Annotated in this window: 87 protein-coding genes and 1 pseudogene; 46 read left to right on the forward strand and 42 right to left on the reverse strand. The window is 60.9% G+C overall.

Going from position 1 to position 89705, the window contains the following annotated elements; genetic code table 11:
• Positions 1–133 precede the first annotated feature (133 nt).
• The 5 genes from ACIPY2_RS19610 (at position 134) to ACIPY2_RS19630 (ending at position 5552) form a co-directional block, all read left to right on the forward strand.
• Entirely contained in the window at positions 134–784 is a 651-nt protein-coding gene (locus ACIPY2_RS19610) for a hypothetical protein (RefSeq protein ID WP_400268075.1), read from the forward strand.
• A gap of 249 nt (positions 785–1033) precedes the next feature.
• On the forward strand, positions 1034–2803 hold the full coding sequence (locus ACIPY2_RS19615; RefSeq protein ID WP_400268158.1) for a zinc-ribbon domain-containing protein: 1770 nt from the start codon (positions 1034–1036) through the stop codon (positions 2801–2803).
• Between the two features lie 173 nt (positions 2804–2976).
• Positions 2977–3126 (forward strand): hypothetical protein, encoded by a 150-nt coding sequence (locus tag ACIPY2_RS19620; protein WP_400268076.1) that lies wholly within the window; start codon positions 2977–2979, stop codon positions 3124–3126.
• Positions 3127–3594: 468 nt separating this feature from the next.
• Entirely contained in the window at positions 3595–4401 is an 807-nt protein-coding gene (locus ACIPY2_RS19625; protein WP_400268077.1) for a hypothetical protein, read from the forward strand.
• Between the two features lie 59 nt (positions 4402–4460).
• Complete coding sequence (locus ACIPY2_RS19630; RefSeq protein ID WP_400268078.1) at positions 4461–5552, forward strand: XRE family transcriptional regulator; 1092 nt, start codon at positions 4461–4463, stop codon at positions 5550–5552.
• A gap of 331 nt (positions 5553–5883) precedes the next feature.
• Here the strand turns inward: ACIPY2_RS19630 and ACIPY2_RS19635 are convergent, their stop codons facing one another.
• The 3 genes from ACIPY2_RS19635 to ACIPY2_RS19645 are packed head-to-tail and all read right to left on the reverse strand — an operon-like array spanning position 5884 to position 9161.
• Positions 5884–7101, reverse strand: a complete 1218-nt coding sequence (locus ACIPY2_RS19635; protein ID WP_400268079.1) for a hypothetical protein — start codon at positions 7099–7101, stop codon at positions 5884–5886.
• A gap of 30 nt (positions 7102–7131) precedes the next feature.
• The gene (locus ACIPY2_RS19640; RefSeq protein WP_400268080.1) at positions 7132–8760 is read right to left on the reverse strand and encodes a relaxase/mobilization nuclease domain-containing protein; all 1629 of its coding nucleotides are present in this window, start codon (positions 8758–8760) and stop codon (positions 7132–7134) included.
• Positions 8757–9161, reverse strand: coding sequence for a plasmid mobilization protein (locus ACIPY2_RS19645; protein WP_400268081.1), 405 nt, complete (start codon positions 9159–9161; stop codon positions 8757–8759). The genes ACIPY2_RS19640 and ACIPY2_RS19645 overlap by 4 nt, the downstream gene beginning before the upstream one ends.
• Positions 9162–9389: 228 nt before the next feature.
• On the opposite strand from ACIPY2_RS19645, the gene ACIPY2_RS19650 reads away from it, so the two are divergent.
• Entirely contained in the window at positions 9390–10682 is a 1293-nt protein-coding gene (locus tag ACIPY2_RS19650) for a hypothetical protein (RefSeq protein ID WP_400268082.1), read from the forward strand.
• Between the two features lie 33 nt (positions 10683–10715).
• Positions 10716–11024: a hypothetical protein gene (locus tag ACIPY2_RS19655; protein WP_400268083.1), complete on the forward strand. Its 309-nt coding sequence runs from the start codon at positions 10716–10718 to the stop codon at positions 11022–11024.
• Positions 11025–11569: 545 nt separating this feature from the next.
• Here the strand turns inward: ACIPY2_RS19655 and ACIPY2_RS19660 are convergent.
• The 9 genes from ACIPY2_RS19660 to dprA all read right to left on the reverse strand — a co-directional run bounded on the left by ACIPY2_RS19660 (position 11570) and on the right by dprA (position 18249).
• On the reverse strand, positions 11570–11725 hold the full coding sequence (locus ACIPY2_RS19660; RefSeq protein ID WP_400268084.1) for a hypothetical protein: 156 nt from the start codon (positions 11723–11725) through the stop codon (positions 11570–11572).
• 46 nt (positions 11726–11771) lie between these two features.
• The gene (locus ACIPY2_RS19665; RefSeq protein WP_400268085.1) at positions 11772–12155 is read right to left on the reverse strand and encodes a hypothetical protein; all 384 of its coding nucleotides are present in this window, start codon (positions 12153–12155) and stop codon (positions 11772–11774) included.
• 30 nt (positions 12156–12185) lie between these two features.
• On the reverse strand, positions 12186–12593 hold the full coding sequence (locus ACIPY2_RS19670; RefSeq protein ID WP_400268086.1) for a hypothetical protein: 408 nt from the start codon (positions 12591–12593) through the stop codon (positions 12186–12188).
• Between the two features lie 156 nt (positions 12594–12749).
• Positions 12750–13622, reverse strand: coding sequence for a single-stranded DNA-binding protein (locus ACIPY2_RS19675; RefSeq protein ID WP_400268087.1), 873 nt, complete (start codon positions 13620–13622; stop codon positions 12750–12752).
• A gap of 5 nt (positions 13623–13627) precedes the next feature.
• Positions 13628–13894, reverse strand: coding sequence for a glutaredoxin family protein (locus tag ACIPY2_RS19680; protein WP_400268088.1), 267 nt, complete (start codon positions 13892–13894; stop codon positions 13628–13630).
• Positions 13895–14320: 426 nt separating this feature from the next.
• Entirely contained in the window at positions 14321–14650 is a 330-nt protein-coding gene (locus ACIPY2_RS19685; protein ID WP_400268089.1) for a hypothetical protein, read from the reverse strand.
• A gap of 285 nt (positions 14651–14935) precedes the next feature.
• Positions 14936–16291: a ParB/RepB/Spo0J family partition protein gene (locus ACIPY2_RS19690; RefSeq protein WP_400268090.1), complete on the reverse strand. Its 1356-nt coding sequence runs from the start codon at positions 16289–16291 to the stop codon at positions 14936–14938.
• A gap of 579 nt (positions 16292–16870) precedes the next feature.
• Positions 16871–17263: a hypothetical protein gene (locus tag ACIPY2_RS19695; protein WP_400268091.1), complete on the reverse strand. Its 393-nt coding sequence runs from the start codon at positions 17261–17263 to the stop codon at positions 16871–16873.
• A gap of 62 nt (positions 17264–17325) precedes the next feature.
• Entirely contained in the window at positions 17326–18249 is a 924-nt protein-coding gene (gene dprA / locus ACIPY2_RS19700) for a DNA-processing protein DprA (RefSeq protein WP_400268092.1), read from the reverse strand.
• Positions 18250–18702: 453 nt separating this feature from the next.
• Here dprA and ACIPY2_RS19705 point away from each other — a divergent pair, with 453 nt between their 5' ends.
• A complete protein-coding gene (locus ACIPY2_RS19705) occupies positions 18703–18930 on the forward strand; it encodes a hypothetical protein (RefSeq protein WP_400268093.1) in 228 nt (75 codons plus the stop codon).
• An 82-nt stretch (positions 18931–19012) separates the two neighbouring features.
• Here ACIPY2_RS19705 and ACIPY2_RS19710 read toward each other — a convergent pair whose 3' ends face one another.
• The 5 genes from ACIPY2_RS19710 to ACIPY2_RS19730 form a co-directional block, all read right to left on the reverse strand.
• A complete protein-coding gene (locus ACIPY2_RS19710; protein ID WP_400268094.1) occupies positions 19013–19162 on the reverse strand; it encodes a hypothetical protein in 150 nt (49 codons plus the stop codon).
• A 181-nt stretch (positions 19163–19343) separates the two neighbouring features.
• The gene (locus tag ACIPY2_RS19715) at positions 19344–20327 is read right to left on the reverse strand and encodes a DUF4192 domain-containing protein (RefSeq protein ID WP_400268095.1); all 984 of its coding nucleotides are present in this window, start codon (positions 20325–20327) and stop codon (positions 19344–19346) included.
• 78 nt (positions 20328–20405) lie between these two features.
• A complete protein-coding gene (locus ACIPY2_RS19720) occupies positions 20406–20756 on the reverse strand; it encodes a hypothetical protein (protein ID WP_400268096.1) in 351 nt (116 codons plus the stop codon).
• Between the two features lie 532 nt (positions 20757–21288).
• A complete protein-coding gene (locus ACIPY2_RS19725) occupies positions 21289–21591 on the reverse strand; it encodes a hypothetical protein (protein ID WP_400268097.1) in 303 nt (100 codons plus the stop codon).
• A 212-nt stretch (positions 21592–21803) separates the two neighbouring features.
• Positions 21804–21953: a hypothetical protein gene (locus tag ACIPY2_RS19730; RefSeq protein WP_400268098.1), complete on the reverse strand. Its 150-nt coding sequence runs from the start codon at positions 21951–21953 to the stop codon at positions 21804–21806.
• Between the two features lie 1795 nt (positions 21954–23748).
• Between ACIPY2_RS19730 and ACIPY2_RS19735 the strand changes: the two genes are divergently transcribed.
• The 6 genes from ACIPY2_RS19735 to ACIPY2_RS19760 all read left to right on the forward strand — a co-directional run bounded on the left by ACIPY2_RS19735 (position 23749) and on the right by ACIPY2_RS19760 (position 26672).
• Entirely contained in the window at positions 23749–24180 is a 432-nt protein-coding gene (locus ACIPY2_RS19735; protein ID WP_400268099.1) for a LexA family protein, read from the forward strand.
• Positions 24173–25471 (forward strand): Y-family DNA polymerase, encoded by a 1299-nt coding sequence (locus ACIPY2_RS19740; protein ID WP_400268100.1) that lies wholly within the window; start codon positions 24173–24175, stop codon positions 25469–25471. The genes ACIPY2_RS19735 and ACIPY2_RS19740 overlap by 8 nt, the downstream gene beginning before the upstream one ends.
• Before the next feature lie 31 nt (positions 25472–25502).
• A complete protein-coding gene (locus ACIPY2_RS19745; RefSeq protein ID WP_400268101.1) occupies positions 25503–25817 on the forward strand; it encodes a hypothetical protein in 315 nt (104 codons plus the stop codon).
• Complete coding sequence (locus tag ACIPY2_RS19750) at positions 25817–26215, forward strand: hypothetical protein (protein WP_400268102.1); 399 nt, start codon at positions 25817–25819, stop codon at positions 26213–26215. The genes ACIPY2_RS19745 and ACIPY2_RS19750 overlap by 1 nt, the downstream gene beginning before the upstream one ends.
• Positions 26216–26230: 15 nt before the next feature.
• The gene (locus tag ACIPY2_RS19755; RefSeq protein ID WP_400268103.1) at positions 26231–26368 is read left to right on the forward strand and encodes a hypothetical protein; all 138 of its coding nucleotides are present in this window, start codon (positions 26231–26233) and stop codon (positions 26366–26368) included.
• A gap of 79 nt (positions 26369–26447) precedes the next feature.
• Positions 26448–26672: a DUF2188 domain-containing protein gene (locus ACIPY2_RS19760; protein ID WP_400268104.1), complete on the forward strand. Its 225-nt coding sequence runs from the start codon at positions 26448–26450 to the stop codon at positions 26670–26672.
• Positions 26673–26776: 104 nt separating this feature from the next.
• Here the strand turns inward: ACIPY2_RS19760 and ACIPY2_RS19765 are convergent, their stop codons facing one another.
• The 3 genes from ACIPY2_RS19765 to ACIPY2_RS19775 form a co-directional block, all read right to left on the reverse strand.
• Positions 26777–27355: an SOS response-associated peptidase gene (locus ACIPY2_RS19765; protein WP_400268105.1), complete on the reverse strand. Its 579-nt coding sequence runs from the start codon at positions 27353–27355 to the stop codon at positions 26777–26779.
• 196 nt (positions 27356–27551) lie between these two features.
• Positions 27552–28022 (reverse strand): hypothetical protein, encoded by a 471-nt coding sequence (locus tag ACIPY2_RS19770; protein ID WP_400268106.1) that lies wholly within the window; start codon positions 28020–28022, stop codon positions 27552–27554.
• 77 nt (positions 28023–28099) lie between these two features.
• Positions 28100–28477: an STAS/SEC14 domain-containing protein gene (locus tag ACIPY2_RS19775; protein ID WP_400268107.1), complete on the reverse strand. Its 378-nt coding sequence runs from the start codon at positions 28475–28477 to the stop codon at positions 28100–28102.
• Positions 28478–28677: 200 nt separating this feature from the next.
• Between ACIPY2_RS19775 and ACIPY2_RS19780 the strand changes: the two genes are divergently transcribed.
• Positions 28678–29010: a hypothetical protein gene (locus ACIPY2_RS19780; protein ID WP_400268108.1), complete on the forward strand. Its 333-nt coding sequence runs from the start codon at positions 28678–28680 to the stop codon at positions 29008–29010.
• Between the two features lie 94 nt (positions 29011–29104).
• Here the strand turns inward: ACIPY2_RS19780 and ACIPY2_RS19785 are convergent, their stop codons facing one another.
• The 4 genes from ACIPY2_RS19785 to ACIPY2_RS19800 all read right to left on the reverse strand — a co-directional run bounded on the left by ACIPY2_RS19785 (position 29105) and on the right by ACIPY2_RS19800 (position 36640).
• A complete protein-coding gene (locus ACIPY2_RS19785) occupies positions 29105–29590 on the reverse strand; it encodes an HAD domain-containing protein (RefSeq protein ID WP_400268109.1) in 486 nt (161 codons plus the stop codon).
• Positions 29591–29857: 267 nt separating this feature from the next.
• Positions 29858–30799, reverse strand: coding sequence for a tyrosine/phenylalanine carboxypeptidase domain-containing protein (locus ACIPY2_RS19790; RefSeq protein WP_400268110.1), 942 nt, complete (start codon positions 30797–30799; stop codon positions 29858–29860).
• 170 nt (positions 30800–30969) lie between these two features.
• Positions 30970–34044 (reverse strand): CHAT domain-containing protein, encoded by a 3075-nt coding sequence (locus ACIPY2_RS19795; protein WP_400268111.1) that lies wholly within the window; start codon positions 34042–34044, stop codon positions 30970–30972.
• Positions 34045–34048: 4 nt separating this feature from the next.
• The gene (locus ACIPY2_RS19800; protein WP_400268112.1) at positions 34049–36640 is read right to left on the reverse strand and encodes a hypothetical protein; all 2592 of its coding nucleotides are present in this window, start codon (positions 36638–36640) and stop codon (positions 34049–34051) included.
• 146 nt (positions 36641–36786) lie between these two features.
• On the opposite strand from ACIPY2_RS19800, the gene ACIPY2_RS19805 reads away from it, so the two are divergent.
• The 6 genes from ACIPY2_RS19805 (at position 36787) to ACIPY2_RS19830 (ending at position 41328) form a co-directional block, all read left to right on the forward strand.
• Positions 36787–37065, forward strand: coding sequence for a hypothetical protein (locus tag ACIPY2_RS19805; RefSeq protein WP_400268113.1), 279 nt, complete (start codon positions 36787–36789; stop codon positions 37063–37065).
• The gene (locus ACIPY2_RS19810; protein WP_400268114.1) at positions 37065–38558 is read left to right on the forward strand and encodes a hypothetical protein; all 1494 of its coding nucleotides are present in this window, start codon (positions 37065–37067) and stop codon (positions 38556–38558) included. Before ACIPY2_RS19805 ends, ACIPY2_RS19810 begins: the two co-directional genes overlap by 1 nt.
• A gap of 16 nt (positions 38559–38574) precedes the next feature.
• Entirely contained in the window at positions 38575–39831 is a 1257-nt protein-coding gene (locus ACIPY2_RS19815; RefSeq protein ID WP_400268115.1) for an OmpA family protein, read from the forward strand.
• Positions 39819–40586, forward strand: a complete 768-nt coding sequence (locus ACIPY2_RS19820; protein ID WP_400268116.1) for a VWA domain-containing protein — start codon at positions 39819–39821, stop codon at positions 40584–40586. Before ACIPY2_RS19815 ends, ACIPY2_RS19820 begins: the two co-directional genes overlap by 13 nt.
• Positions 40583–40843, forward strand: coding sequence for a hypothetical protein (locus ACIPY2_RS19825; RefSeq protein WP_400268117.1), 261 nt, complete (start codon positions 40583–40585; stop codon positions 40841–40843). Before ACIPY2_RS19820 ends, ACIPY2_RS19825 begins: the two co-directional genes overlap by 4 nt.
• Positions 40844–41097: 254 nt before the next feature.
• Positions 41098–41328 (forward strand): hypothetical protein, encoded by a 231-nt coding sequence (locus ACIPY2_RS19830; protein ID WP_400268118.1) that lies wholly within the window; start codon positions 41098–41100, stop codon positions 41326–41328.
• Between the two features lie 771 nt (positions 41329–42099).
• Here ACIPY2_RS19830 and ACIPY2_RS19835 read toward each other — a convergent pair.
• Positions 42100–43215 carry a hypothetical protein gene (locus ACIPY2_RS19835; RefSeq protein WP_400268119.1) on the reverse strand — a complete coding sequence of 372 codons (1116 nt, stop codon included), beginning with the start codon at positions 43213–43215 and terminating at the stop codon, positions 42100–42102.
• Between the two features lie 126 nt (positions 43216–43341).
• Positions 43342–43701, reverse strand: coding sequence for a hypothetical protein (locus tag ACIPY2_RS19840; RefSeq protein WP_400268120.1), 360 nt, complete (start codon positions 43699–43701; stop codon positions 43342–43344).
• Positions 43702–44263: 562 nt separating this feature from the next.
• On the opposite strand from ACIPY2_RS19840, the gene ACIPY2_RS19845 reads away from it, so the two are divergent.
• Genes ACIPY2_RS19845 through ACIPY2_RS19855 form a run of 3 tightly spaced genes read left to right on the forward strand, consistent with a single transcriptional unit; the run spans position 44264 to position 47050 of the window.
• Positions 44264–44488: a hypothetical protein gene (locus ACIPY2_RS19845; protein WP_400268121.1), complete on the forward strand. Its 225-nt coding sequence runs from the start codon at positions 44264–44266 to the stop codon at positions 44486–44488.
• Complete coding sequence (locus ACIPY2_RS19850; RefSeq protein ID WP_400268122.1) at positions 44481–46133, forward strand: methyltransferase; 1653 nt, start codon at positions 44481–44483, stop codon at positions 46131–46133. Before ACIPY2_RS19845 ends, ACIPY2_RS19850 begins: the two co-directional genes overlap by 8 nt.
• A complete protein-coding gene (locus ACIPY2_RS19855; RefSeq protein ID WP_400268123.1) occupies positions 46130–47050 on the forward strand; it encodes a XamI family restriction endonuclease in 921 nt (306 codons plus the stop codon). The genes ACIPY2_RS19850 and ACIPY2_RS19855 overlap by 4 nt, the downstream gene beginning before the upstream one ends.
• A gap of 110 nt (positions 47051–47160) precedes the next feature.
• On the opposite strand, the gene ACIPY2_RS19860 is transcribed toward ACIPY2_RS19855, so the two are convergent.
• The 3 genes from ACIPY2_RS19860 to ACIPY2_RS19870 form a co-directional block, all read right to left on the reverse strand.
• Positions 47161–48171, reverse strand: a complete 1011-nt coding sequence (locus ACIPY2_RS19860; RefSeq protein ID WP_400268124.1) for a P63C domain-containing protein — start codon at positions 48169–48171, stop codon at positions 47161–47163.
• A 95-nt stretch (positions 48172–48266) separates the two neighbouring features.
• Positions 48267–48854 (reverse strand): recombinase family protein, encoded by a 588-nt coding sequence (locus ACIPY2_RS19865; RefSeq protein WP_400268125.1) that lies wholly within the window; start codon positions 48852–48854, stop codon positions 48267–48269.
• A gap of 274 nt (positions 48855–49128) precedes the next feature.
• Entirely contained in the window at positions 49129–49959 is an 831-nt protein-coding gene (locus tag ACIPY2_RS19870; protein ID WP_400268126.1) for a protein NO VEIN domain-containing protein, read from the reverse strand.
• A gap of 301 nt (positions 49960–50260) precedes the next feature.
• Here ACIPY2_RS19870 and ACIPY2_RS19875 point away from each other — a divergent pair, with 301 nt between their 5' ends.
• The 4 genes from ACIPY2_RS19875 to ACIPY2_RS19890 all read left to right on the forward strand — a co-directional run bounded on the left by ACIPY2_RS19875 (position 50261) and on the right by ACIPY2_RS19890 (position 53883).
• Positions 50261–50749 (forward strand): hypothetical protein, encoded by a 489-nt coding sequence (locus ACIPY2_RS19875; protein WP_400268127.1) that lies wholly within the window; start codon positions 50261–50263, stop codon positions 50747–50749.
• A gap of 154 nt (positions 50750–50903) precedes the next feature.
• On the forward strand, positions 50904–51632 hold the full coding sequence (locus ACIPY2_RS19880; protein ID WP_400268128.1) for a hypothetical protein: 729 nt from the start codon (positions 50904–50906) through the stop codon (positions 51630–51632).
• A 529-nt stretch (positions 51633–52161) separates the two neighbouring features.
• A complete protein-coding gene (locus ACIPY2_RS19885) occupies positions 52162–52497 on the forward strand; it encodes a hypothetical protein (RefSeq protein ID WP_400268129.1) in 336 nt (111 codons plus the stop codon).
• A gap of 9 nt (positions 52498–52506) precedes the next feature.
• Positions 52507–53883, forward strand: coding sequence for a hypothetical protein (locus tag ACIPY2_RS19890; RefSeq protein ID WP_400268130.1), 1377 nt, complete (start codon positions 52507–52509; stop codon positions 53881–53883).
• 97 nt (positions 53884–53980) lie between these two features.
• On the opposite strand, the gene ACIPY2_RS19895 is transcribed toward ACIPY2_RS19890, so the two are convergent.
• The 5 genes from ACIPY2_RS19895 to ACIPY2_RS19915 all read right to left on the reverse strand — a co-directional run bounded on the left by ACIPY2_RS19895 (position 53981) and on the right by ACIPY2_RS19915 (position 64107).
• Positions 53981–58705, reverse strand: coding sequence for a helicase-related protein (locus ACIPY2_RS19895; protein ID WP_400268159.1), 4725 nt, complete (start codon positions 58703–58705; stop codon positions 53981–53983).
• 326 nt (positions 58706–59031) lie between these two features.
• Positions 59032–59379, reverse strand: coding sequence for a TnpV protein (locus ACIPY2_RS19900; protein WP_400268131.1), 348 nt, complete (start codon positions 59377–59379; stop codon positions 59032–59034).
• Between the two features lie 539 nt (positions 59380–59918).
• Positions 59919–60551: an AAA family ATPase gene (locus ACIPY2_RS19905; RefSeq protein WP_363933985.1), complete on the reverse strand. Its 633-nt coding sequence runs from the start codon at positions 60549–60551 to the stop codon at positions 59919–59921.
• A 183-nt stretch (positions 60552–60734) separates the two neighbouring features.
• Positions 60735–60950 (reverse strand): ParA family protein, encoded by a 216-nt coding sequence (locus ACIPY2_RS19910; RefSeq protein ID WP_400268132.1) that lies wholly within the window; start codon positions 60948–60950, stop codon positions 60735–60737.
• Positions 60951–62415: 1465 nt separating this feature from the next.
• Positions 62416–64107: an ArsR/SmtB family transcription factor gene (locus ACIPY2_RS19915; RefSeq protein WP_400268133.1), complete on the reverse strand. Its 1692-nt coding sequence runs from the start codon at positions 64105–64107 to the stop codon at positions 62416–62418.
• A gap of 965 nt (positions 64108–65072) precedes the next feature.
• Here ACIPY2_RS19915 and ACIPY2_RS19920 point away from each other — a divergent pair.
• Genes ACIPY2_RS19920 through ACIPY2_RS19930 form a run of 3 tightly spaced genes read left to right on the forward strand, consistent with a single transcriptional unit; the run spans position 65073 to position 66886 of the window.
• Entirely contained in the window at positions 65073–65522 is a 450-nt protein-coding gene (locus ACIPY2_RS19920) for a hypothetical protein (RefSeq protein WP_400268134.1), read from the forward strand.
• Positions 65519–65965, forward strand: a complete 447-nt coding sequence (locus ACIPY2_RS19925; RefSeq protein ID WP_306844795.1) for a hypothetical protein — start codon at positions 65519–65521, stop codon at positions 65963–65965. The genes ACIPY2_RS19920 and ACIPY2_RS19925 overlap by 4 nt, the downstream gene beginning before the upstream one ends.
• 6 nt (positions 65966–65971) lie before the next feature.
• Complete coding sequence (locus ACIPY2_RS19930; protein ID WP_400268135.1) at positions 65972–66886, forward strand: hypothetical protein; 915 nt, start codon at positions 65972–65974, stop codon at positions 66884–66886.
• Here the strand turns inward: ACIPY2_RS19930 and ACIPY2_RS19935 are convergent.
• Positions 66883–68034, reverse strand: coding sequence for an alpha/beta hydrolase family protein (locus tag ACIPY2_RS19935; protein ID WP_400268136.1), 1152 nt, complete (start codon positions 68032–68034; stop codon positions 66883–66885). The two genes, ACIPY2_RS19930 and ACIPY2_RS19935, sit on opposite strands and share 4 nt — an antisense overlap.
• A 198-nt stretch (positions 68035–68232) precedes the next feature.
• On the reverse strand, positions 68233–68568 hold the full coding sequence (locus ACIPY2_RS19940) for a winged helix-turn-helix domain-containing protein (RefSeq protein WP_400268137.1): 336 nt from the start codon (positions 68566–68568) through the stop codon (positions 68233–68235).
• A 306-nt stretch (positions 68569–68874) separates the two neighbouring features.
• Here ACIPY2_RS19940 and ACIPY2_RS19945 point away from each other — a divergent pair, with 306 nt between their 5' ends.
• The 15 genes from ACIPY2_RS19945 to ACIPY2_RS20015 all read left to right on the forward strand — a co-directional run bounded on the left by ACIPY2_RS19945 (position 68875) and on the right by ACIPY2_RS20015 (position 83912).
• On the forward strand, positions 68875–69951 hold the full coding sequence (locus ACIPY2_RS19945) for a CHAP domain-containing protein (RefSeq protein ID WP_400268138.1): 1077 nt from the start codon (positions 68875–68877) through the stop codon (positions 69949–69951).
• Positions 69948–70460, forward strand: a complete 513-nt coding sequence (locus ACIPY2_RS19950; protein ID WP_400268139.1) for a hypothetical protein — start codon at positions 69948–69950, stop codon at positions 70458–70460. The genes ACIPY2_RS19945 and ACIPY2_RS19950 overlap by 4 nt, the downstream gene beginning before the upstream one ends.
• Before the next feature lie 45 nt (positions 70461–70505).
• Positions 70506–72029: a chromosome partitioning protein ParA gene (locus tag ACIPY2_RS19955; RefSeq protein WP_400268140.1), complete on the forward strand. Its 1524-nt coding sequence runs from the start codon at positions 70506–70508 to the stop codon at positions 72027–72029.
• A gap of 32 nt (positions 72030–72061) precedes the next feature.
• A complete protein-coding gene (locus ACIPY2_RS19960) occupies positions 72062–72670 on the forward strand; it encodes a DUF6668 family protein (RefSeq protein ID WP_400268141.1) in 609 nt (202 codons plus the stop codon).
• Positions 72671–72683: 13 nt separating this feature from the next.
• A complete protein-coding gene (locus ACIPY2_RS19965; protein ID WP_400268142.1) occupies positions 72684–72953 on the forward strand; it encodes a hypothetical protein in 270 nt (89 codons plus the stop codon).
• A 27-nt stretch (positions 72954–72980) separates the two neighbouring features.
• A complete protein-coding gene (locus tag ACIPY2_RS19970) occupies positions 72981–73721 on the forward strand; it encodes a hypothetical protein (RefSeq protein ID WP_400268143.1) in 741 nt (246 codons plus the stop codon).
• Between the two features lies 1 nt (position 73722).
• Positions 73723–75036, forward strand: a complete 1314-nt coding sequence (locus ACIPY2_RS19975) for a hypothetical protein (protein ID WP_400268144.1) — start codon at positions 73723–73725, stop codon at positions 75034–75036.
• Positions 75023–76531, forward strand: coding sequence for an SCO6880 family protein (locus ACIPY2_RS19980; protein WP_400268145.1), 1509 nt, complete (start codon positions 75023–75025; stop codon positions 76529–76531). The genes ACIPY2_RS19975 and ACIPY2_RS19980 overlap by 14 nt, the downstream gene beginning before the upstream one ends.
• Positions 76531–78126 carry an ATP/GTP-binding protein gene (locus ACIPY2_RS19985; protein ID WP_400268146.1) on the forward strand — a complete coding sequence of 532 codons (1596 nt, stop codon included), beginning with the start codon at positions 76531–76533 and terminating at the stop codon, positions 78124–78126. The genes ACIPY2_RS19980 and ACIPY2_RS19985 overlap by 1 nt, the downstream gene beginning before the upstream one ends.
• Positions 78123–79892, forward strand: a complete 1770-nt coding sequence (locus tag ACIPY2_RS19990) for a TraM recognition domain-containing protein (RefSeq protein ID WP_400268147.1) — start codon at positions 78123–78125, stop codon at positions 79890–79892. The genes ACIPY2_RS19985 and ACIPY2_RS19990 overlap by 4 nt, the downstream gene beginning before the upstream one ends.
• Before the next feature lie 17 nt (positions 79893–79909).
• Entirely contained in the window at positions 79910–80338 is a 429-nt protein-coding gene (locus ACIPY2_RS19995; protein ID WP_400268148.1) for a DUF4913 domain-containing protein, read from the forward strand.
• A 102-nt stretch (positions 80339–80440) separates the two neighbouring features.
• Positions 80441–81490, forward strand: a complete 1050-nt coding sequence (locus ACIPY2_RS20000; RefSeq protein ID WP_400268149.1) for a YhcG family protein — start codon at positions 80441–80443, stop codon at positions 81488–81490.
• 430 nt (positions 81491–81920) lie between these two features.
• Positions 81921–82673, forward strand: coding sequence for a nuclease-related domain-containing protein (locus ACIPY2_RS20005; protein ID WP_400268150.1), 753 nt, complete (start codon positions 81921–81923; stop codon positions 82671–82673).
• A 318-nt stretch (positions 82674–82991) separates the two neighbouring features.
• Entirely contained in the window at positions 82992–83354 is a 363-nt protein-coding gene (locus ACIPY2_RS20010) for a response regulator transcription factor (protein ID WP_400268151.1), read from the forward strand.
• Positions 83355–83519: 165 nt separating this feature from the next.
• Positions 83520–83912, forward strand: coding sequence for an STAS/SEC14 domain-containing protein (locus tag ACIPY2_RS20015; protein ID WP_400268152.1), 393 nt, complete (start codon positions 83520–83522; stop codon positions 83910–83912).
• 104 nt (positions 83913–84016) lie between these two features.
• Here the strand turns inward: ACIPY2_RS20015 and ACIPY2_RS20020 are convergent, their stop codons facing one another.
• From ACIPY2_RS20020 to ACIPY2_RS20045, 6 genes and pseudogenes are all read right to left on the reverse strand, one after another.
• Positions 84017–84676 carry a PAS and ANTAR domain-containing protein gene (locus tag ACIPY2_RS20020; protein WP_400268153.1) on the reverse strand — a complete coding sequence of 220 codons (660 nt, stop codon included), beginning with the start codon at positions 84674–84676 and terminating at the stop codon, positions 84017–84019.
• Between the two features lie 267 nt (positions 84677–84943).
• Positions 84944–85246 (reverse strand): DUF4193 domain-containing protein, encoded by a 303-nt coding sequence (locus tag ACIPY2_RS20025; RefSeq protein ID WP_400268154.1) that lies wholly within the window; start codon positions 85244–85246, stop codon positions 84944–84946.
• A 520-nt stretch (positions 85247–85766) separates the two neighbouring features.
• Positions 85767–87425 carry a thiamine pyrophosphate-binding protein gene (locus ACIPY2_RS20030; protein WP_400268155.1) on the reverse strand — a complete coding sequence of 553 codons (1659 nt, stop codon included), beginning with the start codon at positions 87423–87425 and terminating at the stop codon, positions 85767–85769.
• Between the two features lie 118 nt (positions 87426–87543).
• Positions 87544–88047 (reverse strand): Lrp/AsnC family transcriptional regulator, encoded by a 504-nt coding sequence (locus tag ACIPY2_RS20035; RefSeq protein ID WP_400268156.1) that lies wholly within the window; start codon positions 88045–88047, stop codon positions 87544–87546.
• A gap of 525 nt (positions 88048–88572) precedes the next feature.
• A complete protein-coding gene (locus ACIPY2_RS20040) occupies positions 88573–89286 on the reverse strand; it encodes a TetR/AcrR family transcriptional regulator (RefSeq protein ID WP_400268157.1) in 714 nt (237 codons plus the stop codon).
• Positions 89287–89495: 209 nt separating this feature from the next.
• Positions 89496–89705, reverse strand: a pseudogene (locus ACIPY2_RS20045) (hypothetical protein); the annotation flags it as partial.

Genomic DNA, 89705 nt, shown 5'->3' on the forward strand with positions numbered 1-89705 from the left:
TCGTCAATGCGTTCTGACCTGCGCAAACGTTGGATACGTCGCGGGACGGGAGTTCTCGCAGCTACTTCCACTCCCGTTGTTTCTGCGCCGATAATGGACCTTATGTAAACTAAAGTTGCCTAATAATCCCCTCTTGGCAACAAATATTGTCATCAGGCATACTGGTCACTGTACCTACCGCAGGCCGCTGAAGGGAAACGTGATGGGCTGGTTTACCGAGGGCAGCGACCACGAAGGCTACGTCGTGTGCGTCTTCGCCGACGGCATGTACGGCTCCGGCGGAAAAAACAGGCAGATCAGCCTGATGACGCCCGACGGCAAGACCATCTGGGAGAACGACGACGATCCGAACAGTGCGGCATGGCGGCCGCCATCGCAGGTGGTCGGCTGGAAAGTCGCGTGTAGTTGCGGGCCGTTCAACAAGCACGTCATCCTCGATCCTCTGTGGACGAGGGTTTGGGATCGTGCAGACGAGGACTTCGCCGGCGGCCGCATCTACGCCGGGGATCCCTCCAGTGATGACCCTGAATATGTCAGCGACCGGGAAGACCTGGAACCACTATTCCTGGACGTGTGGCACCGCCACCTCGCCCCGGACCTGCACCTCCACACCATTAGCACCCTCGGTGGAGAACTCAAGAAGATCGAGGCCCAGCTCGACGAGGCCGTGGCCGCAGCCCGCGCCGACGGCGTTTCTTGGGACAAAATCGGCAGAGCTTACGGAATCACCCGGCAAGGAGCACGGAAGCGCTGGGACGCCCAGTCATCCAGCAACGACGAGTGACTAAGTCTTCTGCCATCGCTCATTGGACACGTTGTCAGGGGTCGAGGTTTAGCGGGCGAAGTGTTGAGCGTAGGCTCCTGACCGGTTGGGCGGGGCCGGCACGAGCTTGCTGTACGCTCACCTTCAGTCCTGAGAAACCCCACTGGAATTCGGCAAAGGAGCGCAGTGGAAAAGCTTTGTAGTGTGGAAGGCTGCGGCCCCGCAAAAGTTCTGAACCGAGGCATGTGCAGAAAGCACTACCAGCGTTTCATGAAAAACGGTCAGTCGGAGCTGGTTCCAAGACCTCAACAGAAGCCTCCCAGAATTAGCCTTCGTCAGTCTTTTCCAGCACTGGCCAATGAATGGCACCCAACAGAAAACGGTGATCTCACACCTGATCACGTGTCAGCGGGATCGTCGAAAAAGGTCTGGTGGCTCGGCGCCTGCGGTCACCCTTGGGACGCGACCATCCACAGCCGCACGATCGGCGGCGGATGCCCGTATTGCGGGAACCGTAAAGTCGGATACGGTAACGACTTAGCAAGCAAGTTCCCTGAAGTTGCAGCAACTTGGCACCCGACAAAGAATGGCCTCCGGACCCCCGATAAGGTCGCGCCGCGATCCAACTCAAAGGCTTGGTGGCTTGGCGAATGCGGTCATCCCTGGGAGGCCGTGGTTGCGAACCGCACCAACAAGATCCGATCTGGATGCCCTTACTGCGCCAACCAGAAGGTAGGCTTCGGCAATGATCTCGCCACGCGATTCCCCGAGCTGAGCAAAGAGTGGCATCCAACCAAGAACGGGGAGCTTACGCCAAGCCAAGTTACGTCTGGGGCTAGGAGCAACGTTTGGTGGCTCTGCAGCAGGGGCCACGAGTGGCGGGCGATGGTGTTCAAGCGGTCCAGTGGTGCCGCATGCGAGAAGTGCAAGTTGGTGGGTCTGTCAGAGCTCGAGATCAGCCTATTCGCAGAGCTCCGGGCTGTCCTCGGCGAGCACCTGGCCCCGATCAAGCACGACGTCAGAATTGCAACGGCCAGCGGGGCGAAGATTCGAGTAGATGTAATTGTTGGCAGCATTGCCGTCGAATTCGACGGCTCGTATTGGCACGAAGGCAAGGAAGACAGGGACCGGGAAAAGACCGACCAGCTACGGGAAGTGGGATACCAAGTCATCCGAGTGCGCGAGCACCCACTGGAGGCCCTTTCCAGTCAAGATGCGCTCGTCCGGCGGGCGCCTACGGGCCATCAAGTCGCGACGGCAGCACTGGGAATGATGCTGCCTGTTGGCCTTATCCAGGACGTGGCGGCGGAGTCTGCAAGAAAATACATCCGTAACGGAATCGCCGTCGCGGAAACTGATGCACGACAGATCACGACGAGGCTGCGGCTCCGAGAGTACGGGAAGCTGTCGCTGGCCAGCAAGTTCCCGGCTGTCGCGGGTGAGTGGCACCCCCAGTTGAACGGAGATTTAACGCCAGCCCAGGTGATGGCCCACTCGGGTAAACCGGCATGGTGGCTGTGCCCCGCCGGTCACGCATACCTTACGCCTATTGTGCAAAGAACGACTGACGGGACGGGATGTGGGCAGTGCTCCGGGCGCTACGTCACCCCGGCGACGTCACTTGCCGTCATCCGCCCCAACTTGGCCAGCCAATGGCACCCCACACTCAACGGTCAGCTTACGCCGGAGGATGTGTTGCCACACTCAGGCCTGACGGTCTGGTGGCTTTGCGCCGAGGGGCACGCCACCCAGGACAAGGTGAGGGACCGGGCCAAGGGGATGGTCTGTCAGGACTGCCCGAAATCACGCCGCCGGGCAGAAACGTCGCTCGCCGCGCGCTTCCCCAAATTGGCTGGACAGTGGCACCCCACCATGAACGGCAAACTGACACCCCACGACGTGCGCCCCTATCTGAACCAGCTCGTCTGGTGGCTGTGTCCTAACGGCCACTCCACCGAGGACACACTGAACGCCCGGTCGCGAGGAAGGGCATGCCAGGAGTGCCCTGGTGCACGTCCACGTAAGCCAAAAGGGAGCTAGAGTGCTCCGTTCGCCGGTCACATGTCCTGCTTGGCGCTTGCGCGCCCACCCCCCACGAGGCCATGTAGCACGAAGACCCTGCAGACGTTTCCGTCCCAAAAGCAGCCTTCGCTGGGAGCCGCGGCCGCGCCTGCTTCATGGACACGCTCATTGCCGGAGCCTAGGCTGTGGGCATGAGTGAAAATCCCGGCAACACTCCCTCCGAGCCCGACGAGGACTCACGGGAAAGCAGTATTCCACCGGATGCTTTCTCGCCGGTTATTGACCCGGACCTGATTCCCGACGACGCACCGGCAGACAAGGCCGAACATCAGGAGCCCTGAAACGGGTCCGGCACCCACAAACGACCGACGTCCGGAACATCAATGGGAGCCACCCGTCAAGACGGCCCAAATCAACGGACTCACGACGTCCCCACGGATCCACGACCCGCGACACACGCATGCTTCCTGGTTCATTCAGGAACGGGCTCTGCCGCTATTCGAAATCTCCCGCGCCTGGGTCACGCGTCCGTGAGGACAACCGAACAGATCTACGGCCACCTAATGCCACAAGCACTTCAGGACGGCGCGGACGCCACGGAACGCGAAGTTCAAGCCTTCATCCACTGGCGCTCCCCCAGCGGCTCTTCGACGAAGTCTGCCTATCGCATCAGATGAATCAATTCGCCCCGTCCCCTTGAGCCATTCTTGAGCAAACTTTGAGCCAGTCCGGGAAGGCTAATGTCCTATTTCCGTAGTATTCTAAAGCTGCAGAGTCGATATGAGGCATAAAAGAAAAGTTGGGGACACGTGGATACTAGCTCCGTTAGCGCAAGTGCAGAGGCGACATTCGGCAGCCTGGCAGTGCAGTTGCCACCGATTATCAGCGAAGCCATGAACACAGCCCATGAGCTGGCGCTGAAAGCCCATCTCTCAGGCGAGATGGATCGACACGATACTTACGGCCACACGCTCAAAGTCAAAATGCATGAGGTGCTCGCCGAGGCGGTCCGGCACGTGCCCGGTGTAATCATGAGGAAACCAGCCGGTGGGCGCTTTCCGTTGCCCGTTATACAAGAAACAGCTGTCGCACTCCTCCCTCTCCGTTACTCCACTGACAGGAAAGAATCACGCGAAAGCGCCAAGATCAATCTGTCGGAGTTGCGCCGTTCGTTGCTGGCGTTGGTCACTCCCTCAGCCACAAAATCACTGCAGCTCAGCATCGAGGACGCCATGGCGGACGATTTCGATATGGATGCTCACTTCCAGGAGATGGATGACATCGATGAACAACTTGCTGCCTTCGGTCGCGTTGTGACGATTGGTTTCGGAAGTAACCCGAGCGCGGGGCTCTGGGGACTCGGTTGGGGAGACCTTCGCCTTGCAGAAACGGGTGATAAAACAGCCTGGGAATCGTGGAACGACCTCCCCGACCCTGTTCCCGGGGGGCTGAGCAATAGTCCGACAGTGGAGCTTCGCGTGGTTGATACCGTAAAGCCTGTCTACTTTGACCAGACTGACGAGGCTGACGAGCTAGAACTTTCTCCACGAAGTCCCTCCACGTACTCGCATGAAGAATCAGCGTCCGCCCGGGCCTCAGGAGATTCCGCAACCTAATGAGAGTTACCGACACTTCCCATTTTGGGTTCGGACGTCTGTCTCCATCGGATGTGTCAATGGCATTCGACCCACGCAGACTGGTTCAAGCAAGACAACTTGCCGGCTTGACCAAGACAACCGTCGCAAAGGAGATAGGCGTCTCCCCTATGGCGGTAGGGCACTGGGAGACGGGAACGAACCCTCCCAGACCTGACCACATCGGGGCGTTGTCATCGCTACTGGATGTTCCCGTAGCATTCCTTGCAACGGGTAGGCCTCATACTCCTGTGGCTGAATCCGACGCCCACTTCCGCAGTTTGCGCCGCACTCCCACGCATCAGCGGAAGAAGGCGACTTCCTATGTCGAGCAGGTATGGGAACTAGCGCTTGTGTTGGAGAAACATGTGCGACTCCCCCAGATCGATCTTCCGGGATACGACAACGGCGAAGTTACCCCAGTTGATAGCCGCCCGGCTGAAGCGGCACAAATGCTTCGCAAAGAGTGGGGATTAGGCAGGGGCCCGATTCCGCGTGTTGTCAGGACGATGGAAAAACATGGCATTGTCGTAACTTTGTCAGAATTCGCAGGTGATGCCACGCCTACGATCGACGCTTTCTCTACTTCACGTTTACCCCGTCCCATCGTCGTCCTAACACCCGAGCGCGCCCGCGACGTATTTCGGCATCGCTTCACTGCAGCGCACGAACTCGGCCATCTCATCCTTCACGGAGATGCACCCCCCGGCGACCTGAAGCTCGAAAAGGAAGCAGATGAGTTCGCAGCTGAGTTCTTAACCCCAGCCGCTGAGATATCTCAACGGCTGCCCACCCGGCTCAACCTTCAGGTCCTGGATGCTTTAAGCAAGGAATGGGGAGTCTCGATAGAAAGCCTCATATATCGATGCAGAGAGCTGGGAACCATCTCGGAGGCGGCCTATAGACGGGCCTTCCAACGACTCAATCAGCTCCGAAAAGTAGACCTTTTCGTTCATAGTCCAGTCCACCAACATCCCGGAGAAATCCCGACGATGCTCCAAAGTGCTCAGCGGATCGCCGCTGAAAACGGAATAAGCCTGATGGCCTTGGCAGATGAACTTGCCATCAAGCCTTCCAGAGTGAGAATGCTCCTGGGGCAGGTAGACGAACGCCCACAACTTCGACTCGTGTAGAGGCCCGAGCAAACTGGGTACTCCGCTGGTCAGTGATTGCGGGTTGCGTTTCTTGCGATAGGAGCCGGCGCCCCGAGCGGGTCCTGCTTCTTGCTCCTTTCAGCGCCGAATTGGGGGCTTGATAGTCCGCAGCCAGATTGCTGCTAAGACCCATTTTTCCATGGCTTGAATCTCCCGGTAGCGGGCGCGGTCAACCAACTTCCTAAATTGGTACCAAAGACAGCGCCCGTTAGCGGTCGATCGCTGCGGCTACCTAGAAAGCGAACCCAGAAGAGAGACTGCGGAAATGCATTCTCCCTTTCTCGTGCGCCTATTCACTCGGAACGGTCTTCTAGCGGCTGAGGCCGTTCTTACTTCTTTCAGCTCCCACGGACGCCCCTGTGCGGGATTTCCGGGCCTTGGTGGCCTTCCCGCTTGTCACTGCTGCGCTGGGGTGTGTGCCTTCGCTGCGGGCGGCTGCGAGTCGGCCTCGGATCTGGGTTTCGTTGGCGCCAGTGCCGGCGAGGGATTCCGCGAATTTCTGGTGGTGTTCTGCGGAGCCGTAGCTGGCCTGTGCAGCGGTTTCGGCTTTCAGGCCTTGGTCTTTTAGCCGGCTGCTGTTGTTGTCGATGACGCGGTTTTCGATCTTCCGTCCGATGCCTTCCATGCGGGCGAAGAGTTCCTTCTCTGCCCTCTCGTACCGCTGCTCCTGGGGCGACCAGGTGTCGCCCATGAATCCTCCCTCTGCCAGAAGTCTGGCTTCGTGCAGGTTCTTGGCGGCGTCTACGAAGGCAGGGTCCTTGAAGTGATCCTGGCCAGCTCCGTTGACGTTTGCGGTGGTTTCTTTACGGAGTTGGTCAAGGTTGGGGCCGTTGATGCCGTCCTTGCCGATCAGGAACATGCGTTCCTTCACGGCGGCGTCCGCTAGCTCCAACGCTTTGGGGGTTTTCGCGTTGTGTGCCTGCTGAAGGGCTTTGGTCAGTTCGGGGTTGGCCAGGTACTCCACTGGCACCTGGTGGCGCTCCATTTCAGGGGCGAGTTGCGCAGCTTGGGCACGGAGTTCTTCGACGCGGGCGGCTGCGAGGAGCTGCATGGCCTTCTCGTGTTCCGCAGCTGCTTGCCGGGCTTTTGCCTCTGCCTCCTGCCGGGCCTTTTCGATGGTGACGGTGTGGATACCTGATTCAAGATATGCGGTGTCCGCGCCGACGTCGTGAGTGTCAATTCCGTAGCGTGTCAGGACTTCCTGCCGGATCCTCTCGGAGGCTGTAAGGGCTGTGGGATCATGGTCCTTCCAGCCTTCTGCGACGGCGTACGCCGTGGCGATATCGGAGGCGTGGGCTTTGTCCCACCACTGGTCTTTCTCCACCGGGGCAAGGGCTGCGTAGGCGGCGCCGCGGTCAGCTGCCAAGCGCGCTGCGGCTTCGTGCGCTGCTTGTGAATCTGCGTGTTCCTGTTGACGCTGGGATTCCTGACGTTTGCGCGCCAAGGTTTCCGCGATGCGGGATGCGATCATCAGCGATTGCCGCAGGCCGCCGTCTACTACATCGTCCATTCCGTCTGATTCACTCATGGTGTTCCCCTTGCACTAGTGGTGCGATTCTTATCGGTCGAGTACGGGCCCGGATTCGCGCCCAGTTCGCGTCGGTGTCTTGGCCGGTGTGCCTGTGCCCGGAACAACCGAACCAGGCCGGATAGGTGCCATACCGCGCAGCCCAAGCTCCACAGGGTTCGGGGCAGCTTCACGCTCTACCGGCTGCCCCTCAGCTCCGACCCCAACGGGGCGGGGCATGGTCGCCGCGAACGGTTTGAGCTGGGTTGCCACGACAGCCCGGATCCTCTCCGCTTCCCGCGTCCGCCCCGACTGCAGATGCATGTCGTAAATGGCGGCAGCCAAGTTGGCCAGCTGCACCATCAGTGCCGCCTGCGCCGCCGTCTTGTTCTGACTCGATGCCGCTAGGAACAACATCGCGGTGCCAGCAATGGACGGCAGGGTAACAGGTCTGCTGTGCGCTTGGGGTGCACGGAGCTGGGCGGTGCGGGACAACTCCGCAGCGGTTGCGGCCAGTGGTCCCGGTGTGGGTTCGAGACGGTGTGACCATGCTGCAAAGGCTCCGGAAACTTCCCGTGCTGCCTTTGCCCAAGTGGCATGATCCTCAAGCGGGATGGAGCGTAGTTGCTCCGCCAACGCGGCAGCGTTGCGGGTGTACTCCACCCACACCTGGGGCGACGGCGTCGCCTTCTCTGGTCCGGTCCTGGAGACGCTGCGCTTGTTGCGTGCAGCCGCGTTCCATTCAGCCGCGGCATCGGTCGCGGCATGGGGTGAGTCCATCCAGGCTTCACGCAGGGCACCGAGCTTCAAGTCCGACGCGAGCGTGCCACCACCGAACCAGATGGGACGCTCCCCCGGCTTGGGTCGTTCAGCCACGGAGTACCCGACGATGACGTCGGTGGTGTTCTTCGCATAACGCGGACGAAGCAGCATTCCCGTTTCGCGGGCTCGGCGTACGAACTCGCCTTCGGTTGCTGAGGCGCTGGCGCTGGCGCGCACCCTTCGTGCCAGTGAGGCGCGGTGCATTTCGCGTTCGTCCCGAACAGCGGTCGCCCTTTCTGCCCGGTCGTAACCACGCGTGGCGTACACACTCGACAGCTGTTCCAGACCGTACTTAACTTCCAGGTCACGGCAGGTCTGCTGCGCGCGTTTGTAGTCCCCGTGGGTGGAGGCCTTGGTGCCGTCCTCACGGACCAAGGAGACGGCGATGTGGATGTGGTGATTGCCGTTCTCACTCGTGCCGTGATTGATCGCTGCCCAGCGGCATTGGGCCTTTCCACTGGCCGCGGAGAAGCCCATCGCATCAACAAAGTCATTGGCAATGTCACCCCATTGCTGGTCCGTCAGTGCACCTTCCTCGGCGCGCAGACTCAGCGAGCAGTGCCATACGGACGCGTCCTTGTAGCCGACGTGAACGCGTTCCTTCTTCGCCGTGTCCCAGGCGAAGTCCTTGACCTGAACCGAGACGTCAAACATCTTGCGTGGACGGTCCAGATGCTTCGCGATCGCAATCGCGTCGTCGTGGTCCAGGACGCCGTCGTCGTACCACGCCATGATGGCCGCGTCCCCGGCCACCAGGTGAGGATCGCTGTGGGCGTTCTTCGTCTTGTCCGTATCCGTGGAGGCCAGGTACACCATCAGGCCGGCCATCCGGGAACCGCGGGTGATGTTCGGAATCATCTCAACATCAACCCATCGATCGCATCATCAATCCGCATGGCCACCGAACGGATATGCTTCAGCGCTTCACGGGCTTCGACGGGGAACTCCCCCGTCGCATTGGCCTGCCGGGCGAGCTGGTTGATGTTGTTCGACGAACGTGCCAAAAGGTTATGCAACTGCATCAACTCAGCAGCGATGGCCCGTCGCTCGGTCGGTGAATCCGTGCCGTCTGCCAGAGCGGATGAGACCAACAGGTTCGGGACAGTCACCTTCTCCCGCTCGGCCCTGGCCAGAAGCGCCGCTTCCTCTTCCGCCGTGACCCACACCTCGCGGCGCTTCTTCGTCCCCGACGGAGAGTTCGCACGCCGACGGCGCGACAGATTGGGACGCTGAGTGGTCTCTTCATCCGCCAATTCCAATCCCGCTCTCTCAACGGCCCAGCGCAGCGACCCCGAACCGGGACCACACTGACCAGTGTGCCGTACTCGACCACCGGGTGTCGAGCACGACAAGCCACTTACACCCGTGTAAGTGTATAGCTTGCTCCGTCGGCTTCTTTCAGCGGTATCCGTCAGCGTGCCTAGTGGCTCGGGAGCGGTGGAGGCGCTAGGCTGGGGCCACGTACGACGACTATCCAGGGGGATGACATGCGTCAGACAATCAATCAGGCACTCGACCTGCCCATCAACAGCGTCACCTACCAGCCAACCACCGGCACCGACCGCGGAACACTGATGATCACACTCCAAGCAGACCGGCAGGCCGGCAGCTGGGACCTCTGGAACGACGTCACCGCACGCCTCGACGGCGACCCCTACGCAGCCATGCTGATGATCGACAAGGCCGCCTCACGGCACCTCCAAGAACACGCCGCGACAACCGCGATGCTGGCCTACGACGCCAAAGAAATTCACCTCTACCTCCCGGTGCCGCTCACAGCCGACACCCGTGCAGGTACTGCTGAACTTGCACCCCATCAAACTCAGCTGCAGCCCGCCTTCCGGGATTCCATCCGGGGCGTACTGCCAGCAGAACATCACGCCCAGACAGACGCCCTGGCGGCGTACGCCGTCAGCCAAGTTCCCAGCCAGGACGACGTCACCGCAGCATTCCAGGCCACGACCATGGCCGACGCCGTGAGGGAATTCGACAACAACCAGGAACCACCAACCCTGCGGGCCGAACCCACCGCCGCGGCAACAACCAGGCTCCTACCAAACACGCACGACACCCTCCCCGGGGAAGCAGTGACCCCTGAAGCCGGGGACGACTCGCTCAACGTCGCTAAGGCCTACTACGTCGAACCAACATTCTCCGAGCCGGGACAGGTCGTGGCGGAATTCAACGTACCCACCAAACCCACCCCCAGCAAGCACCTGATCGAGGATGCAACACGCATCCTCGTGGACGCCGGAACAGACCACGTGGCCGGCACCATCGAGTCCCTGGCGACCGACTACCTACGGAACGCAACAGGAACCACAGCCCGCATCCACGACGACGGAACCATCCTCAGCATCCGGGCACAGCTCCCTGACGACAACAACACTTCCCGGGCGGACACCGCCGTCCTGAACGGTGCTCAATCCGAGGCGCTGCCCGGCATCGAACAAGCAGTCAGAAACGCTCTCCCCGCCCAGGTCCAGGAACACGCCACCGCCCTGGCGGTGACCATTGCCAAGGAACTCCCGGAACCGGCACAAGTCACCGATGCCTACAACCAACCAACCCTTGCCGAAGTACTGGACTACCACCAACGCCGATATGGCACTCCCCTGGTCCAGCCCCTCGCGACACCAACGCCGGCAGCGTTGCAGACCTACCAGCGCTCCTTCCCGGCCCACCCCTCGGCCGCACTGACCGGCACCACTGAAACAGCCAAAGCATCAACCACAAGCACCGGCCACGCCACGCACCAGCAGCTCGGCCACGAACGCTAAGCCACCCCCGTCAAGAAAGGCGCCGAACACACCATGACCATCAACATCGAACAGACCAAAGAACAAGCACGAGCCCTCCTGAACTCACGCATCAGCTCAGTCGAAGAACTCGTCAAGGCACGCCAAAGAGTCATCGACCTCAAAGAACAACTCGCCAACGCCGAACGCGACGACAAACGCGCCTACGTCAAAGCAACCAGGGACGGCTGGAGCGCCGAGGAACTCAAAAAACTCGGCCTCGAACCCGCGGCGGCGACCCGCCGCCGCAAAGCCAACAACAAGTCCTCAGACTCCCCCGCGGACGCACCGCAGCCCGCGTCCGAAAACCACCACCAGAACTAAACCCCTCGCCCACATGTGCACGGCAAAAGCTACAACCCTCCGGGCTTTTCCCGCACCCATGTGGATGACGGGACCCACCCGACCGGCTGCACACAACCCCCACGTCACCACCGAAATAGCCTCACCACACGTGGGCGGTGGTCATGCACAGCCTCCACCCCATCTGGTCACCAACCGGCTCCGTTTCCCATGGTCCAAGACTGGCGTTGCCGTCGCACCGTGGGAGCGGGGCTGGGTTTCTTTTCGGCCTTGACGACACCCAGGGTTGTCGCGGGGCAGGGCATATTCGGGCACGGAACCACCAGTGCGGGAAGGCTTCTCAAACGGCAGGGGGATTTCCGCTGGAGGTACTCGAAGATTCCTCCAGGACCCGCCACCCGCACACCCGCGACCACAGCTCGAAGACAGTCAGGGCCCGTACCTATTGGTACGGGCCCTGACTGCGTGTTCATCAATTCTTAGGGTTGATCCCCAAGGTCTCCGGTGAGGTGGGGAAACTTACCTTCCCAGAGCTTCCGACATCTCACCGGGAGCATCAGCTGGGGTCAGATCCTGCATAGAAGTTCGGCATTGAGAAGGTCCGCCTGGTCCTTCTGGGTTCCCTCGCGCAGCACCGCCTGGTACGCCTTAATGACACCTTCGGGCTGGCTCAGATCACACTCCGCCACTGGTCCCCAGTACACGTGACGCGGCAAAGTCATCTGCCCTTCCGCCGGCCCCTGAAGGTCACTGAACCGGTCAGGTATCTCATAGGGCACGACGTCCTGAATAAGGACTCGCTCCACCGGCCGAGGAACGCCGGGGGTGGGCTTGGGCCCGGTCCCCCCACACTGCCGTTTCTGCTCTCGTTCGGCGCCCAGGGCGGAGCTGCCCGGCTTCAACTCCCGGCCATTTCCTGCCCTCGTTGTACTTGCGCTGCAGCCGACGCAGTTCACGTCGCGCGGCTGCTTCAACGAAGTCCGTAATGGACGCATAGCCTTCCAGTTCCCCGACCGCCTGAACGGCCGCCCGGATCTGTTGCAGGTCCTCGTCCGTGAAGTAAGGACTCTTCTTCCCACTCGACTTCATGCCACCCACCCCGGATGAGAGGCGCAGGTACCAAGCACGGTTCCAAGGGACATTGTTGTTCACGTCTTTCTGATATTCGGTAGAGCAGTTGAGCTAACGGGTTGTCAGGAAAAAGCCCAGGGCTACGCCGAGGACAATGACGCCCGCAACGATGATCTCGAACGTCCGATCCCAGCGGTTCCTGCGGGCAAGGCGTTGTCCCCATCCACCGGAAGATGTATCGGCCAATTGCTCCCATGCCCGCCGGCGAATGTCTGGGTCATTGGCAGCCTTTGCCACCTCCGCATCGCTCCAGGAAGGCCCGTTCCAGCCCTTTTGTCCCTGCCCGGTCCCAGCTTCCCGAATGAGCATCCTGAACGCATCGTCACGAGCGCTGCCTGGTCGGGCAAAAAACGGTGACTCGTACCGGGCGTGTCGCTCCTGGACGTAGTCATAGAGGTCTCCCGAAGTCGGGCCCAAGAGTCCTCGTAGCCGGGTGTCCGGTCGCTTCTTCTTCGCCATCAAATGTCCTCTTCCGTCTGCGCTACCGTCCGAGACGGGCTGGTGCCGATTACTTTCCGCAGTCCTCACTGTGAGCCAAGCTCTTCACGCCTACACCGTGGACTGGAGTTGGTGACGTGGGGGCCACCATAACAGCAGCCCTCGACACCACCGGGTTTAGAACGGGGGTTCAGTATCCGGGCCGTTGCCCCAGGAGCCGGCGTTCGCGTGCGAGGCCGCAGCCCACGGGTCGTCCTGCTGGCTCTGCTGCCGGGTAGAGGGTTCGTTGCCGAAGCCTGCCCCGTTTCCTGCGCCCGGGTTGTTGCTGCGCTGGGTGCGGTTTACCTTGGCGTTCGCGTACCGCAGGGACGGGCCGATCTCGTCGACTTCAAGTTCAATGACGGTGCGCTTTTCGCCCTCTTTGGTCTCATACGAGCGGGACTTCAACCGTCCGGAGACGATAACTCGGGTGCCTTTGGTCAGGGACTCGGCGACGTTCTCTGCCGCTTCCCGCCAGACGCTTGCCCGGAGGAACAGTGTCTCGCCGTCCTTCCACTCGTTCGACTGGCGGTCGAAGGTTCTCGGTGTTGAGGCGATGGTGAAATTCGCTACTGCGGATCCCGACGGGGTGAAGCGCAGCTCGGGGTCGTTGGTGAGGTTTCCGATGACTGTGATGGTGGTTTCGCCGGCCATGATGGTTCCTTTTCCTCGTGTGCTGGTAGTGGTGTTCTCGGTGCGTGGTGCGGTTTCGTTCTGAGGTTCGGTCTTACCTGGTTGATCGTGCGTGGGGTCGGTGGGTTGGTGCTGGTCTGCGGTGTGTTCGTCCCAGAGACCGCCGGCCCCGAGTGGAGCCCGGTTCATCACCTCGAAGTACCGGTCATCGCCTCCCTGGTAGGGGACGGCGTAGAAGCCGTCATACAGGTCGATGACCTCGGGCTCTACCGGGTCGGGGATGATCGTGCCGCTGGTGTTGGCCTGCCGGAACAGGTCCACTTCCAACGGGATCCTGGGGCTGAGCTTGAACCCGTCGACGGGGTGCGGCGTGGTCATGGTCCTCACGCTGCCTTGTGGCTCATGGCTGCTTGGACGAGTTTGTCGCGGCGCAGTCCGGACCAGTGGTCCTGGTCGTCAGTGTTGTTCACCACGACGGGCGCCTGGGAGTAGCCCAGTTCGGTGCTGATGTATTCCAGGGCCGCCGGCACTTCGGTGATGTCAACGACGGTGTAGGTGATGCCCTTGGAGTCGAAGTACTCCTTGGTGCGGTCGCAGTTCGGGCACTGGGGCTTGGTGTAAACCGTGTAATCAGTGGTTGAAAAAGTCATTTTCAGTCCTGCGTTTCGTATCAGTTTTGGTGAGGTTCGCCTGTCTGACTTGCTACCTTAATTCTAGCGTTTATCCGATCGGATAACAACCGTTTTGCCGCTTATTCTAGGGATTTTTTCGATCTCTTTGGTATCAAACTGTGCACGTTTGAGGGGCGGGTTTGGTATTCCACGAAGCAGCCAGACGGTACTCCCCCGGCCTCTTTAAAAGCTGCCCTGGGCGGTGGCGATGGTGCCTGTGTGAGTTGGGTGGGTGTGCCCCATAGTGTGGTCCCGGCTGAAAAGACCTGTCCCGAATCGGTGGCTGGCCGGCGGCGGTTCTTGGCCCATGGGAAAGGTGCCCGGTTTTGCTGGTTAAACAAAGCAGGACCGGCGCGGGCCGGCCCTGCTTCGCTCTCCTCGGACAAAGGAAATCTGTGGTTCAGTCTAGCGGACCCTGTCTGCGCTGCCTGATTGGTTCTCGCTCGCTTTCCTGCGTCCTGAAAGCCAAAGGACCAGGCCGATCACCAGCGCGGTTCCTCCGACAATGAGGCCCCCGCCCAGGTTGCCGAGCACGATAAGGGTGGTCAGGGGCGTGGCGATGGCCAACGCGAAAGCAAGATCCATCTCCTTGGGAAACCCTCGCCGGCAAAGAGCGACGACCACGAGGTATGCCGCAGCAAACGCGGTGCTGACCAGCACTGTCGGCAGCAACGAATCAGTAGTGCCGGTGAAATCGAAAGTGTTGTTCATGGCCTGGATGAGGGGGTTGTTCATGGTGTTCCTCTCCTTGGATGTTATGCCCAGCCTTTCGCCTACCGGGGGCCCTGACAACGATGTCTTGAATGATCAGTGAAGGGGACGCACCGGCTGGTGCGGCGCTGTACTGGCTGTGCGGTTTCCCTGAGTGGCGGCTAATGGCGGTCCGCCGCTGGTGATCGGCTGCTGTGGTTCGCCCTGGGCGGCGGACCGCCCGCCGTTTGGGAGGTTCCCGGCCCTGTTCGTGGTGAGTGGCCCGGGGGCCTTGCCGGGCGGTGGGGGTTCCGCCCGGCAAGGGAACTCTTATGCCGCGTCTTCCTCGTCGGTTTCTTCTTCGGCGGGTTTGCCGCTGTCGATGATGATCCGCTCAACCTCGGACGGGGTGTATCCCCAGATGACGAGCTGGTTCAAATAGTCCATGTGGCTTTGGAACGGGTTCCGCCACGAGTCCTTGGCAATGGTCTTCTCATATCCGGCGCAGACCAGCGCGATCAGGGAGAACTCAGGCCGGGCCGTGGACTTGGCCACGTGATCCCGAAGCGGGTTCCACCCCCATGACTTCTCACCGTCGGTCTTAGCGCTGACCATTTCGGCGGCAACGTCTCCGTCGTAAGTCCGGGCGACGTCGGTATGGTGCGTGATCGCATGGATGGTGAAGTACTGCCAGCCCTTCGGTGCCTGCTTCTTCGCCAGCAGGGTTTTGACGAACTCCCGGCGCACGGTCGTGGCCGATTCCATGGCCTTGTTGTTGGCGATCAGGGTTTTCCGCTCGGCCTTCTGTTCCTCGGTCATCGGGCCCTTGGTGGCCGATGACGAGTGGTAGCTGTACCGCTCGGTGAATCCAAGTTCCTTCCACCCGACAATCACCGGGACAGTGGAGAACTGGCCCCGGTAGTCCTGAAGGATGTAGACGGCGTTCGCGTCGTCCTCGGCGGCGGGTTCCCCATCGGCCCGCTTCAGGGACGTGACAGCGGCGGTGTCGTTATCGTCGTAGCCGGGCCTTTCAACAATGGTTTTCCCGGTTGCTGCGACTTCTGCGGTGTACGCGGCCAGGGCGGCGACGCGTTCGCGTTCGTCCCGGAGTTGCTGGGCAACATGGAACAACTGGTCCGGTTCGTCCGCAATGACTGATTCCAGCTCTGCGGTCGCTTCCTCATCCCCTTCGAACTCGGCCATGATGAGGGCTTCCTCGATGGTGTGCCCCTTGCCCAGGGCGGCGGTCCCGGCATCGGATGCTTTGGCTTTCAACGCACCCTCAACGGCGGCCTTTTTCCGTCCGGTCTTCTTCGCGATCGCTGCTGCCGAGACGCCCAGAAGGGACAGCTGGTGGTAGGCGTCGGCTTCATCAGCGTCCGTCATCGCCGCGCGCTGGACGTTCTCCACTACCTGCGAGACGATCCGTTCGGCGTCCTGCGCGGAGGCGGTGATCATCACCGGAATCAGGGGGCACTGGGCTTCGACGGCCCCAAGGGTACGGCGTTGGCCCATGCGTACGTGCACGGTGCCGTCCTCGTTGCGGTGCGCGATGACCGGTTCGATGACGCCGTGTTCTTTGATGCTGGCGATGAATTCCGGGGTCAGGGCTGCGTCTTTGCGGACGTTGATGTCCACGATCAAGGTGGTGGGGTCGAGCATTTCCAGTGTGGGTGCTGCGTTCATGGTGTGTGTCCTTCTTGTCCGAGAAGTTGGGCGGGTGGGGCGCTCGTAGTGACCGGCCAGCTCCCCTGTCCCCCCGTTGTTTTTTGGCTGCTGGCGAAGCTTGCGGAGCTGTGGCCGACGGAGGCCTGTCTACCCTTGGGCAAGGGGCCGGAAATTCCCGGAGGAAATAAGCGACGCAGGAGCGCCGCAGGGCATTTCCTGCACCGCAGGCCCCGGAGCCTGCGGAGGGGCTAGACGGGGTGGAGCGGGCACGTACAATCCGAAGGACAGCAGCCAAAAAACGTCGTAGACACAACAGGTCCGGGCACGGCGGAGCTCTGCGACGACGGGACCGGGCCCAACAGCCGGCCACGGAGCGAAGCGCAGAGGCCGCCCAAAAGGGTGCGAGCCCTGGCGAGCATGCTTTCCCTGGTCCAGGCGGATCCGCTCAGGTCAGTCCCCGGCTGGGCTTGCCGCACGCACCAGGTGAGCACAGCTGGTCCCTTTGCGGGAACGGCGGTCCGCCGCCGGGAACCACCCACCCAGGCTGGCCACCCGCGGCGGACCGCCCGCCACAACCGGCGAACGGCCCACCTTTTGCTAGATAGCCCTGTCTGTCGCGTGTTTGTTGAACCGGCGGAAGTTCGTCGCGATCTCTTTGGCGATGTCGGCCATCAGCGTCCCGGGCGTAGTGGTCTTCTGCTCGTCATCGGAGAACTCCACCGGTTCGCCGTCCTCGTCGTACTGGTCCGGTCCGTAGTGGAGATCTGCTGTCGTGAACTCGGATTCCTGGGGTGCGTTCCAGCTGTACGATCCGGGTCCGATCAGGAACGTGTGGCTGCCTTCCTCCTGGAGGAAGAAGGTTGCGGTGCCTCCCCCGGTCTGTCCGACGTGAAGGTCCAGGCCTTCAGCTTTCATTGCGTCCACCAGTTCCCGGGCGGGAAACCATTCAATCTCGTCGGTGCTCTGTCGTGCGTTGCTGCTGCTATTCATGGTCTTCTCTCCTTGACGAATGGGGGCGGTGGCCGGGACGGGTGTCCCGGCCACCGGTTTCTCTAGCTGGCGAGTAGTTGGGCTACTTCGCTCGCGTCGGAAACCAGTGCTGCCGTGCCGTCCTGCAGGAGGATGTGGCAGCCTGCGGAATTCGCGCTGTGCACGCTTCCGGGTACTGCCGCGACGTGACGGGCGATGGTTTCTGCGTGGTGCGCTGTGTTCAGCGCGCCCGAGCGCCACCGGGCTTCAACGACACAGGTCACTCCGGCCAGGGCGGCAATGATGCGGTTCCGGTCCATGAAGCGTGCCCGCGTGGGCGCGGTTCCGAGGGGCTGTTCGGAGACGATCAGGCCGCTGGCTTTGATCGCGGCCGCGAGGTCCGAGTTGCCGGACGGGTAAACCCGGTCAAGACCACCAGCTGCGACGGCGATTGTCGCCGGTCCGGTCCCGGTAGTGCCAGCAAGGGCAGCGCGGTGGGCGTGGGCGTCGATGCCGTAGGCAAGACCGGAGATAACGCAGATCCCCCGCCGAGCCAGTCCTTGAGCGATTTCGGCGGTGACGGCGGCGCCGTAGCTGGTGGAATCACGGGAGCCGGTCAATGCCGCTGCGCGGTGCGGGGCAGGGATTCCCTGGGCGATGTTCCCGATGTACCAGAGCCCATAGGGCGGGTTGGGCAGGTCGTCCAGTCCTTCGGGCCAGTGTTCATCCCCCGGGATCAGGAAACCGCCGCCAAGATCCTCGATGGCCTTCAACTCGGCCTCAATGACGGGGGTGTCGAGTTCCCGCGGTGCCGGTGCCCAGCGATCCAGCCTTTCCGAGAGTTCTTCAGCGGTGACGTCCCAGAAGGGAAACAGAGGACGGGCGCGCAGTGCCATACGGTAGGCGGCGTGTGCCCCATGACAGGCTACAAGCTGACGGGCTACGTCATCACCCGGGGCGAACATGCGGGTCAGGGCTGCGCGGGCGATACGGTTTTCGTCGTTCATGGTGTTTGTCCTTCTTGTCCGAGAAGTTGGGTGGGTGGGGCGACCAATGGTGACCGGCCAGCTTCCCCTCTCCCCCCGTTGTTTTTTGGCTGCTGGCGAAGCTTGCGGAGCTGTGGCCGACGGAGGCCTGTCTACCCTTGGGCAAGGTGTGGGAAATTCCCGGAGGAAATAAGCGACGCAGGAGCGCCGCAGGGCATTTCCTGCACCGCAGGCCCCGGAGCTTGCGGAGGGGCTAGACGGGGTGGAGCGGGCACGTACAATCCGAAGGACAGCAGCCAAAAAACGTCGTAGACACATAAGGACCGGGCACGCCGGAGCTCTGCGACGACGGGACCGGGCCCAACAGCCGGCCACGGAGCGAAGCGCAGAGGCCGCCCGTCAACTGGTTGGAGCGCAGCGGAAACCAGGGCGAGCACTGCGAGCCTGCTTTCAGGGCTTGAGTAGGGTGGGTGCATGACTGATCCGGCACCGCGGCCCGGAACCAACCGGCCTCGCCGGGGTCCTGGTTGGCTGCGCTTCCTGGCGGTGTTGTTCACCGCGGCCGCCGCTGCTTCGCTGTTGTTGGTGGCCATTGATGTGATCGTTGGACGCCCTGCAGCAGGGGATCTGTTTATCAGCGGGTTGAACGCTCTGGCCGCTGTGGTGTTGTGGCGCGTGGGCTTAAAACGAGCAGGGGCATGACGAAGGGCCGGCCTTTTGGCCGGCCCTTCTGGTTTCCTCGGACAAAGGAAAATTGGTGGTGCAGCGTCGTTGCTGCGCGGGTTTAGAAGTCGTGGTGTTCCTGGGGGCGGGCGAAATCCACCGGACCCAGGGATTCGTTGGCGGTGAGTAGCTGCAGCTCAATGACGTCTTCGAGGAAGCTCGCCCCTGGTGTTGGTTTGTCGTCCTCGGTCAGGATGTATTCGGTTCCCATGCTGGATCTCCTGGTGCAGTGTTCTCGTTGGAATCACTGTAGCCGTGGATCCTTTGCGTTGGCTGGGCTGCCGCTGCGCCCGCGCCAGCGTTATGGCGGCCGGGGGAGCTCTAGCGGCGGAGGCCGCCCCGCGAGACTGAAGGCCGGGCAGGACCTTTGCTGATCCTGCCCGGCCCGACCGTTAGCTGCTGTGGCGCCTGTAGGCAGTGCCCGGGTTCTTAGCCACCTCTGCGAGGTGGACACTGCCAATCAGGTCATACAGCAGCTCTGCGAACCGGTAACCGGGTACGTCCTCGACGGCCAGTTTCAGGTATCGCGCGGCGTGCTTTCCGTATCCTTTGAGCCATTGCAGCCAACCCATGACCGTCAGCATGGGTGCGCGTTGGCCTTCCGGGACTGCCTTCATCAGTTCAAAGGCGACAGCTTCGGCATGGTCCACGCGCTTCCAGTCAGGACTGCCGTCGAACTTGCCCAAAATGATGTCAATGAAGACGCCGTTGTTCGTGGTGATGATGTCGGCCATGAGGAAGTCCCTGATGTAGGTGTCCTGAAACCATGCCGCCAGTTTCCGTGCGGTCTCGTGGTCCGGCATCCCGGAGGCGTCCAGCGCGGTTTCCCATTCGCGGCGTGCCTGATCGAGGGCTTCCTCCGTGCGGACCGGAACCTGCACCGGTTCAACCCATTTGCCCAGCAGGGGCGGGTTGTAGACGTCCACGCTGGGGACGCTTCCCCTGAAGGTCAAAGTGGCGTTGGCGTTGCTGTCCTTGATCTGATCCAGCGGGTTCCGCTCCGTGCTGCCGTAGGCTGCCCAGTGGGTGCTGGTGACGAGGTAGACCTTGCGGACGGGCATGCGCGCGGTGGCCAGTTCGTTGCCCAGGGCTGCGACGTGCGCGGCGAAGGGAAACCGCTCATCGGTGCCGGTTTCGTCGGTGTAGACAACGAGATAGCTGGCCGTTGCATTCTCATCCTGTGCCGCAAAGCTGGTCACGGTCTGGGCGAATCCTTCCGGGGCGGAGTCCATGGGTGCATCCACGCGCAGCGTGGCGCCAAGTGCTCCGCTGGTGGCCGTAAGCACGACAAAGGATTCCGTGGGGGTTCCCCCGAGCAGGTGCGGAATGTAGGCGAGCAGGTCGGCGGGTCCGGTGAGGGTGAGTTTTTCAGTCATGATGTGGTGCTCCTTCTTGTCCGAGAAGTTGGTGGGTGGGGCGGCCGGGGACGCCGGGTTCCCGGCCGCCGTTGGCAGTTAGGCCGCTGGTTGGATCAGTGGGGCGTCGAACAAGGTTTCGGCGCGGTGGATCAGGTAGTCCGGCACGTCGGTGTCGTGGTTCATACCTGCCCGGCCCAGGAACACGGCGTTCCCTGTCACCGGAAGGTCCAGCCCGGCGTCGTGGAGCAGTTGCACGGCCCGGACGTTCGAGGGGCCGGTGGTTTGCGTTTCCGCGTTCAGGTAGACCTGCCAGTCGCCGCAGGCGATGCTTTCGAGTTCGCCGCCGACGATGATCTGAAGGCTCGTGTGCCGGGCGTCGAGGCTGTGCACGGTGACGCCCTCGCTCAGACGTGCTGGGATGTACAGCGCAATCAGATGGGTAAGCATGGTGTTGCTCCTTCTTGTCCGAGAAGTTGGGTGGGTGGGGCGACCAATGGTGACCGGCCAGCTCCCCTGTCCCCCCGTTGTTTTTTGGCTGCTGGCGAAGCTTGCGGAGCTGTGGCCGACGGAGGCCTGTCTACCCTTGGGCAAGGGGCCGGAAATTCCCGGAGGAAATAAGCGACGCAGGAGCGCCGCAGGGCATTTCCTGCACCGCAGGCCCCGGAGCCTGCGGAGGGGCTAGACGGGGTGGAGCGGGCACGTACAATCCGAAGGACAGCAGCCAAAAAACGTCGTAGACACATAAGGACCGGGCACGCCGGAGCTCTGCGACGACGGGACCGGGCCCAACAGCCGGCCACGGAGCGAAGCGCAGAGGCCGCCCGTCAACTGGTTGGAGCGCAGCGGAAACCAGGGCGAGCACTGCGAGCCTGCTTCTCGTCAGGTTGGGTTGGTACGGTGGGTGTTGTCCCGCCTAGTTCCCCCAATCCCAGGCGGGACACTTGTTTCAGAAGCGGTCCCGATGGGAATACGCGACTTCCTAACCCGGCGCACCCTGCCGGCTGAGGTCGATCACCCAGCTGCGCTGATGCCGGCCCCACCCATAGGGCAGGAGCCGGCGGCAGCGTTGGAGCTGACCACGGAGCAGCTGGCAGACCTTGAGGCTGCCCGGGCTGAATTGCTGCAGCTCGCCGCCGAGATCGGGGTGAAGAGCCTGACCGCGTGCCCGCGCGACGGGAGCCGTTGGCAGGATGATCCTGCGACCATCAGGAGGATCACCGCTGTCCTGAAGGAAGCGCACCTGGAGGACCGGCCGGGGTGGGCCTGCCCGTGGCAGACCCACCCCCGATCCGGCCTAGCTGCCGTCTTCTTTGGAGACTTTCGCGTTGGCCCGGTACGCCATGATCGAGGCTCCCAGCGCGGTGAGCGAGAGAACGAAGTTCACGATGGTCAGTGGTTCCATGAGGTTTCCTTATCGGTGTGTAGGACTTAGTCTGAGAAGGAGCCGGTGGCCGCAACCATAGCGGTCACGACCACCGGGTTTCGTAGCTACACCTACTTCCTTGCTTTACGCTTACGCTTCCGAGTTCCAGCTCGGGAGCGTTTGCTCTTTAAGCGCGCGTTCTGCATGGAGAGCAGAGCGATGACAGCTGTCATCAAGCTCACGACCGAAGTCGCGAGCTTGATCGCTTCGTCGATGCTCATGTAGCCACCTCCTTCCTGCCCCGCCGTGCGAGGCCCCCCACGTCGCAGCCGGTCGAGGGCGGGCCGTCAACCCCGAAGAGTGACCGGGGAATCCCGCGAAATAAGGGAGCACAGCGACCGCGTGGGATTGCCCGGTTGCGTGGGTTGACGGGTCGGGCCCCCGGACGGCTACGATCAGTGGCCTTGTACGGAGAACAACCCAGCCACATGTAAGGCAAAGACAGGCTGTTACAGGCCGGAGCGCAGCGAAGGTCCACTGCCGGGCAGGACATCCGCTCGGTGCCGTTCACTGGGCGGCGGCAGCTGCTCGAAGAGCTGGCCCGGGAATGGACCGCGCCGCTGAACCTCTCCCCCACCACCACCGACATGGAGCTGGCCAAGACCTGGTTGAAGGATCTGCCCGCCACAGGGATGGAAGGGCTGGTGTTCAAGGGCGGATCACAGGCATACGACGGCTCGCGATCGTGGTTGAAGTTGAAGACAAAAGCACCTTTGATGCGGTCTGTGCTGCCGTCATCGGCCCGGTCACGCAACCGCAAGCGATCATCGCCGGCTTGCCGGTCGATGGGACGCTGCGGATCGTTGGCCGCTCCACGGTCCTTTCCACGCGGACAGGGCGTGAGTTGGGCAGGCAAACCGCTAACTCACCTTCCCGCGGTGGACCGGTTGTGCCCACGGGGGTCAGGTGGAGCCCTCCGCACAGCTCAAAGCTGTTCACATTGGTGTGCAACCCGTCCACGTCACACCCCGCCGGGGCACTAGAACTGTCGGTATTCCGACAAGGGAGCGGTGCACGGTGCGCTACTGAATCGATGAAGGGGTTCGGGTCCAAAGTAGGTTCGCCTGGGTTGGGGGGTCGGACCCCCGACCCCCCAACCCACTCGAGGGGGGTGAGGTCATCGGCGCCCCGAATCTTGCGAGTTTATGAAAGAAGTCTGGAGGCAGCGCCAAACCCGTTGAATTCACATTCTTTTGCTATTTCCCTAAAGCTCAGAATGGGTTTATCCTTGTGTTACCCCAACTCCTTGGGGCACGGATAACCCGCCACCCTATGGCGGGTTCTGGCTGAAAGGGGGTGGGTCTTATCTGTGATGTCGATCCGGAGCTAGCTAAAACGCAAGCAGCCGTGCGGCGCCTCAAGTTGCTTCGCTTGGCAATAGGCGTCTGCACGGCTGCTGCTGTTCTCGCTGCCGCAGTGAAAGACTTGATCGGTTAACCCATCAAACACGTGGTGGTCCAGTTCCCGCTGGGCCACCGCGCTGTCTTTCCCCAGATGATCCCGCTGCGTAGGTCGCTAACCTCAGGATCATAGGGTTTCGCGGTACTTATAGAGTATCGCAATCATGTGATCATGCAATCATGTTCTACAGAAAAAAAATAAACATGAATCTTCATTGGAAAATTTTCATGACTCTAATAATGTGGTCAGCTAGTTTTTCATGAACTTATGGACACTTTTTTATGGTTTAAGAAGTGGTGGGGTTTTCGAACTACGGGAAAGATGTAGTCAGAATCTTCATACAGCAGGAAAGTTGCAGCGCAGACGATTCGGAGCCTACGAGAGTTGCGCCCAAGCCCTTCCCCAACATTCGTAGCGTCGGTCTTATGAAGCTTCGGGTATTTGACACCTCTTACACCACCCCTACTCAGGACGGCACTGCGATCTGGAACCGGCCCGCCGGTAGGCAAGTTGAAGCCGCCGAGGCAGATGGGGCCTACTGCCGCCCTCGGAGGCTATTTTGTCGCCCCTTCAGAGTACTGTTATTCGAACATAGTTTCGAATAAAAGGTGTGTTGTGGGCGTGATAGTTGGCCCCCGTGTGATAGATGCGGGACTCTCTGCGGTGACGGTGTTGGTGGCACCGGTAGCGGTGGCCGCCGGCTATCCCTCGCCCGCCCAGGACTACTTTGACGGCCGCATCGACCTCAACGCCCATCTGGTCAAGGATGTGACCAGCACGTTCATTGTCCGGGTGACCGGGCAATCCATGGAGCGGGCCGGGATCAGCGACGGCGACGAGCTGGTGGTGAACCGGGCACTGGAACCGAAGGACGGTTCGGTGGTCGTGGCCGTCCTGGACGGCGAGCTGACGATCAAGCGGCTGCGGATCACACCTACGGGGGTGGTGCTGCGGGCCGACAATCCACTATTTCCGGATATTGAGGTTCCGGCGCTATCGGATCTGACGATCTGGGGCGTGGCCACGAGGTGCCTGCACCATGTCTAGGCCTGCGGTGATGCGCCGGATGCAGGAGATCGCGCATGTGGACGTGAACTGCTTTTACGCCTCGGCCGAGCGCGCCTTCAACCCTTCCTTGGAGGGCCGGCCGGTCATTGTGCTTTCCAACAATGACGGCTGCGCCGTTACCCGGTCCCCGGAAGCCAAGCAGCTGGGCATTGCCATGGGCGAGCCGTGGTTCAAGCTCCGGGCCCGGGCTAAGGAATGGGGCCTGGTGGCCCTGTCGAGCAACTACGAACTCTACGGCGACATCAGCGCCCGGGTGATGGAACTGCTGGGCCGCTACTCGGCCTGGTTGGAGGTCTACTCCATCGACGAGGCGTTCCTCGGTGTCAAGGGCGAACCGGACGAGCTACTGGCCCTGGGCCGGGAGATGAAGGCCGCGTGCAGGCGGAACGTCGGCGTGCCGGTCTGCGTCGGTATCGCGCCCACCAAGACGCTGGCGAAGCTGTGCAACAAGTGGGCGAAGAACAACCCCGCATTCGGTGGGGTGTGCCGGTGGGAATCAGTCCCGGTGGAGCAGCGCGAAGCGCTCATGGCCCGGTTGTCCGTGATCGAAATCTGGGGCGTGGCCACCCGGTTGACCAAGCGGCTGAACGCGATGGGGATCTTCACCATCGCCGACTTGGCCCGTGCGAACCCAGTCGCGATCAGGGACAAGTTCTCCATCGTCATGATGCGCACCGTCCTGGAACTGCAGGGTACCCCGTGTATCCCGATGGGAGAGGAACGGGTAGGCCGTGACCAGCTGATCTTCTCCCGCTCGTTCTCGACACCGATCACGACGACGGCGGGGTTGCGGCAGGTCATGAGCGTGTACGCGCAAATGGCCTCGGCCCGGCTGGCCAAACATGATCTGCAAGCGAAGGTGTTGATCGCGTTCGCGGCGACGTCGCACTTCAACCCGAACGAGAAGTCCTTCCCGTCGGTCTGTCTGGCATTGCCGATGCCGACCGCTGACCCGGTGATCCTGACCAAGGCAGCCCACGCCCTGCTGCCCCAGGTGTTCGAGGGCGTGAAGTACGTCAGGGCCGGGATCATGGTCACCGACCTGCGCCCGTCCGGGAACCAGAAACCCTTGGAGCTGTTCGAGAACCCGCACGAAGAACGCGGCATCGGGATCCTGCTCGAGGACGTGGCCAAACGGTACGGCCGCGGATCCATTGGCCTGGGCCATGCCGGGATCAAGGGCGGTCCGGATTGGTCCATGAAACGCGACATGCTCTCCCCCAGGTACACCACCCACTGGGACGAACTTCCCCTCGTCAAAGCCGCCTGACCGGCGCCATGTATGAAAGGAGAGTCCACCCATGACTCTTGCCCCCGAAAAACCACAAACCCGCGCAGACGTCGAGGCCCGGTTCAGCCCAGACGGGACGCCGTTGGCGATCCGGCACGACGGCCGGATCTGGATGGTCGATCCGGACGTGCACACAGCTCACTGGTTCACCAGGGACGCATGGTGGGAAACCCGGAACAGGGCCGCCGTCGGAACCGGCGACCTGGTCAGTGTCGAGCACTGGCAGGTCCAAGCCGTGCTGCCGTCCGCCGGTGCGGAGCTGCGCACGTTCACGCTGCGGCGGGAGCCTTTGGCTACGCAGTGGCAACTGGAATCAATCAACTAGTGCCAGCGAACCTGTACCGCTCCCCCATTCCGGACCAGCTCTGGGACCGGACCCGTGAGGAATTCGGCCTGCCCGGCTTGAAACAGGTCCGGGAACGCCTCTCCGCCGTGCACGAGGATCCCGAACCCCTCATGCAGCAGCTGGTCCGGGTGTTCATCGGAGAAGGAACCTTTTGCCCCGGCTACCAGTTCCAAGCCGACCTCGCCCTGAACCCCGTGGTGCGCGGCCTGTTCGAACGGGCGTTGGCGTGGAGGATCCCCCACAACTATTTCGCCCTGTGGATGATGGTCCCCTCCCCCGCCCTGAACGGGCGGCGTCCGGTGGACCTGCGGAACACCCACGAGCCGGCCCCACTGTGGGCGGCGTTGGGCCGGATCCGCGCTGAGATGGCGGCCTGAGATATGGGAGTGAAAGTGACCCTGACCGTAGAAGCCGGCAACGGCGAACGCAGTCACGTCGAGGCCGAAGGCCAGACGTACCCGGAAGCCAAAACCGCTGCCGAGGCGCAGATCCCGGAAGGATCCCACGCGATCGTCATCCGTACGTCCTGAACGCCTGGAAAGCGAAGGGGCCCTTACTATTTCTCTGTATTGTGGCGAACGTAAATGATTCTGATCGAAGGGACCCATCGTGGCGCAAGGTGACATCGAGACGTATTACGAGGACGGCACGTGGAAGAACAAGCGCGAGGGCGCTGATAGGGCCTTCACAACCGGCGGCACGAAGGCCGAAGCCACGGCCCAGGGCCGCGAGGCGGCCATGAAGGACAAAGTGGAGCACGTCATCAAGAACCAGGATGGCACCATCTCCGAGAAGAACAGCTACGGCAATGACCCCAGGAATGTCCCCGGATAGAGCTCCGGCTCAACCGGCACTCCCCCAGTGAAGAGAAGCCCTGCACAGCGTCAGCTGGCGCAGGGCTTCTCCTGTCAGGAATACCGGTGAAGCCAACGTGCGAGCTACTCGGCTGGTTTGATCAGTTCAGGCCCGTTGTTGCGGACGCTGTTCACGCGGGTGCTGACAATCCGGGGCATCAGCGTTGGTTCGGGCAGCGAGTCCAGCAGGTGTTGGACGTCTGCCTTGTCGGTCAGGTCCGGGTCCAGCCATTCCGCGTATCGGTCTTTCGGGATGATGACCGGGGACCGGTCATGGACATGGCCCAGGGCGTCCTGGGTGGTTGTGGTGAGTACGGTGCAGGACAGGAGCCACCGTTCCGGGTCGTCCTCGGGCAGTTCGGGGTCGGGCCAGAATTCGTAGAGGCCGGCGAACCCCAGCAGGGGTTCCTTCTCGGAGTACAGGTAGTTCGGGATCTTCTTCCCGTCCTCGGTCTTCTGCCATTCGTAGTACCCCTCGGCGGGGACGATGGCCCTGCGCTTGACCGCTGCGGACCGGAACGACGGCTTCTCCAGGATGGACTCGCTGCGCGCGTTGATGAGCTTGGAGCCGATCTTGGCGTCCTTGGCCCAGGACGGGATCAGGCCCCACCGGGCGATGAGCAGGCGCCGGTCAATGGTGCCTTCGTCCAGGCGTTCGGCCACGATCGGTACGTTCTGGGTGGGGCGACGTTCCAGCTCGGCCCTGGCGGGCTGCCCTCGACCTCCTTGGCCTCGAAGTGGCTCAAGAGATCGCTGGTTGCCTTGGACATCACATATCTGCCGCACATGTGCCTATTCTTCCCATAAAACGGGCACCAGAAACCCCTGAGGGTGCGGCCCCCTTTTTGGCGGCCAAGCGTCAGGTTCGCGGTGTCCCTTTGCGAGGTTCGTTCCATCCGGGAATTTTGGTGTCGAGTTCCCTGATCCGGTCGGGATGCCGGCCGTACCGGGCGTGCTTTCGGTAGGCAGATATCCACGCGGCCAAAGCCCGCTCAACCTCGTCCCCGGAGCCGGGATGCGGGAGACGTTTGGCCTTCTTCATCCAGCGGATGAGTTCGTCCCGGCGTTGCCGCCACAAGCGTTCGCTGTTGTAGCTATAACCGTCTTCCCACCCCGGAATCCTCTTGTCGAGGACCTCGGCCGCTTTTGTTTCGAGCCTTCCTTGGTCGTGGAGCAAACGCAGCCTCCTTAAAGCCCGGTACAACTCGGCCTCGTCACTGCCCGGGGCTCCAGCGACCGTGGGCAGAACGCCGTGGGCGCGGTGGTAGGCCACGATCAGCTTGGCTGCGGCGAATGGTCCGGAGGGAAGTGGGCTGGTTCCTGCTGGCACGCACCCAACGATACAGCCAGGCAGTCCCCCGCTCCGCTGAGCGCCTTCGGACCTGGACCGGCACAAAGCCCTCAACATTAGGGGGTCGGTGCGTGCAGAAGCCAGTGCATCGCCTCATCGCGTGATGCGAAGAAACGGGTCGGGCAAGGGAGGGTACGTCGTGAGACGGCAAAGTTCGCGATGACCCGATTGACCGGGTTCGCTCCGAGCAAGGCAATCCGCGAAGCAGCGCACTTGGTGCTGAAAACGGATTTGGCCCGGGTGATCGACCGGGTATTGGTGATGTCAATCAGCATCGGGTATTCGGCGCCGTCGGCGAGCTCATTGATTCTCTGTATTGCCGCGTGAACGTCCCCGGCGACCAAAGCAGTCCCTGGCTTCCACACCAGATGGAAGAATCCCCCGGCATCGAGCCCGACTGTGCCCTTGCCGCCATCAACAGTGACCGGTTCCATTCACGCCCCCCAAAGCATCGAGTGGGCCTAAGACTAGCTGCAAGGTATGGATTATGCAGCAGACCCTTGGCGCTGGGTGGCTTTGATTCTATTGGTCATAGGTGATGCGGGTTTGGTCGATTTTGCGGTGGAAGTGCATGCCGGCCTTTCCGCCGAGGATGGCCCCTACCAGGGGCACGATCAAAGCGATGGCCAGGCCGATGAGCCCGCCGGCGGTCAGCAGGTCCGTCGACCGGGATGTGCGGGGCGCCGCCGAGGCTTCCGAGGATGTTGAACTGGGCTCCGGCGACCGCGGCGAGGACAGCGACCAGGACCGCGATGATGATGCCCCAGAGCCAGAGCGCCAGGCCTTGTTTGGTCCCGTCGAAGCGCGCCATGCGCCCGGCGGCGTATCCTCCGCAGTAGTAGGCGATGTCTCATATCCCAAGGATTATGAGGCACGCCGCCCCATTCTTCACATGGAGTCATTCCCCGTAGAGGTCGGAGCCAACTCCAGGGGCAAGCCGAAAAGCACCCTTAGCCAGCAGGCGTGACGTGGCCTCTGAACCCATTCCCGATTAGACAGGACCCATATTAAGCAGGGAGCCGCCCCGGCCCCGTGAAAGCAGCGAATAATGAGGCCGCCAGTTAGCTTTCGCCTTCGGTGACGAAGGCCTCAATGCCCCTTACCTGATCTTCGGTGAGTCCTGGGCCTGGGTGGGGCTGCACGAGATGAACTGGGTGCTTATATCCCTCTGCCCAGGCCCTAGCGTCCGGGCCGAGAACATCATCAATCCACACCACACAGTCCCAGTCAGCTTCCTCGAGTGCCTCCATCCGGGACAGCCAACGCTTCAGGGAAGACAGCTTTGGTGTCGGCACATCCGCATCCGCCCGACGAAAAATCATCACAACCCGCAGCGCTTCAACGCCAAGGCCCAACTGGCCCTCCAACCCGGCGACGGCATCAGCCGGCCAGGTCGAGATCCACGCGATTCGGCCGATACGGGCCAACCTAAGAACCAATGCCTTCTTCTGATTGGAGAGTCGCAACGTTGGTTGTTCCCCACCGCGGCCCGGGTGCACGACAGGGTTAAGGACACCGTCGACGTCCAGCAGGATGACGGGCTTCACGACCGAATCCCTGCGGTAACCACAGACCCTTCTGACGTCGCCATTCGTGCAATCCCCTAACGTCTTGTAATGGGCTGATTCTACTGAGTGTGCGGACAACCTCCGGGCAAGGCATCCAACTACGAGGTTGGCCACCCTGCGGAGACCCGGGAGGCAAGGAGTCAGTGTGCACCACTCCGGTAGCGGCCGCTTCTTGGATGGGACGCCTCATCTTCTTGGGTTTCGAGACGGCGAACCTTGAGGTTACGAAATCTGCTTTTCCGGTGATTATCGGTGCGAGGCAAATGCTGCCTGGGGATCCAGCAGCGGTGGTACCCAAAGTTGTTGTTCGGCCAGATATTGGATCTCGGGCAGTCTTTGAAATGACCATTTGACACTACGAAGCATCTGTAGCTTTCGTGGGTCCAGCCCCAGCGCCGTGAGGTAGCCGGTTAGGTAACCATGGTCTTTCGTTGGGCCGCCAGCCTGGTTGGGGTCCGGCAGGCCCCTTTTGCATCGCAGGGCAATTTCGGCGGCGGCTTCAGGCCCAACGATTTCGGCGAGTTGGCGGCCGACGTCCACGATACCCGCGTCCACGGAAAGTGCTACGCCGATGACGCGTGCGGCATAGATTCGCATTTGTCTCTCGTCGATAAGACCCATTTCCTGTTCAAGCAGCACTGCCAGGCCTTCTTCGGTGGCAACGGTACTTCCTAGTGGAATGCTAAGTAGAGGTTCCGGTTGGGCGCGTGCGTTTTCCCACCTCAGAACGTGGCCGCCGATTTCGTGAATGACAAGTCTACGTAGGTCGGCTGATTCGAGCATCAGGTCCTTGCGGACGCGTATTTTGTTGAAGCGGCCCGCCACGGAGGCGCGGGCTCCCATATTTTCTGACACCTCGATAGTCCAGTGTGAAAGGGAGTAATAGTCCAAGGCTTCCTGCATGGCACTGACAAGATCTTCGGCCAAGGAAGTCGCCGCTTGCTGGGGTGGTTCGAGTGGTTTGGCAAGTATGCGCCAGGCTGCGTCCATCGTCTCATCCGACGGCAGGCCATCCTGGCCCTGCGCCCACGCCGTGACTCGTGACGGGGTGCGTGAGGCGATAGCAGTGCTCTGTTCCCAGGTGGATGTTGCATCCGCGATAACGATCTCGCGTAGATACGCGTCATCAAGATCTCTTGCCAGCTTGAGGACGCGCTCGAAACGAGGCTGGATCTCGTCGACCGGCACGGGCGGAAACTCGAACGCTTCGGGATATGCAGGGCCCTTGGGGTCAGCGATGAGTTCGCGGAGTCGACGCAGGTGGTGGCCGACAGCTAACGGAGTGGCTAATTTTGTTGTCGGCGCCGATCTTGCGAGGTCAGTAAGTGCCGTCACGAGTTCCGCATGCCGTACCCCCATCACCTTACGACCCCTTCAGGAAGTCCGTAGGCGACCAGATATGACCAAAGCTCGATGCGAGGGAGGCGATCGGCGGGATCGACAGCGATCCAGGCCCGTTGTGCCAGCCTCAGCGCTGCTGCAGGTTCCACGCCGCCTGCAATATATGCGTAGAAATGAGCCATGATCTGGCTGGTCGCCTCGTCGTAGACCTCAGTGAGGGTGCCGATGACGTGCGAAGCTCCCCGTAGTTGGAACGCCAATGGGAATCCGCCCATTTCACCCATGTAATCTGCGTGGATGCCGGTGTAGCAGGAGGGCCCGACGACGAGCCTTGGCATGGACCACTGCAGGACGTGGGCGGTGGTGAGGTGTTCCCCACTGGGCAGTACTTTGGCTTGGGACCAGCCGTCGTTGCCAGCGATGCCGTGCAGGGCGAGGACAAGCAAGCCCTCATTACCGCGCCTGTCCAGTGCATTTAGGGACTGCCGCAGGTCCTCAAGACTGTTCGCCTCGCGTACGTGCGGGACATGGCAACGCAATGCCTCCAATTCACTCTTGGCATGGCTGAATCTATCGGTATCAAAGGATGCCAGATGCAGAGCAGGGTCCTCTCCTGGTTGATCCGTTCCCAGGGACAGAGCCGTTTGAAGTGACTGGATCAGCGTTATCGAGGCAACATCAAGCAGGAGGCATTTGTCGTCGACCTCGAGTGCGGCGAATGGAACGTCCAGCAGCCCGGTCGGCACAATGGTCAAAGCAAGCGGGTAGTCCGAATCGGACTGCCTGAGCAGGGACAGCAGCGAGGCAGGGAGCAGGACATCGCGCGCGTGCCGGAGTTGAGCGTCCAGCACATCGGGGTTCCGCGCAGCATTAGGCGAGAGAGCGCCAAGATAAGCAGGAGCATCCGTTATGTCCAACGTCTCGCTGACTCGCCCATCCGGTGCACGCCAGACCAGCCGCCGCATCAGTCTGTTGCCGGCCATGAGCCATAGTGACAGAACCGCGGCAGAAGGGGCCGCAGTCCGGTCGAGTACCTTCTGTGCCGAGGCTGACAGGACGGCCTCAGGGTCGAAAAGCGCGCGTGCGACCGGCCCGACAACGGTACCGACGACATCAAGGGTTTCATCCAGCTGCGTTGCAACTGAGCGGGCCTGGTCCTTGGACTCGCGAGGAATCTGCGGCGGAACTTCGTCTGGATCCGCCGCTGCTGAGACAGCGCGCAGGGTCGCAGTGAGTTGACGGGCCAGCCGGGCCAGTTCCGGCGCCTCCGACATGGAACGCAGGACGACTCCTACCGTGTCCCTACGGGCGACCTCTGCCACTATGTCGGCTGCCTTTGAATCCTGCAACTCCACAGCCAATACAGCGGTGTCCACGAGCCAGCCGGCATAGGTGTTCCAGACAGCGCGTTTCTGTTCGGCGGTGCTGGCGGTTGAGACGCGTCGCGCAATCCCGGGAAGAGTCTGAATGCGGACTCGAAGTTCTTGAGCTCGGTCGCCAATTTCAGCGCGCATCGCCAAACGCTGGAGCGCTTCTGCCTTGGTCTGGAGTGCCCCTACGTACGCTGGGGCATCCAATAACACCACAGCGGGTCCGGGCCCCTCAAGGGAAAGGCCTGCAACAGCTTCGTCCGAATATTGAACTGCTGTTTGCCACAGCGTCACTCGTCTGGAATCTGCTGCGTCGCCGGCCCGCAGATGCCAAAGGGCCAGGCCAGCGGCCAAGTGGGCCGCGTCGATGTTACTTGCTTCCTTATGAAGCTCTTCCAGCCGCTCCAGGATCGCAGGGTCTCCCGCTGCTCCAAATTCCGCGGCCTTTATAGCGGCCCGACGACGACCGACAGGTCGCCGCCAGGCTCGGCTGCTTTCGAGCATCCGCCGGCCGATTTCATCTGCAGGGCCGCCTTTGCCTTGGATGGCCGCCAGCTCCAAGGCCCGGAATTCAACGGCGACCTTGCCGTTCATGGCTATGTCCCGCCACGCCCAAAGAGCGCAGTCCAGCCACCCTTCAGCTTCCTTTGAAGCTACCGGATCATCGCTAACCAGGCCGGAGTCGATTAGATTGCGTCCCAGTTCAAACGCAATGTTGCCGATGGCGCGAAGTGACCTGCCACGGTCCAGCGCGTAGAGCCGATCCACGGCATCCATTACGGACTGGGGTTCGGCCTTCACCCCGTCTTCATTCTCAGCTCCTAGGGCTACAACCAATCGGGCGAGCAGGTGCTGCCGTTCGGCGGCCCAGTCGTCGAGGAACCGGGCCTGGGCCGCTTGACTGCGGTGCATGACGCTCGTGGATTCAAAAGTGGGATACTTGGTGCAGTGCTGCGACTGCTTGTCCAGCACAGCGATCGAAGTCCTGACATCCCCAATGTGCCTTGCCAGCAGGGCGCGTTGCCCGAGGGCGTCGGCCAAGGTGCCCGGGCGCTGGGTCGATAGTGCCTCGGCGGCGTGGACCTGCTTTTCACGCTCGGCGATGGCCCGTGGGATGGCGCTCAGGAAGCGGGCGGCGATGGCGCTCCGAGCGTGAGCGGAAACCTTGAAGGCACGCAGCTGCAGGCTTGGGTCCGAGAGCCAGCTGGCTTCAGGTAGAAGTGCTGGGAGGACAAATTCCTCCTTCGATGAAAGTCCCTGGCTTGCTATTTCCGCCATCCGCTCTGCAGTTTCCAGGGATTCTTGAAGGAGGAAAACGTCGCGCTGCCAGGTGCTGAGCCTCTGCAGGGCGAAGCATTCGATGACCGGATCCGTGCCGAGGGCAAGTCTGGCAGCTTCTTCAGCACTCCGTGTGGCCTGAAACAGCTCGGAGTCGTCGTCCCCTTGACGTTGGGGCCTGCACGTTTTCGCGATGAGGCCAAGACTGCGCCACGCGTCGGCAGTATCATCCCGGGCAGCTGCGTCGCTTAACTCGATCAGTTTCGTTCCAGCCGCCCGCAGCACGGATTTAGGAGGCTGCCCTTCGGGGAGATAGGTCGGTTGTGGATCGTCAGGGGAGAGGAGTAGGACGCTGTCCGCCAGGATCAGTTCGGCCAGCATCTCGGCGGCCCGCCGCTGGTTTCCCAAAGACACGGCGATGTCAAACCACCTCAACCATGTCATGGACTTACTTTGTTCTTCCATGAACCACCACCTCTACCTGGGACTGGTTGACTGAGGGTTTGGGAACTCCGGTGACGCTTCCCTGGAGTTCGACGATTTGTCCTGGTTCGTCTTCCCATGTCAGGGGGACCTGGTAGGTCGCATCCCCTAGAGTGATCGTCGCAGTAACGGAGGCGACGGAAGGGCTAATGAACGGCTGCACCATGGAAACCTGGATTGTCCCTTCACCACTCCCGGTCCACCGGAGGCGAAGAGCGGGCCACCGGTCGATATGACGTCGTGGCGTTCCACGCAGTGCGATGAAAGTCTCAGGGTCGCTCATCTCATGAGTCCACTGAAGCTCATCGCTGGAGTGCCGGTCCCGCTCATCCTTTTCGCCACGGACCAGCGCCAAGCGTAGGTCTGCAGTGGCTGCATCCGTTGCTGCCGGCGAGGGCGGTTCCGCGCTCAGAATCGGGATATCGGCGATGAAGTTGGCACGCGCCAAGACCGACAGGGCTTCTGCGACTACTCCTATGTTCAGCAGGCGGGTATGGAGCCTCTCCACGGTGAGTAGTGCTTCCGAGGCGGGGCTTGGCAGAGGCCTATTCAGGTCAACACTGTTGAACCTTGCCAATTTTTCAATCTGTTCGCGGACCTGACCGAGGCTTACGTCTGAATCGCCAACCTCATTCTCGAGTGCGACAAGCCAGCCTCTGACGACTGCTGTTAATGCCGCTGCTCGGGAAGTCGTCAGACTCTGCTGATTCGCTAAGGTCTCCTGAACATAAGGCATCCGGATGAGACGGTGTGTGTATTCCCATGCCTGCTTGGCCCAGTTTTTCTGGGTTTCGGGCGGGTGCTGGCCTGCTGTCAGGAGTGCGTCGATGACCTGCACGGCGACCTGCAGAGAAAGTCGCAACGGCCGCTCTGTTTTCCGGGCACGGGCGAGGCCTTCCCGCGCGGGGATGACCACGGACTCCATGAGAACCAGTGCGCGCTCCTTGGCCTGAATATCGTCGAGATCGCACAGGAATCGAGCATAGTTGTGCACATGGGGTGAGAGGGCAGCCAACAGGGTCGAGGTCTGTCCATGCCGGGCGTTCTCCAGCTCGCGGTCCAGGTCGACCCCGACCGTGCTGAAGACCGAGTCCCAAAGCCATCTCAGATCGTTCTGGATTTCTGTGGCCAGCTCGTGCTGGCCACTGGCTTCCGCGTCCGCCATGGAAAGCCGGATCGCTGCCGAGGAGGCTACGAGGACCTCCGCATAGAACGCGCCGGACACCATGCCAGCGTGCTGAAGCTCGGACAGGCGTGCCGCTGTCCTGTTTACTTCCAATCCTGCCTCGATCGAGGCCTTGGGATCGTCCTGCCGCAAATCGCGCTGTTGAGCAAGCGCATGGCGGTTGGCTGCGAAGTAGGTCAGGGGATGCGCCGGGCCCAGGACGGCTGCGGACAGAGCGGTTGCTTTGGCCATCTGCTCCGTGACGTGTCGTCGGAAATCTTCATCCTCAATCTTGGGGTCGTCCCGGAGGATTCTGTAGGTCTGCACGAGAGACCAGATAAGAGCCTGTCGGCTCTTCTGCGGCATCCAGGCAATTTCATCTTTATCCGGTGCCACGGGGCAAAGCGTGCTCCAGTGGTCACTCTCATATGATTCGGGTTGCTCGGTCGTCTCGAGGAAGGATCGGATGGAATCCACGGTTGAGAGCAGCACTTCAGCTTCGCGCCGACCGGGGGCTGTTTCGGTAACCCACACAACCCCGCGATCCGGGCTTTCCAGTAGATGCCTGACCCAGCGCGAGACTAGCTCATCGCGCATGTAGGGATCCCTCTCATCGCCCAAACAAGCCTTGAGCGTGCGGTCGAGGACGTTGAGTTCCCGTGGTTCAAGATCTGGATCCTGCCCGCTGCTCTGGCCGTCCGTGGAGCCGAATTCGCTTCTGGCGATCGGCTCGACGATACTGGCAGGCGCCCAAGGGAGGGAGAGGGCACGCTGGATGGCTCTGGCCTGCGCTGAGGCGGCAAAAAGGCAGGGTTGGCTCCGGTATGCCTCCAGGACCAAGGATGCCCACAACGTGATCTTCACACGGAACTGCAGCTCTGGTTGCCGACTCAGGATCGTGCCAATGACATCGTGAAATACCGGTAGCAGGCTAGCGAAGGCTTCATTGGCTCCTGCCAGTACGAGAGCTGCTTTACGGTCCGGGCCGAAACGACCGGTGGTCGCCGGCGCAATTTCATGGATACCTTCGGTCACAGGAACCGCGTCACGCAAGGCAGGTTCCCCGCCCCCCGTTCCCCGGATCAATGCATGACCGGCAATCCAGAAGGTATTTTTCGGAAGCAAGGGCGAGTCGCCCAACGCGATTTTCCCGCCCTTATGAGCAGCGAGCCACTCACCATGGACCCGCTCATGCCACTCGCGGGATGGAAGCAGCCCACCTCGGGCGATTTCAGCGGACGTGAGGCTGTTGTACTCCGCGAGCCACGTCTGACCGGCCGGCGCCTCACCCAAATCAACGCCAAAGAACGCAGAGACCCGATGCGCAAGCCTCGCCCAGGTCTCACTTCGCCGGGGGGCGATACCGGATTCGTCAACAGGCAGAATGCGCACGCTAGAGCTCTCTTTCATCAGTTACCCAATAGACCATACGGTAACTGCGCATAATAAACAATAGCCCGATAGTTTTTTCTGTTACCTAGCATCCATATCAGTAAAACTATTGACTCCCATATGGTGTATCGATCATGCTTCAAAACATGAAGCTCGCAACTCAGCCCAAGAAACGCCAGCGAAACGGTGCCGGTACGATCCGCCGTCATGAGATCAAGTCCGTTTGCCCGTTCACGGGCAAACGTCGGTTCAAGGACGCACACCAAGCGCATGACGCCCTGATTAGCGCCCGCCGGGCCCGCCAGCACGCCGAGTCGCTGGGCATTCCGACCATGCGCCGCGAAGTACGCATGTATGAGTGCGGCTGCGGTGGTCATCACCTCACCAGTCAGCCGGTTGCCGTCACCGAGGCGGTGGCTGCCTGATGTTTGGAAAATTCACCAATCTCAAGACGTCCGCTGGCGCCGACCGCCGGGCCGGCACGGCGACGAAGATCGCCAAGACCACCCACGCCCGCGACCTGGAGCGGCAGGTTCCCGCGGTCAGCGGGGCCGACACCGGCGCCTCTGACGTGTCCCTGTGGATCCGTTCGGATCGGACAGCAGCGGTACGCAGTGCCAAACCGGCAGCGAAGGCCAGCCGCGCGTTGGACCGTGCTGAGCGACACGACCAGAACCACCAGCACTTCCAGGAGCGCCGATGCCAAGAACTTGACTCCCCGCGGGCCCAGGAGCGCATGGAGGCGGTCAACCCCTTCCTCAAGGGGCATGCAAAGATCGCCCATCTACAGTCGTGGGCTTCAACCGCCCTGGTTGTCGTTCTGGCGGCCGCGATGCTCGTCAATGACCCGGCCACCGTTTATACCAGCGTCCGCACCGCCTCCGACGTCCCCGATAGCGTAGGCATCTTTGACGTTTCCAACCCCAGCGTCGCCGCCGCCCTCGGCGCTGCGCTGGGTATCTCCGCCGTGCTCCTGAGTGCCGCCTTGGGCGCCGGCAAAGCGGCGGCCACGCTCCTGTTCCGTGGCAGACTGCTCCTGCAAAAGGACAAGGACAACCAGCAGTCAGACGGGCCACGCGTCCAACCCCGGCCCGGGTTTCCGGAAGCCGAAGCAAGCCATCGGCAAATAGGACGCAAAGAAGCGTGGACCGCCCTGATCATCTGGTCAGTTGTTCTGATTGCAGGTGCCACGTTTCTGCATTCATTCGCCGAGGCGCGCTTCATCACGGACTCGTACACAGCCAAATCGAACGCCGCGGTGGTGGTCCTCGTGACTAGCCTCCCCTTCGCTGTGGCCTTGTTCGAAACGGTTGCCGCCGCACCTCAGTTCGAGCACCTGCGGAAGGCCGCCCGCTGGGCATTATTGTTCCGCATCTCTGAATGGCGTGACGTGACCCGTGACCAGCGTTTCCTGCGCCGTGGGGCCGCCCTGCGCCGGGCAGCCAACGCCGCTGTTATCAGAATGATCGACGTCATCAGGGACGTCGGAATGAGGAGCCTCGCCGAAGCCACAGAGGCCTCCCTCATCACCGGCAAGGTCAGTGTGGCGGACATCGCCGAGCAGTACCGGAAACTGTCGAAGCCAGCTACCGGCCAGGGTGCCGACCGGCTTATCACGATGGACTATTCCGGCAGCCCCTCCAACCCCTACCTTCCAGGACTCCCGGCAGCATCCAACCACGTCGCACATGTCCTCGACCGCCACCGCAAGCTCGACGCCAAGGCAGTCCCGGAACATTCACACATGGCCGCTGTATGGCACGACTTCCGTGCCGCGCCGACGACATACTGCGCCGTAGATACGTCAGACGCTGCCACTGGCCCGGCAAGTCTGAACGGCCACGAGAGCGCCCGTGAACGGATCCACAGCGTGCCGGACTCCCCGGAACAAACCACCCCCGAAGAACCCGCAGCCTAACCAAGGAATGATGCAAATGAAGAAGCTCGTCACCACCGTATTCGTCGTCCTGATGCTGGCGTTCACCACCGCATGCACCGGTACGACTGCCACGGCCCCGGTCCCGGTAGGCGCAAACACGTCCGCAGACGCGAGGCACATTCTCTCCGAAGACGACCTTGCCGCCTGCCGGGACGTGCTTGAACGCAACGTCCCGGGCGCGGCCGACCAGGTCATCATCGTCAACGACAAGACCGGCTCCGTGGCCGATATGCCGAGCCCCGACGGCCTCGCCGCCGACCTTCACCGCGCCAGCATGAACGACGGTTCCCTCACCGTCATCGCCGTTGAGGGTGCCGGAACGGCTCCACGCATCGTGGCGAAAAACGCCGCCCTCAGCACGCCCGGCCCGCGGGACAGGCCGTCAGTGCGCCGAACTGCCGACAGCATGCCAGCGTGCGTTCAGGGGATCTTCCTGAACGGGACCCTGCCCACAGCTCCGGGAACAGACCTGCACCGCGCGATGTCCCTGGCCGCGGAACTCGCCGGACCCGGCACGACGATCTGGCTGCTCAGTGACATGCTTGCCAATTCCGGTCCTCTCGCACTCAACGCCGGCCTCCTGTCCATGGACCCCACGGAAGCGGCAGCCAAGGCTTCATCCACAGCTCCTCTGGACCTTAAGGGAGCAGCGCTGAAGGTCGCTGGAGTCGGGAACTCCACCACCAGCTTGCTGTCCCCCCAGCGCACGTGGCTGCGCGACTTCAGTCGCGGCCTGTGCACCCAGTGGCGGGCATCCGGCTGCGATGACATAAACCTGGACCCGGTCAATCCCGAACGCGCTGACAAGAATCTCCCTGAAGACACCCTCCCGCCCTTCCCGAAGATCACGACTACATCCACTGCCGGCTCCTGCACTTTCGAAGTTCCCGCTGAACTCGCCTTCGCTAAGGATTCGCCGGTCTTGAGCGACGGTGCCAAAGAAGCGCTGGCACGCCCACTGGAAATGCTCCTGCGAAACCCTGCCGCCACCGCAAAAATAGTCGGGCACACCGCAACGGTCCTGTCGTCTCCTGACCACGGCGTTGGGTTCTCCGAACGCCGGGCATCCGCCACCATGACCTACCTCACCGATTCCGGCGTCCCCGCAAGCCGCATAACCAGTAGAGGCGTCGGGGACACGGAACCCAAAGTGGAGGACATTGATCCAACCACGGGACAACAGATCGACGAGATGGCCGCCATCGAACGACGAGTCAACATCCTGATTGAGGGGGTCCCGTGCTCTCACTGAGCCCAATCAAACTCAACACCAGCCGGGCTGGTAACTTACGTGACCTGCGCCCTCTCCCAGGCCGCCGCAACGCGTTGCTTCGGTGGCTTCTGCCGCTGACCCTCCTGGCGCTGGTTCTGCTCTGGACCGCCCCGCAGATCTTCGGGAGCATCCCAAAGACACTGACAGAATCCCGACTGACCGGCCCGCGCAGTCCGGCCCCCGTGGGCATCGTGCTGCTTCTGGATGAATCCGGTTCCTTCAGCGGCTACGGCCCTATTCGGGAGAAAGCCCTCGAAGAGCTTTCCCAGTGGGCCCCAAAAAACCTGCGGAAGGATGACACCGTCACCGTTATCTCCTTCGCTGGTGATGCCGACACCAAAATGTCAATGACCACCGTGGAGGAGCTTGCCCTGCAAGGTCCCCTCTACCGGCAGGTAACGCTTCAAACAGGAGGTACCAGCATCCAGCCTGCGCTGCAGAAGGCCCTCGCGGAAACGTCTGGGTCCAAGCCGACCAGCGTTATCGCCGTAACCGACACCGAGGTCGACGACGCCGACCCTTCCGCGGCCATGGAACTCATGCGGAAACTGAATGTCACGACGATGACAACGCTCGTGCCCTCGGACGGTACCGTCCAAGACACTTGGGAAAGCGCTTTCGGCTGGAGTCTCATCCTGAAGGCCGACGCCGGCTCACCCGGCCAGACGGCCCTTGCCATCGGCAAGGCCCTATCCCATGCCACCGGACAAAAATTGGAGGCTCAGAACAGATGAGTACTAAGTCAACGCTTTTGATCGGGTTGACAGTGATCGCCCTGGCAATTGGAGCTAACCAGGCACTGGAACCCACAACTCCGGACGACGTCCGCCGGCAGCAGCAGGAGCAAGGCATCCAGGACCTCAGTGACGCCAAAGAGCGAAAAGACGACCAAATGCGCGATGACGCGACTAGCCATGTCGACGCCGAGAACTCCAGGCGGAATAGTCCGTCAGAAACCAGGTCCAAGATCAAACTTCGGTGGGTACCCTGATGTGGGCGAGGCAACCAGAGGAGGACGACTGGGTCACGGCCTCTGACGAAATCCCAGTTACGCTGACCGACCATCTAGCTGGAGGCGGCATCGCGAAGGGGTCGCGGGGCGTTGTCACGGGGCGCTCAGGCAAACATGTTGATGTTGAGTTCGAAACCGGCTACGGCACTACGTCTGTCACTGTTCCCGTAAGCCGCGTAAGACTTACCCACAGAGGCGCAGGACATTACCGATTCCGTCGACGAGTGCGCTTGATGACCACCATCCGCGTGGCCCTCCTCGTTTTCCTTCTGTACCCCACCGCTGAATTCACCATCCAGTACCTGTTGGAGCACGGGTCCTTGGAGGGCGTCGTCCCTGCATTCACGCTCGCCACCGTCGAAGGCATCGGCGAATGGCTGATGACGGCCATCAACAACCCGGTACAGACCATCATTTACAGCGTTTTCCTGGCGGTGCTGAGCAGAATCGCGTTCCAAAAGTAGGAAATGGGCGTGCTCAGCAGCTGGTTTCCCTCTTCATAACCGCCGTCCGCGCGGTGGTAAGCCGGACACACCGGCGTTAGCGATGCTCATCGAAGCAAACCCACAAGGGCACGCGATAACATCTTCGGCGTTGGCGATTCTCCACTATGTGCTACCGGCAATTCGATTCCCAACTCAAGAACTTGCCACCGCGTTCGCGCTTCTCGGATGCTTGGGACGGTGTCGTCCGCCCACCGAAAATTCAATGACCCGTTCTCACCGAGGAACCATTCAGTCGGCCCCCTACCACTTACAGGATCGAACGGCAGGGTTAGAGGCCACCCTGCGAGCCCTTCCCCGTCGTGGCAGTCAGAGCGTATGGGGGAACCCTCTGGCATAGAGCGAGCGACTTGCCGTGCCATCCAAAACAGTTCCCGGGCAGTCTCGGCATGAGACCAACAGTCAAGGTACTTATCGTCTTCATCGAAGCAAAGGTGACCGCCGCCATCCTGGCAACCGCAGCCGCTCGAACAGCAAAACTCTGCTCCCCTGCACCAGCAGTTCTCGCATTCCATGTGGCTAAAGTATCTGCTGTACTTCAAGCCGACAATGATCTCCTCGGCCGGCAACCCGTCCGAGTCGGCCATCTAAGAGCCTAGCCCAGCAAATGGCCGGTAAAAGTTCGACTAGCCCAACCGCGCCGCTGCCGAACAGCCGTCCCCAACGATGCAGCGAAAACCTGGCCAGCGCACCGCAGATCTTCCTGCTCCTCTTCATGGGCGAGGAGCTTGGCTATGCCAATCGACCGTGAAGCTCCGAGATTATTGTTTTCTCCCTTGGGGTCAGGGGCCCGTCCACTGCGGCTACCCGGTTGGCCGCGTCGAGGATGTCATCCATCTCCCCTGACTCAGTTTCCAGACATCGCCACACTTCGTCAGGATCAATATCGATGAGGCACGCGAGGCGTTCATCGACCACCTCGTGTCGATCCCGGACTAGCTTCACCAAATGACGCATCAACAGCGCCTCATCGTCAGATATCTTGTTGTCGGCCCTGATTACGAGCCAAGCTACCCACAACATCAGGCGCGGGTGCTGACTCCTCTCGCTCAATGTCGTGGCAACTTCAATCACCCGCGCCTCATTTCTGAAAATAGATTGAGCGTGCTGGCCAGCAATTAGTGTCGTGTAATGGTTAAGCCCCACCGCAAGCGGTACTCCGACTCCCGGAATTCCGATCTTTATGACGTTCCGCTGTAGGAGGTACTTTCCAACAAAAGGCAGCCCTTTCGCCGCGTTCAGGACCGCTCCGGAATAGAAACGCTTGATCACCGGCCTCATCAGAGCCGGAACCACCTTAGCGGCACCCTCACGCACCACTTCCCCACCCTTGATAGTGAAGGCCACACGGATGAGCTTCCACATGTCCGCGGGGTCAGATAAATCGAGTGGAACCCTATAAAGTACCGCGATGTCGTAAGCCAAGCGGATTTGGAGCCGCGAGATGTAAGCGACATCGACAATGAAGGTCGCTAAAGCGGCCGGGACGGTCGCCGTGGCTGCGCCGCCGAGGCTTCCCAAGGTTGCAATGATCGCCACCGTGTAGGCGCCGGCAGAAAGGCCACCTTCGATGGAGGCGTACCGGGCCGCCAATTTAATCCGCTGATCGACGATGGCGTCAGGGGGTACCCCCTCATACAGTTCCTGGAAGTACTGCCAGTTGACCTTGTTGGTGTAAGAGCTCAGGGCTTGGGCGAGGAGCTCCGTGAACCATCGACCTGACTTGATATCGTCCGGACTCAACCCCGCCACGAAGTTACGCAGGTCCGCGCGCTCATTCTCGACAGCCTGCTGGTCGTCGTAATTGGCGTCTTTAGCGCCCGCAGCGTCAAATGGAGCTTCGGGCATGGAAGTCCTCCTACAGATTCAGGGTCATGCCGCTTCGCTAAGCATCGCGGCGAACCACAGCACCATACCCTGAGAGTGTCTTTCGCCGCCGGGCGCCACTCTCTGGTGCGCGCGAGTCGGTGCTAACTATCCGGGTTGCCCCCCGGCCGGTGGAACCGTGGTTTCAAATTCGACCCAGAGCCGCGTGATGGTTGCCAGAAGCTGCGGGGGAAACCATACACTCGCCCGAAAAGAGGTATCGTCCATCGGATCCATCGTGGTGATATCTATTCCGCCCTCGCTGTAGGCGGCACCTTCTAGAAGCTCCATAGTTTTTCGCACAAATTTGCAGGCTTGGTCAAAATCGGCAAACACGATTTGAGTACGGTTGAAGTTCAGTAAGGGTTCGTGGGCGGTGTAGTGCTCAGGATCTCCTTGACATGAGAACTGCGTCTCTAGACCTAAATCCCACAACGCACGGAGCAGGGGCGCCATCAGATGGTCCACTTCAACGCCATCGACCTCTACCTGAGAATGATCGGGAAGGCCGGCCTGGCAGGCTTCGTCAAGCCGCGAACACCATGATCGTGCCCGACGCGGTACCCGGAGTCGAATCCTGCCCAGAACCGCCGCCGGCCGTAGCCATTGAGCCGGAGTTTCGCGAGCTGCATATTGAATGCGGCAGTTAGGTCCTAAGCACTGAACTATCTTGTCAGGCAGGTACGACAGCACGGCCAAGGGCAGGAGCTACCGGCTACGCGACACACACTACGGGTGTCCCACTTCCTTAGAAGCGGGACACCCTCGGCGGCACCCCTCTCGGTCGTTTCCGCAGGATTCTGCGTAAATATATCCGTCCCGGATGTAGTCCCAAAAGTTGTGCAACAAATCCCTGCATCGAGGCCAACTTTCGGCATGGGGTGGCTGATACCGGTACACGAGGCCCTCAAGAAGTACTTCCCCTCCGCCCTGCCAGGTCTTCTCCGCCCCTGCAGCTCGGCCGTTCCGCGCCAAGGCAACCGTCCGTGTAAAGTCGACGTTATAACGTCGACTTTATGAGGAGGATGGCATGGCCTTGACCAGGTCCCGGGCGCGGCGGCCCCATGGTGAGCTAAAGAACGCAATGCGACAGTTCCTGGCCCAGAACAACGGCGGACCGGCCTCCATCACTGAAATCAAGTCAGCTGTAGAAGCACAAATCGGCGCGGCCCCTGATTCGTCCTACCGCAGCGCCCTTCAGGACGAACGGTACTTTGAACGGGTCTCCCGCGGGGTGTTCCGGCTCCGTGACTAAACGCAAGACATTAGTGTCGGCCGCAGATGCCAACATGACAGGTGTGAATCAAATTTCAGGACTGGGAGCTCTCGCGCAGCTTTGCACCAAATTGGGTGCCGGTGCGAATGAACCACTGACCCCCCAGGAGCAGGCTCTAATTGACCTAACGGAAGGATCGATATCTGAGGAGACTGTTCGTATTGTCCGCGAACAGATCATTGCCGGGCTCGATCCATTGGGTGATGCGTATTGTCGGATCGTCTCCCCTGCTGACCGCAGACCGCTGGGGCAAACGTACACTCCTGCAACGATTGTGGATGCAATGGTGTCCTGGGCAATGGACCAAGGAGCGCCTAGCCGCATTGTGGATCCCGGTGCGGGGTCGGGGCGCTACCTGCTCGCAGCCGCCCGGCGCTTCCCCAATGCTACGGTCGTGGCCGCCGACGTCGATCCAATGGCGACCCTCATGTTGCGGGCGAACCTGGCGGTCTCCGACCTGAGCTCGCGGGTGAAAGTTGTGGTGGGCGACTACCGGAAGCTGGATCTCCCCAAGATTCAGGGCAGGACTCTTTTCCTGGGAAACCCGCCGTACGTTCGTCACCACCAGATCACACCAGAGTGGAAGACCTGGCTGGTGGCGACGGCGAAGAAGCACGGCTTGAGTGCAAGCGGTCTTGCAGGCCTACATGTGCATTTCTTCCTGGCCACCGTAGAACACGGGCGCACGGGCGATTACGGGGCGTTCATCACCAGTGCCGAATGGCTTGACGTCAATTACGGCAGCTTGGTTCGGCAACTCCTCCTCGACGGCCTCGGGGGCGAGTCATTGCACGTCCTCGATCCAAACGCCGTTCCGTTCGCCGACGCGACAACGACCGGGGCCATCACTTGTTTCAAGGTAGGCGTGAAGCCCACATCGATGAAAGTCCGGCGCGTCAGCGAAGTTCAAGACCTTGGCCGCCTCAACCAAGGCCGGAGCATCACTCGTGACCGGCTGGCGGAGGCAACACGCTGGTCTGTTCTCACCCGCGTCACACCCAAACTCCCGGAAGGATATACGGAGTTGGGAGAGCTGTGCCGTGTGCATCGCGGGCAGGTGACCGGCGCGAACGCGATCTGGGTGCATCGTGACGGTGAACTCTCCCTGCCCGAGCGTGTACTTTTTCCCTCTGTCACCCGGGCGCGGGAGCTCTTCAATGCGGGAGAACGGCTCTCCACGCCCTCGACGTTAAGTCGCGTCATTGATCTGCCCATTGATCTAGATGAGTTCGACGGTCCCGAGCGCCGTGAGGTCGACCGCTTTTTGCGCGCAGCCAAAAAGCAAGGTACTCACGAAGGGTATGTTGCCTCGAACCGTAAGGCATGGTGGAGCGTTGGTCTGCGGTCCGCGGCCCCCGTTTTAGCTACCTATATGGCACGCCGGCCGCCGGCGTTTGTTCGTAATGATGCCGGAGCCAGACACATCAACATCGCACATGGCCTATATCCAAGGCAGGATATGACTACAACAGTGCTGGATAACCTTGCGTCCTATCTTCGAACTGCCGTGAGCCTGTCCGAAGGCAGAACTTACGCGGGCGGGCTGGTCAAGTTCGAGCCCAAGGAAATGGAGCGCATCGCTGTCCCGAGCCTTGAAATGCTCTCGGAAGGAGCCTTCGATTGACCCAAGCACCGCCGCCACGATGGTCCGGGGACGAGTTGGAAGTGGATTCATCAGAGGCGATTCGGCGCTTTCGTGAAATTCGGATGCACGAACCACTTGAGCAATACCTTGACTCATTCGATGAGTACCGTTCAGCGGTGGAACATCTCATTGAAGGCACCGTCGATCTGAGCCAGCTGACGGACCAAGCGGTGGACCTGCTGACCCAGCCGGCACTACTCACGGCCATTCGCTACCTCGCGTCACCTGCGATCAGTGAAGACGACCTTAAGGTTCTCGCCGAAGCCGTACTGACCCCCACCAGATTGCGGGAAGACCCCGAGATGGCCCGCCGGGTCGTGGATACGGTTCTGCTGGGACTCGACCGAGAACGATTCCCGTGGGTTTCTGAGGAGCGCGAGCCTACGGAATCGGAACGAAGTGCTGCAATTATCTCGACTGCAGCACTTATTGCAACCCAAAAGGTACAGACCGCCCGCCGTACCTCCGCCAAGGATGACCAGGAAGATGCAGTGGCCCAGTGCCTCAAAGGGCACTCGTTCGTTGAGGTTGCCCGGCGGACCATCCACAATACTTCCCACCTGCCCGCACCCGGCGAATTCTGTCGTGAAAGCCTCTTCGGCAGCCGAAAAGCCGACCTCATCGTTCGTCTGTGGGACGGCCGGACCATGCCTCTCGAGTGCAAAGTCAGCAACTCGTCTACTAACAGCGTGAAGCGTCTTAACAACGACGCCGCAGTAAAAGCCAAAACCTGGATCCAGGAATTCGGGACATCGAATGCCGTGCCGGCATCGGTCCTGTCCGGGGTGTTCAAAGTTCACAATCTCGAATCAGCTCAAGCTGACGGGCTCACCCTCTTCTGGGCTCACCGACTGGAAGCAATGATCGAATTTATTGAACAAACCAGGTCGGTTTAGGAGTCATTTTCAGGACTGTGCCAAGGTTGGCTTCAGCCTCTGCGCAGGGGGAAGTGGGCGGCGGCCGCCGTGGCAAAGGAGCCGCCTTACACTAGTGGACTGGCAACCGCTCAGGGTTCAACGTCAATAAACAGCGGCAGTTTGGGTTGAAGCGGCGGGTACGCTTTGTCGAACAGATCCTCGAACTGGTGTTTGTTCTCAGCGATCCGCATCAGCGTTGTGACCGTGGATATCTGTCGGTCAAGTGCTGTGACGCCGGTCCCCTCAGTCAGGAACTGGTGATGCTTATGGGCCCGGTTTCCGCGCTCGTTGCGTGGGTTCTTCCGCTTGATCTCTTCGTGAACCACTTTGGGGAGCTGCTCGTAGATGTACTTGTTGACCAGCCGCCCGGCGTAAGAAGTGCGTTTTGACGTTCCGGGCTTATACGCCCAACCATGAAGTCGGTACATCTGCCGGAAAAACTCATCCGGAAATGTCTTGACCCAAGGACGAAGCTCTTCGACGACGTAGGCCTCCAGTATTTGCTGAAGTTCGTGCCGTGCGCGCGTCTCTTGATATCCAGTGGCCTCGTCCACAAGGGCGACGATGCCAACCCGAGCAAGCCCTCGGACAATAATTTCCGCAGCCTGAGCAGCTGGTAGCTGATTATGGGCAAGAACTCCGTCCTGCCGCGCGTCTAGATATACCTCACAAACTTCCGGGAGGATCTCAGCCCGGTATCCGTACGCTTTCGTCGTACCCCTCCGGCTATAGCGAATAGGGCTCCAGAGGCTACGAAGTTTGTCGGAAACATAGGGTTGGAGGTTATTGGCTGCGAGGAACGGAGGAACCTCACTCGATGCGCTGCCAGTGCCTCCCTTTGCCTTGCCTGCACGCCCCAAGGCGGTAAGGAAGGTCTCTTGGTTGATCAGCCTCGTCCCGTCCTCCAGGACCGCGCATTGGAGGAGCTTTTCCCCGATCAAGATCTCGCCGGCATGCGTGGCGTGGGCTATGTCGGCGCCCCAGCGAGCAGCTGCCGCTCGTTGGGCGATCTCTTTTCGCTCTTCAGGAGAGAGAGCCTTCGCTCGTGCTTCCCCGCCAGCACTCGCAATTTCGGAGCTTCGCTTTTGATCGTCAGACATTGTTCCCTCACTATGGCAGGATGCTTGCTAGCAAGCATCCTGCCATAGAATGCAGAAGTGAGCAAGCATGAGAGAAGCAAGCATAGCCTGAGTCCTTACGCGCTATTCGCGATCTGACCTTTCTGGTGTCTGTATAAGGTCGCCCGACTCCACCCAACCAACCGCGCCGCCTCCTCCGCGGTGCGTCCCTTGGCTCTCTCCTGCTTGACGATTTCGAGCTTTCCGGCGATTACCAGCGGATCGGCTACTGGGCGGCCAAACCTGATGCCATTGGATTTGGCGGCAGCGATGCCTGCGTTGACACGTTCAGTAATTAGTTCGCGTTCGTACTCAGCCAGGGTGGCCAGCATGTTCAGCATCAGCCTGCCGGTCGTTGTTGCGGGGTCAATCCCGTCAGAAATTGACCGAAGCTCCACCCCCCTGCCCCGCAGCAAAGTGACGGTGTTCAGCACGTCAATCAAGGAACGGCCTAGGCGATCCACCCGCCACACCACGACCGTGTCCCCGGGCTCCGCGTAGCCGAGGAGCTTCTTCATCCCCGGCCGGTCCGCAGCCGACCTGCTCCCCGACGTCACATCGGAGAAGACGTCACGCATCTGCACCCCTGCGGAAAGGAGAGAATCCAACTGCAGCTTCGCTTCCTGGGCTGCTGTGCTGACTCTTGTGTACCCAAGTAACCTCATCCACCTATCATGCCTTGGAAACTCCCCTGCTAAGTGCTTCTAAGACACTTCATGGTGAGGCATGTTAATGAGACAGAGGAGTCCCTGAAAAATCAGGCGAAACTGTCCTCTTTCCCACCTCCCCGTCTGCGTCTTGAAAACCTTTAGCTTTTTGAGACATCACTCCGGAGGACAAATGTGGGTCCGTCTGGCAAAGTTCAGGACGGACCAGGTCATCTTCACGACCCATCAGACGATGCGAACTGCTAGTGCAGGTGAGGTCTCTTGGGGGCTTTTAGACGGCGCTGACGGGAAGCGTCCAATCGAAGTCTCGGGGCCGGAGTGCGTCATCGTCTGGATCGAAGGAAAGAATCCTAAAAGTCCCTGCCTCGGGATCCACTTCTCCGTCAACCAATCTCATTCCCGACCAAACTCCCATCATGCAAAGGCCCGGATGTTGGCGGGCGTTCTCGACTTCGTTGCGAGTCACGATGACGGACTCACCTCTGCTCTGAGTGCCTTTTGCTTCCAGGTAATGCATCTCCGAGCCTTTTACGGCAACTGCATCGTAAGGGCGGTTGTGGCGAGTGTCTGTCACCTGCCAGCCGTCGTCTCGGTAGTGACTCATCAGTCGGTCCTGTGCAGCATCCTCAACTACTTTCCGTATGATCGGGTCCATCTGCAGGCCCTGACCTCCGGCGCCCGGCGCCTCTAACAAGCTTTCAGCCAAAGTGCCGCCCTGCGTCTCAGCAATGGTCGGATCTGGATCATATGAGACCGGATTTCTACGGTAGGTGACCTCTTCACCGATTAGGGCGTCATGAATTGGATTCCCTGGACGCAGCACGCGGCCTTTCAGCGCTTTCTTGGACTTTCCTGTGCGGTTGTCAATGACCTTCTCGTGATCCGGTCCGTGGAGTTCTACAACGAGGATGATTCGCCCTTCATAGTTGAAGGCAGCCCAACGCTCATCTGCGATGCGCTTGTCGTTGAGAATCCAAACCCCTCGGTTGTGGTCCCAAAGCTCTTCGGGAGTTGCCTGGGCATCGTAGCCCCACCATCCACGTGGGAGTGGATCATCGCTGTCAGCCGCCTGTCGGTCAATGAGCCTGATGTTTAGAACCATGAATCGAGTATCACCGACTACCAGCGCGCAGGGTTGTATTGCCAGAACCGTTGCATCGTCGTCTTCAACCTTTTAGCCGGCTATACAGGCCGCCGAGGTCGAAAATGCTACTTGTAGCCTTTTGACCAGCTTTGATTGCGGTGTTGAGTTCTGATCTGCCCGATGGTCCCCACCCGGCCGGGATCGGTTGCGTGGGCAAGTACCGTCAACTAACGGTCGTTTTTGAAGTGCCACTGGAAGCTGTCTTCGTTGTGGTGTTCAACCAGGTGGAAGCAGGCAGTTGCTCCTGCAACACTGAACCATGCTTAATCTGACTGTCCTTGAACAGATGGACTTCGAAGAACCCAGAAATCTTTGGACAATGAGCCGCAAGGAGCCGCCCAGACAGTTCGGTGTCTACGTCGTTCTCCGGCGAAGCACTGAGCCGCCAGCGTTTCTCGAAAAGAGCACAGGAGGAACGTACAGGAAGGACCCGTCTACCCCAGCCTCCCAGTTACACCGCCGGTGGGTCGATGCGACACCCATCATGTACATAGGAGCGGCCGGATTGAGGCAGGAGAACAAGACAACTCTAAGAAGCCGACTTAGCGCCTATCAGCGTTACGGCCACGGCCAAAACGGCGTCTCACACGAAGGTGGGAACCGGATATGGCAGCTAGAAGATGTCAAGGACCTTGACGTTACTTGGAAACAGACGCCCGGCGTCCCGGGCAAGGAGTTGGAGGACAAGCTGCTGGAGCTTTTTGAGCTAGCCCACGATCGTTTGCCCTTCGCCAATGGAAGACACTAAATCGAAGTCCGCCTAAATCACTCCACGAACTCTAGAGCGGAAACGGTAGCGCGCTTTGGATCCAAGGTGGGTGTCATGCTGCCCACGTGTCTTGGTTAGCCGCTTGCTCCGAGAGGTGGCTCTCGCCGCCTACACACCCGAATAAGATTCAAACGTGGAAGACAAGACTCAACGGACAAAGAAGAACTACGGCCCATGGTTCTACATCGGCGAAACGGTAGCGCTAGGTGTAATCATCGGCCTCGCACTCTTGTTCCTTGAGTATTACGTTTTCAATCCGGGCGACGAACCTTCGCAACTAGCACGCGGAGAGCGTCTGCGGGCGCTTGTCCCCTGGGGCGTTGGGATAGTGCTGGCAATCGTGCTAATTACGTCGGTGGCTCGCCGGGATGGCAGAACTTGGTGGTTGGGCGTCGGACGCTGGTTGCGTGGCCTTCGGCCTCAGCTCCCACTTACGACGGCCAATCAAAGAACGGCCCACGCACAGAGGCTTTATGAAGAAGGATTTGACGCGCGAAGCGCTGAGGTCGATAGAGAAAGAGCTGAAGCAGACAAGCGGCCTCCGTCTTGGCGCATCGAAAGAAGGAGTGAAAACCACCCCGATGAATTCATTCTCTATAACTCAGGTTGGATGGTAGGAAACGTCCACATCAACGCACCCGAAAACTACTTCACCTTTGATGGCGGAGCGCCTGTATTTCCCGGGGATTTCGGCGACAATTCCGCAGGTGGCGCGATCGGCAAGCGCTTCTACGGGACGCCTAGCGATGAAGCTGTCGCTGAAGGAATGACCTTCACAGTCAGCTGGACGGACGTCAAAGGTTATCGACATGAGCAGGCAGTGTTCGTTGATCCAAGCAACCTCAATTCGGGGGTTTCATAGGAGCCTTGGTCGGTAAGGCCAGCTGCAAATAGAGCCAGTGGAGCGCTGACGCGGTTGACTTTCGCCGGTTGCCCCATTGGGACTAGCCCATCACTCGCCCAGGACGTTTACCGCTGACCACCAACTGCGTCGTCGTGTTCACCGTTCGTACCCTGTCCGTTGCTGGTGCTGCTGGTTCAGAGTCAGTGCTTGGGCTTTCGTAACGCCGGCTCCGGGGGCTGCGGAGCCCGGTTCCCATGGCTGCAAAACAGGGCACCTAGAAACGGTCGTTTTTGACACACCTTGGCCGTTGTGCCGATTAGTCGAACCCGAGGCCCGCGGATCCTCGCACTATCGGCGGGCGAAAAATGCGGAGGACACGACTATCCGCGATCCAACGGTTGATTTAGTCGACCATCAGCTAGTAGTGAAGCCCACAATTATGATGAACTCCGTGACTGTTACTGTTGCTGCTGCCTCCCTCCTGGCCTAAGTGATTCCTGCCCTTTTGGTCGCAGGTCTTTTGGGACCGCTAATTTTGGGATTCAGGATGCAGCAGCCAGAGCGGTTCTACTTCGCGACCCAAGTAACTACGGTAGTTATAGCCGAGGCTGCTTGCCTGTACTACGCAGTACTCAACGAACCCATGCCGCCCGTCTGGTCCGCCATCGTCGTCTTGGCGTGCATGTACCTGCTGATAGGCATCATCTTCACCGTGGCGGCATGGGCCAAGAGGACCGAGGCTGAAAAGTCTGAAGAGATACGGGCTAAAGAAGAAAAGGCCCAGCGCCGGAGGCGGCATCGCGAGGAACGTCAGACGAAAAGCAATACTACGGGTTCCGACACTCAGGATCCGGGGAACAGTGGTGCAGGAAAGTCATCGTAGGCTCTAATAATGACCTCGAAAACCTTGCTTCCCGTTGACAAAGTCTTTGTGCCCGGCCTCGATTCCGAATACACGCACGTCGAGCGGGACAACGCTCCCCAGGTCGCTAAAATTCGCCAGTACGTGCATCAAAAGGGATATCTCATACCTGTTGTCGGACCGACGAAGATGGGTAAGACCGTCCTCGTCACCAGGACCGTTCCCGATGCTTTTTATATTGATGGAAGCTGGATCACTGAGGCCCAAGATTTTTGGGTACGGTTGGCTGCGAAACTGGACATACCGACATCTCAAAATGGCAGTAGAACCAACGGCGACACCTCCAAGTGGGGTTTCAAAGCCAAGCTCGATCTCATCCTTGGCAGCGCAGAAAGTCAGTTCGGCGGGGAGCATTCCCGGGTGATCGCGAAGGGCTGGACCTCCGACATCCCGGCAGACCAAGCAGTCACAGCAGCAATCAAGGCACTTAACGAGGTGGACCAATCTGCAGTCATCATCATCGATGACTTCCACTACATGCCTCCCTCTGTTCGAGCTCACGTCGTTGCCAGCCTCAAAGGTCTCTGCGCTAACGGCGCAACGGGTGTACTCATCACGTTGCCCCACCATCGAAATGAAGCTGTAACTCAGATTCAAGACATGATCGGACGCAACAAGGTCGCCACGCTCGAGGGATGGACACCCTCTGAGCTGGAAGAGATCGCGAAGCTAGGATTCAAGAAACTTAACCTCGTGGACCCCAACGGCTCTTTCGGGCAAATTCTCGCTCAAGAGAGTTACGGCAGCCCACAGCTGATGCAAGCCCTCTGCCTCAGCTTTGTTCGCGACGTCAACGCCATTAAAGAGGAACAACAAGAACCAACGGAACTCGTGGCCCCCGAATCCTGGTCTGAGTTCTTCCAGGAGCAAGTCGATGAACGGGCTTTCGAATGGCTGGAAACTTTGGTCTTCGGCCCTCCGGTGCGGGGGCAGGACCGCCGGGTGTTTGATCTACAAGATGGTCGAAAGTTGGACGGTTACCAGCTGATCTTCGCTGCCCTTAAAGCTGGTGGCCCCGTCCTCTCGACCAAGGTGCGCGACCTGAAGCACATCATCACCACTCAGCTGTTGGTTAACGGAGCGGCCGACGAATATGCCCGCCTAAACGCCACTACGAAATTGAAACAACTCACGAAGATCGCCTCTCGAACACTGAGCGCTCAGCACGAGGACGATCTTGAGAATGAGGACGATGATCTGCCAACAGTGGCCCAGGAAGAGGCCCTGCCCAATAACAAGCACCAACCGCTCTTCGAATTTACGACTCGAAGGAGTGGCGAAATCGATATCTTGGAACCGTATTTGGCCTATGCCTTGAAATGGGCGAGTGACGGCCTCCTTATCTAAGAGTCCCCTCCGTGAGCTACCCCGGCGCCGGCGCCAGGTGGGGAGGCACTGCACGGCAAACATCTGTGCAGCGCCTCCTTGACATGTAGTTGTTTGATCAGCGTCCGTAGTCGACGTCTTGTTGGAGTCGATGGTCAGGTGCCCGGTGTTGGCTCGATGCTGCCGTCGCAGCCGTGCCCGCCGTGCTGGGTGGTTGCGGGAAGGATGCATTCATGAGGCGTTGCATCTTCTCTAGGCGCGGATCGATTTCAGGTGCAGTTTCTGACTGTGGTGGTTCGTCTGATTTTGCTGCGTCGGCCATGAGCTGATCGATGCGCGCGGAATCGGCCCGGGCGGCCTTGAGTGCTTCGGCGTGTTTGAAGGGTTCTGCCAGTGCCTTGTCTGCTTGCTCGATGCGGGCGAGGGCCTCCTGCCGTCGGGTTTCAACGTCGACTGCAAGCCTTGGCAGGGAGGACACCCTGTTTTCGAGTTGCCTGATGGTGCCCACGTCAGCTGCTAGTAAGCCCTTACGGGAGATCTGGGCGGTTGCCCTGGGTACGCCCTCGATGCGGACTTCCACAGTGGAGCGGTCGAGGTCCCGGCCGGGCACGAGTTTGGCGCGCAGTTCGTGGCCTCCGAGGGTAGCGATGGTGCCGAGTTCGTCGTATCCGTAGAGGTTCATGAGCCGGTGTCCCTGCCGGCCTGCCCATGCCCGCAGAGCTTCCGCAGCGTCTGTCCTGTTGTCAAAGGTTTGGCCCCCGATGGTGGCTTTGAAGGCGTCCGCAGTGGTGTCCACGGTCCGTTCGACGGCCTCGCGGATCAGCGGCAGGTCCTGGGCTGCCGCGTCTGCTGCTGCTTGTTCGCCTCGTTTGGTGTGGTTCACCGCGACCAGGTTGCGGTTGTAGGCCCGGTCCAAGCGGGACAGGCGGGCGAGTTCCTGGTCCGCGACGGCCTTTTCCAGGATGAGCGGGTTGCCGCTGGTGATGGCCTTGGCTTGGGCGAAGTTCAGGGTGTTATCCCCGATGTCTTCGATTTCCCGGACGTCGAGGCGTCCGCGCATGATCTGGTTGATGAACCGTGATTTCCGTTCCAGGCCTTGCCACATGAAGGAGTCGAAGGATTCCTTGGTGACGATCTGGGAGATGCGGACCTCGGGGTTCTGGTTGCCTTGGCGCAGGATCCGGCCATGGCGTTGCTCGACGTCGGCCGGACGCCAGGGGGCGTCCATGTCCACCAGGTGCACGGCACGCTTCTGGATGTTGGTACCGACACCCATTTTTGAGGTTGATCCGATCAGCACGGCGATCTGGCCGGAACGGGCGGCTGCGAAGAGCCGGCCTTTCTCGTTGTCATTTTTAGCTTCGTGGATGAACCGGACCATGGGTTCGGGCACACCGCGACGGCGGAGCTGGTCTTTGAGTTCTCCGTAGACGTTCCACTTCTCCGAAGGGGTGCCGAAGTCGCAGAACACCAGCTGCAGGGCACCAGGAACCGGGTCGGGTTCTCCTGTGGAGGGGTCGGTGTAGATGCGGTCTTTGTGTTCTTCATACACGCTGGCCAGCAGGTCGGCGGTGGCGCTGATCTTGGTGGGTCCGTGCTGGAACAGTGCGGGATCCACGAGCCTCATGTCCAGGGCGGCTTTCCGGCCGTCGGAGGAGACTTTGAGCATGTTGTCTTCCTCGGAAGCCACAAGCCGTTGCTGGATGGCGTCGACGCGGTTGCCGATGTCCTGGATGTAGGAACGCAGTTCAGGGCTGGGTTCTACTACGAGCATGTTCGGTTGGCGGAGCCCGTCCCCGTCCCGTGGTGCGAGCGTGGGGATGGGCAGGTTGAGGTCTTCGGCGGTTTTGACGTCCGCGAACGTGTGGAACATCTTCAGCAGTTCGGGGACGTTTTGGAACTTCGCGAACCGGCTCTTGAGTTTGAACCTGTCACCGCCGGCTACGGAGAGTTCCATCTCCTCAACGACCTGGCCGAAAGTAGCGGCCCAGGTGTTGAAGTCCTTGATCCCGGCTGCCTGGAGCAGGTCGGGGCGCAGGTAGCGCTGCATGACGTACATTTCCGTGACGGAGTTCGCGATCGGTGTTGCCGTGGCACCGGTGATCACGCGCCGTCCTTCGCGTTCGCGCAGGAACTCGGTCTTCATGTGAAGGTCCGTTGCCCGGTTGGAGCCTGTGATGGCGGCACCGGGGATGTTGGACGGGGTTTCCAGGTTCTTGTAGTCGTGGAGTTCGTCTACAACGAGGTAGTCAATGCCGGTTTCCTCGAAGCTGATCCCTGGGTCGGCGGGAGTGTCGAGTTTGGCTTTCAGCCGTTCCTCCCGGCTCATGACGGCCTTTTCCAGCCGCTTGACGATGCTGCTGTTGGCTTGTCCGTTGTCCTGGCCGTTGTTCTTCACGGCTTCCAGTTCAGCGCGCGCTTGGGCCACTTCGGTGCTGAGATAGGCGGCTTCGGCTTCGGGGCTGAGGCTTACTCGCTGGAACGCGGTGCGGGTCATGATCACGGCATCCCACTGGTTGGCGGCGGCGCGGGCCACGAATTGGCGGCGTTTGTCACCGGCAAGGTCGGCTGATGAAGCGGCGAGGATCCGGGCCTGTGGGTAGATCTGGAGCCATTCCCGGGCGAACTGTTCGAGCATGTGGTTCGGGACGATGACGGCGGGCTTGTTGACCATGCCCAAGCGGCGGAGTTCCATGACGCCCATGACCATCTCTGCGGTCTTTCCGGCACCGACTTGATGGAACAGCCCGACTGCTGGTTCGGAGAGCATCCGTGCCACGGCTGCACGCTGGTGCGGGCGTGGGGAGAAGTCTTTGGCCATGCCGGGGAGGGTCATTCTCTCCCCTTCGGTGTTGTAGTCCCGGAGCACGATGGAGTTGAAGCGGCGGTTGTATTCGTCGATGAGGCGGTTTGCCCGTTCGGGTTCTTCCCATACCCATTCGCTGAACCGTTCCTGGAGCAGCTGGGCTTTTTCCTGTGCGGCTGCGGTTTCGGTGGGGTTCAGGATCCGGCGCTTGTCTTCGCCCTCATCGGTGACGCGGACGGGACGTTGTTCCAGGACTTGTTTGAGGATGTCCGAGGCGGGCATCCGCTGGGTGCCCCAGTTGCTCGTCGCTGCGAGGGTGTGGCGGTTGGCTTTGACGTCCCACATCGACCCGGCTGCGTTGGAGACGGTGGCGTATGGGTCGTTCAGGATTTCCCGGACGAATTTCTGGTGGGTTTCGGTGTCGATCCAGACAGCGCCGAGGCGTGCTTCCACTTCGTCCATGCGCAGCGGTGCCGGGATGGCTTGGGTGAGGGCCTGGACGTTGGCGTTGAACCGCTCGTCGGTTAGCGCGGCGGCTTGGGCGATTTCCAGCTTTTCGCGGACGTTCCCGGAGAGGTATTCCGCCCTGGTGTGGAAGGTCTCGTCCGGGCCGGGGACTTGATAGATGCTCTCCCCCATCGCTGCACGGGTTTCCTCGCGGCTGATGCCCAGCAGGGATGCGGCGTAGTCCAGGTCGACCTCGCCCAGGGTATCGAGGGTGACGGTGAGGGCTTCTTCTGCGGTGTCGACGCCCAGGACGGGGCGGCGGGGTTGGACCTGGCGGCTGGACAGCAGGGCAGCCGGGGTGGCTGTCTGCGTGGTTTCGTCGAAGTTCTCCAGTGCCTTGACCAAGGGGCCGAAGGGGTCACGGCCAAGGATGGACACGACCCGGGGGGTGATGCGGGCCTGGATGGGCTCCTGCGTCTCTTCGTCTACGCGTCCGGTGTCGCGGAGTGTGAAGCGGTTGATCGGGCCGTAGGTATCGACGTACTGGCTGTACGCGGCTTTCAGTTCGTCGCGCAGCGTGTCGATGTCGGCGGTGTCATCGCGGCTGTCGGCTTCTGCGGTGAGGAGCTTCCGGCCTGCGTCCCTGAGGCCGAGAAGGGCGCGTAGTTCGGCGGCTTGGGTTTTAGGAACGGCGAGTTCGGTGTGGGAGCCGTTTTCGACAACGATGAAGCCGTTGTCGGTGGCGCTGATGTGGCCTTCCCATTCGGCGGATGCCGGGACGTAAGCGGCGCGCTGGCGTTCCTGTTCTGAGGTGCGTGGCGTGATGACCAGTCCTGCAGTCTTGGCTTCGGCCACGACGTCGGCCAGGGCTGCGTGAAGGCGTTCCGGGACGGCTGAAAGGTCATCGGTGGTCAGTTGCAGGGTTTCGGCCCCGTGCATGCCGTGGGCCACGTGCAGCTCCCCCAGCAGACGTTCCGGGTGCTCATCGAAGTAGGAGTTCAGGCGGGTGATGGTCCCGTCGATCCTGTGGGCACTGACGGTCTCCCAGAGAGTGGAGGCAGGTTCCTGGCCGGGTTCCCTGCGATGGAAGATCAGCAGGTCCGTCATGGCGTCGGTGCCGGCTGCTTTGCGATGCGAGCCGGTAGGCAAGCGGACAGCGCCCACGAGGTCGGCCAGCTGGTTCATTTCCCGGCGTGCGGCCGGGTTCGTGCCGTCCAGGGTGAAGCTGGAGGTCAGCACGGCTACCATGCCGCCCGGGCGGGTCAGGTCCAGGGACTTGAGGATGAAGTGGTTATGGATCGAGTGACCGCCGGCGTTGTGGCGGGGATCGTGCAGCGTGACATTGGCGAAGGGCACGTTGCCGATGGCCAGATCGAAGTGGCCAGTGGGCAGCTTGGTGTCCGCGAAGGACTCCGCCCGCACAGTGGCGTCCGGGTAGAGGGCTTGGGAAATGGCGGCGGTGGTCGGGTCCAACTCGACACCGGTCACCTCAGCGGTATCGGGCGCGAAGCCGATGAAGGTTCCGACCCCGGATCCCGGTTCCAGCACAGTTCCGCCGTCGAACCCGAGTTCCTGCACCGCTGACCACATTGCCTTCACGTAGGCGGCGTCAGTGTAGTGGGCGTTGATCGTGGTGCGGCGGGCAGCGTCGTACTGGGCGTCGGTCAGGAGGCTGCGCAGGTGTTCGCGGTCCCCGGCATATTCCTCACGGGTTTCATCGAAGATTTGGAAGACACCTTGCGCTCCCCAACTCCCCCACCGTGCCAGCACCGTCTTTTCGGCGTCCGTGGCGGTACGGTTCTCGGCATGCAGGGCCTGTAGTACCTCGAGAGCTTCAAGGTTCGCCCTGATGCGGCTCCGGGCACCGGACGGCGCCAGGTCATCCTGAGAAGCAGGACGGAACCTGTCAGAGATGTCTAGAGCTGTTCCCGAATGTGCTGCACTTCGGCCATAAACTCCAGGTGTTCTTTGATGCTCGGGTTCTCGTACTCGTCCTCCTCGTCCTCCGTCTCCGGGGGCGACAGTAGTTCGTACCGGACGATCTCCTCGGCCTGATTCCGGGCCGCGTTCAGCCGGCCGACCTTCTCCAGATACCCCTCCCCTTGCGGGTCCGGGCCGGCCAGCCTGATCTGCAGCTCGTCCACTTGTTCCTGGGCCTGCTCCCCCAGATTCGTGAAGAACTCCTCCGGGTTCAGGATCTGGCTGTACCGGGTTGGGCTCGCTGCCTTCCAGGCTTCCTGAGCCTGCCTGCCGTACTTGTTCATTGCGGTCCTCCTCTGGTGCCGCCCAAAGAGCCTCGAGACTCAGCTGGCCATCAATCTGCCTTTTACGTCCTGCCATGGACTACTCCCCCTGGTGCCTCTTCTGCTTCGAAGGTCACGCTAGCGGGGAAACACTGTAATTGCCCGTCAAACTCGGTGCGGCAAGGTATTCACGCGATAGTTGCTATTTAAGTGATATCAAACAGATACTACCCAAAGAGGCTATTCGTAGCTGTCTCTAACTTGCTCAAGCCCAATCCTCAATGCCCGCAGGGCCATGGGGTGCTTCTTCCGCCCCTCCAGGGTCGCCACTTCCGACAGTAGTTCCACCAAATCCAGATCATTGTCGAAACGAAGGAGCATTGTTTTTGGGCGCTCTCTATCCCTGAGATCGCTAAGTCCGGGCGTAAACCGTGGGCGAACAGGAGTGACACGCTCATCCCTGGTGGTAGGCGGCGCCAAGAGTGGTTCGGCCGCATTGCCAAAGGCTTCGATCGCCTCATCCCGGGCTCGTTCCGACGCAGATCGTTTTTTGAGCGCCATTAGCCGATCAACTCCTCTACCAATCCGCGGATCTCTCGGGCCGCCTTGGGATTCTTCCACTCGACGACACCCAGGCCTTCGCCCACTACGTCGCGATAAGCCTTGCGCTCATACAGAACGGTCTGCAGCGGCTCAATGCTCGGATAGTCAGCGAGATACTCTCTCGCGTCTGCACTTTCCGATTCGAAAGCGTTGGTCGATACCCGCGTCAGGGCGCCACGGACCCGAAGTGTTGGGTTGAAGTCACGTGCAGTTTCAATGAGTTGGTCGACGGTAACGAGGGTGTCCAGATCAAACTGGCTAGACTGAGTCAAAATTAGGAGTTGGTGCGCGGCTGTCATCGCTGTACGCATTTCCTTGCTGTCCTTACCCGCCACGTCGACAAGGACAATGTCGTAGCTCTTGTCGAGTTCCCGAAGGGTCTCGTGCAAGCTCCCCAACTTTTCAACGACAAAGATGCGCGGCTCATGGCCGGCTTCCTCGCGATCGACAGCCCAACGCGCCGTCGAGCGCTGGCGATCTCCATCCACTACTGAGACACGCATCCCGCGCTTCGAGAGCTCCACGGCCATGTTGGTGACGACCGTGGATTTACCCACGCCGCCCTTTTCGCTTCCAACCACGATGATCATGTCAGCAACGCTATCGCAACGAAGCTATCGAACTGGTAGCGACACGCTACTGTTTTGATATCACTTTCATAGTGATATCAAAACAGCAACGCGTTGACAGATGCGAACCTGTACAGCGGGCTGCCGGAGCGATCTGGGAGCCATCCAAGGTAGCTAAACAACTTCTTTAATAGCCGTAAAGTATCATTCTGATATAGCTTTCATATGTTTACGATACTGTTTTGATATCACTTGCAAAGTGATATCAAAACAGCAACGTGTTGACAGCGCCGTCGAGCGCTGGCGATCTCCATCCACTACTGAGACACGCATCCCGCGCTTCGAGAGCTCCACGGCCATGTTGGTGACGACCGTGGATTTACCCACGCCGCCCTTTTCGCTTCCAACCACGATGATCATGTCAGCAACGCTATCGCAACGAAGCTATCGAACTGGTAGCGACACGCTACTGTTTTGATATCACTTTCATAGTGATATCAAAACAGCAACGCGTTGACAGATGCGAACCTGTGCAGCGGGCTGCCGGAGCGATCTGGGAGCCATCCAAGGTAGCTAAACAACTTCTTTAATAGCCGTAAAGTATCATTCTGATATAGCTTTCATATGTTTACGATACTGTTTTGATATCACTTGCAAAGTGATATCAAAACAGCAACGTGTTGACAGATGCGAACCCGTATCAGCGGACTGCCGGAGCCATCCAGGTCGCTAAACAACTTCTTTAATAGCAGTAAAGTATCATTCCGATATGGCTTTCATATGTTTACGATACTGTTTTGATATCACTTGCAAAGTGATATCAAAACAGTATCGTAAGGACGACTGCCACTACTTCGATGGTGCCAGCAGCACTGGTTATCAAAATCGACTCAACGGGGGCATCCGGACGAATTTCGACCTTTCGACTCAGGGCGTAGAGATGCAAGGACGCAGCGCGGCGTTCATCTCGTAGGAGGTTGATACCGATTTGATAGCAGTATGAAAGTAATACCAAAACGCTAGCGATCAGCCCGCACGCAATTGGATTGGACAGGGGAGGGGATTGGCCACCCGTCACCTACTAGTGCTAGCCCGGTTCAACGGGTGCGCCGTCTCTTTGGCGATCGAAATTATTCCTTCGTCAGGAATTCCTGACAGAATGAAGTCGCAACCCTGGCCCCTGTCCGGAGACAGCCTCATATGGAGATGAAGAGCATGAACTGGGACATGCAGGACGGTATCCACGAAGGATGGCCAGGGGCAGTTGCCCCAGACGGGCGAATGTCGAACGACGTAAGGACGGGTAGCGTCTCAGTAGAGGGTGTCACAGGAAGCCTCACAAGGCACCCAGTCCACCACGGACGTGAGCTTGTCCCGGACGACAAAGTTATCGGTTGGCGTTCCCTCTGCGCATGCGGCTGGACCGGTCCGTTCTGGAGGCGGGTCCTAAAGACTTCAGCGGAAAGCCTTTCGAAACACCAGGCATTTGTCCCGTTTCTCGGGGTAGCTGTGCCATCGGTGGCAGTCGAAGATGCCATGCATCAAGAATGGTTGACTCATGCGGGGCCGGCTGCCGCCATTTCCGAACTCCGGGCTGCATCACGGGCGTTCAAAGCCGCAGAAGGGCGCATTGAAAGAGGAGTGCATTCGGCACGGTCTGCGGGGGTCTCTTGGGCAACCATCGGAACTACTTTGGGTATCAGCAAGCAGTCAGCTCACGAACGATGGAAAATCTAGCCCCGCTTTCTGAGAACAAGCCGTCGACATCACAAGCAGCTGCGTGGTCGGAACCAACACCGAGAGACTTCGCTGTCCATCAGGATGAACCAAGTACACGTAGGAAGATATCCAACAGCATCCAAGTTTCCCTTGAGCTCGGTGTAACTCAAGCTGCCTGCCACAGCGTGTAGTTGTCGTCAGGTGGTATCCAGATTTCTTCCCTTTCGTGCTCATATAGGTCGGCCTCTTCAATGGGGGTTTCGATGAACCGTGCCAGATAGGCGTGCCAGATGGCGCGTTCATGGCGATTCCGTCTGATCTGATCGAGATAGTCATCGAGGACTCCGAGCCGGGCGGCAAGCATGCGCAGATTCGCACTGGTAGTCCGCCATGTGCCTTCATGGCGCTGAATCATGCCAAGTGCTTCCATTTCAGCCAAAGCGGACGCGCAGGTATTGCGGCTGACACCGCTGGCACGGACGATCTCGGCAGTAGTGGGGGAGTGCCGGCCTCGTTCGATGGCCTCATAGACGAGGGCTGCTGGATCCCCCAGCGCCCGGAATACAGGGCGAACAGCGTAGATTTTTCCTTTCCGCCAGGTCAGTTCCCTGGCGAGTTGCTGGTACTTAGCCGGAAGTTGGATGAGATACACGTCGGCTGCTTTCTGTCGGGCATCCGCGACCTTTGTCAGAATGCCGTCAGACACGGCGGCCAGGATGGGCAACAGCCGTGCGATTGTGACATGGTGCTTACCCAGCGCAGCTGCCAGAGTCCGACAACCGACGTCGAGGATGTCGGTTTCCTTCGCCCGCATGTAGCCCAGTAGGCCGCGAATCAAGAGGCGAAGACTCAAACCTTCGCGGCCACGCGTTCGCAGTCTATGGTCAAGGACTCCGTGAACGATGTTCTCAACATCGTTCACCAGATGATTCACGCTAGCGCTGCTAAGTTTCCGTGCCCCCCCTGTGGTTAAAGTTGGGCTTGTGTTGTTAATAAGGGCATTCTTTTCCCCGTCTTTGCGGGGGAGCGGTTTCTGAGAGCTTGAGGCTGCGCTGGTGAAGGCTTGTGCTTTGGCCCATTCGTAGGGCAGCAGCCGGGCCTGGCGCTCCGCGGATCCGTACAGAGCCGCCAGGCCCGGGAACTGACCAGTGAGCTCACCCTGAACCTGCTGCAGGGACCAGCCACTGGCACTGAAGTGGTTCAGCACCGCCATCCGGGCCTCGGATGCGGTCTTGTACCTGGCCGTGTCATACAGGCCTGTCCGGGCAACCCGGCGCAGCGGGGCCTCGGACTCGCCCATCACGGGCAGCGTCGGCAGCCCACCGAGCCGCTGCGCGGCAACGGTCTTCGCTTCCCGGGCCTTCAGCGCCCGTTTGCGGGCCAGCTCCGGCGCCAACGCAGCACGCAACTCGACCAGTGCGCTGGCCGGATTGCGGCGGCGCAAGACGTCATACGCCTCCGATAGCGGAGTGACAAGTACTTGGCGACCACCCGACTTATGCAACGTGCCAGGAACACGGATACATCCATCGGTGATGTTCTGATGCGGGCTCGGGTCCAAGCTCATGGCCATCAATGCCAAGGCCTCGACCAGTTCCCGGGCCTCCGCCGCGTCCAAGCGGTCCTGCAGCGGGACGTACAAGTGTCGTCCGCCGCTGGGGGAGAAGTCCTCCACATACCTCATCCCACACGCAGTTAACAACCGGCCGACGAGCGCTGCGTCGGAATCTACAACGCCCTTCAAAGCTTTCGAGGTGTCAAAATCAAGGCACAATGTGGCAACCCGACCATCAACGCCGTGAACCATCACAGCAGCGGGTCGATCCGGCAAAGAACGAGTGATCTTCGACGCATTCACTGGCCGGGGGTACTGAAACCGCTGACCAATCCAACGCCCCAAACGGTATGACGGCGCGCCAGCAATGAGCGGGGCAAGACTCCACGCGTGTTCAGGAGGCACTTCAGGCGCGACACTCGCATTTGGGTGCGTTGACGCCAAAACGGCATCCGGTACCATAGACAACAACAACCTCTCTTTGAGGGGTACGGAAAATCCACCCACCAGGGTGGGTGTTCTACAAGTTCAGATCTGATCCCGCCAAGAACTGGATCTGAACAGATACTTAGACGAAGGCCCGCCTAGTGCGGGCCTTCAGTTCTTAACTAGCCTTTGCTATAGGCAAAGTCTCCTGTGTGTGCTCGGCCCGAAATTTTTCCAGATCGATGGAGTCGATGTGGGCAGCAACAAGGGGGGTCAGGTAATCCACCGCGTTGCAGTCAAGAATGTCTAGGATGTCACGCAGTTTTTCGGCGCGAGTGATGTCCGGTTTGACGTTGAATGTGTGCCGTGGGCCCTTAGACGGGCGTCCACCCTGTGCGAGCTTTCGGAGTGCCATAGAGCTATCTAATCGGTTTTTGTTATCGAAACCCCAGATGCCGGGGGGTGTGTCGCATCCAGTCTTTGGCAGAATCGTTCTGTGGTTCACCACGCGGCCCATGATGCATGCATCGAAAAAAGTCCGTCTTCCCCTCATGCAGATCTGTGGCGCCTTGGGCGTGCCGTATTTCTCCACCTGTGAATCACCCTAATCCGGCTCCAGGAACCTGCGCCTTCATAGGACGTATTCCGACGCAGTGACTTGAGTCCCCCAAAGACCCAAGTGCAAGAAAGCCTACAGACATGCTTCGCACATGCACAACCCAGTGGTGAAGCATGGCCTATACGATGTGAACGTCATCGGGTAAAATCTGGTGTCGGCTGTCTGCCTGCTCTGTGTGGCGGTGCTACCTAGGCGGCTGACCTTGGCTGAAGGAGCTTGAACGATGGCAGATGGGGGTCGCAGCGTGTTTCTTACGCAGCAACAGAAGAAAGAGCGCTTGGCCGACCGCGTGGGGATCCTAGTGGATATCTGGGAGTCCGATAACAACACTGCGTTGACGTACTCTCACGTTGAGGAGGCACTTTCAGCGCATGGCATCCACCTGTCGCGGACTCGGTGGTCGTACTTGATCAACGGCTCGGGCAGCCTGGTAACTGACCAGGAACTCCTGAAGGGCATCGCGGAGTACGTTTTTGCCGTGCCGGCCAGTTATCTCGTTAATCTCAACAGTGGGACTCCTCCTGAGGTGGAAGCGCGAATGGAGTTCCTTGTCCAGATGCGCAAGCTCAAGGTCAAGAACTTCGCCGCGAGAAACCTGGGGGAGACTTCGCCGGAAACTCTACGAACGATCACCAGGATCATTGATGCGTCGATGAACGGCGAGAATGAATGACGCTCCCACCGGTTCAGGACAAGGTTCGGGAGCTGTGTGGTGACGGCACGACGTCGATGAAGGAAGTCGTCCAACGCTTGACTGTGATCTGCGAGAAGCCGATCAACTTGATCGAGTTCAAGGAAGATTGGGGAGCCCTGACAGCATTCAAAGCTGAATTTGAGGATCGTATTAACGTCTACTTCCCTCCTCAGAAGTCACAGCAATACAAGCTCCACTGCATCTATCACGAACTGGGACATATCTACTTGGAGAACCTTCGGGTTGCCCTTGCCTTGCCAGATCTCTCCGAAGAGATGCTAAGGGAAACCGCGGACGCGATCAGTGTCACCTGCCGGTCCGTACCGAATCATCCTGTCGAACGGTGGGTGGAGGATTTCGCTTTTGAAATGTCGAAAAAGACCCGTTCACGCAGCTCCTCCGGTCCTGACCCCTTCCTCTGATAACCCATGAGACTCTTGCTCTTTGCGCTGCTGACTGCCCTGTGTCTCCTTCGGATCCCGTCGGTGGTGAAGGTGCCCGAATCCCGGGCCTCGTGGGTCGCATCGATGTTCGGCCTTGCGGCGCTGTATGCCCTGGGAACGGTGACACCGCTTGAGGACATCGACCGATACCTCGGTGGGTTCAACGTGACGAACCTGCTTCAGGCCGTCTTTGCACTGCTGGCGATTTTCTTTTTCAACGACAGCGTGCGGCGTTTAGCGGACGTGCCTGTCGTCAGGTGGACTTACTACGCACCGCTGCTGAGTATCCCTGTCATGGTTGTCAGCTTCGCCCTGATCCAGGACAAAGCTCCCACGGCTGCTGACTTCATAGATACCCGCATGGATCAGCTCGCAACTGCCGTGTACAGCGGCTTGTACATGGTCGCGTTGTTGTTCACCGTGCTCAGGATTATTTACATGCTCCGGCACCAGGCAAGGGGCCTGTACGCGACATTCTCCGCGGGGCTGCTGGTGGTGGCTCTGGCTGTGTCGTGCCACATCGCTTACGTGGTCCTGTTTCACTTCACGCCGTGGCACGTCTTTGCCCGCGAGATCGGGGCCTGGTTTGACCGTCTGTTCTATGTTGGCCTCTCAGTGACCGCAGCGGGGTGGCTGATTCTTTTCCTGTCGAAGCAGCTGCCGAGATTGCGGCTCTGGCTGATTGATGCCCTCTGGCTGACTGCTTTGAGGATGCGCTTCAGTTCAGATCGTTCACGGGTGAGCCCGGCATGGGATCTTTTCAACGAGACGCTGGAAAACGGTGTCTACAAGAGCCTGATTGTTCTTCATAACCACGAGCGGGTGAACAGGATGGACTTCCCGGAATCTGTTCAAGGCAGGATCAGTCGCATTGAAGCGAAGCTGGACGCTCAGACTTAGCTGCGCTCGGCCAAGATCGCCTTGCGGACCCAGTTCGTCAGTTCTTCAGTGAAGGTAGAAGGCGAGGCATTCCATTCCTGGGTGTGGTGGGCCTTCGGTAGTGGAATCAATGTCACTGTTGCCGGATTTGCACGTTGGAACGCCGTCGAGATCTCCCACGGAACTTCTTGGTCGGCTGTCGAGTGCAAAACCAGGGTGGGGACATCCACACGGTGAGGTGTACCGATCCAGTCGAGTGCATCGAAGTCGATCGCTTCCGTTAACCCCAGCATTTTCGCGAACGCGGGGAGCTGGAGCAGCCCCATCACCAGGCTGGCACCAATCGCCGGCACCCCGGCCCGCTCGGCCCCGGCCGTGATGGCTTTACGCCAGCTCGTGACGGGCCCGACGAGGACGAGTCCTGCGATCTTGTCTTGGTGGGCGCTGCGCTCTGCTGTGAGCAGGGCAATGGTCGCGCCCATTGACCAGCCGGAGAGGATCACGCGCTTGGCTCCGCGGGCTACGGCGTACGCCACAGCGGATTCGACGTCCCGCCACTCCGTTTGGCCGAGGTGGCTCGTTTCGGGCTGTTGCGGTCTGACCTCTGTGTCGCTGCGGAATGTGGGAATCAGAGAGGTGACGCCTAGGGAAGTGAAGGCGTGGACATCCCGGAACATGATGGATCGATCAGTCCAGCTGCCATGGATATGGACTACCCAGACATCTGTGTTCTCGGCTTCAAAAAGCCAAGCAGGCGCCGTACCGAACTCAGTGGAGATGTGCACTTCCTCGTACGGCCGGCCGAGGGCCGAGGGTTCGAAGAAAACGTCCGGGGTCCAATCCACAACTGGACCCAGACCTCCGGTTTGGGCAGCGCGCGAATCAATCCGCCGTTCAACGTACTGTTGATCCTCGTTGATCCGTGTCACGGCGCCAACTCGCGTATAGGTCCGGTTCTCGGGGTCGAAGATGCCGAAGTCTCCGGGCGCTTTGGTGTAATCATCCAGCTCTATGCGGACGTGCCGGCCGTCTTCAAGCACAGCCGCTTGGCGGTAGTCCCTGGGGCCGCGCTTGACGATCTTGCGGGCCATGATGATCGCAAACCCAGATACCCCGGCCACCGGTAAAAGGACCGCCAGGGAGGCAAGGGTGCGCCTGTTGGTCAGCATTGGGTCGTTCATCCTCCAGCGCACGCTCGGGTCAGGAAATGGGGGCACCCACCATCCTAACGTCGCTGCGCGCCCCTTATACCTGCATAGTCCATGCGCAATACAAGCGTTGCACATGTTCACCGCATGTGTGTAACGTGCTTGAGGTGAGACGGGAAATTACTGCTCTTTGACAAGATTGTCACGGAGCGCGGGGACTCAATTACCTCGGAGGTAGGAGACGTAGGCGGGAAGCATCTGGAACTCAACGGCATCAATGTTGGCTGCGTACTTCACGCGCTTGCCCTGACGTTTGCCCGGAGGAAAGTCTGCCGTTATAGCGCCAAAAGATTCGAGTGCTTCGAGGTGATGCTGGAGGCTGGGCCGGGTCAGTTTTTTGTCGCCCCCCAGGTCGATTCCCTTGAGGATTTCGCCGGTGGTGGACGGGCCCTTTTGGTGCAGGTATCGGAGGACGGCCGCGTGGGCCCGATTCCCGAGTACCTCGATGGCCGCCTCAACTTCCTTCGGGTGACTGGGCTGGATGAGGCGGGGCATGGGTCTATCTTGCCCGATCCTTCGGATAGTGCGGAGCTTCAGACTTAAGTATATCGCTAAATGATGATCTTTAAGTTAGGGTCGCATTGCAGGTTCGAGTTGTGGCGCAGCCTCTCTGCATACGAGGCCCACATTGTCGGTAGCCGGCAGTAGACAAAGATGAGAAGCCTTTGGGGGAGGGACTGGATTTGAAGAACGCGGCGCCGTTCGACGCAGAGTGGCCAGTGAACGCTGCGCTGCCTGCACACGATGAGGTGCTCAGGTGTGAGCGCTTCCGTTTCGGGATCCTCCCAGCTGGAGCCAATAATGCAGCGTAAATCGTTGGGTTTGGTGGCTCTCTTTGCCATCCCGGGCCTGTTCTTTGGGGTGATCTTTTCCTTCATCCTTCTGCTGGCGCCGGCCAAGCCGGCTGCCGCGGACTGCGGCCCGGTCGCCGTTGTTATGGACGGCACTACGAAAGTGGAGGGGTATTCCGCGGAGCAGTTGAAGAACGCCGCCACAGTGATGGGTGCAGGCAAGGCGTTGAATCTCTCCGTGAAGGGTCAGACCATCAGCATCATGGTGGCCCTGGGGGAGTCTCGTCTGCGCGTGCTGGACTACGGCGACGACCCCGGTCCGGATTCCCGTGGGTTGTTCCAGCAGCGCGACAACGGCGCGTGGGGCTCCTACAAGGACCGCATGGATCCGACCATCAGTGCCACGAACTTCGTCAAGGCACTCCAGGCCGTACCGGGATGGGAGCAGTTGGAGCCGACCATTGCCGGGAACAAGGTCCAGCGCAACGCGGACCCGTACCACTATCAGAAGTACTGGCCCGAAGCGGTCAAGATCGTCCAGGTACTCTCGGACGGCAAAGTCGGTGTTGATGCTGGTGGCTGTGGCATCCCGGGTAAGTCGGGCGCGGGGGATGACTACCCGTGGAAGGACTCACCGACCTGGTTGCAGGTTGGGGCAGGTTCCGCTGCGGCGTCGCCGTTGGGCATGTTCTACCGCGAATGCGTGGACTTCGCCCTGTGGCGGGTCAACCAGCAGATGGGATCGACCAGCGCCCCTTTCAGGTTCCTCAACGGCAACTTCCGGCCCGACGGGCAGGGTCTCGGCTCGGCGGTGACGTGGAAGGCCGGCTGGGACGCCAAGGGCTGGCCCTCCGGTAAGACACCCCGGGTCGGCGCTGTCGTCTGGTACTCGCCCGGTGTGGGCGGGTCGGACCCGTCGTTCGGGCACGTGGCCGTGGTCAAGGAAGTCAAGGACGACGGGACGTACGTCGAAGAAGGCTACAACGGCAACCCTCCACCGGATGACCACAGCTACTACACCCGCACCGTCAAAAACAGTGTCCCGTCCGCGTTCCTGTACCTGCCCAACCAAGAGGAGAAGAAGTGAAAAAACCCCTGGCCCTCCTTGCAGCAGCGGCTCTGCTGTGCGCCGGATGCGCACCAGCGTCGAACACCACGTCAGCACAAACTGAGCCAACGGCCACGCCCTCCGCTCCGGTCTCCCTCAGCGCGGACAGCGGCCCGCAGGCACCGGGAGGTACCGTCCCTCCCACTATTGGCATCGCCTGGGATCAGGCCGGCAAGGACCAGGCCGTGGACGTCGCACAAAAGGCCATGGCCGACTTCGCCCGCCCGACGGTCACGGACCAGCAGTGGGCCAACGATCTTGCCCGTTGGCTCACCCCGCAGGCCACCGCCGACTACTCGGCAGTGGACCCAGCCAACATTCCGGCCAGCCGCGTCACCGGCCCGGCGAAGTTGACCGTCGATGAATCCAACAGCTACGGCGTCACAGCCTCTGTCCCGACGAACGCCGGGACCTACACGCTGCAGCTGCTCCGCACCGGCAAGGACGCCCCGTGGAAGGTCAACCGGCTCACTCCACCAACGTCCTAGACGCCGACCCATTCTCACTTCACAGACACGTAAAGGAAGAAGTTCATGAGTACTGCATCAACTGAGGTCCTGGCCTTTCCCAACATCAGGGCCATCGTCCGCGACAACGGATCCGCCGAAGTCGTCGTCGCCGGTAGCTCCCGCCTCGTCCCCGACGGGGACACCCTGCAGGACCTCCGCAACAACGCCCTGGCCCTCATCGTTGGGGAAGCGCAAACGCTGAAACGTCCGGTGCGGGTCCAGATCGAGGACCCCGAAGGGCACGGCGAGCTGATCGTGCACCCGGACAACAAGATCGAGTCCGTCTCCTACGAACCCCGCCAGACCCGGCGCCGGGCACAGGCCCCGGCGACCACGCCCGGGACCGTGGCACCGGCTGTCATTGAGACCGTCCCCGTAGCGGCTCCTGAGCCGGTAGCCATTGCCGCGCAGTACTCGACAGTCGAAGAAAGGGCAGCGGCAGTGGACCGCCAGCCCTGGCCGCCCACTCCCGTGGAAGCCGAAGTAGCGACGGAGATCCAGATCGGCTCTGCTCCTGCCAGCTCAACCGCGAAACGGATCATCGATGCACAAGAACCCCAAGCAGCGGTGACCGGACCGGAGACACCGGCGACGCGGCGCAGCTTGAAGGAAACCTCGTTCCTGGTCAGCGCCCCGGTACTGGAACCGGCCACGCAGGGCTGGCGTGGGACACTGACCCGGCTGGGCTTCCGCATGGACCCCTCACAGGAGGAGCTATCCGAACGCGAAGATGTCCGCACAGTGAGCCAGCACTGGCCCGGCCCCCGGACCATCGCCGTGGTCAACCGCAAGGGCGGGGCCAACAAGACCCCCACCGTCGTGATGCTCTCAGCCATCCTTGCCCGCTACAGCGGCGCGGCCACCGTCGCGTGGGACAACAACGAATCCCAAGGCACCCTGGGCTGGCGCACGGAGAAGGGCGCGCATAACCGCAGCGTCCTGGACCTGATCGATTCCTCTACCGAACTGCTCTCGCCGTCGACGAACGCGGCAGAGATCGCCAAGTTCGTGCACCACCAGACGGCTGACAAGTTCGACGTGCTGCGCTCGGATGAGAACGAAGAAGGCGACCACGAGGTCACCGCCGAGGAAGTCGACATCGCGCACCAGGTGCTGACCCGTTACTACCGACTGGTGGTCATGGACTCCGGTAACACCGCGAGGGCTGCTAACTGGCGCAGGATGATCGACCACACCAACCAGCTCGTCGTTCCGGTCACCGCTATCGAAGACCGCGCGGAGGCCGCCCGGTTGACGCTGCAGACCCTCGAATCGCGTGGTGGCCACGACGCCGAGCTGGCACGCAACGCCGTCGTGATCGTCTCCGAATCCACCGACGCCAAGCGCAGCATGACCGGGGACGCCCTCAAACGGGCGAAAGCCGAGGCCCAGCGCATCGCGGACGGTTTCGAACCGTTCGTCGGCGCCGTCGTCCGGATCCCCTACGACCCGGCCCTGGTCAACGGCCCCATCCGTTACGAAGCTCTCCAGCCCGCCACCCAGCGGGCGTGGCTGGCCGCAGCGGCCGCCGTCGCCAAAGGCTTCTAGACACCACAACCGACTGAAGAAAGGAGGAAGCCATGCAACTCTCACTGAACCCCTGGATCACCAGCCCGGAAGAGAGCATCGACGAAGAAACACCTGACGTGCACGTACCGCCGGCGGCCGTGATCAGCACACCACTCAAAGGGATGGTCGAGCCCGACACCGCAGATCGTCTAGCCAGGCGCACCATGTCCGGTACAGCAGCGTTGTGGGTTGTCGGCAGCCACGGCGGGGCCGGTGAAAGCCGCACCGCTGACCTGATCGACGGGGCACGCCCCACAGGGCACTGCTGGCCCATCCTGCAGGACGGCTCCAAGCCCCGCGTGCTGCTGGTCTGCCGGGCCGACATGCGCGGCCTCACAACAGCTCAAAGCGCCCTGACCCAATGGGCATCAGGAGCCGCACCCGCTGTGGAGCTGCTCGGCCTCGCCGTCCTCGCGGACGCACCGGGAAAACCACCCAAAGCACTCCGCGACTTCACAGCCATCATCGGCGGCGGAGCGCCCCGCCTCTGGACCCTTCCCTGGGTCGAGGCATGGCGGCACGGCGACTCCACCACCACACCACCGGCCCGCGAATACCAACGCTTCATCACCGACGTAACCGCACTGGTTACTGAAACCAACCCAAGCACCAACCACTGAAAGGTCACACACCATGAACTCGATCACCGCAATCGCCACGAGCGTCATCCCCAACCCGACCCCCGTTGTTCCTCCGCAAGCCGGAGGACTCCTCACTGTCCTGAACTGGGCCTCCGGTATCGGCCTCGTCCTGGGTGTTCTCGGCGTCATCATCGTCGGCATCACCATGGTCATCCAGCTCCAGCGCGGCGAAGGCGCCCAGTCGATTGCCAAGCTCGGTTGGGTTCTGCTCGGCTGCATCATCATCACCGGTGCCGCCGGTATCGTCCGCGCCTTCGTCTAAGCCAGCACCAACAACGGGAGGTTCACTTTGAGCCAGTCAACAGAGAGCACCACCGAGGCCAATCCGTTCACCAAACCCGGTTTCATCATTGCTGCCGCATTGGTGGTCGCGCTGATCGCAACAGCCGTCGTGATCTTCCTCCTCCCCAAAGGACAAGGAAACGCTCAACCAGCCCCAACAGCATCCAGCAACTCCGCCACAGCCAGCCCCAGTGCTTCTACTGCCTCTGACAAGAGCGTCTGTGAGCTTCCTGCCAGCCAGGAAACAGCGCTTGGTACCGCACCCAAGTCCAAGTGGGAGCTTGTTGGAACCATGGCCGTTCCCACAGACCCCTCAAAGGCCGGCCCCGGAACTGTAGGCAAGGACGGCCTGAGGTCGTGCTTTGCACATTCGCCTACAGGGGCCCTCTACGCCACAGCTAACATCTGGGCTGCCTTGTTCAACGGGTACGCGAAGCAGGTGTATCTGGAGCTTTCAGCCGATAGCCCCACTCGGGATAAGGCCGTCAAAGCGATCAATGAAGGCAAGGAAGTCGGGGGCGGAAGCTCTCCTAAGCTGCAAATTGCCGGTTTCGCAGTCCACTCATACACGCCAAAAGATGCAGTCGTGGAATTGGCTTTCAAAACCGATGATGGGGGATACGGTGCACTCTCCACATCACTGCTCTGGGAAGACGGCGACTGGAAACTGGACATGCCCGCTGCAGGCGGAGGAACAGTTCGACAGATCAGTGACTTGAGTTCATTCATCCCCTGGGCCGGTGTCTAAGATGGCATGCGAATTTTGGGACCTGGGATGCAAAGCCAAGGAAGGCGCCGGTGAGGTCATCTCCGGGATCGCCGACGATGCGATCGCTAACCTCGCCAAGGCCATCATGGAGGGCATGAGCCAGATGGTGACCACTCTGTCCACTTTCTGGGTCTCAATGCCCACTGTGAACCTGACGAGTCAAGACGGTTCGACGGCAAGTCCCGTTGTTTCTGCTCTAAACAGTGAGCTAATGCCGTGGACACTGGCTCTGGCAGTCCTCGCCGTCATTCTTGGTGGCATCCGATTGATTTGGGAACAACGCGGGGCACCCCTAAAAGACCTGCTCCGCTCTCTCCTCACGCTCACCTTGGTGACCGGCCTGGGCTTAGGAGTAATTTCAATCCTCGTGATCGCAGCAGACGCTCTTTCTGCCGAGCTCATCAACCGCTCAACCAGTGGCAAGGGCTTCGCTGATTCCATGCAGCTGTTGGTGATGACGAACCAGACCGGCGTGGGGGTCTTTATCCTCATCGTTCTTGGTCTTATCGGCCTGCTTGCCTCCCTTGTCCAGATAGTTCTCATGGTTGTGCGCAGTGGCATGTTGGTGATCCTCGCGGGCATCCTGCCCACCACAGCCTCGTTCACCAACACGGAGATGGGCAAACAATGGTTTCAGAAGGCCGTGGGCTGGACCATCGCCTTCATCGCCTACAAACCCGCTGCCGCCATCGTCTACTCCGTCGCGTTCCTGCTCATGGGCAGGAGAGGCCAGGATGCCCTGATCAGTTCCATTACGGGTTTCACGTTGATGGTCGTGGCTCTGTTCGCTTTGCCCGCACTGATGCGTTTCGTGACACCGCTGGTTGCTGCCGTCGCCTCCGGAGGGGGTGGCGCAGGAGCTGGCGCCGTTGTGGGGGCCATTGCCACGGGTGCGGTCTCACTTGGCCGTGGCGGTAGTGGAAGGGGCAACGCTTCACCGACCCCGGCATCGTCAACAAGTACGACGAGCACGCAAATGGGCAGTTCGCCCAAGGGCAGTGATGGAACGCCCGGCCCTCGAGGCAGGGGAGGGCAGCCAACACCCGGTGCTACGGGACCAAGTGGAGCTGCTGGCATGGATGCAGCTGGCAAGGCAGGTATGGCCGGTGCCGGATCTGCTGGGGCGACAGCAGGTGCCGGTGATGGGGCGTCCGCAGCCGGTCGGGGAGCTGCGGCAGCTGGCCCGGCTGGTGTGGCTGTAGCTACAGGAGCAAGGGTGGCGTCCGCGACGTCGCAGGTAATCGAAAAGACCGCGCAGGATTCAACCGGGGAGGGCCCCAGTGGCAGCAATTAGCACCGAATACAAAGAACCGTCCTACGGAAACTGGCGCGTACCCCGCTCCGCCGGGCTGGCCAACCTCGGCGCGATCGGCACCGCTATCGTGTTCGCCGGGTTGTTGGCGGGCATTGTGAGCTTCGCTATTTGGGGCCTGTTCGTCGGCCTGGGCGTTCTTGCCTTTGCCGGTGTCAGCGCCTTGCTGCTGACAGTCAAGGACAAGCATGGCCAGTCCATCATTGACCGTGGCGGCACCCGGATCGCGTTCAAGATTTCCCGGTCCTCCGGAACGAACCTATACCGCTCCGGCCCGCTCGGCGTAACGCCGTGGGGCATGTACCAGCTCCCGGGTTTGGCTGCGAAGTCAACCCTGTACGAATTCACCGACTCCTACAAACGCCCATTCGCCATGCTCCACGTCCCAACGACGAGCCACTACACGGTCATCTTCTCCACCGAACCCGATGGTGCATCCTTGGTTGACCCTGAACAGGTCGATGCGTGGGTGGCGAACTGGGGCGGCTGGCTCGCCGCTCTGGCCGACGAAGCAGGGTTGGATTCAGCAGCCGTGACCGTCGAGACAGCACCGGACTCCGGGTACCGGCTGCGGAACGAAGTGCTGATGAACATCGCCCCAGACGCACCCGCCTTCGCCCGGGAAATGCTCCACGAAGTTGTCGAAACTTACCCAGAAGGATCAGCCACGGTCCGCGCCTGGGTGTCCTTGACGTTCAACGCCGCCATCCGTACAGGGGCGAAAAAGCGGACGCCGGAAGAAGTCGCCCGTGACCTGGCCTCCAGGATTCCCGGATTGTCGGCACGGTTGCAGTCCACCGGTGCCGGCATTGCCCGTCCGATGACGGCACAGGAGCTGTGCGAGGTCGTGAGGATCGCCTACGATCCTCCCGCAGCACTGATCATCGATGAAGCCCACGCCGCCGGGTCCCCGGTCTCCCTGACCTGGGGCGAGGTTGGCCCCACCGCGCACCAAGCCAACTGGGAGCACTACCGGCACGATTCGGCCTTCTCAGCCTCCTGGAGCATGACCGGCGCCCCGCGGGGCTCGGTGAACTCTTCGGTCCTGTCCCGGCTGCTGGCCCCACACGGAGACGTTGACCGCAAACGCGTCTCTCTGCTCTACCGGCCGATGGATTCGGCCCGTGCTGCCGCCGTAGTCGAGAGGGACCAGAACAACGCCAATGTCCGCATCACCTCCGGCACCCGCCCCTCAGCACGCGCCCTGGTCGATGCCCGGTCAGCGGCACAGACGGCACAGGAAGAAGCCCAAGGCGCAGGGCTGGTGAACTTCGGCATGGTCATCACCGCCACCGTGACCGACCGGGAACGCCTTTCCGATGCTGTGGCTGCGGTGGAACAGAGCTCCGGCAGCGCCAGGCTCTTGCTGCGCAAAGCGCACGGCTCGCAGGACACGGCGTTCGCCGCTTCCTTGCCTCTCGGCCTGGTGCTGCCCGAGCACAGCATGCTCCCATCCGAGATTAAGGACGCTCTGTAATGGCCCTCCCGAGACTCTTCACCCGTTCCTCGAAGCACAGCACTGCCCCGGCTAAGGCTGCGCCGAAGAGGGCTAAGAAGCAGCCGCGTGAGTCCGGTCCTGGTGCCCGTGGCTGGCCCGGACGCGGAGGGGGCATGGCCCAACTCGTGCCCTCCGTAAAGGAGTACCGGGGAACGACGGTTCAGGTCTGCGGCCTGTGGCCATTCTCCTCGGGCGCGTCCTCACCCATGATCGGTGTCCCGCTGGGACGGCATGAGGAAACCCAAGCCACGGTCTGCTGTGACCCGATCAGCTGGTTCCAGCGCGCCCGCCTGATCTCCAACCCCTCCGCCTTCATCCTCGGAAAACCCGGTTTGGGGAAGTCCACGGTAGTGCGGCGCATGTTCATCGGCCTCTCCGGCCAGGGCGTTCACCCCCTGATCCTCGGTGACCTCAAAGGCGAGCACGTCAAAGCCGTCCGGGCGCTCGGCGGGCAAGTCATCCGCCTCGGTCGCGGCGTCGGGTACCTGAACATCCTTGACCCCGGCCAAGCCGTTGAAGCAGCCCAGCTCCTGGAAGACAGCGGCCACCACGAGGACGCGGCACGGGTCCGTGCCGACGCGCACGGCCGCCGCCTGACCATGGTCGTCTCGCTGATCACGATCAGCCGGAACAACCCGCCGACCGACCAGGAACAAACGATCCTGGACCGGGCCTTGCGGGTCCTCGATGACCGGTTCGACGGCGTCCCGGTGTTGAAAGACCTGCTAGATGTCATCGTCCTGGCCCCTGACGAGCTGCGACAGGTCGCACTGGACCGTGGCGACATGAACATCTACCTGCAGGAAACCCGGGCCTTGGAAGCAACCCTGCTCGGTTTGACCGGCGGCGGAAAGCTGGGCGAAATCTTCTCCCGCCAGACCAGCGAGCCGATGAAGCGCGACCGCGCCGTGGTCTTCGATGTCTCCAGCATTGACGAGACCGAATCCGATCTGCAGGCCGCCGCCCTGCTGGCCTGCTGGTCCTACGGGTTCGGCACGGTCAACGTCGCCAACGCCCTCGCCGACGCCGGTCTGGAACCGCGACGAAACTACTTCGTCGTCCTGGACGAGCTGTGGCGGGCGCTGCGCGCCGGCAAGGGAATGGTCGACCGCGTGGACGCACTGACCCGGCTGAACCGCTCCGTCGGTGTCGGGCAGATCATGATCTCCCACACCATGTCCGACCTGCTGGCCCTGCCTACAGAAGAGGACCGGATGAAGGCACGCGGCTTCGTAGAACGCTCCGGAATGGTGATCTGCGGCGGCCTCCCCGCCTCCGAAATGCCACAGCTGACCTCGGCCATTCCGCTGTCCCGGCAGGAACAGCAGAAACTCATCGGCTGGCAGGACCCGCCCGCGTGGGACTCACGCGGGGCCGACGTCGAACCGCCGGGCCGGGGCAAGTTCCTCATCAAGGTCGGTGGCCGTCCCGGGATCCCGGTCCAGGTCGGCCTCACGTCCCTGGAGAAGGGCCCGGAAGGCGTCAACGACACGGAGGGCAAATGGCACGCGGCCCCGGAAACCCTGCTCGAATCGGCAGCTCCAGTTCTGCCCAGTGAAGGAGGTACACAGTGAGTGCACCGAACCGTAAAGGGATCGGTCTGGGCGATGCCCTGCTGGTCTGGCTGGCCATCGGCTTCATCGTCGTCTTCGTCGGAGGCACCTACGCCGCCTTGCACCTTGGATCGTGGATGGCAGGGATCGACGCTCCACCGGCCCACCCAATTGATCTGATCGCCGGCCTGATCAAAGGCCGGGTGCCGTGGCCGACCGAAGCCACGGTCGCTGCCTGCCTGATGGCCGGTGTTGTGCTGGCCCTGGCCATCGTCGTGCTCGTCGCGTGGAGGAAGGGTGCGTCCAAGCGCGCCCGGGTCGATAAGGCCGCCCGCTACCTCGGACGCGGCAAAGCACTGCATGCGTTCTCGGAAAAGGGAGCTAAAGTGACCGCCGAGCGCCTGGGCGTCACGGACACTCCCGGCATCGTGGTGGGCAAGGTCGTCTCCACGGGGCAGAAGTTCATCCAGTCCTGGGAAGACCTCAGCCTCGATATCTGGGGACCCCGTACCGGTAAATCGACCTCACGGGTCATGCCCGCCATTCTGGACGCACCTGGTGCTGTGGTCTCGACCTCGAACAAGCGCGACGTCGTGGACGGCACCCGGGGCGTCCGCGAGAAGACGGCCCCGGTGTGGGTGTTCGATCCGCAGAAAATCGCCCAGGAAGAACCGGACTGGTGGTGGAACCCGCTCTCCTACGTCACCGACGAAGAGAAGGCCTACAAACTCACCCAGCACTTCTCCGTTGGTTCACGCGTCCCCGGCTCCAAACCTGACGCTTACTTCGATCCCAAAGCCGAAGACATTCTGTCCTCGTACTTCCTCGCGGCCGCGCTCGGAAGCCTGCCCATCACGCAGGTGTACATCTGGGTGACAGAGCAGGTTAACCGGGAACCAATCAACATCCTGAAACAGCACGATTACGAGCTGCAGTACAAGGGGCTGGAGTCCACACTGGAGCTGGCTGACAAGCAGCGCGACGGTATCTTTGGCACGGCCGAGAAGATGATCCAGTGCCTCAAGAGCCGGAACACGCTGCGGTGGGTCGCCCCAATCGGTGGTGGAACGGTGGCCGCGGATCCCCGCCGGCAGTTCGATCCGCATGCTTTCGCCGCTTCGCAGGAGACGATCTACATCCTCTCCAAGGAAGGGGCCGGCTCCGCCGCGCCCCTCACCACTGCCCTGACGGTGGCCATCGCTGAGGCCATGGAAGAACGCGCAGAACGTTCCGGCGGCCGGCTCCCCAAGCCAGCACTATTCGCTCTCGATGAGCTGGCCAACGTCGTCCGCTGGGCCGGGCTGCCGGACCAGTTCAGCCACTACGGCTCCAAGGGCCTGATCGTCATGGGGATCCTGCAGTCCTGGTCCCAAGGCGTCGAGTTATGGGGCGAGGCGAACATGCGGAAGATCTGGTCCGCGGCGAACGTGAAGGTCTACGGCGGCGGTGTAGCAGAAGAAGGCTTCCTCCGTGCCCTTTCGGACCTGATCGGGGACTACAGCTACATCAACGTCTCCACGTCCTCCGGCAAGTCCGGTTCAAGCCGCTCCCGCCAAGAGGGCAAGGAACGCATCTTCGACATCTCCAACCTCGCCGAACTGGACCGCGGCCGCGCCGTCGTCCTCGCCTCCGGCGCACCCGCCACCCTCGTCCGGACCATGCCCTGGTACACCGGGCCTCACAAGGAAGCCGTGGAGGCATCCATCAAGAAGTACAGCCCCCGGCCCGAAGAACCCGCTGTCCCGGTCCCGGCCGCTCCGGCAAGCAATCCCTGGGTCACGAAATAGGAAAGGCTGCCCCACACATGGCAACTGAGTTTGACCTCTACGACACGGACACACCGGCACCGGCTAAGGCTGACCAGGGTGCGGAGAAAGAACCGGAGCTCGTCTACGGCTCGGCCGAAGAATTCCTCCATGAGCAGCTGCTGCCCACCTATGTCCGCAGCGTCACCGGAAAGTCCGCCAAGTGGTGCATCGAATGGTACTTCCACCCGGAGGCCATCTCACGCGTAGCGGCTCTGTGGCGTTCATGGGAGCATCTGCGTCTGGATCCGGCCACCGGCATGAGTGTCTGGTTGAGAGACCATGCAGACCACCACATGCGCGTCCTTCTGGACCCACAAGGACCGTTCTACAACTGCGACATGAAAGAACACCGCCAACCAGAACACCTCGAACCTAAGAAGGCGCCACACGGGTGGTTCCCCGACGTCCGAAGCATCCAGCCATGAAACCGGTCAACATGTTCTACTCCGAGAGCCCAAGGCAAACGAGATGAGACTCCCAATAGTGCCACAGCCTGTGGCACTATTGCCGCTCGATAGGGTGGGGACATGACTTCTTCAGAAATTGACCTCCCCGCAGGCTATGACCAGTTGCTGGAGTCCCTGAAGAACCGGGTACATGGTGCAAGAACCCGCGCCCAGCGAACCGTCAACACTCTGCTTATCGAACTCTACTGGTCCCTCGGCCGCGACATCCTCGCCCGGCAGGAACAACAAAGGTGGGGGAGCGGTGTGCTGAACCGGCTGGCCGCTGACCTCCGGATCGCTTTCCCGGACATGAAAGGCCTCTCCTACCGCAACCTCCAATACATGACGGCGATGGTGCGGGCCTGGGACAACGCAACAAATGTGCCACAGGCTGTGGCACATTTGCCGTGGGGCCACATCCGCACGATTCTCGACAAAGCCACCACCGCCGAAGAGCGCAACTGGTACGCCGCGGCGGCCTTGGAATACGGCTGGTCACGGAACGTGCTGCTAAACATGATGATGAACCGGTCGATGGAACGCACCGGTGCTGCGCCGTCGAACTTCACCCGCCAACTCGCCTCCCCGGACTCGGAACTGGCCCAGCAGATGGCCAAGGACCCCTACAACTTCGAGTTCCTTGGACTCTCCGGGGAAGTCGCCGAACGCGAACTCGAAAACGCACTCACCAACAGGATCACCGAAACCATGCAAGAACTCGGACCAGGATTTTCATTCGTCGGCAGACAGGTCCACTTCGACGTCGACGGGGACGACTACTACGTCGACCTGCTGTTCTTCCATATCGAACAGCTTCGCTACGTCGTCATCGAGCTGAAAACCGGGCGATTCCGCCCCGAGTACGCCGGCAAGCTCAACTTCTATGTCGCACTGGTCGATGATGTCCTCCGACGCGACTATCACAACGAAACCATCGGCATCCTGATCTGCGGCACCAAGAACGACCGCAGCGTCCGCTACAGCCTCGGCCGGTCCACCTCTCCCATGGCAGTCGCCGCCTACACCTACGACAAACTCCCCGCCGCCGAACAAGAAGCCCTCCCCACCGAAGGACACCTCGTCGCCGCCCTCGACTGGGCCGAACCGGACGACGAGAATAAACCCGAATAGCCAACCCGGCATAAGAGTGCAAAGAACTTTGGACTCTTATCCCAGCGTGTCCAGCGGAGCAATCGTCCAGACACTTCCTGGAGAATTAGGCGCCAGGCGTGGCAAGCCCATCTATCCGTAGGGTTTCGCCGAGTCCTGACAAACCACAATCTCGCAACAGTTCCCCACACCTTGGCTGATGGGCATGTAACTGCTGGACCTTGTGGCCTAGAGCGACGCACGGGGTTTGCGCAACGGCTTGCGGCGCAGATTTCTGGGCTGGACCAAAGCACCAAGACCTTGGGGCCTGGTTTCGGCACAGCCGGTCTGCCATCATTTCGCTCAAGCATCCGTACGGATTCATGGCAGGGAGACGACTGTGGCTGAGAACGGAACCGGCCAAGATGACCCGCACCCGACATCGACTGCGCGTTGGAGTCTGAAACAACGGATGCCCGGACAGGGTGTGATCGAGCATCTGTTGGCGCTGCAACGACAACAGCGGCCCCGGCCCTTCATACACAAGATCTTCGGAGTAGATCCACTCCCAGCTGGCAGTCACTCCTGGTACAAAGGCGCTCTGGGCGAAATCGCCATTGGATACCTCCTCACGGCCCTCGGTCCGGACTGGACCGTGCTGCACGCCGTTCCCGTCGGCGCCGAAACCACCGACATAGACCATGTCCTCATCGGCCCTTCAGGTGTGTTCACCATCAACACCAAAAACCACAGTGGCCAGAGTGTCTGGGTTGCAGGGCACGTGATGATGGTGGCCGGCAGGAAACAACGCCACCTCCACAACGCACGCTACGAGGCCACCCGCGCGGCGAACCTGCTCGGACGTCAGGTACGCGCGACGGTTCCAGTCACCGCCGTCATCGTCATCCGGAACCCCAAGTCCCTGACCATAAGGGACCAACCCATCGGCGCAGCAGTCCTCACCGAGCAGCAATTGATTCCATGGCTCAAATCCCGCCCCGTCATCCTCAATCCCAAGCAGGTCGAACTCCTCGTCGCAGCCGCCGAAAAGCCAAACACCTGGCACCGCCACCCACAACAAGCCACGGACCCGGTCCTCGTGCGCAACAGATTCTCAGACCTTCAAAAGAGCATCAACCGGTCCCGGGCAATACGTGGGGCATGGGTGCTCGGCTTACTGTTCACAGTGCCGATACTGATGCTGGCACGACTAACCGGGTACTAAGAAGACACCTGATGCTCTTAGCGCCACGGTCTCCTGAAAACTGCGGCCAGCAGGGTTCCACGGCAGGCAGACCGCCCGATCAGGACGTCGTGACCGATTTGGGGGTGCCCCTTGATGGAATCTTGAGGAGCAGCTGGCATCGTTGAGGGGTCTCGCGTTAAGCATGGGCGGGCTGGGTGACCCGTTCTGCAGTGTGCGGGCCCCAGATTCCCAGGGTCGGGTTCGACCGGGTATCCAAAGATGCCCCAAATACGTACTTGGCACCGTTCGTGAGTTGAGTACCCGATATTCGGGGGAGCAGGGCTTGAGGAGGAGCTCTTGTCGTCGCGGGGGTTGTCCCTGGTTATCGAAGACGATCAGGACATCAGTGAGTTGATTGCGCTGATCCTCAATGGTGCCGGATTTGATGTGGAGCCTGTTGCCAGTGGTGTCGAAGGGCTGCGGGCCGCTGCTGTTCTGCAACCTGATCTGATCACCCTGGATGTGGGTCTGCCTGATATGGACGGTCGAGATGTGGCGCGCGGACTTCTCATCGTTTGCACGGCCCCGATCATCATGATCACCGCGCACGCCGGGGTTGATATGGAGCTCGAAGGCATGGCCGCGGGAGCGATTGCCCATCTGGTCAAGCCCTTCCGGCCGGCGGAGTTACGCGCCCTCGCTGACCGGCTGTGCCCGTGATGCCGGCACCCCGCAACGGGGAGGTGCCTCTGTTTGCCGGGAACTGGTCCCGAGTCGAAGACTTCTTCCGCCGCGGCCAAGTTCCCGTTCTGTGGCATGTCGTTCTATCGTCTGCTCGCAGCGGTGGCTAGTCTGGGCCTCACTAAACGTTGGGGGAGGCGGGCTATGAATCAGGTCGCGGTTGGTGGAGGCAAGGGCACCTTGAAGCTCACGGATGCGGGTGTTCTTCACCTGGTGTGGAATCCCGGCACCGTTCTGGAAGCCGCTGATGTCCAGGATGCGATGGCGTCAATCAATAAGGTGGCCGCCGAGGCCGAGTACCCGATGTTAATCGACATCACGCACACCAGAGAGGTGACCCGACGCGCCAAGTCCGTTTTCAGCACCAAGTGCGCTGCTTCACGGATCGCATTGATCGGGTCCAGCCCGGTCAGCCGCGTCATCGCCAACTTCGCCATGGCGCGACGAACCATGCCGTGCCCCACCAGGTTCTTCAACTCCCGCGCCGAGGCCATGGACTGGCTCCTCCAGAAACCCCAGGCACGGCCCACTTCATAAGCCACAAATGGCTGCGCCACCTAGAAACGACGACCACTGACATGCCCGTTCTCACGCAGAATGCCAGAGATGACGCGCGAACCAGCCACGAACGCCGGGGCTCATCACTCCGGAGGACGGGCTGCGCCGTTGGCGTTTGTTGTCGACGGGGACCAGCGTTTCAGGACGGCGTGGATGCGGCCTTTCTCGGCTGCCGCGACCAGTCCGGCAGCAACGACGGCGACTTTCGTGTTGGTGTTTTGGCTGAACTGTGAGATGCGTTCGAAGGCCTCGGCAGGGCTGATGTTGAAGTACCCCATCAGGATGCCTTTGGCTTGCTCGATGACTCCGCGAGAGGCGTACGCGTTGACCAGTGCCGAGGCTGCGGCGTGGCCGCTTTCAATCGCGATGGCCCGGGTCAGGTCGATCGAAAGACCGTGGATGGCGATGACCTTCCCTGCCTCGTCCCTGTCGGTTTCAGCCACGGTCAAGACCCGGTGCTCTTTCCCTTTGCTGTCGATAATGCGGTGGAAGTTCGAGCCTTGCCCTCCATCGCGGGAGAGGGTACTGATGAGTTGCCGGGTAGCGTCGCGGTCCTCCGGGTGTTTGTGCGCGATCACGAGCTCGGCTGTAGGAACGACTTCACCCCGGGTGTATCCATGCATGCGGAACAGCCCCTCTGACCAGGTACTGATCCCCGTTTCCAGGGACAGGCTGAAAGATCCCGTGGGACACACTTCCCCCTCCGGAAGGGGGAAACCATACGAGATACGTTCCTCTGACACCAGACCTACTCCCTGACTCTCGGAGGGCCACCGCTGGCCTTCCCCTGATGCTAACCCGCTGACGGGGGTGGCCGCGGCACAGGCAGCCCCCGTCAGTCGGAAGGGATCGTCAGTTTGGGCTGGAGTCGCTGCATTTCGGGGCAACGGAACGGGGCAGACTGATTAGCCGTCCCGACAAATGAACTGTATGCGCTAGCGGACAATGTCTCTCCCAACCCATGAACGTCAATCGCGCGGGCAGGTCATGATTGAGCTCCCCTTGGGAGCTCAATCGGCTGCGCACTCAGTGCAGATCGGGTGGCCATCTCGTTCATAGGCGATTTGGGAACGGTGACGGACCAGAAAGCAGGAGTAGCAGGTGAACTCGTCCTGTCCCTGGGGCACGACATTGATCACGAGCTCCTCGGCCACGATCTCACCACCAGGGGCGCTGCCGTCAAAGTCATCCGTTTCTTCGACATCTTGAACAGCACTGAGCGCATTGGGGCCTTTGGCGCTTTGAGCCGCCTCGAGAGACTGTTCCTGCGCCTCCTTCACGTCAGGGCGCAGATCGTCGTAGTCGGTAGCCATCTGTTCCTCTTTTCCAAGACTCCTCGACGCCGTGCTGCCGCAGGAAGACGTTCCAAGTGACGGTTCCTGCCACGCGTCGTGCGCCACATCATAAGCACAACGAAACTGAAAGTACCCGGAGACGCCATCACTGAGGTCGGGACGATTTGGCCCCTGCCGTCGCGCTTCTTCAGAGAACCTTTCCGTTTCGGCCACACGATTCACCGGCCGGCCACACTCAATACATAGAGACGTCTACACGCACGCCCCTCATAAGTGTCAGGTTGGGATCTATGACTCCCACCAAATGCTGCCTGGAAAAGCTCTTCGGCACCCTATCCTGACGCCTTCCGGCAACCATCTGACGTCAGGTTGGGGTGTACCTCATTCTGACGCCTTGATGGGTGGCTTTTGCAGCTGAGATCGACGCGACACTCTTGCCAACACGAGAAGGCTCCACCATTTGATGTTCATTTGGCTCAGTGGACAGACACATATGCACTGTCTCTCTTCAGCAGTACTTTTTGATGCCGCCGGCGGTCTATCTGGGCACTTCGGCTTTCGGCGCGCGCGTTGCGTTCATCCACTCGCTCAGCCAGGGTGCCCGGACCGTGGAGGTGATTCGGCAGTCGGCCACGAACGTTCCGTGGGCTCCCGCGACTATCCAGTCTTTGAGCAAGGATAGGTCGTCCAGCGAGCGGATGATTGCTGACTCCGCTCCTAAGGCCCGGGCAACACTGCTAAAGTCCACCTCCGGAATCAGCATCGGCTTCTCGTTCAGCCCCTGCGACCCGTATTGGTGGATCTCGGCCCCATACGCGGCGTCGTTGTAGATCACCACAATCGCGCTGCGGGCGGCACCAATTAGCGATTCCAGATCGGACAGGCCCATCAGGAACCCACCGTCACCCGATGCCAGTACCAGTGTCCGGTCACCTTCCACCGCGCGGGCCGCTCCGACCGCACTTGCCAGACCCAGGCCGATAGTCTGGAAGGCGGTGCCCACCATTACCAAGTCCTGCGGCCTCGGGATGTTCCAGTACATGGGTGCCCAGCCGATGAAGTGCCCCCCGTCCTGCACCACCGTTCGACGTGCTGGCAGCACTGCGTCCAAAGCAGACGCCAGTGCGCGCGGGTCCATCCGGCCGTCCACGGTCTCAGCACACCCGGCAGCGTGGCCAGGTCCGACGGCCACGCGCTGGGCGGCCGCAGCACGCCACACCCCAGCGGCAGCATCAGGCTCTACAAGCGACAAGAGCACCGAAGCAGCAGCTTTGGCATCAGAACGAACATACAAATCCACCCGCGGATGAGTTGGCTCCAGTGCAGTGTCGACTTGAATAACGGTTGCATCCGGGTCCAGCAGGTGCCCAAACCTCATAGTAAAGGGGCTCAGGCTCGCGCCGGCCACCAATACCACGTCGGCCTGGCCCATGAATCCGGCCGCCGCGTCGGTGCCGAAGCCGCCAGCCACGCCTAGGTACCCCTCGCCATTGAGGAGGTTGAACGCCAAAGCAGTTGTGGCGGTCAGTGCGCCCAGCCGGTCGGCGAGGTCACGAAGCGCCGGCCCGGCACCGGCGAGGTGAGCACCCCGGCCGGCCAGGATCATAGGCCGCCTGGCGCCAGAGAGTAGACGGGCAACCTGCTCTAAGCCGGCGTCGACGTCGTCCGTTGCCTTGGGCACCGACGGCTCCGGGAGGTCCTCATCCGCAGCCTCGACTGCGGCAATATCGTAAGGGATTGCAAGTACGACGGCGGTGCGTCGGGTAAGTGCGTATTCCACCGCTTGTCGGGTGACTGCGCCCGCGGCATCGCGGGTGACGGTGAAGGTGGCCGCGCCAAGGCCGGCGGCCATTGAGGCCTGGTCCACATCCCAAGGCCGGGCGCCGCTGGTGGGCGCATCACCCGTGACCAGCACGGCAGGGACCTGCGCCTGGACCGCCTCGGCCAGGGCGGTGAGCGCGTTGGTGTAGCCAGGGCCGTAGGTGGTGGTGCCCGCGGCGAGCCGTCCCGAGGCCCGATAGTAGGCGTCGGCCGCAGCGATGGCGGCGCCTTCGTGGCGAACGGCTGTGAAGCGGAGTCCCTGTTTCTCGGCGGCGTCTAGGAAGTAGACGTTGCCGTTGCCCATGACGCCGAAGACATCGCTGACGTAGCTGCTGAGAACCTGCGCTACACGGCCGGAAACAGTGATTGAAGTCATGCAGGAATCCTGCGACACGGTGCGAGATTGAGCAACTGAGCCATGTCTGCATGGTATTTTTGGCATTATATAAGTGAAAAACTGCCAAAACGCCAACGGAGTACATGCTCTGATCCGCTTAGCCTGTGGCTGCGGATTCCTCCATGGATAGTCGCTTAATCAGCCCGTCGTAGCGGTGAGGCATGAGTTCCAGGATGGAGATCGCGGTGCTGGTCCGCTCAATTCCCTCGACCTCCAGGATCTCGTTGGTGATGCGGTAGAGGTCGGCCGTGCTGCGGGCCACCACCTTGGCCATCAGGTCCGCGTCGCCCGTGGTGGCGTGAACCTCAATTACTTCCGGGATGGCTACGAGCCCGCGTTGTACCGAGCCCGGCTGCGTCTGACTGATGGACAGCGAGAGGAAGGCCACCAGTTCATAACCCAGCGCTGCCGGGTCCAGCCTGCGGCTGAAGGAACGAAGCGCGCCGCTGCGCTCCAACCGCGCCAGTCGCGCGTGGACGGTGTTGCGTGCGACGCCGAGCGTTCGGGAGAGTGCCAGGGCGCTGGCCTCAGGGTCCTTGTCCAAGGCAAGGATGATCCTCCCGTCGAGCGAATCAAGGGTGCGTGGGTTCGCGATGGTCATATCTTCACCAGAGGTAGTAGAAGGTGGGCAGAAGTCCTGACCACCAGAGCCTATCTTGCATCGTCGTCCGGCCCTGTGGAGCGTGTAACCTTGCACCCGCCAAGAATCAGCCGGCAATTGTTGTCTCTGCTACCGACGGCATGGGTCGAGTCGGCTTGTGGGTTATGCGTGCAACCACAGTGAACGCAGTTCGCGATGTGGTCCAGAGGAAGGGTCGGGTCCTCAGCCTTGAAATATTTTGCGGTCGGCCTCCAGCGGACCTCCACCCAACGAACGGTCCTCCAGGTACTGAGCGGGAGGTTTCTCCGACATGCAGTTGCCACTCGCCTACAACAAAGCGGCGGCCATCTTCAATTGATGTCAGCCGAGCACGGGACAGGGGTGCTCCCGTTGGAGCCGTCCCGTAGCAGCCTTCTACGGCGGATGGCGTTCTCAGTCGACTACAGTTCGCCGACGGAACGCCCGCTCGCCTGAATTTCAAAGTCACAGCGCTGGGACGAATCTGGCTGCCCTGTAAGCCTTGGGCTATCGGCTTTCCGAGGCGAGGCCCTTGATACCTTGAATGACCATGGTTATCACGGCATCGAAACTGCTATTGAGAGGATTGCTTACCCCGTCTGCCCAGCGAACCATGAACGCCTGGTTGCGGATGGCCTCCAGATTGCCCGTGACCGCGGGGAAAAGGTTTTTGTTCAGTTGGCTAATTTCGCTGTCAAAACGAGTCTCCGACTCGCTTTGCGAACTGGCCGAGTTGGACAGTTCCAAGGAAACCCACCCGATAAGGCATCCAATGAAAGCGTTGTAGGAATGCAAAAGACGCTGATCCCGGAGGCCGGCATCGGTCAGTACCCGCAGGATCCGCTCAACGAAGGGCAACGCGGGCGGAGATACAGTCAGCTGATTGCCGATTATGGGCGCCAAATTGGGGTGCTGACGCAGTTGGTTTCTCCAGCGATGTGCGGTCTCATACAACCACTCGTCCCAGGTCATGGCCCTGTCGTCCGGAAGTTCCAGGTCGTCGAACAGCAACGCGGCGGTTGCTTCGAGGAGCATGCTCTTTGTGCCAACATGCCAAGTGACCGCTGTCGGATATACACCAAGAACGTCGGCGATCCGGCGGATCGAGAGTGCGCTAAGCCCCTGCTCATCCACCACTTGGAGGGCAATGCGCAGAATTTGTTGTCTAGAAAGGGACGTAGGCTGCTCATCGCGGTCTAGCTTGGTAGCTTCTGCTCGCATCGGACTCACGCTATATCTCAATTCTGAGGTTTCTCTACTGCGGTGTTTGGTCCCGTTCCTTCTGTTCAGAAAACAAGACCACTTGTCTTCCCCGCCCACGCTACGCAGCACGGCCGGGGAAGACAAGTTATCGGGGATTATGCAGCGTCCGTGTCACCTGTCACGGTGACGGTCAGAGGCGGTACCACGGACACTGGACCTCTGGGGTTTTATTGTCGTCCGATGAGGGCGTAGGTGTCGGGTTTGTTGCGTTTGAGGATGAGCGCGGTGATGATGCCGGCGATGACGAGGCCGTAGAAGTAGCTCAGGAGGATGAAGACTGCGGGGCCTGTGTTGCCGAAGAGTGCTTCGAGGTTGGTTGTTGCGATGGCCAGGGTGAGTCCGATGCCGATGAGGGCTGCTGCTGGGGCGATGACGCG

Source organism: Paenarthrobacter sp. NPDC089675 (assembly GCF_044749185.1).
Lineage (GTDB): Bacteria > Actinomycetota > Actinomycetes > Actinomycetales > Micrococcaceae > Arthrobacter.

What these genes read in the sequence shown, in the direction of transcription:
- ACIPY2_RS20030 (WP_400268155.1), bottom strand. Translation starts at nt 87,425, where the DNA reads ATGACTTCAATCACTGTTTCCGGCCGTGTAGCGCAGGTTCTCAGCAGC.
- ACIPY2_RS19860 (WP_400268124.1), bottom strand. Translation starts at nt 48,171, where the DNA reads ATGTCTGACGATCAAAAGCGAAGCTCCGAAATTGCGAGTGCTGGCGGG.
- ACIPY2_RS19620 (WP_400268076.1), top strand. Translation starts at nt 2,977, where the DNA reads ATGAGTGAAAATCCCGGCAACACTCCCTCCGAGCCCGACGAGGACTCA.
- ACIPY2_RS20025 (WP_400268154.1), bottom strand. Translation starts at nt 85,246, where the DNA reads ATGGCTACCGACTACGACGATCTGCGCCCTGACGTGAAGGAGGCGCAG.
- ACIPY2_RS19925 (WP_306844795.1), top strand. Translation starts at nt 65,519, where the DNA reads ATGACGCTCCCACCGGTTCAGGACAAGGTTCGGGAGCTGTGTGGTGAC.
- ACIPY2_RS19985 (WP_400268146.1), top strand. Translation starts at nt 76,531, where the DNA reads ATGGCCCTCCCGAGACTCTTCACCCGTTCCTCGAAGCACAGCACTGCC.
- ACIPY2_RS19715 (WP_400268095.1), bottom strand. Translation starts at nt 20,327, where the DNA reads ATGACTGAAAAACTCACCCTCACCGGACCCGCCGACCTGCTCGCCTAC.
- ACIPY2_RS19745 (WP_400268101.1), top strand. Translation starts at nt 25,503, where the DNA reads ATGACTCTTGCCCCCGAAAAACCACAAACCCGCGCAGACGTCGAGGCC.
- ACIPY2_RS20000 (WP_400268149.1), top strand. Translation starts at nt 80,441, where the DNA reads ATGACTTCTTCAGAAATTGACCTCCCCGCAGGCTATGACCAGTTGCTG.
- ACIPY2_RS19890 (WP_400268130.1), top strand. Translation starts at nt 52,507, where the DNA reads ATGACCTCGAAAACCTTGCTTCCCGTTGACAAAGTCTTTGTGCCCGGC.
- ACIPY2_RS19805 (WP_400268113.1), top strand. Translation starts at nt 36,787, where the DNA reads ATGAAGCTCGCAACTCAGCCCAAGAAACGCCAGCGAAACGGTGCCGGT.
- ACIPY2_RS19865 (WP_400268125.1), bottom strand. Translation starts at nt 48,854, where the DNA reads ATGAGGTTACTTGGGTACACAAGAGTCAGCACAGCAGCCCAGGAAGCG.
- ACIPY2_RS20040 (WP_400268157.1), bottom strand. Translation starts at nt 89,286, where the DNA reads ATGCGAGCAGAAGCTACCAAGCTAGACCGCGATGAGCAGCCTACGTCC.
- ACIPY2_RS19995 (WP_400268148.1), top strand. Translation starts at nt 79,910, where the DNA reads ATGGCAACTGAGTTTGACCTCTACGACACGGACACACCGGCACCGGCT.
- ACIPY2_RS19945 (WP_400268138.1), top strand. Translation starts at nt 68,875, where the DNA reads ATGCAGCGTAAATCGTTGGGTTTGGTGGCTCTCTTTGCCATCCCGGGC.
- ACIPY2_RS19955 (WP_400268140.1), top strand. Translation starts at nt 70,506, where the DNA reads ATGAGTACTGCATCAACTGAGGTCCTGGCCTTTCCCAACATCAGGGCC.
- ACIPY2_RS19825 (WP_400268117.1), top strand. Translation starts at nt 40,583, where the DNA reads ATGAGTACTAAGTCAACGCTTTTGATCGGGTTGACAGTGATCGCCCTG.
- ACIPY2_RS19875 (WP_400268127.1), top strand. Translation starts at nt 50,261, where the DNA reads ATGCTTAATCTGACTGTCCTTGAACAGATGGACTTCGAAGAACCCAGA.
- ACIPY2_RS19730 (WP_400268098.1), bottom strand. Translation starts at nt 21,953, where the DNA reads ATGAGCATCGACGAAGCGATCAAGCTCGCGACTTCGGTCGTGAGCTTG.
- ACIPY2_RS19900 (WP_400268131.1), bottom strand. Translation starts at nt 59,379, where the DNA reads ATGAACAAGTACGGCAGGCAGGCTCAGGAAGCCTGGAAGGCAGCGAGC.
- ACIPY2_RS19935 (WP_400268136.1), bottom strand. Translation starts at nt 68,034, where the DNA reads ATGCTGACCAACAGGCGCACCCTTGCCTCCCTGGCGGTCCTTTTACCG.
- ACIPY2_RS19690 (WP_400268090.1), bottom strand. Translation starts at nt 16,291, where the DNA reads ATGAACGCAGCACCCACACTGGAAATGCTCGACCCCACCACCTTGATC.
- ACIPY2_RS19965 (WP_400268142.1), top strand. Translation starts at nt 72,684, where the DNA reads ATGAACTCGATCACCGCAATCGCCACGAGCGTCATCCCCAACCCGACC.
- dprA (WP_400268092.1), bottom strand. Translation starts at nt 18,249, where the DNA reads ATGAACGACGAAAACCGTATCGCCCGCGCAGCCCTGACCCGCATGTTC.
- ACIPY2_RS20015 (WP_400268152.1), top strand. Translation starts at nt 83,520, where the DNA reads ATGAATCAGGTCGCGGTTGGTGGAGGCAAGGGCACCTTGAAGCTCACG.
- ACIPY2_RS19940 (WP_400268137.1), bottom strand. Translation starts at nt 68,568, where the DNA reads ATGCCCCGCCTCATCCAGCCCAGTCACCCGAAGGAAGTTGAGGCGGCC.
- ACIPY2_RS19905 (WP_363933985.1), bottom strand. Translation starts at nt 60,551, where the DNA reads ATGATCATCGTGGTTGGAAGCGAAAAGGGCGGCGTGGGTAAATCCACG.
- ACIPY2_RS19895 (WP_400268159.1), bottom strand. Translation starts at nt 58,705, where the DNA reads ATGTGGTCAGCGGTGCAGGAACTCGGGTTCGACGGCGGAACTGTGCTG.
- ACIPY2_RS19960 (WP_400268141.1), top strand. Translation starts at nt 72,062, where the DNA reads ATGCAACTCTCACTGAACCCCTGGATCACCAGCCCGGAAGAGAGCATC.
- ACIPY2_RS19630 (WP_400268078.1), top strand. Translation starts at nt 4,461, where the DNA reads ATGGCATTCGACCCACGCAGACTGGTTCAAGCAAGACAACTTGCCGGC.
- ACIPY2_RS19705 (WP_400268093.1), top strand. Translation starts at nt 18,703, where the DNA reads ATGACTGATCCGGCACCGCGGCCCGGAACCAACCGGCCTCGCCGGGGT.
- ACIPY2_RS19780 (WP_400268108.1), top strand. Translation starts at nt 28,678, where the DNA reads ATGAGCCCGCCGGCGGTCAGCAGGTCCGTCGACCGGGATGTGCGGGGC.
- ACIPY2_RS19685 (WP_400268089.1), bottom strand. Translation starts at nt 14,650, where the DNA reads ATGAACAACCCCCTCATCCAGGCCATGAACAACACTTTCGATTTCACC.
- ACIPY2_RS19635 (WP_400268079.1), bottom strand. Translation starts at nt 7,101, where the DNA reads ATGAGTGAATCAGACGGAATGGACGATGTAGTAGACGGCGGCCTGCGG.
- ACIPY2_RS19660 (WP_400268084.1), bottom strand. Translation starts at nt 11,725, where the DNA reads ATGACTTTGCCGCGTCACGTGTACTGGGGACCAGTGGCGGAGTGTGAT.
- ACIPY2_RS20005 (WP_400268150.1), top strand. Translation starts at nt 81,921, where the DNA reads ATGCCCGGACAGGGTGTGATCGAGCATCTGTTGGCGCTGCAACGACAA.
- ACIPY2_RS19740 (WP_400268100.1), top strand. Translation starts at nt 24,173, where the DNA reads ATGTCTAGGCCTGCGGTGATGCGCCGGATGCAGGAGATCGCGCATGTG.
- ACIPY2_RS19710 (WP_400268094.1), bottom strand. Translation starts at nt 19,162, where the DNA reads ATGGGAACCGAATACATCCTGACCGAGGACGACAAACCAACACCAGGG.
- ACIPY2_RS19870 (WP_400268126.1), bottom strand. Translation starts at nt 49,959, where the DNA reads ATGGTTCTAAACATCAGGCTCATTGACCGACAGGCGGCTGACAGCGAT.
- ACIPY2_RS19845 (WP_400268121.1), top strand. Translation starts at nt 44,264, where the DNA reads ATGGCCTTGACCAGGTCCCGGGCGCGGCGGCCCCATGGTGAGCTAAAG.
- ACIPY2_RS19930 (WP_400268135.1), top strand. Translation starts at nt 65,972, where the DNA reads ATGAGACTCTTGCTCTTTGCGCTGCTGACTGCCCTGTGTCTCCTTCGG.
- ACIPY2_RS19650 (WP_400268082.1), top strand. Translation starts at nt 9,390, where the DNA reads ATGCGTCAGACAATCAATCAGGCACTCGACCTGCCCATCAACAGCGTC.
- ACIPY2_RS19810 (WP_400268114.1), top strand. Translation starts at nt 37,065, where the DNA reads ATGTTTGGAAAATTCACCAATCTCAAGACGTCCGCTGGCGCCGACCGC.
- ACIPY2_RS19720 (WP_400268096.1), bottom strand. Translation starts at nt 20,756, where the DNA reads ATGCTTACCCATCTGATTGCGCTGTACATCCCAGCACGTCTGAGCGAG.
- ACIPY2_RS19795 (WP_400268111.1), bottom strand. Translation starts at nt 34,044, where the DNA reads ATGACATGGTTGAGGTGGTTTGACATCGCCGTGTCTTTGGGAAACCAG.
- ACIPY2_RS19835 (WP_400268119.1), bottom strand. Translation starts at nt 43,215, where the DNA reads ATGCCCGAAGCTCCATTTGACGCTGCGGGCGCTAAAGACGCCAATTAC.
- ACIPY2_RS19640 (WP_400268080.1), bottom strand. Translation starts at nt 8,760, where the DNA reads ATGATTCCGAACATCACCCGCGGTTCCCGGATGGCCGGCCTGATGGTG.
- ACIPY2_RS19815 (WP_400268115.1), top strand. Translation starts at nt 38,575, where the DNA reads ATGAAGAAGCTCGTCACCACCGTATTCGTCGTCCTGATGCTGGCGTTC.
- ACIPY2_RS19910 (WP_400268132.1), bottom strand. Translation starts at nt 60,950, where the DNA reads ATGATCATCGTGGTTGGAAGCGAAAAGGGCGGCGTGGGTAAATCCACG.
- ACIPY2_RS20035 (WP_400268156.1), bottom strand. Translation starts at nt 88,047, where the DNA reads ATGACCATCGCGAACCCACGCACCCTTGATTCGCTCGACGGGAGGATC.
- ACIPY2_RS19920 (WP_400268134.1), top strand. Translation starts at nt 65,073, where the DNA reads ATGGCAGATGGGGGTCGCAGCGTGTTTCTTACGCAGCAACAGAAGAAA.
- ACIPY2_RS19695 (WP_400268091.1), bottom strand. Translation starts at nt 17,263, where the DNA reads ATGAATAGCAGCAGCAACGCACGACAGAGCACCGACGAGATTGAATGG.
- ACIPY2_RS19680 (WP_400268088.1), bottom strand. Translation starts at nt 13,894, where the DNA reads ATGACTTTTTCAACCACTGATTACACGGTTTACACCAAGCCCCAGTGC.
- ACIPY2_RS19830 (WP_400268118.1), top strand. Translation starts at nt 41,098, where the DNA reads ATGACCACCATCCGCGTGGCCCTCCTCGTTTTCCTTCTGTACCCCACC.
- ACIPY2_RS19655 (WP_400268083.1), top strand. Translation starts at nt 10,716, where the DNA reads ATGACCATCAACATCGAACAGACCAAAGAACAAGCACGAGCCCTCCTG.
- ACIPY2_RS19615 (WP_400268158.1), top strand. Translation starts at nt 1,034, where the DNA reads ATGAAAAACGGTCAGTCGGAGCTGGTTCCAAGACCTCAACAGAAGCCT.
- ACIPY2_RS19775 (WP_400268107.1), bottom strand. Translation starts at nt 28,477, where the DNA reads ATGGAACCGGTCACTGTTGATGGCGGCAAGGGCACAGTCGGGCTCGAT.
- ACIPY2_RS19670 (WP_400268086.1), bottom strand. Translation starts at nt 12,593, where the DNA reads ATGGCGAAGAAGAAGCGACCGGACACCCGGCTACGAGGACTCTTGGGC.
- ACIPY2_RS19675 (WP_400268087.1), bottom strand. Translation starts at nt 13,622, where the DNA reads ATGACCACGCCGCACCCCGTCGACGGGTTCAAGCTCAGCCCCAGGATC.
- ACIPY2_RS19975 (WP_400268144.1), top strand. Translation starts at nt 73,723, where the DNA reads ATGGCATGCGAATTTTGGGACCTGGGATGCAAAGCCAAGGAAGGCGCC.
- ACIPY2_RS19885 (WP_400268129.1), top strand. Translation starts at nt 52,162, where the DNA reads ATGCAGCAGCCAGAGCGGTTCTACTTCGCGACCCAAGTAACTACGGTA.